At 42.6% G+C, this 115,343-nt stretch carries 105 protein-coding genes and 1 tRNA gene (1 of these 106 running past the window's edge); 73 read left to right on the plus strand and 33 right to left on the minus strand.

The window, feature by feature from the left end; all coding sequences use genetic code 11:
• A partial coding sequence (locus LPA49_RS09105) for an integrase core domain-containing protein (RefSeq protein WP_230236436.1) occupies positions 1-269 on the plus strand: 269 nt, incomplete at its 5' end.
• Between the two features lie 97 nt (positions 270-366).
• Positions 367-783, plus strand: a complete 417-nt coding sequence (locus LPA49_RS09110; protein WP_118844667.1) for a VOC family protein — start codon at positions 367-369, stop codon at positions 781-783.
• A 1,540-nt stretch (positions 784-2,323) separates the two neighbouring features.
• Here LPA49_RS09110 and LPA49_RS09115 read toward each other — a convergent pair.
• Positions 2,324-2,983 (minus strand): LiaF domain-containing protein, encoded by a 660-nt coding sequence (locus LPA49_RS09115; RefSeq protein WP_074989329.1) that lies wholly within the window; start codon positions 2,981-2,983, stop codon positions 2,324-2,326.
• Between the two features lie 320 nt (positions 2,984-3,303).
• Here LPA49_RS09115 and LPA49_RS09120 point away from each other — a divergent pair, with 320 nt between their 5' ends.
• From LPA49_RS09120 to LPA49_RS09130, 3 genes are all read left to right on the plus strand, one after another.
• Positions 3,304-3,870, plus strand: a complete 567-nt coding sequence (locus tag LPA49_RS09120) for a BON domain-containing protein (RefSeq protein WP_036973231.1) — start codon at positions 3,304-3,306, stop codon at positions 3,868-3,870.
• A gap of 55 nt (positions 3,871-3,925) precedes the next feature.
• Positions 3,926-4,084, plus strand: coding sequence for a YqaE/Pmp3 family membrane protein (locus LPA49_RS09125; RefSeq protein ID WP_036973230.1), 159 nt, complete (start codon positions 3,926-3,928; stop codon positions 4,082-4,084).
• A 248-nt stretch (positions 4,085-4,332) separates the two neighbouring features.
• The gene (locus LPA49_RS09130; protein WP_036973229.1) at positions 4,333-4,554 is read left to right on the plus strand and encodes a hypothetical protein; all 222 of its coding nucleotides are present in this window, start codon (positions 4,333-4,335) and stop codon (positions 4,552-4,554) included.
• Between the two features lie 113 nt (positions 4,555-4,667).
• On the opposite strand, the gene LPA49_RS09135 is transcribed toward LPA49_RS09130, so the two are convergent.
• The gene (locus LPA49_RS09135; RefSeq protein ID WP_180311153.1) at positions 4,668-6,695 is read right to left on the minus strand and encodes a methyl-accepting chemotaxis protein; all 2,028 of its coding nucleotides are present in this window, start codon (positions 6,693-6,695) and stop codon (positions 4,668-4,670) included.
• Positions 6,696-6,818: 123 nt separating this feature from the next.
• On the opposite strand from LPA49_RS09135, the gene LPA49_RS09140 reads away from it, so the two are divergent.
• The gene (locus LPA49_RS09140; protein WP_180311152.1) at positions 6,819-7,589 is read left to right on the plus strand and encodes an NADP-binding protein; all 771 of its coding nucleotides are present in this window, start codon (positions 6,819-6,821) and stop codon (positions 7,587-7,589) included.
• Here LPA49_RS09140 and hutC read toward each other — a convergent pair whose 3' ends face one another.
• Entirely contained in the window at positions 7,590-8,297 is a 708-nt protein-coding gene (hutC, locus tag LPA49_RS09145; RefSeq protein ID WP_036973226.1) for a histidine utilization repressor, read from the minus strand. It abuts the gene before it with no gap.
• Positions 8,298-8,440: 143 nt separating this feature from the next.
• Between hutC and hutI the strand changes: the two genes are divergently transcribed.
• Both hutI and LPA49_RS09155 read left to right on the plus strand, forming a co-directional pair.
• Complete coding sequence (gene hutI, locus LPA49_RS09150) at positions 8,441-9,682, plus strand: imidazolonepropionase (RefSeq protein ID WP_036973224.1); 1,242 nt, start codon at positions 8,441-8,443, stop codon at positions 9,680-9,682.
• A 120-nt stretch (positions 9,683-9,802) separates the two neighbouring features.
• On the plus strand, positions 9,803-11,476 hold the full coding sequence (locus tag LPA49_RS09155; RefSeq protein WP_230236444.1) for a GGDEF domain-containing phosphodiesterase: 1,674 nt from the start codon (positions 9,803-9,805) through the stop codon (positions 11,474-11,476).
• A gap of 819 nt (positions 11,477-12,295) precedes the next feature.
• Here the strand turns inward: LPA49_RS09155 and LPA49_RS09160 are convergent.
• Both LPA49_RS09160 and rraA read right to left on the minus strand, forming a co-directional pair.
• Positions 12,296-13,345: a formimidoylglutamase gene (locus LPA49_RS09160; RefSeq protein ID WP_075593948.1), complete on the minus strand. Its 1,050-nt coding sequence runs from the start codon at positions 13,343-13,345 to the stop codon at positions 12,296-12,298.
• Between the two features lie 5 nt (positions 13,346-13,350).
• On the minus strand, positions 13,351-13,851 hold the full coding sequence (gene rraA / locus LPA49_RS09165; RefSeq protein WP_036973221.1) for a ribonuclease E activity regulator RraA: 501 nt from the start codon (positions 13,849-13,851) through the stop codon (positions 13,351-13,353).
• A 241-nt stretch (positions 13,852-14,092) separates the two neighbouring features.
• On the opposite strand from rraA, the gene LPA49_RS09170 reads away from it, so the two are divergent.
• The 3 genes from LPA49_RS09170 (at position 14,093) to LPA49_RS09180 (ending at position 17,661) form a co-directional block, all read left to right on the plus strand.
• Entirely contained in the window at positions 14,093-14,629 is a 537-nt protein-coding gene (locus LPA49_RS09170) for a phosphatase PAP2 family protein (protein ID WP_075593949.1), read from the plus strand.
• Entirely contained in the window at positions 14,626-15,675 is a 1,050-nt protein-coding gene (locus tag LPA49_RS09175) for an MJ1255/VC2487 family glycosyltransferase (protein WP_036973219.1), read from the plus strand. Before LPA49_RS09170 ends, LPA49_RS09175 begins: the two co-directional genes overlap by 4 nt.
• Positions 15,676-15,780: 105 nt before the next feature.
• Complete coding sequence (locus LPA49_RS09180) at positions 15,781-17,661, plus strand: methyl-accepting chemotaxis protein (protein ID WP_180311150.1); 1,881 nt, start codon at positions 15,781-15,783, stop codon at positions 17,659-17,661.
• 73 nt (positions 17,662-17,734) lie between these two features.
• On the opposite strand, the gene LPA49_RS09185 is transcribed toward LPA49_RS09180, so the two are convergent.
• The 5 genes from LPA49_RS09185 to priA all read right to left on the minus strand — a co-directional run bounded on the left by LPA49_RS09185 (position 17,735) and on the right by priA (position 22,856).
• The gene (locus LPA49_RS09185; RefSeq protein WP_180311149.1) at positions 17,735-18,109 is read right to left on the minus strand and encodes a gamma-butyrobetaine hydroxylase-like domain-containing protein; all 375 of its coding nucleotides are present in this window, start codon (positions 18,107-18,109) and stop codon (positions 17,735-17,737) included.
• A 79-nt stretch (positions 18,110-18,188) separates the two neighbouring features.
• The gene (gene hslU, locus LPA49_RS09190) at positions 18,189-19,517 is read right to left on the minus strand and encodes an HslU--HslV peptidase ATPase subunit (protein WP_065978291.1); all 1,329 of its coding nucleotides are present in this window, start codon (positions 19,515-19,517) and stop codon (positions 18,189-18,191) included.
• 11 nt (positions 19,518-19,528) lie between these two features.
• Positions 19,529-20,047 (minus strand): ATP-dependent protease subunit HslV, encoded by a 519-nt coding sequence (gene hslV / locus LPA49_RS09195; protein ID WP_008115012.1) that lies wholly within the window; start codon positions 20,045-20,047, stop codon positions 19,529-19,531.
• An 80-nt stretch (positions 20,048-20,127) separates the two neighbouring features.
• The gene (locus LPA49_RS09200) at positions 20,128-20,658 is read right to left on the minus strand and encodes an SPOR domain-containing protein (RefSeq protein WP_065978292.1); all 531 of its coding nucleotides are present in this window, start codon (positions 20,656-20,658) and stop codon (positions 20,128-20,130) included.
• 17 nt (positions 20,659-20,675) lie between these two features.
• The gene (gene priA, locus LPA49_RS09205; protein ID WP_180311148.1) at positions 20,676-22,856 is read right to left on the minus strand and encodes a primosomal protein N'; all 2,181 of its coding nucleotides are present in this window, start codon (positions 22,854-22,856) and stop codon (positions 20,676-20,678) included.
• A 246-nt stretch (positions 22,857-23,102) separates the two neighbouring features.
• Here priA and rpmE point away from each other — a divergent pair, with 246 nt between their 5' ends.
• A complete protein-coding gene (gene rpmE, locus LPA49_RS09210; RefSeq protein WP_036973208.1) occupies positions 23,103-23,318 on the plus strand; it encodes a 50S ribosomal protein L31 in 216 nt (71 codons plus the stop codon).
• 524 nt (positions 23,319-23,842) lie between these two features.
• The gene (locus LPA49_RS09215) at positions 23,843-25,084 is read left to right on the plus strand and encodes a malic enzyme-like NAD(P)-binding protein (RefSeq protein WP_065978294.1); all 1,242 of its coding nucleotides are present in this window, start codon (positions 23,843-23,845) and stop codon (positions 25,082-25,084) included.
• A gap of 122 nt (positions 25,085-25,206) precedes the next feature.
• On the opposite strand, the gene metJ is transcribed toward LPA49_RS09215, so the two are convergent.
• The gene (metJ, locus tag LPA49_RS09220; RefSeq protein WP_036973203.1) at positions 25,207-25,527 is read right to left on the minus strand and encodes a met regulon transcriptional regulator MetJ; all 321 of its coding nucleotides are present in this window, start codon (positions 25,525-25,527) and stop codon (positions 25,207-25,209) included.
• Between the two features lie 223 nt (positions 25,528-25,750).
• Here metJ and metB point away from each other — a divergent pair, with 223 nt between their 5' ends.
• Positions 25,751-27,016 carry a cystathionine gamma-synthase gene (gene metB / locus LPA49_RS09225; RefSeq protein ID WP_180311147.1) on the plus strand — a complete coding sequence of 422 codons (1,266 nt, stop codon included), beginning with the start codon at positions 25,751-25,753 and terminating at the stop codon, positions 27,014-27,016.
• Positions 27,017-27,020: 4 nt separating this feature from the next.
• On the plus strand, positions 27,021-29,366 hold the full coding sequence (gene metL, locus LPA49_RS09230; protein WP_180311146.1) for a bifunctional aspartate kinase/homoserine dehydrogenase II: 2,346 nt from the start codon (positions 27,021-27,023) through the stop codon (positions 29,364-29,366).
• Positions 29,367-29,451: 85 nt separating this feature from the next.
• On the opposite strand, the gene LPA49_RS09235 is transcribed toward metL, so the two are convergent.
• On the minus strand, positions 29,452-31,962 hold the full coding sequence (locus tag LPA49_RS09235; protein ID WP_074989339.1) for a penicillin-binding protein 1A: 2,511 nt from the start codon (positions 31,960-31,962) through the stop codon (positions 29,452-29,454).
• A 132-nt stretch (positions 31,963-32,094) separates the two neighbouring features.
• Between LPA49_RS09235 and LPA49_RS09240 the strand changes: the two genes are divergently transcribed.
• The 9 genes from LPA49_RS09240 (at position 32,095) to LPA49_RS09280 (ending at position 41,016) form a co-directional block, all read left to right on the plus strand.
• Complete coding sequence (locus LPA49_RS09240) at positions 32,095-33,174, plus strand: pilus assembly protein PilM (protein WP_074989340.1); 1,080 nt, start codon at positions 32,095-32,097, stop codon at positions 33,172-33,174.
• On the plus strand, positions 33,162-33,734 hold the full coding sequence (locus LPA49_RS09245) for a PilN domain-containing protein (RefSeq protein WP_074989341.1): 573 nt from the start codon (positions 33,162-33,164) through the stop codon (positions 33,732-33,734). The genes LPA49_RS09240 and LPA49_RS09245 overlap by 13 nt, the downstream gene beginning before the upstream one ends.
• Positions 33,724-34,329, plus strand: coding sequence for a type 4a pilus biogenesis protein PilO (locus LPA49_RS09250; RefSeq protein ID WP_036973195.1), 606 nt, complete (start codon positions 33,724-33,726; stop codon positions 34,327-34,329). The genes LPA49_RS09245 and LPA49_RS09250 overlap by 11 nt, the downstream gene beginning before the upstream one ends.
• The gene (locus LPA49_RS09255; protein ID WP_036973194.1) at positions 34,326-34,862 is read left to right on the plus strand and encodes a pilus assembly protein PilP; all 537 of its coding nucleotides are present in this window, start codon (positions 34,326-34,328) and stop codon (positions 34,860-34,862) included. The genes LPA49_RS09250 and LPA49_RS09255 overlap by 4 nt, the downstream gene beginning before the upstream one ends.
• Positions 34,849-36,930, plus strand: coding sequence for a type IV pilus secretin PilQ (locus LPA49_RS09260; protein WP_065978298.1), 2,082 nt, complete (start codon positions 34,849-34,851; stop codon positions 36,928-36,930). Before LPA49_RS09255 ends, LPA49_RS09260 begins: the two co-directional genes overlap by 14 nt.
• Positions 36,931-37,109: 179 nt before the next feature.
• On the plus strand, positions 37,110-37,628 hold the full coding sequence (aroK, locus tag LPA49_RS09265) for a shikimate kinase AroK (protein WP_036973192.1): 519 nt from the start codon (positions 37,110-37,112) through the stop codon (positions 37,626-37,628).
• Between the two features lie 27 nt (positions 37,629-37,655).
• Positions 37,656-38,726 (plus strand): 3-dehydroquinate synthase, encoded by a 1,071-nt coding sequence (gene aroB / locus LPA49_RS09270; protein ID WP_180311145.1) that lies wholly within the window; start codon positions 37,656-37,658, stop codon positions 38,724-38,726.
• Positions 38,726-40,120 carry an AAA family ATPase gene (locus LPA49_RS09275; protein WP_180311144.1) on the plus strand — a complete coding sequence of 465 codons (1,395 nt, stop codon included), beginning with the start codon at positions 38,726-38,728 and terminating at the stop codon, positions 40,118-40,120. The genes aroB and LPA49_RS09275 overlap by 1 nt, the downstream gene beginning before the upstream one ends.
• 53 nt (positions 40,121-40,173) lie before the next feature.
• Entirely contained in the window at positions 40,174-41,016 is an 843-nt protein-coding gene (locus tag LPA49_RS09280; protein ID WP_036973188.1) for a Dam family site-specific DNA-(adenine-N6)-methyltransferase, read from the plus strand.
• Here LPA49_RS09280 and LPA49_RS09285 read toward each other — a convergent pair.
• Complete coding sequence (locus LPA49_RS09285; RefSeq protein WP_036973187.1) at positions 40,988-41,173, minus strand: DUF2970 domain-containing protein; 186 nt, start codon at positions 41,171-41,173, stop codon at positions 40,988-40,990. The two genes, LPA49_RS09280 and LPA49_RS09285, sit on opposite strands and share 29 nt — an antisense overlap.
• A 5-nt stretch (positions 41,174-41,178) precedes the next feature.
• Positions 41,179-41,475 carry a hypothetical protein gene (locus LPA49_RS09290; RefSeq protein ID WP_036973186.1) on the minus strand — a complete coding sequence of 99 codons (297 nt, stop codon included), beginning with the start codon at positions 41,473-41,475 and terminating at the stop codon, positions 41,179-41,181.
• A 327-nt stretch (positions 41,476-41,802) separates the two neighbouring features.
• On the opposite strand from LPA49_RS09290, the gene rpe reads away from it, so the two are divergent.
• From rpe to trpS, 3 genes are read left to right on the plus strand one after another with little or no spacing between them, the layout of a single operon-like run.
• Complete coding sequence (rpe, locus tag LPA49_RS09295) at positions 41,803-42,489, plus strand: ribulose-phosphate 3-epimerase (protein ID WP_036973185.1); 687 nt, start codon at positions 41,803-41,805, stop codon at positions 42,487-42,489.
• Positions 42,486-43,151: an HAD-IA family hydrolase gene (locus LPA49_RS09300; protein ID WP_230236438.1), complete on the plus strand. Its 666-nt coding sequence runs from the start codon at positions 42,486-42,488 to the stop codon at positions 43,149-43,151. The genes rpe and LPA49_RS09300 overlap by 4 nt, the downstream gene beginning before the upstream one ends.
• A 48-nt stretch (positions 43,152-43,199) precedes the next feature.
• Entirely contained in the window at positions 43,200-44,204 is a 1,005-nt protein-coding gene (gene trpS, locus LPA49_RS09305; RefSeq protein ID WP_036973183.1) for a tryptophan--tRNA ligase, read from the plus strand.
• Between the two features lie 481 nt (positions 44,205-44,685).
• Here trpS and LPA49_RS09310 read toward each other — a convergent pair whose 3' ends face one another.
• Together LPA49_RS09310 and uvrA are read right to left on the minus strand one after the other, a co-directional pair.
• Positions 44,686-45,762 carry a hypothetical protein gene (locus LPA49_RS09310; protein ID WP_074989345.1) on the minus strand — a complete coding sequence of 359 codons (1,077 nt, stop codon included), beginning with the start codon at positions 45,760-45,762 and terminating at the stop codon, positions 44,686-44,688.
• A 13-nt stretch (positions 45,763-45,775) separates the two neighbouring features.
• Positions 45,776-48,595 carry an excinuclease ABC subunit UvrA gene (gene uvrA / locus LPA49_RS09315; RefSeq protein WP_074989346.1) on the minus strand — a complete coding sequence of 940 codons (2,820 nt, stop codon included), beginning with the start codon at positions 48,593-48,595 and terminating at the stop codon, positions 45,776-45,778.
• A gap of 163 nt (positions 48,596-48,758) precedes the next feature.
• On the opposite strand from uvrA, the gene LPA49_RS09320 reads away from it, so the two are divergent.
• The 3 genes from LPA49_RS09320 to LPA49_RS09330 all read left to right on the plus strand — a co-directional run bounded on the left by LPA49_RS09320 (position 48,759) and on the right by LPA49_RS09330 (position 52,859).
• Complete coding sequence (locus LPA49_RS09320; protein ID WP_036973178.1) at positions 48,759-50,126, plus strand: MFS transporter; 1,368 nt, start codon at positions 48,759-48,761, stop codon at positions 50,124-50,126.
• Positions 50,127-50,145: 19 nt separating this feature from the next.
• Positions 50,146-50,838 (plus strand): single-stranded DNA-binding protein, encoded by a 693-nt coding sequence (ssb, locus tag LPA49_RS09325; RefSeq protein ID WP_180311143.1) that lies wholly within the window; start codon positions 50,146-50,148, stop codon positions 50,836-50,838.
• Positions 50,839-51,161: 323 nt separating this feature from the next.
• Entirely contained in the window at positions 51,162-52,859 is a 1,698-nt protein-coding gene (locus LPA49_RS09330; protein WP_180311142.1) for an EAL domain-containing protein, read from the plus strand.
• Here the strand turns inward: LPA49_RS09330 and LPA49_RS09335 are convergent.
• Positions 52,856-53,752 (minus strand): 1-aminocyclopropane-1-carboxylate deaminase/D-cysteine desulfhydrase, encoded by an 897-nt coding sequence (locus LPA49_RS09335; RefSeq protein ID WP_180311141.1) that lies wholly within the window; start codon positions 53,750-53,752, stop codon positions 52,856-52,858. The two genes, LPA49_RS09330 and LPA49_RS09335, sit on opposite strands and share 4 nt — an antisense overlap.
• A 236-nt stretch (positions 53,753-53,988) precedes the next feature.
• Between LPA49_RS09335 and LPA49_RS09340 the strand changes: the two genes are divergently transcribed.
• The 10 genes from LPA49_RS09340 (at position 53,989) to LPA49_RS09385 (ending at position 67,070) form a co-directional block, all read left to right on the plus strand.
• Positions 53,989-56,013 (plus strand): formylglycine-generating enzyme family protein, encoded by a 2,025-nt coding sequence (locus tag LPA49_RS09340; RefSeq protein ID WP_180311140.1) that lies wholly within the window; start codon positions 53,989-53,991, stop codon positions 56,011-56,013.
• A gap of 132 nt (positions 56,014-56,145) precedes the next feature.
• Positions 56,146-57,189: a rod shape-determining protein gene (locus LPA49_RS09345; protein ID WP_036973172.1), complete on the plus strand. Its 1,044-nt coding sequence runs from the start codon at positions 56,146-56,148 to the stop codon at positions 57,187-57,189.
• On the plus strand, positions 57,189-58,031 hold the full coding sequence (mreC, locus tag LPA49_RS09350; RefSeq protein WP_174403892.1) for a rod shape-determining protein MreC: 843 nt from the start codon (positions 57,189-57,191) through the stop codon (positions 58,029-58,031). Before LPA49_RS09345 ends, mreC begins: the two co-directional genes overlap by 1 nt.
• On the plus strand, positions 58,024-58,503 hold the full coding sequence (mreD, locus tag LPA49_RS09355; RefSeq protein ID WP_036973169.1) for a rod shape-determining protein MreD: 480 nt from the start codon (positions 58,024-58,026) through the stop codon (positions 58,501-58,503). The genes mreC and mreD overlap by 8 nt, the downstream gene beginning before the upstream one ends.
• Complete coding sequence (locus LPA49_RS09360) at positions 58,503-59,072, plus strand: nucleoside triphosphate pyrophosphatase (RefSeq protein WP_036973166.1); 570 nt, start codon at positions 58,503-58,505, stop codon at positions 59,070-59,072. Before mreD ends, LPA49_RS09360 begins: the two co-directional genes overlap by 1 nt.
• A 1-nt stretch (position 59,073) precedes the next feature.
• A complete protein-coding gene (gene rng / locus LPA49_RS09365) occupies positions 59,074-60,546 on the plus strand; it encodes a ribonuclease G (RefSeq protein WP_036973165.1) in 1,473 nt (490 codons plus the stop codon).
• Positions 60,546-64,406, plus strand: coding sequence for a YhdP family protein (locus tag LPA49_RS09370; RefSeq protein ID WP_075593956.1), 3,861 nt, complete (start codon positions 60,546-60,548; stop codon positions 64,404-64,406). Before rng ends, LPA49_RS09370 begins: the two co-directional genes overlap by 1 nt.
• Positions 64,396-65,226 (plus strand): carbon-nitrogen hydrolase family protein, encoded by an 831-nt coding sequence (locus tag LPA49_RS09375; protein ID WP_180311139.1) that lies wholly within the window; start codon positions 64,396-64,398, stop codon positions 65,224-65,226. Before LPA49_RS09370 ends, LPA49_RS09375 begins: the two co-directional genes overlap by 11 nt.
• Positions 65,223-66,662, plus strand: coding sequence for a metalloprotease TldD (gene tldD / locus LPA49_RS09380; RefSeq protein ID WP_036973157.1), 1,440 nt, complete (start codon positions 65,223-65,225; stop codon positions 66,660-66,662). Before LPA49_RS09375 ends, tldD begins: the two co-directional genes overlap by 4 nt.
• A 159-nt stretch (positions 66,663-66,821) precedes the next feature.
• The gene (locus LPA49_RS09385) at positions 66,822-67,070 is read left to right on the plus strand and encodes a hypothetical protein (protein WP_051501928.1); all 249 of its coding nucleotides are present in this window, start codon (positions 66,822-66,824) and stop codon (positions 67,068-67,070) included.
• Positions 67,071-67,142: 72 nt separating this feature from the next.
• Here LPA49_RS09385 and LPA49_RS09390 read toward each other — a convergent pair whose 3' ends face one another.
• Both LPA49_RS09390 and gorA read right to left on the minus strand, forming a co-directional pair.
• Positions 67,143-67,877: a glutaredoxin family protein gene (locus LPA49_RS09390; protein WP_036973154.1), complete on the minus strand. Its 735-nt coding sequence runs from the start codon at positions 67,875-67,877 to the stop codon at positions 67,143-67,145.
• A 178-nt stretch (positions 67,878-68,055) separates the two neighbouring features.
• Positions 68,056-69,417 carry a glutathione-disulfide reductase gene (gene gorA / locus LPA49_RS09395; RefSeq protein WP_180311138.1) on the minus strand — a complete coding sequence of 454 codons (1,362 nt, stop codon included), beginning with the start codon at positions 69,415-69,417 and terminating at the stop codon, positions 68,056-68,058.
• Positions 69,418-69,568: 151 nt separating this feature from the next.
• Here gorA and prlC point away from each other — a divergent pair, with 151 nt between their 5' ends.
• From prlC to LPA49_RS09420, 5 genes are all read left to right on the plus strand, one after another.
• Complete coding sequence (gene prlC, locus LPA49_RS09400; RefSeq protein ID WP_036973149.1) at positions 69,569-71,620, plus strand: oligopeptidase A; 2,052 nt, start codon at positions 69,569-69,571, stop codon at positions 71,618-71,620.
• Between the two features lie 107 nt (positions 71,621-71,727).
• Positions 71,728-72,906 (plus strand): two-component system response regulator, encoded by a 1,179-nt coding sequence (locus LPA49_RS09405; protein ID WP_036973146.1) that lies wholly within the window; start codon positions 71,728-71,730, stop codon positions 72,904-72,906.
• 104 nt (positions 72,907-73,010) lie between these two features.
• Complete coding sequence (locus LPA49_RS09410) at positions 73,011-73,766, plus strand: class I SAM-dependent methyltransferase (protein ID WP_036973144.1); 756 nt, start codon at positions 73,011-73,013, stop codon at positions 73,764-73,766.
• Positions 73,767-73,882: 116 nt separating this feature from the next.
• Positions 73,883-75,808, plus strand: a complete 1,926-nt coding sequence (locus LPA49_RS09415; RefSeq protein WP_180311137.1) for a methyl-accepting chemotaxis protein — start codon at positions 73,883-73,885, stop codon at positions 75,806-75,808.
• Positions 75,809-75,928: 120 nt separating this feature from the next.
• Positions 75,929-76,402: a peroxiredoxin gene (locus LPA49_RS09420; RefSeq protein ID WP_036973141.1), complete on the plus strand. Its 474-nt coding sequence runs from the start codon at positions 75,929-75,931 to the stop codon at positions 76,400-76,402.
• A gap of 62 nt (positions 76,403-76,464) precedes the next feature.
• On the opposite strand, the gene LPA49_RS09425 is transcribed toward LPA49_RS09420, so the two are convergent.
• Entirely contained in the window at positions 76,465-78,591 is a 2,127-nt protein-coding gene (locus LPA49_RS09425) for a S8 family peptidase (RefSeq protein ID WP_065978316.1), read from the minus strand.
• Positions 78,592-78,913: 322 nt separating this feature from the next.
• Here LPA49_RS09425 and LPA49_RS09430 point away from each other — a divergent pair, with 322 nt between their 5' ends.
• Both LPA49_RS09430 and LPA49_RS09435 read left to right on the plus strand, forming a co-directional pair.
• Entirely contained in the window at positions 78,914-80,098 is a 1,185-nt protein-coding gene (locus LPA49_RS09430) for an NAD(P)/FAD-dependent oxidoreductase (RefSeq protein WP_180311135.1), read from the plus strand.
• Positions 80,099-80,523: 425 nt separating this feature from the next.
• On the plus strand, positions 80,524-81,552 hold the full coding sequence (locus LPA49_RS09435; protein ID WP_180311134.1) for an Abi family protein: 1,029 nt from the start codon (positions 80,524-80,526) through the stop codon (positions 81,550-81,552).
• 310 nt (positions 81,553-81,862) lie between these two features.
• Here LPA49_RS09435 and LPA49_RS09440 read toward each other — a convergent pair whose 3' ends face one another.
• From LPA49_RS09440 to coaBC, 5 genes are all read right to left on the minus strand, one after another.
• Positions 81,863-83,563 carry a diguanylate cyclase gene (locus LPA49_RS09440; RefSeq protein ID WP_180311133.1) on the minus strand — a complete coding sequence of 567 codons (1,701 nt, stop codon included), beginning with the start codon at positions 83,561-83,563 and terminating at the stop codon, positions 81,863-81,865.
• A gap of 177 nt (positions 83,564-83,740) precedes the next feature.
• The gene (gene katG / locus LPA49_RS09445) at positions 83,741-85,954 is read right to left on the minus strand and encodes a catalase/peroxidase HPI (RefSeq protein WP_036973125.1); all 2,214 of its coding nucleotides are present in this window, start codon (positions 85,952-85,954) and stop codon (positions 83,741-83,743) included.
• A 187-nt stretch (positions 85,955-86,141) separates the two neighbouring features.
• A complete protein-coding gene (locus LPA49_RS09450) occupies positions 86,142-88,904 on the minus strand; it encodes a S9 family peptidase (RefSeq protein WP_180311132.1) in 2,763 nt (920 codons plus the stop codon).
• Between the two features lie 216 nt (positions 88,905-89,120).
• Positions 89,121-89,708, minus strand: coding sequence for a nucleoid occlusion factor SlmA (gene slmA, locus LPA49_RS09455; protein ID WP_036973120.1), 588 nt, complete (start codon positions 89,706-89,708; stop codon positions 89,121-89,123).
• 112 nt (positions 89,709-89,820) lie between these two features.
• Complete coding sequence (gene coaBC, locus LPA49_RS09460; protein WP_180311131.1) at positions 89,821-91,014, minus strand: bifunctional phosphopantothenoylcysteine decarboxylase/phosphopantothenate--cysteine ligase CoaBC; 1,194 nt, start codon at positions 91,012-91,014, stop codon at positions 89,821-89,823.
• Positions 91,015-91,157: 143 nt separating this feature from the next.
• Between coaBC and radC the strand changes: the two genes are divergently transcribed.
• The 17 genes from radC (at position 91,158) to alr (ending at position 102,771) form a co-directional block, all read left to right on the plus strand.
• The gene (gene radC, locus LPA49_RS09465) at positions 91,158-91,832 is read left to right on the plus strand and encodes a DNA repair protein RadC (RefSeq protein ID WP_036973117.1); all 675 of its coding nucleotides are present in this window, start codon (positions 91,158-91,160) and stop codon (positions 91,830-91,832) included.
• 274 nt (positions 91,833-92,106) lie between these two features.
• Complete coding sequence (rpmB, locus tag LPA49_RS09470; RefSeq protein ID WP_036973115.1) at positions 92,107-92,343, plus strand: 50S ribosomal protein L28; 237 nt, start codon at positions 92,107-92,109, stop codon at positions 92,341-92,343.
• A gap of 11 nt (positions 92,344-92,354) precedes the next feature.
• Positions 92,355-92,510, plus strand: coding sequence for a 50S ribosomal protein L33 (gene rpmG, locus LPA49_RS09475; RefSeq protein ID WP_022946036.1), 156 nt, complete (start codon positions 92,355-92,357; stop codon positions 92,508-92,510).
• A 244-nt stretch (positions 92,511-92,754) separates the two neighbouring features.
• A complete protein-coding gene (rpsF, locus tag LPA49_RS09480; RefSeq protein ID WP_036973113.1) occupies positions 92,755-93,096 on the plus strand; it encodes a 30S ribosomal protein S6 in 342 nt (113 codons plus the stop codon).
• 67 nt (positions 93,097-93,163) lie between these two features.
• A complete protein-coding gene (gene priB / locus LPA49_RS09485; protein ID WP_036973732.1) occupies positions 93,164-93,466 on the plus strand; it encodes a primosomal replication protein N in 303 nt (100 codons plus the stop codon).
• A gap of 12 nt (positions 93,467-93,478) precedes the next feature.
• A complete protein-coding gene (rpsR, locus tag LPA49_RS09490) occupies positions 93,479-93,706 on the plus strand; it encodes a 30S ribosomal protein S18 (RefSeq protein WP_002962753.1) in 228 nt (75 codons plus the stop codon).
• A gap of 35 nt (positions 93,707-93,741) precedes the next feature.
• Positions 93,742-94,194 (plus strand): 50S ribosomal protein L9, encoded by a 453-nt coding sequence (gene rplI, locus LPA49_RS09495; RefSeq protein WP_036973111.1) that lies wholly within the window; start codon positions 93,742-93,744, stop codon positions 94,192-94,194.
• 325 nt (positions 94,195-94,519) lie between these two features.
• Positions 94,520-94,942 carry a type IV pilin protein gene (locus LPA49_RS09500; RefSeq protein WP_180311130.1) on the plus strand — a complete coding sequence of 141 codons (423 nt, stop codon included), beginning with the start codon at positions 94,520-94,522 and terminating at the stop codon, positions 94,940-94,942.
• A 5-nt stretch (positions 94,943-94,947) separates the two neighbouring features.
• Entirely contained in the window at positions 94,948-95,400 is a 453-nt protein-coding gene (locus tag LPA49_RS09505; protein ID WP_180311129.1) for a GspH/FimT family pseudopilin, read from the plus strand.
• Complete coding sequence (locus LPA49_RS09510; RefSeq protein ID WP_180311128.1) at positions 95,397-95,795, plus strand: prepilin-type N-terminal cleavage/methylation domain-containing protein; 399 nt, start codon at positions 95,397-95,399, stop codon at positions 95,793-95,795. The genes LPA49_RS09505 and LPA49_RS09510 overlap by 4 nt, the downstream gene beginning before the upstream one ends.
• Positions 95,795-96,319, plus strand: a complete 525-nt coding sequence (locus tag LPA49_RS09515) for a prepilin-type N-terminal cleavage/methylation domain-containing protein (protein WP_118844648.1) — start codon at positions 95,795-95,797, stop codon at positions 96,317-96,319. The genes LPA49_RS09510 and LPA49_RS09515 overlap by 1 nt, the downstream gene beginning before the upstream one ends.
• Complete coding sequence (locus LPA49_RS09520) at positions 96,312-98,048, plus strand: polymer-forming cytoskeletal protein (protein WP_230236440.1); 1,737 nt, start codon at positions 96,312-96,314, stop codon at positions 98,046-98,048. The genes LPA49_RS09515 and LPA49_RS09520 overlap by 8 nt, the downstream gene beginning before the upstream one ends.
• A gap of 125 nt (positions 98,049-98,173) precedes the next feature.
• On the plus strand, positions 98,174-98,725 hold the full coding sequence (locus LPA49_RS09525) for an RNA polymerase sigma factor (RefSeq protein WP_036973104.1): 552 nt from the start codon (positions 98,174-98,176) through the stop codon (positions 98,723-98,725).
• Positions 98,712-99,200: a hypothetical protein gene (locus LPA49_RS09530; RefSeq protein WP_083202712.1), complete on the plus strand. Its 489-nt coding sequence runs from the start codon at positions 98,712-98,714 to the stop codon at positions 99,198-99,200. Before LPA49_RS09525 ends, LPA49_RS09530 begins: the two co-directional genes overlap by 14 nt.
• Before the next feature lie 11 nt (positions 99,201-99,211).
• Complete coding sequence (locus tag LPA49_RS09535) at positions 99,212-100,153, plus strand: DUF4097 family beta strand repeat-containing protein (RefSeq protein WP_036973102.1); 942 nt, start codon at positions 99,212-99,214, stop codon at positions 100,151-100,153.
• Between the two features lie 159 nt (positions 100,154-100,312).
• Complete coding sequence (gene dnaB, locus LPA49_RS09540; protein WP_036973100.1) at positions 100,313-101,692, plus strand: replicative DNA helicase; 1,380 nt, start codon at positions 100,313-100,315, stop codon at positions 101,690-101,692.
• Complete coding sequence (alr, locus tag LPA49_RS09545; RefSeq protein ID WP_074989353.1) at positions 101,692-102,771, plus strand: alanine racemase; 1,080 nt, start codon at positions 101,692-101,694, stop codon at positions 102,769-102,771. The genes dnaB and alr overlap by 1 nt, the downstream gene beginning before the upstream one ends.
• 9 nt (positions 102,772-102,780) lie before the next feature.
• On the opposite strand, the gene LPA49_RS09550 is transcribed toward alr, so the two are convergent.
• Complete coding sequence (locus LPA49_RS09550) at positions 102,781-103,020, minus strand: DUF2960 domain-containing protein (protein ID WP_036973096.1); 240 nt, start codon at positions 103,018-103,020, stop codon at positions 102,781-102,783.
• Between the two features lie 114 nt (positions 103,021-103,134).
• Between LPA49_RS09550 and LPA49_RS09555 the strand changes: the two genes are divergently transcribed.
• Genes LPA49_RS09555 through LPA49_RS09565 form a run of 3 tightly spaced genes read left to right on the plus strand, consistent with a single transcriptional unit; the run spans position 103,135 to position 104,846 of the window.
• Positions 103,135-103,392, plus strand: coding sequence for a YkoF family thiamine/hydroxymethylpyrimidine-binding protein (locus tag LPA49_RS09555; protein WP_036973093.1), 258 nt, complete (start codon positions 103,135-103,137; stop codon positions 103,390-103,392).
• A 23-nt stretch (positions 103,393-103,415) separates the two neighbouring features.
• Positions 103,416-104,039 (plus strand): nicotinamide riboside transporter PnuC, encoded by a 624-nt coding sequence (gene pnuC / locus LPA49_RS09560; protein WP_180311126.1) that lies wholly within the window; start codon positions 103,416-103,418, stop codon positions 104,037-104,039.
• Positions 104,040-104,846, plus strand: a complete 807-nt coding sequence (locus LPA49_RS09565; protein ID WP_180311125.1) for a phosphotransferase family protein — start codon at positions 104,040-104,042, stop codon at positions 104,844-104,846.
• Here the strand turns inward: LPA49_RS09565 and LPA49_RS09570 are convergent.
• Complete coding sequence (locus LPA49_RS09570; protein WP_036973088.1) at positions 104,843-105,025, minus strand: hypothetical protein; 183 nt, start codon at positions 105,023-105,025, stop codon at positions 104,843-104,845. The genes LPA49_RS09565 and LPA49_RS09570 overlap by 4 nt on opposite strands.
• 198 nt (positions 105,026-105,223) lie before the next feature.
• Here LPA49_RS09570 and LPA49_RS09575 point away from each other — a divergent pair.
• A tRNA-Arg gene (locus tag LPA49_RS09575) sits at positions 105,224-105,298 on the plus strand.
• Between the two features lie 64 nt (positions 105,299-105,362).
• Entirely contained in the window at positions 105,363-105,584 is a 222-nt protein-coding gene (locus tag LPA49_RS09580; RefSeq protein ID WP_180311124.1) for a Rho-binding antiterminator, read from the plus strand.
• 7 nt (positions 105,585-105,591) lie between these two features.
• On the opposite strand, the gene LPA49_RS09585 is transcribed toward LPA49_RS09580, so the two are convergent.
• Complete coding sequence (locus LPA49_RS09585) at positions 105,592-106,563, minus strand: zinc transporter ZntB (protein ID WP_074989354.1); 972 nt, start codon at positions 106,561-106,563, stop codon at positions 105,592-105,594.
• A 160-nt stretch (positions 106,564-106,723) separates the two neighbouring features.
• Between LPA49_RS09585 and LPA49_RS09590 the strand changes: the two genes are divergently transcribed.
• Genes LPA49_RS09590 through LPA49_RS09600 form a run of 3 tightly spaced genes read left to right on the plus strand, consistent with a single transcriptional unit; the run spans position 106,724 to position 109,196 of the window.
• On the plus strand, positions 106,724-107,146 hold the full coding sequence (locus LPA49_RS09590) for an ATP-dependent zinc protease (RefSeq protein WP_036973081.1): 423 nt from the start codon (positions 106,724-106,726) through the stop codon (positions 107,144-107,146).
• A 52-nt stretch (positions 107,147-107,198) separates the two neighbouring features.
• Positions 107,199-108,104 (plus strand): 30S ribosomal protein S6--L-glutamate ligase, encoded by a 906-nt coding sequence (rimK, locus tag LPA49_RS09595; RefSeq protein WP_036973079.1) that lies wholly within the window; start codon positions 107,199-107,201, stop codon positions 108,102-108,104.
• 33 nt (positions 108,105-108,137) lie between these two features.
• Positions 108,138-109,196 (plus strand): succinylglutamate desuccinylase/aspartoacylase family protein, encoded by a 1,059-nt coding sequence (locus tag LPA49_RS09600; protein WP_036973078.1) that lies wholly within the window; start codon positions 108,138-108,140, stop codon positions 109,194-109,196.
• Between the two features lie 45 nt (positions 109,197-109,241).
• On the opposite strand, the gene LPA49_RS09605 is transcribed toward LPA49_RS09600, so the two are convergent.
• The 4 genes from LPA49_RS09605 to recQ all read right to left on the minus strand — a co-directional run bounded on the left by LPA49_RS09605 (position 109,242) and on the right by recQ (position 113,777).
• Entirely contained in the window at positions 109,242-109,802 is a 561-nt protein-coding gene (locus LPA49_RS09605) for a mechanosensitive ion channel domain-containing protein (protein ID WP_036973077.1), read from the minus strand.
• Positions 109,803-109,866: 64 nt separating this feature from the next.
• Positions 109,867-111,582: a BamA/TamA family outer membrane protein gene (locus LPA49_RS09610; protein ID WP_230236442.1), complete on the minus strand. Its 1,716-nt coding sequence runs from the start codon at positions 111,580-111,582 to the stop codon at positions 109,867-109,869.
• 67 nt (positions 111,583-111,649) lie between these two features.
• Positions 111,650-111,946, minus strand: a complete 297-nt coding sequence (locus tag LPA49_RS09615; protein ID WP_036973075.1) for a DUF3630 family protein — start codon at positions 111,944-111,946, stop codon at positions 111,650-111,652.
• A 7-nt stretch (positions 111,947-111,953) separates the two neighbouring features.
• Positions 111,954-113,777 (minus strand): DNA helicase RecQ, encoded by a 1,824-nt coding sequence (recQ, locus tag LPA49_RS09620; protein ID WP_036973074.1) that lies wholly within the window; start codon positions 113,775-113,777, stop codon positions 111,954-111,956.
• Between the two features lie 389 nt (positions 113,778-114,166).
• Between recQ and rarD the strand changes: the two genes are divergently transcribed.
• Entirely contained in the window at positions 114,167-115,090 is a 924-nt protein-coding gene (rarD, locus tag LPA49_RS09625; protein WP_036973073.1) for an EamA family transporter RarD, read from the plus strand.
• A gap of 2 nt (positions 115,091-115,092) precedes the next feature.
• Here the strand turns inward: rarD and LPA49_RS09630 are convergent, their stop codons facing one another.
• Positions 115,093-115,343: the 3' end of a diguanylate cyclase gene (locus LPA49_RS09630; RefSeq protein WP_036973072.1), read on the minus strand. It continues 985 nt past the right edge of the window; only the last 251 of its 1,236 coding nucleotides appear in the window; its start codon lies beyond the right edge, outside the window; its stop codon occupies positions 115,093-115,095.

A 115,343-nucleotide genomic window follows, 5' to 3' on the forward strand; every position in this document is an offset into this window, starting at 1 on the left:
ATCAAGTAAAGCTTAATGAAAATGGCATTACTCCATCGATGACCGATGGCTATGATTGCTATCAAAATGCATTGGCGGAGCGCATTAATGGCATATTGAAGCAAGAATTCTTACTCTATAAATGCCAAAATCTGAAAGAGCTACGTGAACTCGTCGAAGAATCAATAGTAATATACAATGAAATGAGGCCGCATTTGAGTTTAGGCATGGAAACCCCAAACCAAGTGCATAAAAAAGACCAGGAGCAAAAGCTACTGGCCTTCAATTAAAACCGTCAACGTATTTTAGGACGAGACAATGCTTTACCTCAACTAAACTTTAGGTTTTATCGTACTGGCAGTTTCATAATTTAAAAGGAAATTCGCTATGCATTTAGAACACATAAACCTAGTCGTAAGTAATGTTGACGCCATGCTGCATTTTTATAAAGCCGCGTTCCCTCATTGGCGAGTAAGAAGCCAAGGCGACAGCACCTGGTCTGGAAAGCCGCGTAAATGGCTGCACTTTGGTGATGATTACCAGTACATCGCATTCAGCGATAATGGTGAAGATGAAAATCGCGATTTATCGGGCCATCAAGTGGGCCTTGCTCACTTTGCTTATGTGACACACGATATTAATGCCGTGATTGAACGCCTTGTAGATGCAGGCTACGAAGTGGATAAATTAGGCCCTGAAAACCCTTACCGAAAAAACGTGTATTTTATTGACCCCGCAGGCTTTGAAGTCGAGTTTGTCGAATATTTCAGTGACATCCCAAGTGAAAGAAATAACGATCTTTAGCGATGAAAAAACGAGAGCGAAGTACGAGCGAAATAAGTAACGAGTTACGAAAAGCGAGATGCGAGCTAAACCGTGAAGGGTGTTTAATGTCGCTGAAAAGGTTCGCTTTTTCGGCGTTAAAACGCCTCCCACGAGTGTAGTGTGTATCTTTTGTAGGAGGCTTTAGCCGTGAAAGGGTTATAGGTAACGAGCTGCGAAAAGCGAGATGCGAGCTAAATCGAGATGGTTGTTAATACCGCTTAAAAGGTTTGCTTTTTCGGCGTTAAAACGCCTCCCACGAGTGTGATGTGTGTCACTTGTAGGAGGGGCTTTAGCCGTGAAAGGGTGTAAGCAACGAGTGACGAATTACGAGATTCGAGCTATACGGTGAAGGGTGTTTAATGTCGTTGAAAATGTTTGCTTTTCGGCGTTAAAACGCCTCCCACGTGTGAGGTGTATATCACTTGTAGGAGGGGCTTTAGCCGTGAATTTTATAAAAGACGTTGCTGCGCAAACGCGCCATGCAAGCATAACGCCTACGGTTTAATGTAGGCGTGAAATTTATTTCGCGTGAAGAGGTTCTAAGCAACGAGCTGCGAAAAGCGAGATGCGAGCTTGTATAGTTAAAACGCCTCCCTCGTGTGTGATGTGTGTCACTTGTAGGAGGGGCTTTAGCCGTGAATTTTATAAAGAGACGTTGCTGCACAAACGCGCCATGCAAGCATAACGCCTACGGTTTAATGTAGGCGTGAAATTTATTTCGCGTGAAGAGGTTGTAAGCAACGAGCTGCGAAAAGCGAGATGCGAGCTTGTATAGTTAAAACGCCTCCCACGTGTGAGATGTGTGTCACTTGTAGGAGGGGCTTTAGCCGCGAATTTTATAAAAGACGTTGCTGCGCAAACGCGCCATGCAAGCATAAGGCCTACGGTTTAATGTAGGCGTGAAATTTATTTCGCGCGAAGGGGTTGTAAGCAACGAGTTACGAAGTACGAGATGTGAGCTAAACCGTGAAGGGTGTTTAATGTCGCTTAAAAGGTTTGCTTTTTCGGCGTTAAAACGCCTCCCACGTGTGAAATGTGTATCACTTGTAGGAGGGGCTTTAGCCGTGAATTTTATAAAGAGACGTTGCTGCGCAAACGCGCCATGCAAGCATAACGCCTACGGTTTAAGGTAGGCGTGAAATTTATTTCGCGCGAAGGGGTTATAAGTAACGAGTTACGAAGTACGAGATGCGAGCTAAACCGTGAAGGGTGTTTAATGTCGCTGAAAAGGTTCGCTTTTTCGGCGTTAAAACGCCTCCCACGTGTGAAATGTGTATCACTTGTAGGAGGGGCTTTAGCCGTGAAAGGGTTGTAAGCAACGAAGTACGAAAAGCGAGATGCGAGCTTGTATAGTTAAAACGCCTCCCACATGTAGTGTATATCACTTGTAGGAGGGGCTTTAGCCGTGAATTTTATAAAAGACGTTGCTGTGCAAACGTGCCATGTAAACATAACGCCTACGGTTTAAGGTAGGCGTGAAATTTATTGTGCGCGAAGGGGTTTCGCAACTCGTATTTCGTCATTGCACTCTATTCATTTCTTTCCAACTGGCTTTTAGGCTGTTGGCAAAGCTGATGAACTTTTCTTTCATGGTGCGTTTGACTTTAATCTCTACTGAGCCTAGCCAAACATTACCTTCAATCGTAATTGTGGGGCCTTGCCCTTTATTGAGTGCAACCGATTTATTTTCAACGCTACCAACCACACTAAACAATTTTGACACTACATTCACATGCTCTGGCACGTAGATTTCGTCGCTGCCTAAAATACAGTTTACGTAGATGGTGACATGCTGGTGCTGAAAAACGGCTTCACTAAAGTCTAATTCAATTGAGCCTAAACAGTTCGTTAGGTGAATTTCTTTCGGGACTAGCCATTGGCCGCTGCGCTCGTTGGAACCTAAAATACTGCGTAGTTGCAGGCTTTCTGCATCGCTACCATGTGCATAGTGAGGTTTAAACTGCGCGTGTTTATGTGACTTGTAGTCAATATCTGCTGTTAACTCTAAGTCAGAAACCAGCTCAATTAACACTTCATTGCTGGTGGCTTCCATTGCTTGGTCTAGTCTTCGTTCAAATGCTTCTGCTGAAATAACTGCATGACTGTAGTTATAGATAAGTTGATCGATTACTTCTTCTCTTACTTGCTCGATGGGGCGATCTTCGAGTTTGACGGCCATGATAATTCCCTGTTGAGTTTTAAAGTTATGTTAATCACAAAGCAAAGTGTAGGCCAAAAATTATTTTATTAATATTCATTGGTTTATGTTTTTTGATGTGGGCTTTCATTCGTTAAATTAACCATAGATTAATAAGATTGACAATTAATTAGTCATTTTTATAACAGAGTGAACTTCTTACCGAATTGTCTGTAAATAATTACCGAAACGAATATAAATCATGGCTGAATATCGATTTAACTTATTGAATAATATAAAAATAAAAAGTTGGCATCGAAGTCGCATTAGTTATCTCGTCTTTAATCAAAAGGAGAAAGATTATGAATACATTCAACAAGACTATGATTGCTGCGTTAGTAATTGGTGCAACAAGTATGAGTGCTCAGGCAAGCAACTGGGAAAATGAAAGTAAAGATGCTTGGATTGATGGTAAGGCAGAAACTGTGCTTCTTATGAACACTAACCTAAATAATTTTGATATCAACACAGACGTAAAAAACGGCAAAGTTGTATTAACCGGTAAAGTTGATAGTGAATTAGACAAAGAGTTAGCCGAAGAGCTTGTACTTAGCCTAGACGGAGTAACTGCTGTTGATAATAAATTAACGGTTGTGAAAAACATGAAGTCTAAGGCAGCGAGTGCAGATAAAGGTGACTCAGTAGAAAGTGACTTAACTGATGCGAAGATCAGTACAGTGATCACCACACGTTATTTATTTAACTCTGAAGTAGGCGGCACTGATATTGATGTCGATACAGATAAAGGCGTTGTTACACTAAAAGGTACGGTTAAGTCAGATGCAGAAAAGCAATTAGCAGTGAGCATTGCTGAAAATGCTGAAGATGTGCGTAAAGTCATCGATGAACTTAAGATTGTTGCTGAATAATAGCACGCCCTATAGCCCAGCTTTGGCTGGGCTTATCTTTTTCAAGGAGTGAGTTATGGATTTAATACGCATTATTTTCTCGGTTTTAATTCCGCCTCTTGGCGTATTTTTACAGGTAGGTTTGGGGGCACAATTCTGGATTAATATTATTTTAACCTTATTAGGGTACATTCCAGGTTTGATTCATGCTGTGTATATTATCGGTAAGCGATAATAATCACGGTTCAAAGGAATGAGTTTACGGCAAGGAAATGCACACGTAATAATGGATGACAACACTGCAAGGAGATTTACAGTATGGAAAATGTAACACAGCACAAAGGACAGCAAGGAAGTAACAAGGCGTTATGGACAAGCGCACAATGGCAACGCTTTATGGATAAAGTGAAAGGATAAACACCAAGGATTTTGGTTTAGGCTAGGAGCCAAATATGGATGAAGCTAGCGTAAGGAGGTGACAAAATGGAACAAGTACAAGCGCAATTATTACACGGACTGAACAACAAGGGAGTTGCTACATGGAATGAGCAACAGTGGCAACTATTTATGGAACTTACTAAAGCGGTTACGCCACAGGTAACAAGGAAGGCTGACGATAAAAACCCGATGTCATCTTCAGGTGACATCGGGTTTTTAATTACATCTGCAATCTATCTCAATACCAATTCAAATCAGTGTGAATGATTTAAACCTGTCGTTTGCAGCGTTAAAAATTTCTTATTAACGACTGCATGGTGCCTGATTTGTTACTTATAATAAGTAGCAAGAACACACACCTAGAACAATTCAATGACTAATCACAACTTAAATTGATTAACTGTTTTATTAAGTGAAATAGCTAGCTCATTGAGATCGCGTGCTTCGTCTGCTAACTCATGTGCATGATCTGCTGTACTATTAACTAAATGGTTAATTGCCGCGAGGCTATTGTTAATGTCCTCAGCAACCACCGTTTGTTGCTCAGTTGAGGTCGCAATTTGATGACTCTGGTCTTGTACATTCGTCACTGAGCCTGCAATATCTTGCAGAGCTTGCAGTACAATTTGAGTTTGCTCTACAGAGCCTTCTGCACGCTCTTGACCCTGCTGCATCATGGTGGATGCTTTTTGAGCTATTTGCTGTAAACGCGTGATCATATTACGAATATCATCGGTCGACTCTTGTGTACGACTTGCCAGTGAGCGTACCTCATCAGCAACCACCGCAAAGCCTCGCCCTTGCTCACCTGCACGCGCCGCTTCAATGGCTGCATTGAGTGCCAGTAAATTGGTTTGTTCTGCAATTGAGTTGATTACATCGACAACAGCGCCAATATTGCCGCTTTCTTGCTCAAGCCCAGCAACAACTTTAGATGCCTCACCGATGTGGCTGGCAAGTGCGGTCATCACCGATTGCGCCTGCGTTGAACGCTTGGTGCCATCGGCTGTAATGCTTTGCACTTCTTCGGCTGCATTGTTGGTGTGTTGCGCATTTCGCGAAATTTCGAGTACCGTAGAGGCCATTTCTGTTACTGCGGCGCTAACACTGTCAACTTGTTGCTTTTCTTGCTGAATTTCGTCGTTGGTTTTTTTAGAGACGATTTTAAGCTGTGAAGCCGCTTGGCTTAACTGCTCAGCTTGGGCTGCTGTATTAAGCATCATGGCACGTAATTTATCGATAAAGGTATTCATGTGGTGAGCGAGCTGACCAACTTCATCTTGACTCTTTATTTCGATTTTTTGGGTTAAATCACCATCACCTGAAGCAATATCACGCATGATATAAGTAAGTTTTGTCAGTGGTTTAGTGATCATTTGCGTAGCCCAGAAGATCATCGCAATAATAATCGCTAAAATGATGATCACAGAGGTCGTTGTTGTCATGACTGCATCATGTACTGGCTCTTCGATCATGCTGGTTGGTATTAAAATACCCACATACCAATCAAGGTATGGGCTTTCTAATTCAAGGCGGTTGTATACAACGTAATATTGCTCGCCTTTTAGGGTGACAAAACCACTGCCGTCTTTGTTGCTTTTCATGGTGCGGTTTAATTCGCTGAAGCCTGATGTGTCACTAAATTGTTTTTCGAGGGCATCAAGACCTTCTTTGCCGTTTGGACCTTCGTCTGTCACAGACAGTTTATGACCGGTGCGCTTAGATAAGTGAACCACCTTTTGGTTGCCATCAAGTAAAAAGCCAAACCCTTGTCCGTTAAAGCGAATATCTTCAACCATGTCGTTGATATTGTTAAGTTGTAAATCAACCCCACCAAAACCAACCAGTTTGTTTTGTTTATTATAAACAGGTTGCTGTACTACAGCTGAGGCGTTGCCTGTGGTTAAATCAACAGAAATAGGACCAACATACAATTTGTTGATCTTTAAGGCATCTTGCCACCAGCCACGTTTATAAGCGTAATAAGGCTGGCCATTGTAGTGGGTGGTGCGTTCGTTTTCTTTAAAGTACTCACCGGTTGTCGCCGATGCGAAGAAGGCAGATAAAATATTGTCGTCGTTGCCACTAATACGCACAAAGTCTTGGTTAACGCTGTCGTATCCGGGTTGGTTTTCAAGGCTTTGATCGCGCTTTTTCCAATTATCAAACCAATTTACTAAGTGCGGATTGGTTACAAAGGTTTCAACTACTTTACCGTATTTGGCAAAGTAACTTTGCATTGAAAGCCGCTCACTTTGTAAGTAGCTATCCGCTTCGCGTTGGATAGCCTGACGTGATAGGTCAGCAATATGGCTAACAAAAAAACTAGACGCGATGATAAGTAATACACTTATCGTTCCGCCGATGAGTAATAATATTTTTTTACGTAAAGAAAGGTTATTTAACATAGGTGCACGTGTTTTTATTATCGGGTAGAGTTAGTTATCTAATCATATTTGCACCTAAATCGCTACATTGCATAGCGAAGCTTATTAATAAAATATTACATATAGATAAGGCGATATTATTAAATGGTTAATTTTGATAATAAAATAGTTGTACTTGGTGCTGGGTGGCTTGGTCAGGCACTTTGCTTTGAAGCCAAAAAATTACAGTGGGATGTGCAAGGCACACATCGAAGTAGTGAACATCAATTTGATTTTCATAGACAATTCTTACTTGAACAGGGAAAAGTTAAGCATGATGTTAGCCTTGAAAATGCATGGTGGGTATGTGCTATTCCTCCACGTAGTAGGCAACAGCAAAGTAATTATTTAGAGACCTTAAATGCAGGACTGGCTCTTGCCGATTCGTTGCATTGCAAAGGCTTTATTTTGTGCTCGTCAACAGGGGTGTATGCTAATGATAATGGGCTTTACAACGAAGCAAGTATTATTGAGTGTCAAACAGACCGTCAGCAACAGCTATACGATGCAGAGCAAGCCGTATTAAAAGCAGGTGGAAAAGTATTACGTTTGGCTGGTTTAGTTGGTCCACAACGTGAACCGGGACAATTTGTGGCAGGTAAAGAGTTGTCTAGCTCAAGTGAGCAAATCGTTAATATGGTACATCAGCAAGATGTAATTAACGCAATATTTAGTGTTATTACGCATTGGCCTGTGGCACAAAGTGTTTATAACGTCGTTAACCCTGCTCACCCAACTAAAGCTGATTACTATCGAGAAAAGTGCCGTGAAAAGGGTAATCCAGCGCCTACTTTTACCAGCAATGAGGTGGGGGAGCGAATTATTGATGGTGAAGCCATTAAAGCGCTCAACTTTAGTTACCAACACGCTATTTAGCTATTTTTTAAAGGTTAAATGCCCGCCTAGTCGGTATTTACTGCCGGGTGAAACAAGACGTGCAAAACTCACAATACCTTGTGATGACCATGTTCGGCGGATTACTTGCAAACAAGGCTCTTCGTTATATAAGTTGAGCCATTCACACATTTCAGGGTTGGGCATAACGGCTTCAACCGTGTGGCGAGCCTCGGTGAGTGGGGCGACGCGCGATAAATATTCATGCGGTGTTTGGTTGTGAAAATCTTGCTGTAAGTAGTCTTTGGCAAGTAAAGGGTTCACGAAACGCTCTTCAACTTGCAGTGGTTGCTCGTTTTCATTGTGCACAATAACACTGCGATACACATGACTGTCTACTTCAACACTCAGTGCAATGGCAATAGGGGCGATAGCACGTATCGATTCCATAACCAAAATAGTGCAACTGTAGTGACTATTTCGCGCTTTTACCTCGTCGGCAATGTTTTTTATTTCTAGCAATGAAGATTGCGATTTGAAGCTTGCTACAAATGTGCCTAACCCTTGATTGCGCGTTAAAATACCGGCTTCGGTGAGTTCTGATAAAGCGCGTCTTGCTGTCATTCTACTCACTTGAAATTGATTAGTGAGCTCATTTTCTGACGGTACACGGTCATTTTCTTGCCAGTGACCAGCGCGGATATTTTCAAGAATAAATTGTTTTATTTGCGCAAACTTAGGAACACTCATGCTGAGAACGTTATTGGTAACTTTTTAGTGTGTTTCAAGGTGGCATAATTTTCTTGTATATACAAGGTGAGTTGTTAAACTTTAAACAATTTCAAGTTACAGGGTTCAAACGACCAAACCCGACGCATCAGTATAGGTGAAAAATGCACACAACGAATAATGATCACGCACACTGGGATTTATTGATCACAGATGCCAATATCGCGACGATGGACCCTGCAATTGATGCACCATATGGTGCGCTTGAACACGCTGCAATTGCTGTAAAAGACGGCAAAATAGCATGGCTAGGATCACAGGCTGACTTGCCACAATTTGATGTGTTAGCAACCCCAACAGTATCTGCAAAAGGGCAATGGTTAACCCCAGGGTTAATTGATTGTCACACTCACCTTGTATTTGCTGGTAGCCGTGCAGAGGAGTTTGAACAACGTTTGCAAGGTGTGAGTTATGAGCAAATTGCAGCAAACGGTGGCGGCATTGCCAGTACGGTTCGCGCCACACGCGAAGCCGACCATGAAACACTATTTGTTGCAGCGAAAGAACGCTTAAATGCGTTGTATGGCGAAGGGGTGACCACCGTAGAAATTAAGTCTGGTTATGGTTTAGATTGTGAAAACGAAATTAAATTACTTGAAGTTGCTCGCTTATTAGGTGAAAACCACCCTGTCGATGTGAAGACAACATTCTTAGGTGCTCATGCGTTGCCGCCGGAATACAAAGGCCGAAGCGATGAGTACATTGAGCTTGTCTGCGGCGAGATGTTAGAACAAGTGGTTGCAGGAAACCTTGCTGACGCCGTTGATGCTTTTTGTGAAAATGTAGGCTTTAGTAACGAGCAAACTCGACGCGTTTTTGAAGCGGCTAAAAAGCATAACCTGCCAGTGAAGCTTCATGCTGAGCAGTTATCTAATCAACATGGTGCTGCGTTAGTCGCCGAGTTTAATGGCTTATCCGCTGATCATATTGAACACCTTGATGAAGCGGGTATTAAAGCAATGGCTAGCGCTGGCACGACGGCGGTGCTCTTGCCGGGTGCCTTTTACTTTTTACGTGAAACAAAATACCCGCCGATTGAATTACTACAGCAATACCACGTGCCTATCGCAATTTCTACTGACTTTAACCCAGGTACTTCACCTTTGTGTTCATTGCACTTAATGATGAATATGGCATGTACTATTTTCCGTATGACACCAGAGCAAGCATTAGCTGGGGTAACACGTAATGCAGCGGGGGCATTAGGCCTCAGTGATCGTGGTGTGCTTAAAGTTGGTGCGCGTGCCGATATTGCCCATTGGCAAATATCCCATCCTGCGCAATTAAGTTACCAATTTGGCGTAAATAAACTGTTAAATCTGTGGATTTTGGGTAGACTAAGTTAGAGAGAGTTTTTACGCATTTTGGATTACATGTCATTAATTGCCAGTTTAGCGAGCAGTACTGCGAGCCTCGTAAATTTAAGTAGTGATGTTGTACCAGTTTTTTTAGCTGGTGCCGTTTTTATGGCAATGATATGTGCCTTGTGTGTAACCCATCATCCCGTATTAAGGTTAAGCCTAGTCGTTAATGGCGTATTAGGCTTAGCAATCCTGAGTGTAGGGTCACCTTCGCTTATTTTATTACTGGCCATAAGCCTGTGCTTTCATCTGTGGCAAGCATTTAGAACGACAAACTGGTTAGCAATCACACTCAGTGTGTCGGCAGCACTCTGTTTTGCCGTGTTATTTTCTGCGCATTTTTTACTTGATATTGCCTTTTATTGGTTAGTATTGTCGGTGGTAATACTCAGTGTGTCAGGCTTTTTTAATTACGAAGAGCCCGCAGAAGACGAAGAGGTTCCCGTTGAGCCTAGCCGCCACGACGATTTAGATAAAACCCCGCTCAAAGAGCTTCCCGATCGCAAAGGATTAGAAAAAAGCTTCGCAGTATACAGTGAAGCGCATTCAAAAAACTGTGTGCTGGTTGTGATTCGTCTCGAAGGATTCGAAACCGTTAACCAGCACATAGGCCGTGACTTTGGTGATTTATTACTGGCTCAATCGGCCAATCGTATCAAACAGCAGCTCACCTCAGATGCAGTTCTGAATATGAAAGGGCGCTCAGGTGGCGTCGACAAGCTGGCTCATTTAGGAGGCTTAAACTTTGCGTTTATTTGCGCGGTTGAAGAGCAAAAACACCTTCATGAACAATTAATTAGCCAAATAAGGCAAGTGACATTAAAGCCGTTCAATGTGGCCAATTGCACCATTGAAGTTAAAGTGCGTGCCAGTTATGTAAATTGTAACGACCCTGATCACAGTTTTGATAATTTAATCTCTTTTGCTTACCTTGCACTTGATTCAAACCCAGATAAAGCGATAGTGCCGTATCAATCACAAATGATGATCGAACAGTTAGAGCAACAAGCCCGATTACGTGAACTTGCTCATCTTGATTTTGCCAGTGAGCTTGAACTGTATTTTCAACCCGTGATTCGTAATAGTGATGAACATATTGAGTTTTTAGAACTCTTACTGCGTTGGCAACACCCTAAACAAGGCATATTAGCGGCCAATAAGTTTATTGATGATATTCGCGTTGCGGGGCTTGGGTATCCGGTTGCTGCGTTTGTCATTGAGCGTGCCGCAGAGCTTGCAATGGCCTTACGTATGGAAGGCATTCAATTACCATTGAGTATCAATGTGTTTGGCCCTGAAATGCTTCATGAAGAGTTTATAGAGTTTGTAGACCGCATCGCAACTGAGCATCGCTTAGAGCCCGGAGATTTAATTATAGAGTGTCCGTTAGACTTATTCATGGGGTTAGATGACCAAGGTAAAGCCATGGTCGCGCGGCTTAATAGTATTGGTATAAAAGTGTGTGTTGATGGCTTGGGAGACAGCCCCGTTTGGTTGGCTAAGTTACCTAACCTTAATGTTGAATACATTAAAGTTGCACCGTCATTAACCGCAGACTTTGCGCATCAAGCCCAAGTGCGCAGCTTAGTATCGGGTATGGTCGATATGCACACGCAAAATAATGCTAAAGTAATTTGTGAAGGTGTTGAAACACTTGAGCAACTGAAGTTTGTTAAATCACTTAATACATATGCCGCGCAAGGTTATTATTTTAGCTACCCGCTGAGCAGTGTGGGAATGATGTCTTGGCTAAAACAATGGCGGCTAGAACGTGAATAGTGCAAACGCGCCATGCAAACATGCCGTCTACGGTTTAGTGTCGGCGTGAAATTTATTTCGCGCGAAAAGTGTTATAAGCAACGAGTTACGAAAAGCGAGATACGAGCTATACCGTGAAGGTTGTTTAATGTCGTTGAATAGCTTTACTTTTTCGGCGTTAAAACACCTCCTACGTGTGTGATGTGTATCACTTGTAGGAAGGGCTTTAGCCGTGAATCTTATAAAAGATGTTGCTGCGCAAACGCGCCATGCAAGCATAACGCCTACGGTTTAATGTAGGCGTGAAATTTATTTCGCGCGAAAGGGTTATAAGCAACGAGTTACGAAAGGCGAGATAGGAGCTAGTACAGCTAAATCGAGATGGTTGTTTAATGCCAGTTAAAAGGTTTGCTTTTCGGCGTTAAAACGCCTCCTACGTGTGAAGTGTGCATCACTTGTAGCCGCGAATTATATAAAAGATGTTGCTGCGCAAACGCGCCATGCAAGCATAACGCCTACGGTTTAATGTAGGCGTGAAAGGGTTACAAGCAACGAGTTACGAAAGGCGAGATAGGAGCTAGTAAAGCTAAATCGAGATGGTTGTTTAATACCGTTGAACAGGTTTGCTTTTCGGCGTTAAAACGCCTCCCACGTGTGAAGTGTATCACTTGTAGGAAGGGCTTTAGCCGTGAATCTTATAAAAGATGTTGCTGCGCAAACGCGCCATGCAAGCATAACGCCTACGGTTTAATGTAGGCGTTAAATTCATTTCGCGCAAACGCGCCATGCAAGCATGGCGTCTAAAAACGAGGTTACTCACCCGGCTTTTGGCGCGTTTTATTACAGGCTTTCTCTTGCTTGCAAGTAAGCATTAACTAATGCGGTAATGATTTGCCCAGCATCGTTTATTCCTGCCTCTAACCCTACTGGGTGTTGCGATGGTGCACCTTCACATAAATGCAGGTAGCTGGCATGAACATGCCTAGCAGCTAAATGCACAAAATGCTCAGCATCACTGACACTAAAACCACAGTTTGTGTAGGCGCTTACCGGCATGAGTGAAATACTATCGAGGTCTACTTCCACGCCAAGGGGGGCGCTGTCAAAGCGGGCAAGCGCCTGTTTGCAGGCCGTTGAAAGGTCGATAGTGCGACGCACTTGAATATCTTGGTAGCTATCAAACAAGAAGTTCGCATCTTTGAGAGCATTCAGAATTGCTTGGTTATTTTTAAATTCGTGCAAACCGATTACATGATATTGCGCAAGGTGACTTTCAGAATAGGCGTACCTGAAGCCGTTACCACTGTGGCGACCTTCACACTCTCTAAAATCTGCATGTGGGTCTAAGTTAATGGCATTAACAGGCTTAGCGTGGTGTTTACTTAACGCACGTAAAATTCCTAAGCAGTTATTATGGCCCCCACCAATGACAATAGGTTCTAAACCTGCGGCAAAGATCATCGCCAGTACGCGTTCAACGCGGGTGTCGATATCTGCGCAAAGTTGGCGCAGCTGAGCTAAGTCAGCGTCGTTTTTGTTATCGAGGTGAGCGGCTTGCTGGTTTATATCATCAAGTTCCACTTCGCCGAGTAATAACACGCGTTCATGATTTAGAAATTGATTATGAGTTTGATTAAGAAAGCGCTTTAAAAAAGCTTGCCATGCTTGATGCGAACCGCCATTGCCTAAATTAGCACGGGGACCAATATCTTCACACACGCCAACGAGTACATAGCGAATGCCGAATTGTTTTGCATCGATAAGGGCTTGAGGTGCGTTTGTGTGTGTATCGAGGAGGGCGAGGGCTTGCCACGCTTTCTGTTCGTTGGCGCGGCGGACACATAAATGTTTAACCGCCGCTTCATCATAAATTTTAAGGTAGTCAGTCACCGAGTTTAGTCTTCTTCTATTACGTCGAACTCTAATTCATCAGCAGATAATATAATGCCGGTGCTATCAGCGTAAACAAAGTCACCATCAAAGAATGAGACACCCGCAAAGTTAACGCCAATGCCGTCTTCACCGGCTCCTTCACTGTCGGCAGCAACAGGAATAGACGCAATTGCTTGAATGCCTAAATCTAATTCTTCAAGGTCATCAACATGGCGAATAGCACCATATACAATGATACCTTGCCAGTTATTTTCTAATGCGATTTCAGCCAGCTCAATATCAATTAGTGCGCGGCGGGTTGAACCACCACCATCAATTAACAGTACGCTGTCGGTACCATCGGTTGATAATATTTCGCGGATCAGCTCATTGTTCTCAAAACATTTTACGGTTCTAACTCGACCACTGAAACTTGGGCGTCCACCAAAATTGATAAACATAGGTTCGAGCACATCAACCACATCGGCAAAGTGGTCGCATAAATCAGAAGTGCTGTAATCCATTTTTTCATCCTCTAAAGAGACTGTCTGTTTAGTACTCAGTATACCCTGATACAACTCAATAACAACGACTTAATACGTGTTTATTACTTTAAATCAAAGGAATCAAGTCACCGCAACATTAGTGTCTCAAAAGCGTCACCTAATTGTTATTTTTAACACCTAAGCTGAGATGAGTAGCCCTCTTATAAAGAGGTCATGTTTGTATTAAAAACAGACACAAAGTATGACAAGGAGCTTGGCCATGGCAAATAACATACTGACGAAGTTAGCAAAAGTGGATGAACAGTTGTTTTTAAGCGTATTTAACGATGCATCGCCTAATTGGCTTAGACGCTCAGCAATCGGTCTATCAAAAACCGGCGATGGTGGGCTATACCTGATGTTATTTGTGGGGTTTTGGTGGTTCAGCGAACAATTACATTTCCAGCAGTTTGCCTTGAGCCTGTTGGTTGGCTTTGCTATAGAGCGACCCATTTATTTTATGGCTAAAAAACGCATTGCTCGAGTCAGGCCTTGTGATTGTTTAGTGCAAGGGGCTTACCTGGTGCCCAGTGATAAGTTTAGTTTGCCCTCGGGGCACAGTGCTGGTGCGTTTGTTGTTGCGACTATTTTAACGATGTACTTCCCTGCTTTTATGGCTGTGTGGTTTATCTGGGCGGCAGGCGTTGCGGCTTCACGGGTTGTCGTGGGCGTGCATTATCCAGCCGATGTGATTGTTGGTGCGGTGATAGGGTCGAGTTGTGCTGTGCTTGCTGTGATGGTGGTGGAATATATATGAGAATTTTGTACGGTATTCAAGGTACAGGGAATGGTCACATAACACGTGCTCGGGTTATGGCAACAACATTCAATGCATTAGGTGTCGATGTTGATTATGTGTTTTCGGGCCGCCGTGAGCACGATTACTTCGATATGGATGAATTTGCTAACTACCGAGCGTTTCGTGGTTTATCGTTTACCAGTAAATCGGGGCAAGTTGATAGCTTAAAAACACTCAAAAATGCTCGGCCATTGCAGTTAATCAAAGATATAAAAAGCCTTGATTTACGTCACTATGATTTGGTGTTTAATGATTTTGAGCCGATCACAGCATGGGCGGCTAAACAGCAGGGGGTGCCGGTTATTGGTATGAGTCATCAGGCGGCATTTTTGTCAGATAAAGTGCCGATGTTTGGTCGCTCATTTTTCAGAAGAGCGTTAATTCGTCATTATGCGCCCGCTAATGTTTATTTAGGTGTGCATTGGCAACCTTATGCAAAAAATATTATTCCTCCGTTTATTGCGGCTCATCAGCATAATAATCCTGTCATGGTTGAAAATAAGGTGTTAGTTTATTTACCATTCGAAAACTTAGACAGTGTAGTCGACTACCTAAAAGACTTTCCCGAGCGCGAATTCTATTGCTACCACCCTGATGCAGAAAACTCATCAATTGGAAATATTCACTTAAGATCACCATCACGCGTCGGTTTTTTAAATGATCTTGCCAATGCGGGGGGAGTGATAGGAAATGCTGGATTTGAACTGGCCAGTGAGGCCTTGCAATTGGGTAAAAAGCTGCTGTTAAAGCCGCTTGGTAAGCAATTTGAGCAAGGCATAAATGCACAGACTTTATTGTCAATGGGGGCGGCGCATGTCATGAGCTATTTAAATCCCTATGCCATGGATGACTGGCTGCAATCAGCACAAAACAGAAAACTGAATTTTCCTAGCGATCCGGCTCCTTTGGTTGACTGGTTACAAAAAAGACAATGGCAACAACTAGATAAATTGCACTACCACTTGTGGCAACAGGTTGATATTGAAAAAAAAGTTATTGTTTAAACCATTCGTATCAACGACAATGCCCGGCAACATTAGCTACTTTTATTAGCTGCTTTAAATAGTTTAGCTATACTCTTATATGCATGTATCTATAGGGCGCTCTGAATGAATGTATTACAAAACTTAACTATAAAACGTCGTTTACAATTAAACGCGTTAGTTGTTGGTCTTGCAATGATTGTGATGCTATGTGTCATTATCTTTGAGTCTCGCACGATGCTAAAACTCAATGAGACAATTCAAAACGCGGAGGAGCTTGATATTCATGAGCTTTCTATGCGTAAGCATGAGAAAAACTTTCTGTTTTACAAAGATGTAAACAGCCTTAGCTTATTTGAAAATGAGTACACACAACTTAAAACAAAAATGGCGCGATTAGATGAATTGCTAAACGATTTATCGATGAACACAGATAAGTTAGGCGAGTTTAGACGTCTAGCTAAAGTGTACTACGATGATTTTAACAGCGTTGTAGAGTTACAAAAACAAATAGGTTTACACCCAAAAGATGCGCTTTATGGTGATTTGCGTAATGCTGTGCATCAAGTCGAAACACTATTAAGTGAGCGCGAAGATTACCGTTTACTCACTTACATGTTGCAGTTACGCCGCGCCGAAAAAGATTTTATGCTGCGATTTGACACAAAATATCTGACCAAGTTTGATGAATTAGTCGCTGATTTTGAGTCCGCCATTAAAGTAGCTGAGCTTGATGGTAACTACGAAAGTCAATTACTGGCTCTTTTAACAACCTATCAAACTAAATTTAAAGCACTCGTCGATGCACAAGTCTTACTCGGTCTAGACTTAGATTCGGGTGCCTTGGGTAAAATGAAACAAAGCGTTGAGAAGAGTGATGCCATTGTTTCTGAACTGACCGATGAGACAAAAACATTTGTTGAATCAAGCGCGTCGCAAGCACAGTTAATTGCTTTAATAGTGTTTATTATTGCAAGTGCTGTTGTGATGATTTTGGTTTACTTTACCAGCCGTTCAATTATTCAGCCTATTGAGCGTGTATACCATACAATTAATGAGATTCGTCGTAGTAACGATTTAAGTATTTCGATTGAGCAGTCGGGCAAAGACGAAGTGACGATTATGACGGTTGATTTTAACAGCTTAATTGGTGATTTTAAAAAGCTGATTTACGAAGTTAACACGGCACTGAGTACGCTTAATATCGCGACTGAACATTTATCAGAAACCACATCAGCAACCAGTTCGGGTATGCAAGAGCAACTGCATGAAGCCGATATGGTTGCAACTGCTGCAACTGAAATGCAGGCAACCATTCAAGACATTTCGCATAATACCGAAGCAGCGGCTAAAAAAGCAGAGTCAACCAATTTAAGTGCCCAACAAGGTCGCTCAGAAGTTGAGTCAACGGTCGTACAGATTAATCATTTATCTGAATCGCTTGGAAATGCTTCGAGTGTTGTGTCGCAATTAGAAAAAGATGCCGAAACGATTGGCTCGGTGCTTGATGTGATCCGTGGCATTGCTGAACAAACGAATTTACTCGCACTGAATGCTGCAATCGAAGCGGCGAGGGCCGGTGAACAGGGACGCGGTTTTGCTGTGGTTGCTGACGAAGTTCGCTCGCTTGCACAACGTACACAAGACTCAACTCAAGAAATTGAAAGCATTATTACGACCTTGCAAGGGCGTACCCGAGAAGTTGTCAGTATTATGCAGCAGTGCCGTAATCAAGGTGGCGAAAGTGCCGCTCAGGCAACGAAAGCAGGTGAGTTACTACGCTCTATCACTGAAGACGTGCAAACGATTATGGATATGAGTACGCACATTGCGACGGCGATTGACGAGCAAAGTCAGGTGGCTTCTGAGGTTAACAAAAACGTGGTACGTATTCGAGATATTGCTCAACAAGCTTCTGGGCATGCAGTCACTAATGCACAAACCAGCGAGGAAGTCTCTGAGCAGGCTCGCGTGCTGTATCAAGCAATTGATAAGTTTAAAGTGTAGGGATTCAGTAACAGAAAAATTTAAAAGCGCGCAATTTTGTCGCGCTTTTTTGTTTTAGGTGGCGCTAATAAAACTAAGGCACAAACTTTATTGGGACGCTGTCTTTATTCGCTTCGTGCTCATGGACACGGGTTTGGTATTGTTGCCAAAGTGAGTTTTTATTGGCCTGTAAATCGGCTAAATAATGCCAGCTGTATAAGCCGCTGTTGTGATTATCGCTAAACACTAAACGAAGCGCATAATGACCAACTGGCTCAATTTTGCTAATGCTTACATGGTGCTTATTTAGTACCAGCTTCATGGGCTCATTACCATGGCCTTGTACTTCGGCTGAGGGTGAGTGAACACGTAAGAACTCTGCACTAAAGCAAGCACTCGACTCATCGTCAAAGTAAACGTCTAGTACTTTGCTTACGCTGTGATAATGCACTTTCGTCACTTCTTTCATAGTAAACCCTATCATTGATTTTTAAGCTAACAAAAAAGCCTCCAACAGGAGGCTTTTAATTATAACGATAATTTAGTGATTAAAGAATAAAGCGACTTAAATCTTCGTCTTCAACCAATGCGCCTAGGTGCTGCTCGACGTAATTAGCATCAATTGTGAGCGTTGAACCCGCTTTTTCAGAAGCATCGAATGAAATTTCTTCCATTAGCTTTTCCATCACAGTGTGTAAGCGACGTGCACCGATGTTTTCGGTTTTTTCGTTTACTTGCCATGCGGCTTTAGCAATACGCTCAATAGCGTCGTCAGTGAAATCAACGTTAACCTGCTCTGTTTTCAACAGTTCGCGTTGCTGCTCTGTAAGCGATGCATGTGGCTCTGTAAGGATACGTTTAAAGTCGTCGGCGGTTAACGCTTCTAGCTCTACACGAATCGGTAAACGACCTTGTAGCTCTGGGATCATGTCTGACGGTTTTGCCATTTGGAATGCACCAGATGCAATAAATAACATGTGGTCAGTCTTAACCATACCGTGTTTAGTGCTCACTGTTGAGCCTTCGATTAATGGCAGTAAATCGCGTTGAACACCTTCGCGGCTTACATCTGGGCCTGACGCTTCGCCACGCTTACAGATTTTATCGATTTCGTCGATAAATACGATGCCGTTTTGCTCTACAGCAAAGATAGCTTGCTCTTTTAACTCTTCAGGGTTAACAAGTTTAGCGGCTTCTTCTTCAACTAATAGCTTGAAAGCTTCTTTGATTTTCAGCTTGCGCTTACTGCGCTTATCACCGCCCATGTTTTGGAACATGCTTTGTAACTGGTTGGTCATTTCTTCCATACCAGGCGGAGCCATGATCTCAACGTTAGGCTGGGCTTGTGCAACATCAATATCGATTTCTTTATCGTCTAATTGGCCTTCACGTAATTTTTTACGGAACGACTGACGTGTCGAAGAGTTTTCATCTGAACGTGATTCACCAAACGTATCACGTGCTGGTGGTAGTAGGGCGTCGAGAATACGCTCTTCTGCCGCTTCTTCAGCTCGGTGCTTGAATTTTTTGGTTTGTTGTTCACGGGTCATTTTGATTGAGATATCAACTAGATCACGAATGATCGTCTCAACTTCTTTACCAACATAACCCACTTCAGTGAATTTTGTTGCTTCGACTTTAATGAAAGGCGCATTAGCTAGTTTAGCAAGGCGACGTGCAATTTCGGTTTTACCGACACCGGTAGGGCCAATCATTAAGATATTTTTTGGCGTAACCTCAGCGCGTAATTCGTCGCTAAGCTGCATACGACGCCAGCGATTACGCAGTGCGATTGAAACTGCTTTTTTAGCTTTTGCTTGGCCAATAATGTGTTGATCAAGCTCGTGAACGATTTCTCTTGGAGTCATCTCAGACATGGCAGTTCCTATTACAATTCTTCAATAGTTTGGAAATTATTCGTGAATACACAGATGTTGCCTGCAATTGTTAGGCTTTTCTCTACAATTTCACGGGCACTTAGGTCGGTATTTTCAAGCAGGGCTGTCGCAGCAGATTGTGCGAAGTTACCACCACTGCCAATGGCGATAAGGTCGTTCTCTGGTTGTACTACGTCACCATTACCGGTGATGATCAACGAAGCGGTTTCGTCAGCAACGGCCAGTAGCGCTTCAAGCTTTCTGAGTGCACGGTCACTTCGCCAATCTTTGGCCATTTCTACTGCGGCCTTGGTGAGGTTACCTTGGTGCATTTCTAGTTTGCTTTCAAAGCGTTCGAAAAGGGTGAAGGCATCAGCAGTACCGCCAGCAAAACCAGCGATTACTTTGCCATTATAAAGACGTCGAACTTTGCGGGCGTTGCCCTTCATTACGGTGTTACCAAGTGAAACCTGGCCATCGCCACCAATAACGACCTTGTCGTCGCGGCGAACACTTACAATAGTAGTCATGATTATTCCTCATCATCGAGCGGCGAAGCCGCTCGTAAAAAGCGATTGATGAGGTGTTTATATGGGTGAATGAGCTAAAATCAAGTCCAAAGCCAAATTCCACAGCCCATTATTTTAATGCGCTTGAGTTTGTTTTTGTCGCTTTCTGCCAGACGTTTGGTTTCGTAAGGGCCTAAACGTACTTTATACCAAATGCCATTACTGCCTTCTACGCGTTTAACTTCAGACACTAAGCCTGCAAATGCAATCTTCGCTTTTAAGGTTTGAGCTTGTTCAAGCGTTCTAAAAGAGCCGCATTGCATTACATAAGGGCCTTTTTGCTCAATCTCTTTTACTTCAACCTGAATTTCGTGTTCTTTTATTTCTTTAATAAACTCGGGTGGTTTCGGTTTTGGAATAACCTTTTCTTCTTCTGATTTTGTTGGATTAGCTTGCTGCTCAACAAGTTCAGGATCGGCATTATGTTTGATATACCATAAACCATACCCAAACCCACCCAGCAAAATAAGGGCGACAAAGACAAGAACAATAGGGAACGGCTTTTTTGCCGGGGCTTGTTTTTTATTATTTCGATTTGATGGTTTTTTATTTATGTAATCGTGTTGTGCCATGACTTTTTTATTGGCCTTTAAATCATATCTATTGGATCAACGTCTAAGCTCCAACGCACCTTTTGCGCTAATTTACTGGTGCTTATATAGTCAACCATTTGCGCTAAATATTGGTGTAAGTGGGAGCGCTCCAGCGCTTGAATATGTAACTGAAACCGATATTTACCTGCGACACGCTCCAATGGCGCAGGGATCGGTCCGAGCAATTGTATACCAGATATGTTCTGGACAGGAACCAAATCAGTTAAAAAATCCATGACTTGATTTATGTTATGTCCTTCGGCACGCACAATTGCCATGTTTGTTATGGGGGGGAGCTGAGCATCTTCTCGTTCTGCAAGGGCATAGCGCGCAAAATCTTGATAGCCATTATTCACTAAATCTTGCAATAGTGGGTGCTCAGGAAAGTGAGTTTGTAACAGTACTTGTCCTGGTTCACCACTGCGTCCTGCACGGCCTGCAACCTGAGTGACAAGCTGTGCTAAATGTTCTGTAGCGCGAAAATCACACGAGTACAAACCACTATCAACATCTAAAATAAGCACTAAACTGACATCGGCAAAATGATGGCCTTTCGCAAGCATTTGCGTGCCCACCAAAATACGCGCCCCCCCTTGATTTATGTCGTCGAGGGCTTTTTCTAAGCTGCCTTTACGACGAGTTGAATCTCGGTCAATGCGGCTAATGGGTATATCAGGGAAAGTTTCTGCTAAAAACTCTTCAATTTGTTCCGTGCCTTTACCATTAGGAAAAATCTGTGTGCTGCCACAGTCGGGGCATTGATGGGGCACCGCATGCTGCTCGGAGCAATGATGGCAGATCATTTGTCCAATTGCTTTGTGGAATGTGGCACTGGTACTGCAACGTGAGCACTCACTTAACCAGCCACACTCATGACATATGAGTGTGGGAGAAAAGCCGCGTCGATTTAAAAACACCATGACTTGCTTGCCGCGCTCAAGATGTTGACGCATATAGGTCAAACTTGCATGGGCAATACCGGCTTGTTCGGGTTGGCCTTTCATATCCATTAAGTGAAATTGGTTATCAGTGCTGGTTTGCGCACGCTCCGTTAAGCTCAATAGTTGGTACTTGTTATTTATTGCTTTATGTAAGGTTTCGAGAGCGGGAGTTGCGCTACCTAGTATCAAGGGTATTTGCTGTTGATAAGCTCTGTAGGCTGCTAAATCGCGAGCATGATAACGCAGCGTATCTTGTTGCTTAAACGAGCTGTCGTGCTCTTCATCAACAATGATCATACCAAGTGATAAAAAAGGTAAGAAAATACTCGAACGAGTGCCGATAACAATGGCACAGCTGCCTTTTTCGCAGAAACGCCATGTTTGCAAGCGCTCGTTGTCGGTTAATGCTGAATGCCAAAGCATAATAGGGGTATCGGGAAAGCGACGGCGAAAACGATTAACGGTTTGTGGTGTTAGGCCAATTTCGGGCACTAACACCAGTGCTTGCTGGCCTTTTTTTAGAACCTCTTCAAGGCATTGTAAATACACTTCTGTTTTACCACTGCCGGTAACGCCTTCAAGTAAAAAACAGGTGAACCCACTGGCTTGATTAATCGTTGTGCATGCAACGGCTTGTTCTTTGTTTAGAGTTGGTTTACTGCCAATTGTTGGGGCGCGTTGCTGCCATTGGTTATCATGTTCGATAAACTGTTTAATGAGTTCTTTTTCGAGCAAGCTATCAATGGTTTTTTTATTAAAGCCGAGTGCTTTTAATTCGGTTAAGGATGACTTGCCTGACTGCGCTAGCTGCTTCAGCAAATTAAGCTGTGTTTTTGCTTTGAGTGAAGGTAATTTTGCACCTTTGTCGGTCAGTTCAACCATATTTATACTGGTTTTGTCTGGGCATTCACCTTGGCGCAGTGCCGCTGGAAGCGCTGTATGAATTGTTTCACCAAGTGGGTAGCAGTAATAGCGAGCAGTAAATTTTAGCAGTGCTAAGTGTTGCTCAGATAAAATAGGGGCATCGTCTATAACATCAATAATGGCTTTAATTTTATCTTCGGGTACATCGGTACTGGTTTTGACTGCCAGTACGACAGCTATCTTTTTTTGAGAGCCAAAAGGCACACGCACACGCATGCCTACTCGCAGCTCAGGGCTATGTAGCAGCTGCTCAACTTTATAATCGAAGGTACGCTGTAAAGGGACTTTTATGGCAACTTCTACAAAGTGCATAACAACTCAACTGAATTAAGAATAGAAAAAATAGCGTGTGCTGCTAATGTACTAAAATTAGTGCTAAAAACCTACCAACAAATACTGAACGTTTGATGACTTGTTTATTTTTTTAGCTAAAGATGAATTTAAAGCTTGTCGAGAGGCTGCTTGAGCTATAAAATACGCGACCTATTAATTGTATTAACGACGTATGGTGCCAGACTTCGGGTTTGGAGAGCGATGCGGCCTTAACTAGAGGTTCCTATGAAAGAAGGTATTCACCCTAAGTACGAAGCTATCACTGCAACTTGTTCATGTGGTAACAAATTCGAAACTAGCTCTACTTTATGTAAAGACATCCACTTAGACGTATGTTCTGAGTGTCACCCGTTTTACACTGGTAAGCAAAAGATTTTAGACACTGGCGGCCGTGTTGATCGTTTCAACAAGCGCTTCGGTGCACTTAGCAGCAAGAAGTAATATCTGCTGTTTAGTTGAAAGAAGCACCCTTTGGGTGCTTTTTTTATGCCTGAAATTCAGAACCATTCTTTTTTATATCCCATGCCTACACGCTTTATGTGCATAACTATTTCTGCTTGTTATGCCCAATATATCGCTAATAATGCAGACAAATAGTGATCCCTTCGCTATATTTTGAATGATATAAATGATTCCAAAAGTTGTAAAAAGTAACAATTTATATGAACTTCACCTATAAATGCTGTTAAGTTCGTTAAAGTTGCTCATTTTGCTAAGTTTCGGTTATTTGCTGTGTTCGTGCCTATAAAATACAAAAACAGGTGCTTAAATGGCCACAAATAGATGAATTTTTATCTGTTGTGAATTAAAACTATGTGCAGAAATTGTTGGGAAATCCTTTAAAATTAAGCGATATAGCATATAACAGGATAGACCTGATAATACTTGGAATTTTTATATATTACAGGTATCGTACAGATGCAAGCCCTCTCACTTTTTAACTTATTGCAGGATACTATCGCGTTATGTCAGATTTTCGTGAACAAGCATTACATTACCACGCTCACCCCGTTCCAGGTAAAATTAGTGTAGAACTAACTAAACCAGCAGAAACGGTTAATGATCTCGCTCTAGCATATAGTCCAGGTGTCGCAGAGCCCGTCCGTGAGATAGCAGCCGATCCAGCAAATGCCTATAAATACACCGGCAAAGGTAATATGGTTGCGGTTATTTCAAACGGTACCGCAATTTTAGGCTTAGGCAATTTAGGTCCGCTTGCATCAAAACCTGTGATGGAAGGTAAAGCACTTTTATTTAAACGCTTTGCAGGTTTAGACTCGATAGATATCGAAGTAAAACACCGCACGACAGAAGACTTCATTAATACTGTTGCAAATATTGCCGATACGTTTGGTGGTATCAACCTAGAAGATATTAAAGCGCCAGAGTGTTTCGAAATTGAAAAAGCGCTTATTGAGCGTTGTAGCATCCCTGTTTTCCACGATGACCAACATGGTACTGCAATCGTAACAGCAGCAGGCATGCTAAATGCGCTTGAAGTACAGGGTAAAGATATCGAAGACGCGATTATCGTGTGTTTAGGTGCCGGTGCAGCAGCGGTTGCATGTATGGAACTACTTATTAAATGTGGTGCATTGCGTGAGCACATTTATATGCTTGACCGCAAAGGCGTGATCCATACACGTCGTGATGACTTAAACGAGTATAAATTGCTATTTGCGAACAATACCGATAAGCGCACTTTGCAAGATGTGATAGCCGATGCTGATGTATTTGTTGGTGTATCTGGCCCTAACTTATTAACCGCTGAAGATTTAAAACTGATGGCAGATAAGCCTGTGGTTTTTGCATGTTCAAACCCTGATCCAGAAATCGCGCCAGCTGTTGCACACGGTGCACGTAATGATTTAATTATGGCAACAGGGCGTTCTGATTACCCTAATCAGGTTAATAATGTATTGTGTTTCCCATTCATTTTCCGCGGTGCGCTTGATGTGCGTGCGACATCAATCAATGATGAAATGAAAATCGCAGCGGTGCATGCTATTCGTAGTATTGCGAAAGAGCCTGTGCCTAACGAAGTGCTTAAGGCGTCGGGTGTTGATTCACTTGAGTTTGGTGCTGAGTACATTATTCCAAAACCAATGGACCCACGCTTATTACCACGTATTGCACGTGCTGTTGCAGAAGCAGCTGTTGAGTCTGGTGTGGCGCAAATTGACATGCCAGAAAACTACATGCGTTAAATAATTAGGTACCTATTCGTTTGATTAAGCGGGTAGGTATAACTAACTGCAAATAAAAAACTCAGCCAAGGCTGAGTTTTTTTATGTCTGAGAAATCGGCTACGATCCGATGGCCGAAATATTTACTCTGAATCAAGTACGGGGATATCTAACCCCATTTCTTGCATAATTCTTTTTACTTCTTCAGGTACTTTTTCAGGGTTATCTTTACGAAGGTCGTCATCATTCGGTAATGGTTGACCTGTAAAAGCGTGTAAAAAGGCTTCGCACAGTAGCTCACTGTTAGTAGCATGACGAAGATTATTAATCTGACGACGCGTGCGCTCATCAGTTAATACTTTTAATACGTTCAGCGGAATTGATACGGTAATTTTTTTTACTTGCTCTGATTTTTTACCGTGTTCTGCATATGGGTGAATGTATTCACCGTTCCATTTAGCCATAAGTTGTTTCGTTGCCTCGGTTGTCAGTTGTTTACGCCTTATCCACAGCGCAAGATGCGGAAATTCTATCGCTTTAAAAAAGATAGTCAAATACTAGTTATTTAGCCATCTAGTCGTGTAAATGTATAAACTTCTATGTAATGGCGATAAATGCTTTGACTTCTCATATTTGATCATCTAACCTTTTAGACGTCTAAACATCCAATTCTAAGTAGGTGATGAAATGAGTGAAAAAAATAAAGCGACGATTGCTGTTCGTCATGGCATTGAAGCCGATAAACACCACGGTGCAGTCGTTCCACCAATTTACTTATCAACCACCTATTCGTTCGCTGATTTTGATACTAAGCGCCAATATGACTATGGCCGCAGTGGTAACCCTAACCGTGATATTTTAGCCGAAACACTCGCTGAACTAGAGGGCGGAGCTAAAGGCATTATTACTGCGACAGGCATGGCGGCTGTTCACTTAACGACACAGCTTTTGAATAGCGACGATACCTTGGTTATTCCACATGACTGTTACGGCGGTAGCTATCGTTTATTTACCTCATTAGAGAAGCGCGGTTTACTGAAACTAAAAGTGCTTGATTTAACAAAAGCTGAAAATCACCAAGAAATCTTAGCGATAAAACCTAAACTGATCTGGATTGAAACACCCAGTAACCCCATTTTACGCCTAACAGATATTAAAGCGATTACCGCCATTGCTAAACAATCCGGTGCACTTGTTGCGGCTGATAACACGTTTTTATCGCCGGCCTTGCAAAACCCGATTGAGTTTGGTGTTGATATAGTCGTGCATTCAACGACTAAATACATTAACGGTCACTCTGATGTGGTTGGCGGTGCTGTTATTGCAGCAACGCAAGAGTTGGGTGATGAACTGGCTTGGTGGGCAAATAATATTGGTATTACGGGTGCACCGTTTGATAGTTATCTTACTCTGCGTGGTTTACGCACTTTAAATGTGCGTTTAAAACAGCACCAAGAGAATGCGTTTGCAATTGCAGAATATTTAGAAGATTCACCGTTTGTGAGCCAAGTATATTATCCCGGTCTCGCTTCTCATCCTCAGCATGCGCTCGCTAAAGCACAGCAACGCGGTTTTGGTGGCATGGTGAGTTTTGATATTAAAGGCGACATTAATGACGCTGCGGCTTTTCTAACAGGCCTTAAAGAGTTTAGCTTAGCCGAATCATTGGGGGGCGTTGAGAGTTTAATTTGCCACCCTGCGACCATGACTCATGCTGGAATGGAGGCAAAAGCACGCTTAGAAGCAGGGGTGGGTGATACGTTAATTCGTATCTCTGTTGGCATTGAGGATGTAAAAGATTTAATTGCCGATTTAGACCGTGTTTTCAATTTAGTTAAACCAGGTCAGGGGCAGCAAGCCACTCAGAGCAACGCGACGCAAACGCACACGCAAGCCAATACGCAACAAAGCAGCACTTTTAAGTTAACGCCAGCACATACGGCATTGTGGTAGAAAAATGGTAAATATTGTTCATAAATTTGGTGGCTCAAGCTTAAGCTCTGCGGAGCGTTATCATGCTGTGGCAAATATTGTTTTAGCAAATACGCAGCAAGGTGATTGTGTGGTGGTGTCTGCATCGGGCAAAACAACCGACACCTTGGTAAAACTTTGGCAAAGTTATCAACAGCAAGATAGCCAAGCGGTTAGTGATATTTTATTGCTGATTGATAATAATCAGCGCGCCTTAATAGAGCAGCTGTTAGTAGCAAAAAACAAGCAGCAGGCATTGGCACAATTAAAAGATGAGCTGGCGCTATTAAATACACTTATTGCAAAACAGCAACTACAAGAAGCCGTGTTGCTAGCACATGGAGAAGTATGGTCTGCGCGTTTATTAGCGGGCTATCTAAATCAGCTGGGTGTGGCAGCACAGGATGTGGATGCACGGCAGTTATTTACATTAAATGATGGCCAACTATTGCATCAAAAGAATCAACAGCAATGCACCGATGCGATCAGTAAAGCAAAGATCAATGTGGTGACAGGCTTTATCGCTGCAGATTGTCAGGGTAAGACGGTAACACTGGGTCGTAATGGCAGTGACTACAGTGCGACCTTGTTAGCAAGCTATACCTTTGCCAAGCAAGTGTCTATTTGGACTGATACCCAAGGTGTATTCAGTACAGACCCTCGTAAGGTGAAAAACGCCGTTAAATACGCAAAAGTGTGCCGAGAGCAAGCTAATTTATTGGCTCGCTTAGGTAACCCTGTTTTACATGCAAAAACCTTATCACCGCTTAAAGACAGCGACATTAAACTTGTTGTAAGAAGTAGCTTTGATTGTGATGCCAGTCCAACTGAGGTTGTAAAAGAAGGGTATAGCAAGGCGAAGCGTTTTATTACGACCTTAGATAATATCGATTTACTGCGTGTTGATACGCTAAGCACAGGTGAAGTGGGGGAGCTGAGTCAGCTAATTCAGCACAGTTTGCATCATTTTGTGAAAGAAGGTGATACCTATTTGCTGGTACCAGGGCACAGTACTCATCAAGTGGTGAGTCACCTTGCTGGGCGGGCTAATATTGTTGAATCTAATTTAAGCGGCTGCGCGGTTGTGGCACCAAGTAGCGATGTGAGCCAGTTAGCTGAACAAGCAATTTCGCTCCTTAAAGAGCAAAGTATTCATCCACGCTTTGTACAACAAGATCAACAGTATGTGCTGCTGCTAAACGATCAAGCTATAGACAGCGATGTGCTGACCCTGTTGCATGATAAATTGGTCAACAAGGGTCAAGAACTGGCTATTATCGTGGCGGGGCTGGGTAATGTTGGTGAAGTCTTTCTATCACAGTTACAGGCTCAGTTTGTTAGGTTATCAGCTCATTATCAGATTAAAGTCGTGGCATTATTACGCTCAAAGCAAATGCTATTTAGTGCCAGTGGCTTGAACACAGAAACGTGGCAAGCGCAGTGGCAAAGTGAAGCCCAACACTACGATAAAGAAACACTGCTAACACGTATTAGCGAACTTGATTATGAACATAAAGTGGTGATTGATATCACTGCCAGTGAAGCGTTTAGCCAATTATACCCAGCACTCGTTGAGCTTAATTGCCATTTAATTAGTGCCAATAAATATGCAGGCACAGCGGCAAATGATTGGTATCAAACATTGCGCTCTAATTTAGCTGAGCGTAATTTGTTGTGGCGTTATAACACCAGCGTAGGGGCGGGCTTACCAATTAACTTTGCGTTGGCAGACTTACAAAATAGTGGTGATAGCATTCATCGTATAGAAGGGGTTTTTTCGGGGACGCTGTCGTGGTTGTGCAGTTGCTATGATGGTAACGTTCCGTTTTCTGAACTTGTGCTACAAGCGCAGCAAATGGGCTACACCGAACCTGACCCGCGTGAAGATTTATCTGGCCGAGATATGCAGCGCAAGTTACTTATTTTAGCCCGCGATTTAGGGTTAGATTTAGAGCTTGACGACATTGCATTAACGCCATTGATGCCTGAAGAACTGGCAACAGGAAGTTGGCAAGACTTCCTTGCGAACAGGCATTTGCTTGATGCATTCATCGAAGAAAAGGCTGCCATTGCACAGGCCGAAAATAAAGTTGTTCGCTACACCGGTGCAATTACGCTCGTTGATGGTAAAGCGAAAGCAGCCGTTGGCTTAGTGAATGTTGTACACGATGATGTATTAGCCAGCTTAAAGCCGGGTGATAATATTTTTGTGATTAATTCGCAGTGGTACACAGACAACGCGCTCGTCATTCAAGGCCCTGGTGCAGGAAAAGAAGTGACTGCTGCGGGAGTTCATTCAGACCTTTACTGGTTAGTGAATAACTTAAAATAATTTTGCTGATCTTAGTTTAAATAGCTAAGCAAAAAGCGCCCAATGGGCGCTTTTTTATTAGTCGAATAGAGGTGTTAAAGACTGTTTAGAACAGCTCTTCCTCTGTAGAAAGTGACTCTTCAAACACATTAGTCGGTTGCTCAAGGACATACTTCGTCGGAGCGGTGCCTTTAATAAAGTACTCAAAACGACTGGTGTAATCATTTTTATGGCTCAGTAACCCTGTTGCTAAATCAATGCGCACAGACACTAAGCCTTCAGGAAACTCAATCGGTGCCTCAGGCATACCATCTAAAGCAACTCGCATAAAATCAACCCAAGCTGGTTGAGCCGTTTTTGCGCCTGATTCAGCCCCTGATATTTGTGACTTATCAAGGTTACTGTTGTAGGTTGAACGACCCAGTGGGTTGCCTGGGTTATCAAAGCCAACCCACACAGAGGTCAGTACATTGCGATTAAAACCACTAAACCATGTATCAACAGAGTCATTCGTGGTTCCGGTTTTACCTGCTAGATCACGGCGATCAAGCGCTTGTGCACGCCAGCCAGTACCACTCCAACCTGTTTTATGTGCCCAGCTTCCGCCACCCCAAATTGCGCTGTGCATTGCTTGCGAAATTAAGAAAGCATTTTGTTTTGAGATGATACGAGGCGCGCAGCGAGGCTGAGCATTGTGTTCTAATTCTGTGGCCACCAGTTGGCTATCATCAAGTGTTGCAAAATCGGGCGTGACCTTTTGCTCTGGGGTATCACAGGCAAGCTCTGGTGTGGCTTTATATAAAGTTGTTCCAGCAGAATCTTGAATTTCAGAGATGTAATAAGGCGTAATTAAGTGCCCTCCATTTGCAAAGGCACTCATGCCGCGTGCAAGCTCAAGAGGCGTAATAGAGGCACTCCCTAATGCCAGCGACTCACTGCGGTTAATGTCGCTATTCAAAAAGCCAAACTTTAATAAATGATCTGCTGTGCGCTCTAAACCAACACCGCGTAATAACCGAACTGAAATAACGTTTTTAGATTGTGCTAAAGCACGACGAATACGAATAGGGCCATTGTAAACTGCTGGGCTATTTTTAGGACGCCATGCAACACCTTGGCTTTTGTCCCATTGGTTAATGGGGGCATCATTTAAGATTGAGGCTAAGGTATAGCCATTTTCTAACGCCGCTGAGTAAATAAATGGTTTAATATTCGAACCTACTTGGCGCTTAGCTTGTACTGCACGATTATATTGGCTTTGCTCAAAACTATACCCTCCCACAATGGCTTTTATGCGACCATCTTGAGGGTCAAGTGATACTAAGGCGCTTGATGCTTCGGGTACTTGGCTTAAAATATAACTGTCATCTGGATTCTTACGTAGCCAAATTTGTTCGCCAGCATTGAGAATTTCGGTGGCCGTTTTCGGTGCAAAACCTTGGCGATAACGGGTAATGTATTTACGTGCCCATTTTAGGCCATCCCACTCAAGGGTTATATGCTCGCCATTTTTTAGTAATACCTGCGCAGATTGCTCAGCAACATTAGTGACTACGCCCGCACGTAAAGGGCCAAACTCTTTCACGTCTTTTAGTTTATCTAAAATAGCGTCTTCGCTAAGCGGACTATCCGTATTGCTATCCCAAAGCTGCGCGGTGGCGCCTCGGTATCCATGGCGCATATCGTAGGCATGTAGATTGTCGACGAGCGCATCTTGGGCTGCTTGTTGAATATTAGACTCAACACTGGTGTATACTTTAAAACCGGTGTTGTATGCACGTTCGTGGCCGTAACGGGCCACCATTTCTGCACGCACCATTTCAGAGATATACGGTGCATAGACTTCAATTTCTGCCCCATGAAATTTAGCGGTAATTGGTGCGTTAATGGCTTCTTCGTATTCACTCTGGGTAATATATTTTTCGGTTAACATACGGCCAAGAACAACATTTCGTCGACTTTTTGCGCGTGCAGGGTTACGAATGGGGTTTAAAGCCGAAGGCGCTTTGGGGAGACCTGCAATCATTGCCATTTGAGGCAGTGTAAGCTCATTCAGTTCTTTACCGTAATACACTTGTGCAGCAGCACCTATACCGAATGCGCGGTTACCTAATTCAATTTTATTTAAATATAATTCGAGAATTTCATCTTTGCTTAATATGCTTTCTATGTGCAAAGCAATGAAGATCTCTTTCACTTTACGGATGTATGCTTTTTCACGAGTTAAGAAGAAGTTACGGGCAAGTTGCATTGTTATAGTACTTGCGCCTTGTTTCTTTTCTCCTGTAGATATGAGTACAATGGCTGAGCGGATGATACCGATAGGGTCGATACCAATATGTTCATAAAATCGATTATCTTCAGTTGCTAAAATAGCATCGATTAAAGGCTGGGGAATTTCATCGATTGTGACCGGAATGCGGCGTTTTTCACCGAATTGGTTAATCAATAAACCATCTCTAGAAAATACTTGCATAGGTGTCTGTAATTGAACGTCTTTCAGTACCTGAACGCTAGGAATATCAGGTTTAACGTAATAGTATAGACCGACTAAAGTGATTAGTCCTAAAAATGAGCAGATGATAATAAATTGTAAAGTTCGTTTTAATAAAATCACTTATATTTTCCCTAAATGGACTCCCAATTAGAATCGGAGACTGCTAGTATATATTGATTAAAAAATGAATAATATTTTTTCAGATAAAAATTATAACTTGTTTATTATTAAAACAAAGGCCAAGTTGCAAACATGCTAAGTCAGCTATTTAAAAAGCCTTCATCTATGATGGTAGGGATCGACATTGGATCGCACTGCATTAAAGCAGTGTTGTTGCAGGAGACAGACACAGGTTTGCGACTTGAGGCGTTAGCTATAGAGCCAATGCCAAAGGGAGCAATGTCTGAGCGTACAATTCAAGACATTGAAGCGATTGGCAATGTTATCGCTAAATTAAAAAGGAAAATACCTAAATCTGTTCAGGCTGCGGCAGTAGCCGTGTCTGGTCAAACCGTGATCACCAAAGTGATTTTCATGGATGTATCATTAACTGATGCTGAATTAGAGTCGCAAATTGCAATTGAGGCAGATAGCCTCATACCGTACCCACTTGATGAAGTAAATATAGACTTTGAAAAACTCGCCATTAATGAGGCCGATCCGAGCAAGGTTAATGTATTGCTCTCAGCTGCCCGTACAGAAAGTGTTGAGGCACGCGTTGGTGCTTTAGAAACGGCTAATTTAAAAGCTAAAGTGGTCGATGTAGAAAGTTATGCACTTAGTCGAACGATGGATGTGTACTACCAGCAGTTGCCAAGCGATGCGTACAATAAGTGTGTTGCTGTGGTTGATATTGGTGCCGTGCTGATGTTAGTGAGCGTGGTACAAGCGGGTGAAACTATTTATACCCGTGACCAAGTGTTCGGTGGTGATCAATATACAAATAGCATTGTTGCTTACTACAACAAAAGTTTTGATGAAGCTGAAATCGGCAAAACAACCGGTGATTTGCCGCCTAATTACACCTTTGAAGTATTGGCACCTTTCCAAACATCGTTGCTACAGCAAGTAAGACGTGCGGTGCAAATGTTCTTAACCACAAGTGGCAAAGATCATGTTGACTATATCGTTTTAACCGGTGGCACGGCGATGATTGAAGGGTTAGATCGCTTACTCATTGAAGAATTAGGAATTCATACTGTGGTTGCTGATCCTTTCGCAAACATTGAGGTTTCTCCAAGAGTTGATCGCAATGTGCTGCAGCGTCACCGAACGCAGTTTGCGATAGCTACTGGGTTGGCGTTAAGGAGCTTTTCATCATGCCACATATAAACCTACTGCCTTGGCGCGAACAACAACGTAAAGAATCACAGAATAAATTTGTGACAGTACTTTTTGCAGTTGTGGTTATCAGTTTCTTAAGTATGTATATATTAAGCTCTTTTTATAGTGGTTTACGCGAAGGGCAAAATATAAAAAATGATTTCTTAAATACAGAAATTGCCTTGCTTAATCAGCGTATCCGCGAGATTAATGATCTTGATAAGAAAAAAGAAAGCCTTCAACAACGCATGCGACTCATTGAAGAGCTACAAAGTAGTCGTAACCTTGGTACGCAGATTATGGATGAAGTGGCAAAAATAGTGCCAGCGGGTGTCTATCTTACCAAGCTTGAGCGCCAAAATGACCGTATTCATGTGATTGGTCGCAGTGAATCTAACAATCGCTTATCGACGATGTTACGACAAGTGCAAAGCTCTTATTTGTTAGAGCGACCCGTAATGCAAGGCATTGTTGCAGGTGAACAAACATCTAGGCTATTGAGTGATTTTAATATGGATTTTTACGTTAAACCGTTTGATAAAATAGGAGAAGCACCTAATGAGCCTTGATATCAAATCGTTAACTGAAATAGATTGGAATGAAATAGAACTCGAAAACATGGGCGATTGGCCCATTGCTGTAAAAGCACTGTGTTGTGCGTTTGTTGCGGCAATCGTGTTGTATTTCAGCTATAGCTTGTTAGTGTCAGACGAAATAACCAGCTATCACGCCGCGGTTGCAAAAGAAACCGAACTGCGCAATACGTACAAACAAAAATACGCTTTAGCCAGTAAATTAGAGTTATATCGTCAACAAATGGTCGACATGGAAGAAAAGTTTTCACAGCTTTTAAAACGCTTACCAACGTCGAATGAAACACCGGGGCTCCTTGACGACTTATCGTATGTGGGGACAACGAGCGGCTTAACCTTTTTGAAGATTGGCTGGTTGCCGGAAATTAAAAAAGAGTTTTACACCGAATTACCCATTAAAATTGAGGTAATAGGAACCTATCATGAGTTTGGTGACTTTGTTGGCAAAGTGGCACAGTTACCACGTATTGTGAGTTTGCATGATTTTACCATTCAAACGTCTAACGAGAATGAATTAACCTTTAGCGTTGTGGCAAAAACCTACCGTTATGAAGGGGGGCCTAAGAAATGAGAAAGCTCCCGTTAATTATTGTTATGAGCTTGCTTCTCAGCGCCTGTAATGATGATACTTCAGAACAAAAAGAGTTTATTGATCAGGTAAAAGCGAGCACGACCCCTGAGGTTGAGCCTATTCCTCAAATGGCAAAGTTTGAATATTTTGAATACAGTGCAGGTGAGTTACGTAGTCCGTTTGTCGCTCCAAAACCAGAAATAATTCAAAATAACTTGGTTCAAGTTAAAAACTGTTTACACCCAGACCCTGACCGTGTTCGTCAACCACTTGAAAAATACCCGCTCGATAACTTGTCAATGAAAGGCACTATCGGTAGTAAAGGGAGAACCTGGGCATTGATCAAAGCCGCTGACGACACGCTATATCGTGTCACAGAGGGTAATTATCTAGGTTTGTATCATGGTGAAATAAAAGAAGTGCACGACAATTATATACAATTATTAGAATTAATTCCTGATGGGTCTGGTTGTTGGAAAGAGCGTCTGACAAAACTAGAAATGTTAGAGGCAGATACAAATGGTGCAAGTTAATCGTATGAAAGGTAAAAATAAGATGCATAAAGGAATGGCTTGGTTAGTACACATGCACAAATTTATGTTGGCGGCATTGGCACTCTTAATGACGCAGACAGCGATTGCTGCTCCTCTTCTCTATGATGTGCGTTATAACCCCTTGATGAAAGGCGAAACGCAATTACAGTTAGTGTTTGATGAGGCCCTTACCTTTGAGCCAAAAGTGCAAGTGTACAATTCGCCTGCACGCATTGAGATGTTATTTAGCGATGTCGGTGTAGATAACAATGTCCGCGATGTTGAAATAAATCAGGCGGGTATTAAACATGTCAGCAGCACAATGACATCACAAGGCTTGAAAGTAACCGTTTCTTTAGAGCGTTTAAAAATTTATAAAACGACTGCGAAAGATAACATCGTCACTTTACACGTATCAGACAACCCAATCACCACCGATGAGTCGGCTGATCCGCTATCAGCAAAAAATAATTACATTAATACGGTGCAATCAATTGATTTTCGTCGCGGTGATAAAGGCGAAGCGCGCTTACTTGTGTTTTTACAAGATACGCAAGCGGCAATCGATGTACATGAAAGCGGTGGTAAAATTGTTGCAGAATTTCACCATACAGACATTTTAGACGATTTATTATATCAATTAGATGTTCTTGATTTTGGCACTGTTGTTAGCACGATAGAAACGTTTAAAGAAGATAATTTGACGCGCATTGTAATTGAACCTAATGCCGCATTTAAATTTACGCATCAGCAGATCGAAAATATCTTTACTTTGACCGTCGAAAAAGATGACTCACAACGCGCATACCTTGATGGCGGTATTGAATACCAAGGTCGCCCAATGACCTTAAACTTTCAAGATATTCCGGTCCGTGCTGTGCTGCAAATTATCGCAGGCTATAACGAGTTTAACCTTGTCACCAGCGACTCAGTGTCAGGTAACATCACATTACGCCTAGAAGGTGTGCCATGGGATCAAGCACTCGACGTGGTGTTAAAAGTGAAAGGCTTAGACAAACGCATGGATGGCACCATTTTAATGGTGGCACCGTCTGAAGAATTGGCTGCTCGCGAAGCGAAAGAGTTAAAAGCAAAACAGCAAGTTGAAGACCTAGAGCCTTTATACAGTGAATATATTCGTCTTAACTACGCGAAAGCGGAAGAGTTCGCCGATTTATTAAAAACCGACACTAACAGCATCATTTCTGCACGTGGCAGCGTGTCGGTTGATAAGCGCACCAATACACTATTAATTAAAGACACCGCTAAGAGCATAGAGAGTGTTCGCCGTATGGTTGATACGCTTGATATTGCGGTGCGACAAGTTGTTATTGAGTCTCGTATGGTGACGGTTCGTGATAACGTACAAGAAGACTTAGGTGTGCGTTGGGGCTTTAGTGACCAGCAAGGCACTGATGGCTTAGCGGGAACACTTGAAGGCGCTGAAACGATTTCAAATGGTTTGATCCCGAACGTCGCTGATCGTCTAAATGTTAACTTACCAATCTCAAACCCAGCAGGGAGCATTGGTATGCATGTTGCGAAACTTGCCAATGGCACTTTAATTGATCTCGAGCTGACTGCGCTTGAAGAAGAAAATAAAGGTGAAATCATTGCCAGCCCTCGTATTACCACAGCAAACCAGCAAAAAGCCCGTATTGAGCAAGGTACTGAAATTCCCTATGTAGAGGCTGCTTCAAGTGGTGCAACAACGGTGAGTTTCAAAAAGGCGGTATTAAGCCTTGAAGTGACACCGCATATCACGCCAGACAACAAGGTGATTCTTGACCTTATTATCACTCAAGATACACGAGGCGATACGGTACAGACTCCAACAGGCCCTGCAGTCGCTATTGATACGCAACAGATCCAAACACAAGTGTTGGTTGAAAATGGCCAAACCGTCGTACTCGGTGGTATTTTTCAACAACAAATTGTGAACTCAACAAAGAAAGTACCTCTACTAGGTGACATTCCATATTTAGGTGTGCTGTTTAGAAGTACGAGTGAATTTAATGAAAAAAGAGAGTTGCTAATCTTCGTAACACCAAAAATTCAGATAGATTAAGTGTTTTTTTCTTAAGCAACGAGCAATTCGCAGGTTTAATTGCTCGTTATGAGGCTTTTTACGCTAATTGACTTGAAATGACCAATCAATTACTGAGATAATCCCCTCCTTAATTTTGGGGCCAGGTCGTTAGGCGGGGTTTTATTTCAAATTTTAGAGTTCGTTTGTACTAAAAAGATATGGCTGAGAAACGTAATATATTTCTAGTGGGCCCTATGGGGGCTGGCAAAAGCACAATTGGTCGTCACATTGCTGACCAATTACACCTTGAATTTTTCGATTCAGATCAAGAGATCGAGCGTCGTACAGGAGCAGATATTGCTTGGGTATTCGATCTTGAGGGTGAAGAGGGCTTCCGACTTCGTGAAGAAACTGTTATTTCAGACTTAACTGAGATGCAAGGCATTGTTCTTGCTACTGGTGGTGGTTCTGTGATCAGTAAAGAAGTTCGTAATAAGCTTTCTGCTCGAGGTATCGTTGTATACCTAGAGACACCGATCGAAAAGCAGGTTGCACGCACACAGCGCGACAAGCGTCGCCCATTATTGCAAACAGAAGAAGCACCGCGCGATGTATTAGAGCGCTTAGCTGAAGAACGCGAACCGTTATACAAAGAAGTGGCTGATTTTGTTGTCCGCACTGATGAGCAAAGCGCTAAAGTTGTTGCTAATCAAATCATTGAGAAATTAGATTTTTAAAAACCAATAATAAAAAGGAAATTAGCGATGCTTGAATTAACTGTTAATTTGGACGAGCGAAGTTATCCTATTTATATTGGTCAATCTGCACTTCAACAGACAGGTCGACTCCGCGAGCACATTGGCGATTGTCGACCTATCATTATCACCAACGACACCATTGCACCTTTGTATTTAGATGATGTAATGACGTCGTTGGCTGATCTTAATCCGTTATCTTTTGTTATTCCTGATGGTGAGCAATTTAAATCACTGGATTGGTTTGAAAAGATTTCAGCGTTTTTACTTGAGCATAACTGTGGTCGTGACACCTGCTTAATTGCATTAGGCGGGGGTGTTGTAGGTGATTTAACGGGCTTTGTAGCTGCGTGTTATCAGCGTGGTGTGCCGTTTATTCAAATACCGACGACATTGTTGTCGCAAGTAGATTCATCTGTGGGCGGTAAAACAGCGGTTAACCATCCGCTGGGTAAAAACATGATTGGTGCTTTTTACCAACCGCAAGCTGTGTTTATTGATACCAAATCATTGCATACTCTGCCAGAGCGCGAGTTTGCAGCCGGTATGGCAGAAGTAATCAAGTACGGCTTAATCTACGATACAGAGCTATTTGCTTATCTTGAGCAAAATATCGCAAAGCTAAAGTCACTTGACGAGCAAACGCTTCAGCATGTGATTTATCGTTGCTGCGAAATCAAAGCACTTATTGTTGCAGAAGATGAAAAAGAAGCTGGTTTACGTGCACTCCTAAACCTGGGCCATACTTTTGGTCATGCTATTGAAGCACAAATGGGTTACGGTAATTGGTTGCATGGAGAAGCCGTGGCGGCAGGTATGGTGCTTGCAGCCCGACTGGCACACACGCGAGGCGACTTATCAGCATCTGAGGTTGAGCGTATTGTGCTGTTAATATCACAGTATGATTTACCTGTGGATATTCCAAGCGAGATGACCAGTGAGCAGTTTCTGATTCATATGCGCAAAGATAAAAAAAATAAAAAAGGCACCATTCGCTTTATTCTTCCTACACAATTTGGTCAATGTGCGCTGGTCAGTGATGTAACCGATCAGCAGGTCTGTGATTTAATAGCGCGCTAATGCAATCACAAATATTGCCTAGCCGTGCAGCGCTAGTTGATCGTATTGCCCTCCAATTCGAATATGGGCAGAACCTAATATGCTTATTAGGCGCATCAGGATTAGGAAAAAGTTATTTGTTGGAAACGTTTATTACCGACAAATATCTTGAGTTCAACAAAGCATTTGTACAACTTTCTGGCAAGATGACTGATCAACAGTTCATCACTGAGCTACTCGAACAAAACTTTCGTAACCCACTGATTGATCACACCCTCAGTTTATCTGAAAACTTTTATCAGCTTTATAAACAACAACCCTGCGGTAATTGTTTGTGGGTGATTGATGGCGGCCGTCATTTATCAGATGAAATGATCCAACAGTTAGAAACGTTAGCCAAACAAAGCCCAACAACTTTATATATTTTGCTTGCCTCACAATCATCGGGGCAGTTTACGCAAGCGGTTGAAATTCATCTTGAAGCATTGAACATAAGTGAAAGTAAGCAGCTAATGCGCTGGTTCTTTGATAACTTACCTGTTGAGGAAGACCCTGTATTTCGTACTTTTTTACAAGAAGCACAGGGCAATCCAGCGTTGCTACTTGAATGGCAACCTGAGCTACAAACTGCTGATATTCGTGCGCCAGAAAAAAGTTATAAGCTGCTGTATATCATTTTATTGTTGTTAACGACCATGCTGTTGATTATTGGCTTTTTATACAAAGCTGATATGACTCAGTGGTGGAAAGCGCATTATCAACAAGATACCGCCTTACCTGTGGAAACGGCACTTTCTACTGACGCTGTTGTTAACTCGCAAAGAGACACCGAACTTAACGCCGGTGAGCAGCCAGAACCAGAACGAGCACCAGAGCTGCCATCGCCAACAGTTGAAACCGCAGAGGTTATTAAGCAACCCGCTGAAAAGCATGAAAATAATGTTGCTGCAATTGTTGATAGCCTCGCGCCAGATAAAACGATTGAGCAACCATCACAGCCAATAGAAACGCCAAGCAGTGATGAAATTGCCGCTGCGCTTACATCTGATGCGAAAAATACTGATAACATTGATTCATTCATAGAAGAGCCTGTGAATGACAAACCGCCACTACTTAGCGGTAATGCTTGGTATTTAGCACAGCCAGACAATAATTTTGTTATTCAGCTATTGGCTGTCACGAACCCACAGATCAGCGAGAAATTTATCGCTGAAAATACCTTACAAGGGCAAGTGAATACTTATAAAAGCATGCGCAGTGGCAAGCCATGGTGGATTGTCACTTATGGCAGTTTTTCGACCTTAAGTGATGCTAAGAAAGCAGCCTTATCACTTTCTGAAAATGTGCGTAAAAATCAGCCTTTTTATAAAAAAATAAGTAAAATTAAACAAGAAATCGCTTCACTAGATCAGTAAATTAAAACTGATTAGTGTAAAATCGCGCAACACTGAATTGAAGTTAAGAGCAGATGCAGCAAAAGACCAGGGCCTTCCTTAAATGGGCAGGCGGAAAATACAGCCTAGTTGAGGACATTCACGCCCGTTTAAAACAAGCGAGTATGAATGCAGACACCTTAGTTGAGCCTTTTGTTGGTGCGGGTTCAGTGTTTTTAAATACTGATTTTAAGCATTATATTTTGAATGATATCAATGCAGATCTCATCAATTTATACACTGAGTTAAAGCGCTCGCCAGATGAGTTTATTAGCGACGCTAAAAAGTTGTTTGTTGAATTAAACAACCACCCAGAAGCTTACTATGAATATCGTGTGCAGTTTAATCAAAGTAGCGATGTGTATGAGCGTGCTATTTTATTCTTATACATGAATCGTCATGGTTATAATGGTCTATGCCGTTATAACTTGAAGGGGATTTTTAACGTCCCCTTTGGAAAATATAAACGTCCCTATTTCCCTGAAAAAGAAATGAGCTTTTTTGCTGAGAAAGCACAGCAAGCTACGTTTACCTGCCTAGGCTATGACGAAGTCTTTAAGCTTATTCCTGAAAACGCTGTTGTGTACTGTGACCCACCGTATGTGCCGCTCAGTAAAACCGCGTCTTTTACGTCATATGCCAAAGGGGGGTTTAACTTAGATGATCAAGCAAACCTAGCAAATTTAGCCGAGCAAGCTGCTTTTGAAAACAATACACCAGTGCTTATCTCGAATCATGATACGGTCTGGACGCGTAAAATATACAGCCAAGCATCATTAGACGAAATTCAAGTTAAGCGAACAATCAGCCCTAAAGGCGGTTCACGCAATAAAGTCAATGAGTTAATGGCTATGTACTTAGCACCAAAGACACGGTGAAATAGATAGCAGCGACGAAAAGAATAAATAAGATGAGGGCAATCACAGCGAGGGAGCTGAGTGAATGCTCTTTGAAATCAGCTTGACGTTTGTCTTCTGATTGAACACCAAAAAATGCCGCAACGACACTTTGTAATGCACTAAAGAATTTTTTCATGCGATTTAGAACGTTGAGCCTAAACCGCTAACTTTCTTTGATTCTTCGCTGCTAGTTAACAGTTCAAGTAAATCTAAGTAATGAAATTGAGCACTACGGCTATCGCCCGTTATCCACGAAAACCAACCCGTTTCTTTATTAGTTTGAATACATTGATTAGTCGAAGACGATACAGTAATCGTATTGCATTGACAGTCTGATGTGGCTGCTAGAAATGTATCTTCATCATTTGAAGAAAGTGATACAAAAGCAGTAACTGAAAGTGCGGACGCGATTAAGATCCCAGTTTTAAAAGCACGCATTGTAATAACCTTTGTTTGTGTTATTTAGACAAGCATACATAAAAGTTGTTCAAATAACAAACTTAATTAATGCTGAATTAGATGATTTTTTAGTAAAATTAGCAGCTTGAAGTAAATGAAATGTTTAATTTTTGTTTGTTTTTAGTTGTTATTAAAAAAGAGGTTATACGCAATGGGTTCGTTCTTTTTACCTAGATTCAATAGTCTAAAAGACTGACTCTATTATTTTGTCGGGCGCTGCGCTTTCGTGCCGGTGTTTAAATCAGCTAACGATTGGGTTACATTAAGCGCACTTTCATTGCTGTAGCAAATTTTAAGGGATCTCTCATGCTGGAAACATTACAAAAGTATTTAATTGCCCCGTCTATTTTATCGGCCGACTTTGCGCGTTTAGGCGAAGATGTCGATCGCGTCTTAACCAGTGGTGCTGATGTTGTACATTTTGATGTAATGGATAACCACTATGTGCCAAACCTGACCTTTGGCCCCATGATTTGCAAAGCATTACGTGACTACGGTGTTACCGCACCGATAGATGTGCATTTAATGGTGAAGCCGGTTGACCGCTTAATTCCTGATTTTGCTGAAGCTGGGGCGTCAATTATTAGTTTTCACCCAGAAGCCAGTGAACATATTGACCGCACCTTACAGCTAATTAAAGATTGTGGTTGCCAAGCGGGATTGGTGTTTAATCCTGCAACCAGCCTGAGCTACCTTGAGCATGTTCTCGACAAAGTTGATGTGATCTTATTGATGTCGGTAAACCCCGGTTTTGGTGGTCAAAGCTTTATTCCACATACCTTAGACAAGTTACGTCAAGCGCGTAAAATTATTGAACAATCAGGTCGAAATATTCGCCTTGAAGTGGATGGCGGTGTTAATGTGGATAACATTGCAGAAATCGCTGAGGCAGGAGCCGATATGTTTGTTGCCGGTTCTGCTATTTTCAACCAACCTGATTACAAAGAGGTGATCGATAAAATGCGTGCAGAGCTAGGAAACGTTAATTCATGAGATACGATGCTGCCTTTTTTGACCTCGACGGCACATTAGTCGACAGTGTTTATGATTTGTATATTGCCATGAATTTAACGCTAATAGATTTAGCGTTCCCAGTGGTCACACAAAAATTAGTGGAAGGTTGGGTTGGTAATGGCATAGAAACGCTTGTTAAGCGAGGCTTGAGCGGTGATATGCAAATAAGCGAGCATTTAGATGATGCGTTGGCACAGCAAGCTATCACTCTTTTTTATCAGCATTATGATGAGGTTGTTGGTGATTATAGCGCGCTTTATCAGCACGTTGAGACAGGTCTTGCAGCGCTGGCAAGCATACCCAAAGTCATCATAACCAACAAAGCACGCCGCTTTACTGAAAAACTACTTGATAAGTTGGCACTTACTCATCATTTTCAGTTTATTGTTTGCGGCGATGATATGACAAAAAAACCATCAGCTGAACCGTTACAATTTGCTTGCAGACAACTTAATGTAAGCCCAGAAAAAGCCATTATAATCGGTGACTCTAAAAGCGATGTATTAGCAGCTAAAGCTGCTAATGTTGATGTTATCGCGCTCGGTTATGGTTATAACCAAGGTGAAAACCTTGCTGATTTCAATCCAGAGTACCTCTGTGATAATTTCTTAGATATAATACCTGTTCTTACGCAAAGGTAAGTGCATTTTAAATTTAGTCTTATTAGTTTAGTAAAATAAAGGAACATCATGAGTAAACCAGTAGTGTTAAGTGGCATTCAGCCAACCGGTGGTATGACAATAGGCAACTATGTTGGCGCTATTAACCAGTGGCTTAAGCTACAGGAAGACCACGAAAGTTTCTTTATGCTGGTTGATTTACATGCCATTACTGTACGTCAAGATCCTGAGCAGCTGCGCTCACGTGTTTTAGATGGTATTGCATTGTATGCGGCGTGTGGTATCGACCCTGAAAAATCTGCGTTATTTGTTCAATCTCAAGTGCCAGAGCATGCTCAGCTTAGTTGGGTTTTAAACTGCTATGCGCAAATGGGTGAGCTTAACCGTATGACGCAATTTAAAGACAAGTCATCAAAGCATGCTAATAACGTAAACGTGGGCTTATTTTCATACCCTGTATTACAAGCCGCTGATATTTTGTTGTATCAAGCAGATCAAGTGCCAGTAGGCGAAGACCAAAAGCAGCATTTAGAGCTTACTCGTGATATTGCGACGCGTTTTAATAACCTGTACGGAGACGTATTTAAGCTTCCTGAGCCATACATTCCTGAATTTGGTGCACGTGTAATGAGCTTGCAAGACCCACTAAAGAAAATGTCTAAGTCAGATGAAAATCCAAACGGCTACATCATGTTGTTAGATGAACCGAAGAAGATTGAAAAGAAACTGAAAAAAGCCGTTACTGATTCAGACGAGCAAGCACGTATTTACTTCGACCGTGAAGAAAAACCAGGCGTATCTAATTTACTTACCTTGTTATCAGTTGCCACTAAACGCTCAATCGAAGACTTAGTGCCTGAGTACGAAGATAAAATGTATGGTCACCTGAAAAAAGATACAGCAGCAGCCGTGGTTAGCATGATTGAGCCTATCCAAGCGCGTTTTCATGAAATTCGTGATGATCAAGCGTTACTTAATAGCATCATGAAGTCTGGCGCTGAGAAAGCGAGTATTCGTGCTGAAAAAACATTAAAAGCAGTGTACGACGCGGTGGGTTTTATTCCTCGCCCGTAGTCATATAACAAGGGCGTTTAAAGATATAAAAATACCGCTTATAAGCGGTATTTTTATATCTAAGCGTCTAACAGAAACTCAATGCCATTAAGGCGCTAAATAGGCAAATGAGTGACACAGCATATTTATCTGTTTTTTCCATTCTACGTTCCTCATCACATTTAAAATATGACTCAATTTTCATCAAAGCTGGTTGGGTATATCTTCAGGTATAAAGGTTGGTGACCTGTTGATAGCGCTACAATAACGGCCTTAGAGGGGGAATGTCGCTTATCAAGATATGAGCAATTTGTTTGATAAGGTTTTTTAATTGATATCTTTTATTTATCAGTGGGTTATATTTAAACCTTATGAAAGGAAATAAGCTTTTAATCAGTACTTTTTAGTGTTTTTTATTGCTTAGTAGGCTTTGCTTTAGCTGCGCTTTCTTTCATTGGTTTCAAAAAACGCAGTAAGCTAAGTGAGTAGCGTGTTTGAGCCGCTATTTTTTAACGGGCGTAACGCCAGGCGAATCACAAGCGATCACCGAAAAGCGATAGCCATACGGCGCATTGTGATCGGGGGTAATTTGAACAATCTCATAATCATTCAATTCCACAGCTTTACTCGTCTCATCTTTTAAGCAACGAGAGTAACTATCAGCCTCAAAGCTAAAAGCAAACATGGCAATGAGACGTTTGCTGCGCTCAAAGTAGCCCTTGGTATTTAAAAATTGACGTAAGTTTTCAACGGTTTCACTCTCACCATCACTCTCACCCTCACTGTCTATCTCAACATTGCGCTTAGATGGGGGCGTTTCTGCGCTGCTCTTTGGAAGGTGTTGTTCTATTTTTTCACTGATTTCTTCAACGGCTTTTTGTTGCTCAGAGGGTGACTCTTTTGCTATCGCTTGGCCATCAACAAAGCTTGTAAGAATATTATCAAGCACCTCTTCAGGTGGTTTGTCATTAATGAACGAAGTCAGATTAATAAAGACCACTGACGCTAATATAAAGCGCACTATAGCCGTTAATAATGGTGAATAACTTTGACTAATAAATTTTATTCGCTCTGAGCCAAACGGTTTTATTAATAATAAAATGAAGATATAGAAGGGTAAAAAAAGTTGAAACAACAGCAGGGTACCTAATGTGATCCCCATTGCCCAAGGGGGCAAATACAGTAAGGTGGCAAAGTTATGGGTATAGTTAAAGTGGTTGGCCGACACATGGGTAACGTCATTAACAATGCCACTGGCCCCAGCTAATACAAAGTTTGCGATACTGGCATAGAAAATTAAGATGAGTGCTTTGCCCGCTAAAGAGTGCCACAGCTGATTAAACTTAGGCCAAAATTCAATAACGAGGGCAATGATAGTGATGGTGGCACTTAGCCAGCCTGATTGCAGAACAATCAGGCTGCTTAATGCTAAAAGGTAGAGCTTTTGTGCGGTACTTAAGTTAAACCAAATGGCTTGTATACGTTCAACCAACCTTGTTTTATGAGGTTGCCAGCTACGCTGCTGTTGTTGAAACTGTTTATTAGCGCGCCACTTCGCTATTTTTAAATACCTACGCACCCAACGTCCTTTTTTATAGTAGTGGTTTTAAGTATCTGCCTGTGTGTGAACGTTCGCAATCGGCCACTTCTTCAGGGGTACCCGAAATTAAAATTTCACCGCCGCCAGAGCCCCCTTCAGGGCCTAAATCGACAATCCAGTCAGCAGTTTTGATCACATCAAGATTGTGTTCAATCACTACAATGGTATTGCCATGGTCGCGTAAACGGTGAAGCACCACTAATAATTGCTGAATATCAGCAAAGTGTAAACCTGTTGTAGGTTCATCAAGTATATAGAGTGTTTTACCCGTGTCGCGTTTTGATAGCTCACGTGCCAGTTTTACACGCTGCGCTTCACCACCTGATAAGGTTGTTGCTGCTTGCCCTAAACGGATATAAGACAAGCCAACATCCATTAGGGTTTGTAGCTTGCGGGCAATCGCGGGAATTTTATCAAAATACTCGCGCGCGTCTTCCACGGTCATTTCTAATACTTGGTGAATATTTTTACCTTTGTACTGTACTTCAAGTGTTTCACGGTTGTAGCGCTGACCTTTACATACATCACACGGCACATACACGTCTGGTAAAAAGTGCATTTCTACTTTGATTACGCCATCACCTTGACACGCTTCACAACGACCGCCTTTCACGTTAAAGCTAAAGCGACCGACTTTATAACCTCGTGAGCGGGCTTCTTGGGTGCCAGCAAACAGTTCACGAATACCAGTAAAAATACCGGTGTATGTGGCAGGGTTTGAACGTGGCGTACGGCCAATCGGGCTTTGGTCAATATCAATTACTTTATCAAAGTGTTCAAGACCACTAATCGATTTATACGGTGCGGCCTCTGCGGTCGTTGCACCATTAAGTTCAGTGTGAGCGAGTTTAAATAAGGTGTCGTTGATAAGCGTTGACTTACCAGAGCCTGAAACACCAGTGATACAGGTCATCAAACCGAATGGAATTTTTAAATCAACATTCTTTAGGTTATTACCCGTTGCGCCGAATAGCTCAAGCCATTTGTCGTTCGTTGGATGACGAGTGGTTGGTACTTCAATTTTTTTCACACCCGATAAGTATTGCCCGGTGATAGAGTCTTTGCTCGCTAAAATATCGTCATGCGTACCTTGTGCGATAACATGACCACCATGAACACCGGCACCTGGACCAATATCGATAATGTGATCTGCAGCGCGAATTGCATCTTCATCGTGTTCAACCACTATCACGGTATTCCCTAAATCGCGAAGGTGAATAAGGGTTTTTAGCAAGCGGTCGTTGTCGCGTTGGTGTAAACCAATTGACGGTTCATCCAGTACATACATAACACCAACAAGCCCAGCACCAATTTGGCTTGCCAAGCGAATACGCTGCGCTTCACCGCCCGATAGCGTGTCTGCACTGCGCTCAAGTGATAAGTAGTTTAAGCCAACATTTATTAAAAACGATAAGCGATCACGGATCTCTTTTAAGATTTTATCGGCAATCTGAGCACGCTGACCTGTAAGCGCTAGGCCTTCAAAAAATGCCATACTTTCACCAATACTCATGGTGGTGATGGCAGGCAAATTAGTTTGACCTATGAATACGTGACGAGCCTCTTGGCGTAAACGAGAACCATGACAGCTTGGACATGCTTGGCTGGTTTGATATTTTGCCAGCTCTTCGCGAACTGAGTTTGACTCGGTTTCGCGGTAGCGGCGGTTCATATTATTTAATACACCTTCAAACTCGTGATTACGAGTAATAAGGTCGCCGCGGTCATTTCGATAATTAAAGGCGATTTTGGTTTTACCCGATCCTTCAAGAATGACTTTTTGGGCATCTTTACTTAATTCTTGAAACGGGGCTTCTAGGTCAAAGCCATAGTGTTCAGCCACTGCTTGCAGCATCTGAAAATAATAAAAGCTGCGTTTGTCCCAGCCCTTAATCGCACCGCCCGATAAACTTAGCTCTGGGTTTTGCACCACACGATTGGGATCAAAGTACTGGCGAACCCCTAAACCATCACAGCTTTGACATGCACCAGCAGGATTATTAAACGAGAAAAGGCGAGGCTCAAGCTCGCTCATAGCGTAGCCACATGTTGGACAGGCAAAGTTTGCTGAAAAAAGCATGTCTTCGCTAAGTGAGTCATCCATTGCAGCGACGTGCGCAACACCACTTGAAAGATCAAGGGCTGTTTCGAATGACTCGGCTAAGCGCTGCTGCTGACCATCTTTCACTTTAAAACGATCGACAACCACTTCTATCGTGTGCTTTTTGTGCAGCTCTAACGTGGGAGGATCTGATAAGTCACATACCTCACCATCTATACGGGCACGAATAAAACCTTGACTTGCTAGTTGCTCAAGTAGCTTTACATGCTCACCTTTACGGTCTTTAACCACGGGGGCGAGTAGCATAAGTTTACTGCCCTCTGGCAGAGCTAAAACCGTGTCGACCATTTGGCTAATTGTTTGTGCTGCCAGTGGTAGGTCGTGGGTAGGGCAGCGAGGTTCACCAACACGGGCAAAGAGTAAACGCAGGTAATCGTATATCTCGGTGATTGTGCCAACCGTCGAACGTGGATTGTGCGAGGTTGATTTTTGCTCAATAGAGATAGCCGGTGAAAGACCTTCGATATGATCAACATCAGGCTTTTCCATTAACGATAAAAATTGTCTTGCATAGGCTGAGAGTGATTCTACATAACGACGTTGCCCTTCTGCATACAATGTATCAAACGCTAAAGACGATTTCCCTGAACCAGATAGGCCAGTGATAACTATCAGCTTATCACGGGGAATGGTTAGGCTGATGTCTTTTAAATTGTGCGTACGGGCGCCTCGGACTTCAATGTTTTCCATGCTATCTCGTTTTATTACCAAGTGATTATTTCAGTATCTCACAATACGCGACAAGATTAATCCTTGATCAAAGAAAAAATCCTCACTTACAGGTGATTATTTATTTTTCGCTTGTGGTAGAATCCACGCTTACATTTTAATAGACAGCAAGATTCAGTAATTCATGACAGCATCTTCACTCAACTCCCGAGAAAAACGCGCTGCCGTTTCGTTAGCGAGCGTGTTTGCGTTCCGTATGCTTGGCCTATTTATGTTGATGCCAGTTCTGGCTATTTATGGTCAGCAATTGGAAGGTTTTTCGCCGCTATGGATTGGTTTTGCAATCGGTGCGTATGGTTTAACGCAAGCCGTGTTACAAATTCCAATGGGGTGGTTGTCGGATAAAATAGGCCGTAAAAAAGTGATTATTGGAGGCCTGTGCGTGTTTGCGCTTGGTTCCGTTATTGCTGCCACCGCCGAGTCGGTACAAATGGTGACGTTTGGCCGTGCATTACAAGGTATGGGCGCGATTGCCAGTGCGTTACTTGCTTTGGCTTCAGATTTAAGCCGAGATGAGCAGCGTCCAAAGGTGATGGCTGTTATTGGTATGTGTATTGGTATGAGCTTTGCTGTTGCGATGCTACTAGGGCCAATAGTTGCGGCATCTTGGGGTGTTGCTGGCGTTTTTTGGCTAACAGCTGGGTTGGCCATTTTAGGTATTTTTATTGTCTTGTTTTTGGTTCCAAATGCAGTAAACAAGGCACCCAAAGGCGACACGCTTGCCACCTTAGATGACATAAAACAATTAATTAAACACCCGCAATTAGCACGTTTAGATTTTGGGGTTATGTTACTTCATCTTACGTTAACCACGGTGTTTGTAGCCTTACCGGGTCAATTAATTAAAGATGGATTAATTGCTGATCATCATTGGTATTTATATATTCCAGTCTTATTTTTAGCGTTTTTCTTAATGGCGCCAATGATGATAGTGGCTATCCGCAAAGAAAAAGAAAAACAGGCGTTTATTGGTTCAATCGCTTTATTAGTATTGAGCATGCTGGCGATGTCATTCTGGGTTGATTCTGTGATTGGCATCGGTGTGTGTATGTTAGTTTACTTTGTCGCATTTAATTTTTTAGAAGCCACTATGCCTGCATTAGTGTCTCGTATTGCCCCTGCAAACCAGAAAGGCTCTGCCATGGGCGTGTTTTCGTCTACGCAGTTTTTTGGTGCCTTTTTAGGTGGTTTATTGGGGGGCTATGTTGCACAAGCGCTAAGTGCGCAAGCAGTGTTTGCGGCGGCGGCACTTGTTGGGGTAATATGGCTTATCCTTGCTTGGAATATGCAAGTCCCACCAAGAAGTAAAATTATTAGCTTAATGACAGAATTAAGTTCCGAGCAGCAGGCACAAGCGCTTGCTTCTCGTCTAGTTGCTTTACCGGGCGTAATAGAAGCAACGGTTGTTTGCGATGAAAATCGCAGCTATTTAAAGATTAATGATAAAGAATTTGACCTAGACCAAGCACGAAAAGCGGCTGGTTTAATCTAACGTTTAAAGGAGAAGTTCCATGGCACGCGGTGTGAACAAAGTAATCTTGGTTGGTAATTTAGGCCAAGATCCAGAAGTACGTTATATGCCTAATGGCAATGGTGTAGCGAATATCAGCATTGCTACGACTGACAGCTGGAAAGATAAAAACACAGGGCAAATGCAAGAGCGTACAGAATGGCACCGTGTTGTTTTATTTGGCAAGCTAGCTGAAGTAGCGGGTGAGTACCTTCGTAAAGGTTCACAAGTTTATATTGAGGGTCGTTTACAAACACGTAAGTGGACTGATCAATCTGGCCAAGAAAAATTTACCACTGAAATCGTGGTAGACATGGGCGGTCAAATGCAAATGTTAGGTGGCCGTGGTGGCGACCAACAGGGTGGTGGTTATCAAGGTGGCCAATCACAAGGCGGTTACCAAGGTGGTCAACAACAAGGTGGCGGCTATGGTGGCGGTTCGCAGCAAGCGCAAAGCAACAGCTATGCACCTCAGCAGCAGCCAGCACCGGCGCCAGCACAACAACAGCGCCCACAACAACAGCCTGCACCTGCACCGCAGCAAAATAACAACCAATACGGTGGTTATGGCCAACAGCAAAGCAGCGCACCACAGCAAGGTGGTTTTGCTCCTAAGCCACAAAATGCACCGCAAGGTGGCGCATCAAACCCAATGGAACCACCAATCGATTTTGACGACGATATCCCGTTTTAGCACCGGGGAAAAGTTAAAGTATTAAGCAAGATACTTTATATAAAGATTGTATTAAGAACCCAGCCTTGGTGCTGGGTTTTTTATTGCTCAAAATAGACCACTTAATTAAGCACAATGGTATAAACGAATGGGGATGGCTTCGAATATGTTTCGGTTACAAAATAATTCTCATTAAGGCATTTTGCTAGGTGTTTAAATTTACGTAACTTTTGACAGCGTTGGTCAGGGGATGAATCAGAAATTTCTTTAAATCGCGCTGCAGCCTTGTATTTATAGGGTTCTTGAACAACACTTTGTGTATATTTGGGCAACTAACTTGTGAAATGAAAAAAGACCTAACATCACAAATAAAGCAACCGGAAGTCATTTATGTGACGGCCGCTTTTTTGTTATTAGTTGTTTTTAATATTTTTTTAAGTGACGTATTACACGAGAAAGTGCATCGCACAGGTACTGAGCTTGCAAGGCAAGTATACGACTTAAACTTAGACCCCATTGCGTCAAAAGATATCATTGCAACCTTAGTTGAAAGTAAAGGTTTTGCTATGAACGTGACAGATGTGCCACATAATTTTGCCAACTTTATTGATTTAGAGCAGGAGGTATTTAGTTATCACACTGTGAGTTTGCGCCTTTTTCACTGGCCTTCATGGGTCGTTGAAAGTCATTTATTTATCTTTTTAAACTTAATTCTAATTGGGGCTGGGTATTGGGGATTTCGCTGGTGGCGGGTACTGTCTAAAAAAGTATTGGTAGCCGCAGCACCGCCGGTGAAGCCTATTGAAAAACAGGTCAAGCCGGTACTTACAAAAGGAGAGCTGCCAAAGCCGCTGCCTCATCAAGATTTAAATATTTTGTATGGGGTACCAACAAACTACAATCATTTATTTGCTCTGTTTTTTTGGAAAACCCCGTTTCCGGCGAATCTTGATGTCGATAATTACTTTAAAGTAGTGATTGCCAAAGGGTTTGGGGAACTTGTTAACCGTTCGGTAAAACTACTTCCCTCGGGCGGTATAGCTGTAACACTAAACAGTGTGCCTGCCACCGAAGTTGATAAGTACACCAAGCGTTTGCATCACGTTGTATATCAAGCGTGCCTTAATTATCGCAGCGATTTATCGCGTGGTGATATAAAAATAGGTGTATGTAATTACCGTACTGGTGCTGATCAGGCTGTGGTGTATCAGCTTACTAAATCGGCACTGACTTTAGCTAAGCAAAGTGCGTGGCAACACATTCACCGCTTACCGTTTGGGCATACGCAATCTAGTATGCTCACTGATAGTAATGAGCACCTGTTTGAGTACATTAAGAAAAAGCATTTTATGCTGTTCTTTCAACCGTTGTTTGACTTAGAAACAGGGGAAATTTTACAGCATGAAGCGCTTATTAGAATTCGTCATAAAAGCTTAGGATTACTTGCTGCTCGTCATTTCATTCCACAGATGACCAGCAAGAAAGATGTTTTATTGTTAGATCAGACCGTAGTGACACAAGTACAAAAAATGCTTGATAACGAATCAGGTGCGATGATGGTAAGTATAAACTTACATGCGATGAACTGGTTTAATGATGAGTTTTGGCATTGGTTTAAAGCGCAAATGCAAGGCTTTGATGCAGCTAATAAATTACAATTTGAGCTCAGTGAAGACGATTATTTAAAACAGCATAAACAATTAAGCTCGCAGTTTGCTTGTTTAGAAAAATTATCCGCAGGTATTGTGATTGACAATGTTCGCAGTGCCGAAAACCTTGTTGAATACAAGCAACTTAATAATGTGTGTAGTATTAAATTGGCATACGAGCTTATTCATAATATTGATACTAATACGCAGCAACAAAAAGTGGTTAGACAGATTATAGCGAAAGGCAATGAGCTTAATTTTCCTGTTTATGCTGTAGGCGTTGAAACACGCAACGAGCTTGCAACATTAAAAAACCTAGGCGTCATCGCAGCGCAAGGTTTTTACTTTGCTGAACCCCTACAAAAGCTTGCCGATATAACGCCTTTTAGTTAGATTAAACGACGGTACTTTAAGCCGTCTAACCCTTGCAAGCCACCAGTATGGATAGCCATGATCTGCGTGCCTTCTGCAAAGAAACCTTGTTCTATCAATTGCCACAGCGCATACATCATTTTACCGCTATAAATAGGCTCTAGTGGGATGGCATGTTGTTGCGTAAATGTCTGACAAAACTCCCACAGTTCATGACTGAATTTGCCATAACCGCCATCATGATGTTCAAGTAATAGCTGCCAATTTTTTTGTTGTCTTGCTTTACGGCTCAGTTGCTTAATGTCATCAATTAAATATTCGGCCTGTTTTAATACTGCAATACCGAGCACGGTTGTGGAGTGTGGGCTGCCTTCAATTAAGCCTGCCAGCGTGCCACCACTGCCTGTTGGGCAAATAATGACATCGCTCGTCGGTAAGCTTTGCGCTAATTCTTGGCACCCCAGCAGCGCCGCAGGGTTAGTGCCTCCCTCGGGTAGAATATAAGCATGCGGGAACTGCTTTTGTAATTCTGCCAAATAGCGGCTTTCGCCTCTTAAACGGTAAGTAATACGGTTAACGGGGTGCAATGTCATCCCGCAGCGTTTGGCGTACTGCAATGTGGGGTTGTGTTCATCAAGCTCAGGTCCGCGAATAATACCGTGCGTTTTAAACCCAAATAACTGACCCGCAGCTGCTGTGGCATGAATATGGTTTGAAAATGCGCCGCCAAAAGTGAGTAGCTCAGTTTTTCCCTGTTGTTGCATAGCCCGTAAATTAAATTTTAATTTACGCCATTTGTTACCACTAATTTGTGGGTGAATAAGATCATCACGTTTAATCTGTAATGTCAGCTTTTGTGCTGATAACAGTTCGTGGTTGATGGTTTGAACAGGCGATTCAGAAATAATAGTCACGGTTTAATTTACGCTAAAAAAGACGCTTAATTGTAGCAAAGTCGTCATAGAGATAGAAATTAGTCAATTAAACTAAAATGATTTTGTTATTTACTGGCATCAACTAAGGTAATAGTTGTAAACTCAGATAATAATTGAACAAAGCTTGTGTTTTGCCTTGCAAGTACATAGCATAAGAGTTTAATTATAAAAAATAATAATGACCAAATAATTGCCGCTTTTTGGGAATGGAATATATGCGAATTGCTCCTTTATCTCTGTTAATTTCAGTTAGTTTGCTAGCATCGAGTGCATTTGCACAAGATACTGCTACGGTAACTGGCATTGAATCAGAGATCAGTAAAAAACAAGCCGAATACGATAACTCGACCTTAATACTCGAAAAACACCTAAAAGAAGAAAGTCAGTTACAAAAACAACTCGAATTATTGCGCGCCCGCTCAGCTGAGCTAGACAAAGAAAAAAACCAAGCGCTTGATGCAATGAACGAGATGTATCGTCGATTAATTGATGACCCCACTTTAGATATTAGCAATGCACAAACGCGCTATCAAAAAGCAGTGGTGGATCACAAACAGAACAAAGATGACATTTCGATGCAATTGGCGGCAATTGCATCGCATAGAAAAGATATTGAGCAAATTCGTGTTGCTAAGCATACCCAACTAAACACCTTAGAGAGCTTAAAAGAGCAACTCGCAACAGCACGTGTTGAACGTTTGCGCAATGAGTTTACGCGTGAAGGCACACTTGAAGTTAATCATACGATTAATTGTAAGCGCACTGAAACATTAGCAGCGTGTGAGCAACGTGGTCAGCAAATGGGATTACAAAAAGCCACCAAGCGCTTTGTAGATCAAATTTTTGCTAACTTAACAGAAGAACGTTTAGTTGAGCCGAAACGCAATTTAGCGGGTGCACAAGTTAAAATTTTAAGTAGTCATGTTGTAAATAGTGCCTTTAGCGGACAAGGTAACTATAACGTGAACTTAAGCGTAACGATGCGCGGTGATGTGAACAGCAGCCGTTTATGTAGTCTGCTTAACTTAGACAACCGTTTTTGCGCAGATTATGGTTCACCGCTTGCTGGAAACTATCAACCCAATTACACCACCACTTACTCTGATAGTCAGTTAACATTCAGTGACTCTCAGGATAATAGTCAGGTGGTATCGGTTTCGCGTATGAGCGAACAACCTGTAAGTGATTACTCAGTAAAAAAGCCAGTAAGGGTTGAACCATTACCTGATCTAAAAAAATCTAAAATGGTTGAATTAACGCTTCGTTCAAATGTTTATGATGATGAAGTGTTTATTGATGGTGTGAGCTTTGGGTCAACCAAGCTAACGACATCATTACCAAGAGGTTTTCATGATATTGAGATACGCAAGCGTGGTTATAAAAGCTATAAAGCGCGTTTAGACTTGCGTAAAGCTCAAACTATTAATGCAAAATTAGTGAAAGAGCCTGAACCAATTGTCGCTGCCGTTGTCGCAACAGAGCAACCTACAGCAGCGCCAGTGGCAAGTATTGTTAATAAAACCAATACAGCGAGTATTGTGGTTATCCCAGCGGGTACATTTAAAATGGGTGACATTAACGGTAATGGCTTAGCTAATGAGCGCCCTGTTGTTGAAAAAACCATTGCTAACTCATTTGCCATGCAAAGCAAAGAAGTCAGTGTGGGTGAATATGAGCAATTCGTTGCTAATACAGGTTATAAAACAGAAGCCGAAAAGAATCGTGGCTGTGCTTATTACTTAAATGGTGAGCCAGTATGGGAAGCGACCTTAAACTGGCGCAACCCAGGTTTTGAGCAAGACAGTGATTTCCCGGCTGTTTGCTTAACGTATAATGATGCCAAAGCATATGCAGATTGGTTATCAGGGCAAACAGGGCAGTTGTTTCGTTTACCGAATGAGGTTGAGTGGGAGTACGCTGCACGCGCAGGTAAAGAAACTGAATACCCTTGGGGTAACGAGATAGGTAAAAATTTAGCGAACTGTGGCTGGTGTGGTAGTGAATGGTCAAACAAAAGCGCTGCACCAACCGGGTCGTTTTCTCCTAATGCATTTGGTCTGTATGACACAGTAGGTAATGTATGGGAATGGACAAACAAAAAACCGGGGCAGTCTGATGTGACTGTTCGTGGTGGGGCATGGAATTTCGCTCCGAGCCTAGCACGTGTATCAACACGCTTAATTTTAGCGCCAGATTTTCGTGCAAACTATATCGGGTTTCGTTTAGTACGCGAGCGATAAAAATTTTTAAAGGAAGCAAAGCAGGCTTCCTTTTTTAGCAATTTAATAAAGGCAGTTGCGCTTTATTGTGCTTAGCATGGTAGAGTGAGAGCAGCTAGTATAAGAACGTATTATCAAAGGTCATCCAGCCTCATGTTTAAAAAACTTCGTGGTATTTTTTCAAACGATCTATCGATCGACTTGGGTACAGCCAATACCCTTATTTATGTAAAAGAAGAAGGTATCGTATTAAATGAACCTTCAGTAGTTGCTATTCGTCAAGAGCGAGCTGGTGGTCCTAAAAGTGTTGCGTCTGTAGGTACGGAAGCAAAACAAATGTTAGGCCGTACACCGGGTAACATTAAAGCGATTCGTCCAATGAAAGACGGTGTTATTGCCGACTTTTATGTCACCGAAAAAATGCTCCAGCACTTTATCAAGCAAGTACATAACAACAATTTTATGCGTCCTAGCCCACGTGTCTTAATTTGTGTGCCGTGTGGGGCAACACAAGTTGAAAAACGCGCTATTCGCGAATCAGCAATGGGTGCAGGTGCACGTGAAGTGTATTTGATTGAAGAGCCAATGGCTGCGGCAATCGGTGCAGGCTTACCTGTATCAGAAGCAACCGGTTCAATGGTTGTAGATATCGGTGGTGGTACGACAGAAGTGGCCATTATCTCGCTTAATGGCGTGGTTTACTCATCATCTGTGCGTATTGGTGGTGATAAATTTGATGAAGCTATTATCAACTACGTCCGTCGTAACTTTGGTAGCCTAATTGGTGAAGCAACTGCTGAAAATATCAAGCATCAGATCGGTTCGGCATTCAAAACCGATGAGCCTGTTGAGATTGAAGTACGTGGTCGTAACCTTGCTGAAGGCGTGCCGCGCTCATTTACACTTAACTCACATGAAATCCTAGAAGCATTACAAGAGCCTCTAATGGGGATTGTAAGTGCGGTTATGGTTGCACTTGAGCAATCACCTCCTGAGCTTGCCTCTGATATCTCTGCACACGGCATGGTATTAACAGGCGGTGGTGCACTGTTAAAAGATTTAGATCGTTTATTAATGGAAGAAACAGGTATTCCTGTTGTTGTTGCTGACGACCCACTAACTTGTGTTGCTCGTGGTGGCGGTAAAGCATTAGAAATGATTGATATGCACGGTGGTGACGTATTTAGTTACGACTAATGAAGTTAATGTTTGGTCGTACCATCTCTTTGCAACTGCGACTCTTTGTCGCAGTGCTTTTGAGTGTCGTATTGATTGTGGGCGATCGATATACACAAGGTGGTACAACAATCCGCACCAGTTTAAATACACTGGTTAGCCCACTCATCTATCTTGCCAATTTGCCGTATGAGCTATTTAGTATTGGTGCGAAGAATCTTCATACTCGCGATCAGCTTCTTACTGAAAACGAAGCACTGAAGAAAAAACAGCTTTTACAAAGCGAACAACTACAACAGCTGCAATTTTTATCGCGTGAAAACGACAAGTTGCGTGCGTTACTCGGTTCGTCTGCAAAGCAATCAAATCGTAAAATAATTGCCCAAGTGCTCTCTGTTCATTCAAATCCATACAGCCATCAGGTTGTGATCAATCGTGGCACTACAGATGGCTTAAGCGAAGGCCAAGCTGTGATTGATGAAATGGGGGTTGTCGGGCAAATTACACAAGTGGGTTCAACCACTTCTCGCGTTTTGCTTATGACCGACACAACCCATGCGACACCGGTACGTATTTTACGCAATGATGTTCGCACTGTGGTTGAAGGGATTGGCAAAATAAATGTCGTGAAGCTGTCGCATGTGCCGCATAGCCTTGATGTACGTATTGGTGATATTTTAGTGACTTCAGGTCTAGGGGGGACTTTCCCTGAGGGGTATCCTGTGGCCGTGGTAACCGAAATTAATCGTGATGAAGGGCACCCATTCGCACAAGTGTATGCTGAGCCAATTGCCCAACTTGACCGAATTCGTTTATTGGTTGTGCTGTGGCGTAATCAGCAGGAGAGCATAAGCAATGAATAGCCGTCACTCTTTGCTGATTGCAATTAGTATCTTTTTTGCACTGGTCATGGCATTAATGCCGTTACCTATCTCATTTGAGCCATACCGCCCAGACTGGGTGTTACTGGTGCTTATGTACTGGTCGTTAGCGGTGCCGCACCGTTTAAACATTGGCACAGCGTGGGTTGTGGGTTTATTAATGGACTTAGCATCGGGCTCTCCACTGGGCGTGAACTCGCTGACCTATTCGGTGTGTATTTTTATTACCGCCAGTAACTTTCAAAAAATTAGAAACTTTTCTTTATGGCAGCAAAGTATATTAATTGCTTTGTTTTTAACGCTTTACCACTTAATGCAATTTTGGCTTAATCACTTTTTGATGGGAGTTTACTTCAGCCCTCATTATATGTGGCCCGTGCTGACTGGCATGCTGTGTTGGTGGTGGATTTTCTTAATTTTGCGTAAATACCGCCGTCATTTCAGGATTAGATAATGCAAACCGCAATTTATTTGGCGTCTGCATCACCGCGCCGAAAAGAGTTGCTCAGCCAACTCGGCGTTGAGTTTTCTCAATTTAGCGTTGATGCAGATGAAAGCCAATTTCCGAACGAATCGCCACGTCATTACGTAGAACGTTTAGCCAAACTCAAAGCACAATCAGGCGTTGCAATGGGCTATACCGACAGGCCCGTGTTAGGCAGTGATACGGTTGTGGTTATTGATGACACAGCCCTTGGCAAACCGCTTGATAAAGCCGACTTTGTAGCAACGATGCAACGTTTGTCGGGCCGAACTCACCAAGTTATGACCGCCGTTGCAATTGCTGATACACAGCACGTAAAAAGCTGCCTTGTAATTACCGATGTCACTTTTAAACAGCTTAGCGATGATGAAATCGACGCTTATTGGCACTCTGGTGAACCGCACGATAAAGCGGGTGGTTATGGCATTCAAGGCCAAGGTGGACGGTTTGTAAGTCATATTTCTGGTAGCTATTTTGCAGTAGTAGGCTTACCTTTATATGAGACTGAGCAGTTATTAAATGAATTTTTAAGAGGGTAACATGAGCACTGAATTACTGATCAACGTTACACCGAGTGAAAGTCGTGTTGCGCTTATTGAAAACGGCGTACTACAAGAGATCCAGCTAGAAAGAATCGGCAACCTAGGCATTGTTGGCAATATTTACTTAGGCAAAATCAGCCGTGTATTACCGGGAATGCAAGCCGCATTTGTTGATATAGGCTTAGAGAAAGCAGCGTTCTTGCACGCATCTGACATTGTAAATAGTGCTTCAATTGTTGAAGGGGTCGATGAGCAGCCCATTAAAAAGGTGCAAGATATCCGTGAACTAGTGCGCCAAGGTCAATACATCATGGTGCAAGTAGTGAAAGATCCTTTGGGCACCAAAGGGGCGCGCTTAACGACTGATATCACAATTCCATCACGCTATTTAGTGTTCATGCCTGACGCGACCCATGTTGGCGTAAGTCAGCGTATTGAAACCGAAGAAGAACGTACCAGACTGAAAAAAATAGTCGCTGAATATGGCGATGAAGATGGCAGCTTTATTGTGCGTACTGCTGCCGAAGGCGCTTCAGAAGCTGAGCTGCGTCACGATGCAGAGTTTTTGAAAAAACTGTGGCAAAAAATTGTCAATAAACGCAAAAAAATCAGTAAAGAGAGCATCTTACACGAAGACTTAACGCTGGCGTTTCGTACCCTGCGTGATTATGTTGGCGAAGACATGGAGCGCATTCGTGTTGACTCAAAGCTGACATACCAAGAGTTAAAAGAATTTACTGAAGAGTTTGTGCCCATCTTATCTGGGGCGCTTGAATACTACCCAGGTGAGCGACCTATTTTCGATTTGTTTGATGTCGAAACCGAAATTCAAAAAGCCCTTCACCGTAAAGTTGAACTTAAATCAGGTGGTTATTTAATTATTGACCAAACCGAAGCAATGACTACCGTTGATGTAAATACCGGTGCATTTGTTGGGCATCGTAATTTAGAAGAAACCATTTTTAACACCAACATCGAGGCAACATCGGCAATCGCACGACAACTGCGATTACGTAATTTAGGTGGCATTATCATTATCGACTTTATCGATATGGTAAGTGACGAGCATAAACGTCGCGTTTTACACTCACTTGAGTCGGCACTGGCAAAAGACCGCGCAAAAGCCAACATCAATGGCTTATCTGCTCTGGGTTTAGTCGAGATGACTCGTAAGCGTACCCGCGAAAGTTTAGAACATATTTTATGTGACGTGTGCCCCGCGTGTTCAGGCCGAGGGTCGCAAAAAACCGTTGAAACGGTATGCTACGAAATTCTGCGTGAAATTGTCAGGGTTAACCGTGCCTACGCAGCCGATAAGTTTATGGTGTATGCAGCGCCTTCGGTAAGCGAAGCGTTGATCAACGATGAGTATCATAACCTCGCCGAGCTTGAACTATTTATAGGTAAACAGGTCAGTATTCAAACAGAGAGTTTATACAATCAAGAACAGTTTGATGTGGTAATGATGTAATGAAGGCAAAAACGGTCTGCTTTTTTTGTTTACGTAAGTTATGGCAAGTTTTTGCTATTACTATCGTACTGCTGGCCGTTATTGTCTCTGTTTTAAAGTATACCCTGCCATATGCCAATGACTATAAAGGCGACATTGAAGCGTTTTTGTATGAACAGTTCGATGTAAATCTTTCAATAGGTGCTATCTCAGCCAGTTGGCAAGGTAAAGGCCCTTCATTAGTCCTTGAAGATATTTCCTTTGAGGACAACCAGACTTCACCGATTGCACTCACCATAGATAAAGCCAGCCTAGAGGTAAATCTGTGGGAGTCGATTAAAACTCGTCAACTTAAATCAAGTTACTTTGTGATCAATGGTTTTCATGCCGATGTTGATTTGCCAACCATGCTTAAGTTTGGCAACAACAAGCAAGCAGACAGTTTTGAGCAAAAAGAGTTAATAGAAAGCTTGTTTTTGGGTGAAACGGGCCACTTTGCGATTCAAGACAGTAGCATTAATTTTATGCTTAATGATGGCAAAGAGCGTACGTTAATTCTTGAAAACATTGTGTGGCAAAATACCCCAGAACAGCACCAAGGTTCAGGAAGCCTAGCCTTACCGGGGATTTCTGTCGGCAACTTTGATGCCCGCATGGCACTTAATGGTTCAACGCTTGAGACCATGGCTGGCGATATTTATGTGCAAGCTGCGAATGTCGATGTCTCAAAATGGTTGGCACAATACATCAATACAGACAAACAACAATTGCACTCCGATATGAACTTGCAAACTTGGTTTAGCCTTGAAAAAGGACTGATCAGTGACGTAAAAGTGCAATGGTTACCCAGCTACATAAATTGGCAACAAAACCAAGAAGCGCATCAAATTAGTTTAAATGAAGGGGGCTTTCACTTATTCCCTTGGCAGAATGGTTGGCGTTTAAAAAGTACCGGACTTGCTTTTGAAAGTGATTTAAAACAATGGCCAACATTGCAGTTTGAAGCCCAGCTTGGAGATACAAATAAGATTTGGCTCAAGCAGTTTGACTTTGCATTGTTATCAAAATTATCTCAATTGAGTAACTTTGAAGTATTAGCGCCATTTTTAGAACGACAGCCTAATGGCCAATTAAGCGAAGCGTATGTTGAATTTGGTGCGCAAGATAACTGGCAGTTGTGGTTTAAAGGTGAACAGCTCAACTGGTTATCCTTACAAGGGATCCCTGGTGGGCAAGCCATTCGGGTTGAGGGAAATATTAACCAAGCTGCGGGGCGTATAACGTTATTTGGCGAAAATAACCGTTTGTTAACCAATGGCAGTTTTAGCCAAGACATTCCTTATAATCAGTTAAATGTTGAACTTGATTTACGTCATTACGACGATGGCTGGCGTATTAGCAGTGACAACATTTGGCTTGATAATGACGAAGTAACCGTTGCAGCAGAAATGATGCTTAGCCTAACTGCAGAGCCGCGCCTTGATTTATATGCCGAAGCGTACGCACCTGATGCCAACGTGGCGGGGCATTATTTTCCATTACCGGTAATGAGCGAAAACTTAGTTAACTACCTAAACGGCGCCATTAAAGGCGGCGAAGTTAATAAAGCACAGGTGTTGTTTTCGGGGCCGTTTAGCGGTTTTCCGTTTAAAGAGCAACAAGGGCAGTTCGAAGTATTGGCAAATGTGAACAATGCCAAATACCAGTTCACACCCAGTTGGCCCAGCGTTGAAAATGCCAATGTGATTTTGCATTTTGAAAATGAACGCATGGATATTTACAGCAAGTCAGGCACACTTGTAAACTTATCACTTGGCGACAGTGTACACGTAAGTATTGCTGATTTAATGCATGCCGATACTCTAAATGTAGCGATAAATAAACGTGCCCACGGCAATAAATTACAGTCATTTTTTGCAGCCACACCGCTCGCTAAACCGTTAGCAAGTGTTTTTGAAGTAGTACAAGCGCAAGGTGAAGCCACAGCAAATATTAATTTGCTTGTCGATTTACATTCAGGCCATGTTGATGCCCTCGGCGAAGTTGAGCTTGCTAATTTACCTGTTTATCTTGCTCAGCCTGGCATCACACTTAATCATATGACAGGCATTGTTAAATTTAATAACGACAAAATTGATTTAAAAAATGCCAAAGCTGATTGGTTAGGTATGCCGTTAACAGCCAGCTTTAATAGCGAAAATGTGGCTGATAATTACCGCGCAGAAATCGCGATTAAATTGGCCTTAGATGCAGAACCATTAATTGAGCAAGGGCAGGGTCTGCTCGAAGGTTATTTAACGGGGCAAAGTGACGTTGCTATTAATGTCTCCCTTAACTTTTTACCCAACGACTTCAACTATCGCGCTGATATCAGCGGTAACTTAGTGGGTATAACCAGTCAATTACCCGCACCTTACACAAAAAGTGCTGACAATGCTTGGCCTATCAAAGCGGTAGTGCAGGGCGATCATATTTCTAATTTGATCACTGCAAATATCAATGAACAGCTATTTTTCAATGCTATTTTAGATAATGGCAAAAAGCAGTTTAATAACGCACACCTTATTTTAGGTTCAAAAGATTTAGGCCTTAATCGAGATGGTTTTGCGGTATCGATTGACCTACCAGAAACTAAGCTTGTGCCATGGTTTGGGTTGATTGAGCAAATTATCGATTTGACCAAGGCTAAATCAGATGGTCCTGGCGTAATGCCTGCATTTAACAATGTAACGGGTCAATTTAATAAGTTAGCGGTTCAAAATATCGATTTTAATGATGTTGAGTTTAGGCTAGCACCAAAGCAAGCCGATTTAGAGCTTAAACTAAATGCCAAAGAGCTCAGAGCTGATGCACTCATTCCGACAGGCGATACACGTAGGCCTATTCAAATATTTACTGATTATTTACGGGTTAACTTTAATGACACCGCGACGGAGTCTGCACACGAAGTTGAACAACCTGAAGACTTAAGCTGGTTAACACGTATTCCAGCCATCGAATTTAACTGTGAAGATTGCAAACTAGCCGAGTACCAACTTGATAAAGTAAAAGCCACGTTTGGTGGTGATAATAATAGCTTGATATTTACTGAGCTCGTGATAGATAAAGGCGACCATATACTGAGAGCAAAAGGGCAATTTGCTGATGGCTCAACGCGTTTTAACGGTCACCTACAAAGTGATGATATTGGCGACTTATTTGATGAGTTTGATATTACTACTACAGTAAAAGACTCCGATGCCGACATAAAATTTGCCCTCGCTTGGCAAGGTGCGCCGTATAATTTTGATGTGCCTACGCTAGCAGGCGAGTTAGATTGGCGTTTAGGTGAAGGGCATTTAGCGGAAGTGAGTGACGGTGGTGCTAGGGTGTTTTCATTGCTTAGTCTCGACTCACTGGTACGTAAGCTCAAACTTGATTTTAGAGATGTATTTTCAAAAGGCTTCTTTTATAACAAGATGCAAGGCACGATGCAGTTAGAGAAAGGGATTGCTTACACTCAAGATACCAAGCTTGATGGTGTGCCTGCCGACTTAACGATTAAAGGCCACACTAACTTAAATACCTTTGAAATAGACTACGATCTAGCCGTTGCCCCGCAGGTTACCTCAAGTATTCCAGTGATCGTGGCATGGATGGTCAACCCGGTAAGTGGCCTTGCGGCGCTTGCAATCGATAAAGTAATTCACTCTGCGAGAGTGATCTCAGAAATCAACTTTAAGGTGACAGGCAGTATGAATGATCCGGTTGTTGAAGAAATTGATCGTAAGAGCCGTGAAGTAACCTTACCGCAAGCGGCACAAAGCCAGCCGCAGTCATCAACAAGGCTTAAATTAAAAGATGCAGCCACCTCAGCGAGCTTCGATAACAATGACAGTTAATACTCAGCCGCAGGTTGTAGCAGTGCAAATGTGCTCGGGAATGAATGCGGAGCAAAATTTGGCTTTTTTAGCAGACACGCTGGCGCAATTGCCCACGACACGCCCGCTGCTTGTATGCCTACCCGAAAGCTTTTTAATTTTTAGCAAGCACACTCAAGCAAGTTATCAGCTCGGATTACACATTGAACAGTATACAGCTGCACTGGCTGCGCTATGTAAACAATATAATATTTGGCTGGCTGCTGGGACAGTGCCGGTATCACAACCTAACGGTAAATATTTAGCCGCCTCGTTTTTATTTAATAACCAAGGTGAGGTGGTTGCGCAGTACAATAAGATCCACTTATTTGATGTCGATGTTGCCGATGGCACGCGTAATTATCGGGAGTCTGATGCCACCGAAGCGGGCAAAGATATTGTGGTGGTTGATTCACCCTTTGGTAAAATCGGCTTAGCAGTATGTTATGATCTACGCTTTAGTGGTTTATTCACTGCGATGCAGCGCCAAGGGGCTGAGCTCATCTTAGTACCCAGTGCCTTTACCACTGTAACAGGAGCCGCTCATTGGCATACCTTGTTGGCTGCCAGAGCGATTGAAACGCAATGTTATGTGGTAGCCGCTGCACAGTGGGGTGAGCACGAAAATGGCCGACAAACATATGGCCACAGCATTATTATTTCGCCATGGGGAAACACGCTCAGTGAGCTTGCCTCAGGCACTGGTTTTATCAGCCATGAGCTTGATTTAAACCGACTGAATACAATTCGCCAAGACATGCCTGTGCAGTCTCAGCAACGATTTAGAGAGCATTTATTATGAACACGGTTGAACAGCATTTATTACATGACAGCCAGCTAAATAGAGAAGAATTAGAAAAAACGCTCGCTTTTATTCATCAACATCAAGTGGATTATGCCGATCTGTATTTTCAATCTAGCCACCATGAATCATGGGTGTTAGAAGATGGTCTCGTAAAAGAAGGCTCATACAACGTTGAGCGTGGTGTGGGTGTGCGCGCTGTAAGCGGTGAAAAGACAGGGTTTTCGTACTCAGATGCAATCAATCTTGAAGCGCTGAATAAAGCCGCAACAGCAGCACGAAGCATTGCTAACGCAGGCGAAAGCAAAACGATTCAAGTATTTAGCGATGTAGCAGCAAAACAGCAGTATGCACCGCATCAGCCAATTCAAAGTATGAGCGATAACGACAAAGTGAGCCTATTGCGCGAACTTGAAAACTACATTCGCGAGTTAGCCCCCGACGCAGAGCAAGTGATTAGCTCTATGTCAGCAGTGTACGAAGAGGTACTCATTGCAGCAAGCGACGGCACCTTTGCCACCGATATTCGCCCGCTTATTCGTTTAAATTGTTCCGTATTACTTGAGAAGAATGGTCGCCGTGAGCGCGGTGGTGCAGGCGGCGGTGCGCGTTTAGATTACGGCTACTTTAAAGAGTTAGTTGATGGTAAGCCGCGCTGGATGGAATACGCAGAAGAAGCTGTACGCCAAGCTAAAGTGAACCTTGAAGCCATTGATGCGCCAGCAGGTAGCATGGAAGTGGTACTGGGGGCAGGTTGGCCGGGTGTGTTACTGCATGAAGCCGTGGGTCATGGTCTTGAAGGTGACTTTAACCGTAAAGGTGCCTCTGCGTTTAGCGGTAAAGTAGGTCAAAAGGTGGCTTCCGAGCTGTGTACCGTGGTGGATGATGGCACTATTGCTGATCGCCGTGGTTCACTGAATGTAGATGACGAAGGCACACCTGCTGCGTATAACGTGCTTATTGAAAACGGTATTCTAAAAGGCTACATGCAAGATAAGCTTAATGCACGCCTAATGGGTGTAAACCCAACAGGTAATGCGCGTCGTGAGTCGTATGCTCACTTACCTATGCCGCGTATGACTAATACCTACATGCTGGGGGGCGAGCACAGCCAAGCTGATATTATTAGCTCTGTGAAAAAAGGCATCTTTGCGCCAAACTTTGGGGGTGGTCAAGTTGATATCACCTCAGGAAAGTTCGTATTTAGCGCTTCTGAAGCGTATTTAATTGAAAACGGTAAAATTACTCAGCCTATCAAAGGCGCAACACTGATTGGTAACGGCCCAGAAGTGATGCAGCAAATTTCGATGGTAGGTAACGACCTTGCGCTTGATAAAGGCGTCGGGGTATGTGGTAAAGACGGTCAAAGCGTGCCGGTAGGGGTTGGTCAACCAAGCCTTAAAATTGACAACTTAACGGTCGGTGGTACGGCTTAGTCGCCCTCTTTTTCCCGCTTCAGTAAGGCAGGTTAAATTTTTAACCTGCCTCATTTCATAACACTTCACTTTGCAGTAAAAATGTATCAATATAGGTACCATCAATACCACTATATTCGTTACTGTTCGCAGTAAATATAATAATTTTAAGGTGAAAATATGAAAGTAACGCCAATTTTATTAATACTACTCATGCTTACCGGCTGTGCATCACAGGAAGTAAGAGAGGGGTCTGCAAATGAAGTGTATGCCGAGCACGAGTGTTTAGGCGGTGAACTAGAAACCGATTACAGCTATACCATTTTTAGTACAGACGAAGATGACAGCAGCAAAGGTTCAGTGACGTCGACGTGTCATCCGGTTAAAACAGAAACTGAGTTTGAGCGTGACTTACGCAATGGCGGGTAGCACGCCCATTACAGTGGCTTAACGTCTTATTAAGCCACTGAAAATTATCACCTAAAGCTTTAGCATAAATGGCTAAAGTGTACTCAGCATCCAGATACCTGCCGCTATCATAAATAAGTTTTCGCTGAGAGAAATAAAGCCCAGCGGCACATTGCTGTCGCCACCTACACAGGCACATTTTAGCTCTCGCTTATCGATATAAACGGCCTTAAACACCGACACCGCACCTATGCCACCAATAAACAACGAAAATGGCGCGACAGCTAAAGCTGGCAGCTTAGCCACCATACCTATGGCAACGTAGGCTTCAATAAACGGGTAAACATAGGCATAAGGCACAACACGCATTGCCAGTAAATCATAAGTAATGAATGAGTTTGAAAAGCTGTACAGATCTTGTAGTTTTTGAATAGCGAGCACCGCCATTGTCAGTGCAACAAACAGCATTAAGTTTTGCATCGACAGTAAAGCTGTGCCGCTGGCGTAGCTAAACCCGCAGCTTAAGAGCAGGGTAACCGCAAAAATCGCTAAAACAGGGGTATAAGTTGTGCCTTGTTGACCCGCTTCGGGCAGATTGAAAAAGTCGCGCAAATCATCATACCCCCCAATACGCTTATTATCGATAAAGGTTTGTGGCGTGGTTTTTACTTGATGCTGCTCTTTAAATGCATCTGTTTCTTCGCGGTTAGTGAGGTGGCGGTCATCAACCTCGTAACCATTGCGCTCTAACAAATCTTTAGATTTTAAACCAAATGGGCATATATGCTCATCGGTTACCATGCGATATAAAATTGCAGACTTAGACACAGTGCCTCCTTGTAAAAATGCCAAGCTTATTGCGTAATCTTTACTCGATAACACAGTAAACAATGGCAAAATGTTGGTATAACGTCGTAGCTACAAGGTTTGTGCCGACTTTCTACAAGGCATAAAAAAACCTTGCGGCAGCACCGCAAGGTTTTTAATATTTTCTCGCAACGCGAGTTTATCTCATCGTCACGAACTCTTCTGAGCCAGTAGGGTGAATCGCTACTACGGCATCAAAATCTGCTTTGGTCGCGCCCATTTTCATTGCGACTGCAAAGCCTTGGATCATTTCATCAACAGTAAAGCCAATGCCGTGTAAGCCAACAACTTTTTCGTTATCACCTGCACACACAAGCATCATGTTACATGCTTGGCGGTGTTGAGTAACTGCTGTGTACATAGCTGCAAAGCTTGATTTATAAACCTTTACGTTTTCAGCACCATATTGCGAAATTGCTTCTTGCTCTGTTAAACCAATCGTGCCGATAGGTGGGTGACTGAATACAACAGTAGGTACTAGCTCGTAGTCCATTTTTAAATCATCAGGCAATTCGTTATTGAATAAACGCTCTGATAAAATACGGCCCGCTTTTACAGCCACGGGTGTGAGCTCTATGCCGTGTTCGATGATGTCGCCAACGGCATAAATGTTTTTAGCGGTTGTATTTTGATACTCATCAACTTTTACGTAGCCACTTTCGTTAAGTTCAACGTCGGTCGCTGTGATATTCAGTTTATCGGTTGTTGGTGTACGACCAATTGCCCAAATAACTTCATCGACATTTTGGCTGTGACCATTTTCAAAGTGAATTGTTAAACTGCCATCGCTTTCTTTAATCACTTCTTTTGGTGTGCAGTCAGTGTGAAGTGTCGGGCCTTCTTTCGCCATAATGTCGACAAGCGTATCAACAATGTAAGGGTCAAAAGTACGTAATGGTTTATTTTTACGAACAAATAAATGCGTTTCAGTGCCAAGGCTGTGAAGTACACCTGCGATTTCGACAGCAATGTAACCAGCACCCACAACAGCAACACGCTTAGGTTGGGCATCTAGCTCAAAAAAGCCATTTGAATCAATACCTAGTTCAGCACCTGGGATGTTAGGAATCGTTGGACGACCTCCCACGGCAATCAGAATATGGTCAGCGGTGTATAGCTCACCGTTAACTTCAACGGTTTTGTTATCAACAAAGGTCGCGAAACCGTTGATTACCGTTACGCCATTGCTTGATAAGTATTTGTTATACCCTTGGTGGATACGGCCAATGTAAGCTTCGCGGCTTTCTACTAATTTAGCCCAACTAAAACTTTTTAATTCGACATCAAAGCCGTAATCGGGTGCGTATGCATTAATTGCTTCAGCAATTTGTGCGCCATGCCACATTACTTTCTTTGGAACACAACCTACATTCACACAGGTGCCACCCATGTGTTTTGCTTCAATAAGTGCGACTTTTGCGCCACGCATTGCTGCACGGTTTGCAGAGGCAATACCGCCACTGCCACCACCAATTGCAATGTAATCAAAATGCTGAGCCATAGTTTGTCCTCAAAAACAGATAGTTTTTTATTAATTAATCGATTTATTAATAAGTTGATAATAGCATAATAAAGACCGAGGTTAAGCCCCTTGTATTTCATCAATTCGCCCCAACTTCAACACCATATTCGCATAAAAATTGAGAACGAAAATGACAATTGCAGAAAATAACCCACTTATTGGATTAGAAGGGCTTCCGCCGTTTTCTAAGATTAAACCAGCCCATGTTGTGCCGGCATTAAAAGAAGCGATTGCACACTGTCGTGCCAAAATTGATGAGGTATTGGCAAGTAAGTCATACACTTGGAATGACCTAGTTCTTCCACTTGAAGAGGCTGATGACAAGTTATCACGACTATTTTCGCCAGTATCGCACATGAATTCGGTGGTAAATAGCGACGAGCTACGCGAAGCTTATGAGCAATGTTTGCCGTTGTTATCTGAGTACTCAACCTTTGTTGGTCAGCATCAAGGTTTATACGATGCCTATAATGCTTTACATAGCAGCGAAGAATTTAAAACACTCACCACTGCACAGCAAAAAACCATTACTAATGCGTTGCGTGATTTTGAATTATCGGGCATTGCCTTAAAGCCTGAGCAACAAAAACGATACGGTGAAATTAGTGCGCGCTTATCAGAGCTTGCCTCTAAGTTTGGCAATAATGTGATGGATGCGACACTCGCTTGGCAAAAACACATTACAGATGAAAGTGAATTAGCAGGCTTACCTGAGTCAGCACTGGCACTCGGTGCCGATACAGCAAAAAGCAAAGAGCTTGATGGTTGGGTATTCACCTTAGATTTCCCTTCTTATTTGCCTATTATGACCTATGCCGATAATCGTAAATTACGTGAAGAAACTTACACTGCGTTTGTAACTCGTGCGTCTGACCAAGGCCCTAATGCAGGTGAGTTTGATAACTCAGATATCATGAGCGAAGAGCTTGCACTTCGTCATGAGCTGGCCGAATTACTCGGTTTTAGCAGCTACGCAGAAATGTCATTAGCAACTAAAATGGCCGAATCTGAGTCGCAAGTGTTCTCGTTTCTAGAAGATTTAGCGGCTAAGTCAAAGCCACAAGCTGAGCAAGAGCTTGCTGAATTAACAGCCTACGCACAAGAAAAACATGGTGTAAGCGAGCTTGCAGCATGGGATTACGCGTATTACGCAGAAAAATTAAAGCAAGAAAAGTACGCAATTTCTGATGAAGTACTGCGCCCATACTTTCCTGCCGATAAGGTCTTAAACGGGTTATTTACCACAGTAAACCGCTTGTTTGATATTAGCGTGAAAGAAGTGCATGAGTTTGATAGCTATCATCCTGATGTGCGCTTCTTCGAGATTTACGATAGCAGTAACACGCTACGCGGCCGTTTTTATCTTGATTTATATGCACGTGACCGTAAACGTGGTGGCGCTTGGATGGACGATTGCATGGGGCGTAAAGTGCGCGCTAATGGCGAATTACAAACGCCTGTCGCTTACTTAGTCTGTAACTTTAATAAGGCAGTGGGTGATAAACCTGCGCTGTTTACTCATAACGAAGTGACAACTTTATTCCATGAGTTTGGACACGGTATTCATCATATGTTGACCCAAGTTGATGCTGCGCCAGTGGCGGGCATTAATGGTGTGGCATGGGATGCTGTAGAGCTGCCAAGCCAGTTCTTAGAAAACTGGTGTTATGAAGAAGAGGCCCTTAACTTTATCTCGGGTCACTATGAAACGGGTGAGCCGCTGCCAAAAGAACTGCTTGATAAATTATTGGCTGCGAAGAACTTTCAATCGGGCATGCAAATGCTACGTCAGTTAGAGTTTTCGCTGTTTGATTTTACCATTCACCATGATTACAAAGCGGGTGAACCTTGTAATATTCAAGCCACGCTTGATGAAGTTCGCAGTAAAACTGCGGTTGTTAAAGCCCCCGCTTTTAACCGTTTTCAGCATGGTTTCAGCCATATTTTTGCCGGTGGTTACAGTGCCGGTTATTACTCATATAAATGGGCTGAAGTTTTGTCGGCAGATGCTTTCTCTAAATTTGAAGAAGAAGGTATTTTTAATAAAGAAACGGGTCACGCTTTCTTAAAGAACATTTTAGAAAAAGGAGGCAGTGAAGAGCCGATGGAATTATTTAAAAAGTTCCGAGGTCGTGAACCTCAAGTCGATGCACTCCTCAGACACAGTGGCATTGCAGCCTAAGTTATTATTGAATGAAAGCGCCGTAAGGCGCTTTTTTTATTAATAAATCTTAGCAAAATCAATCTTGCGTACTATGCTTTTTAGAAAAGCATTTACAGGAATAAAGCATGTCAAAACTGGTGTTAGCCATTGATGATGATAAATACGTACATCATGTCATCGAAGAGTCGCTCTCGGGCTTTTGCACATTGATCCATGCTAAAAATGGCGAAGAAGGATTAAGACAGGCACTTAAATATAATCCAGATATTATTTTGCTGGATATTGAAATGCCCGGCAAAACGGGTTTTGAAGTATGCACTGAACTTAAAGCACACCCACAAACGAAAGATACACCGGTGATGTTTTTATCGGGTAAAACCGAATTGCCCGACCGGGTTAAGGGCTACAATGCCGGTGCAGCCGATTACATTGTTAAGCCGTTCAACGCTGAAGAACTTATGGCGCGTATTCGCGTGTTATACCAATATCGTCAGCACTCTAAAAAGTTAAAAAGTGATGTTGAACGTGCGCAGATCACCGCCGAAATAGCCATGACAGACTCGGGCGATATGGGGCGTATAATGCGTTACGTAGGGCAAAGTTATCATGCGCATGATATTAAAGCGTTGTCTGAACACATGTTTGAGTTTTTTAATCCGATGGATCTCGATGTGGTTCTTGCATTCTGGTATCAAGATATCGGCGTATTTTGCAGTGCAGAAGGTGGAGTATGTCCGCTTGAGCAAGAGCTACTTGAAAAACACCGTGACGCAAACCGCTTTGTTGATTTTGGGCATCGCACCATTGTTAATTACCCAAAAATATCGATGTTAGTAAAAAACATGCCATTAGACGATGCGCAGCTTTATGGGCGTTACAAAGATTTGTTTCCGCATATTCTCGAAGTGACTAACGCCAAAGTACAAGATATGGAAGTGAACGAGCGCGCGTTAGCCCAAGCACAGCAAATTGGTAATGCTTTTAATGAGCTGTCGGAACAGATGTATCAAAATAGTGACTCACGAGAGCGGGCTGTCGAAAAGTTTGCCGCACAATTAGTTGAGCTAACTAAGTCAGTGGAACAAAGTAACGTATCAAGCAGTGATGAAGTGGTCTTTCACCTTCAGCAGTTACAGCAAACCCAGTTGTTATTTGCATCGCTTAATGATGATTTAGCATTTATTAAATATCAGCTTAAACACATTATTGAATCGCGTAATGAGTTACTAGAAAACCTGCAAAAAATTGCAGAGCCACGCCATACTGAAGATGTCACCTCGCAAACAGATATCGAGCTATTTTAGCGATTTAAATAGTGACGTAACTTTTACTTTGCACACCTGTGAACCATGTATCTTAAATACGTTTGGGTATATACTTGCGTTGCATTCGGTTCACGGAGTAAATTGTGGTAATTCATTGTCCTTTTAAAGAAATGCGTCCTTATTTAGACGCCATAGAGCAACGTTTCGGTTTAGCCGAATGGGCTAAAAATAATGATGGCTTTTCATTGCACTATGACGATCAGGGCCTAAGCCTTAAAAAAAAGGATGAGCCGAAGCTGGGCGCTATTCATGTTGATTTTGTGAGTGGTGCGGCGGCGCATCGTCGCAAGTTTGGTGGCGGTAAAGGTCAAGCGATAGCCAAAGCGGTGGGCTTAAATAAAGGAGCCACTCCCGTTGTGCTTGATGCAACAGCAGGCCTTGGCCGAGATGGCTTTGTGCTTGCGTCGTTAGGTTGTCATGTAATTTTGCATGAGCGTCATCCTGTGGTTGCTGCGTTATTATACGATGGCCTAGAGCGAGCCTATAACGATGCTGATATTGGTCCATGGATGAAAGAAAAAATGAGCTTAGTGTTTGGCTCAAGCCACACATTACTGGCTCAGTGTAACAACGTACCAGATGTTGTTTATTTAGATCCTATGTTTCCACATCGAGAAAAGTCGGCACTGGTTAAAAAAGAAATGCGTGTATTCCAAGAGCTGGTGGGTGCGGACAACGATGCAGACGATTTACTCGAATTTGCGTATCCATTAGCTACTAAGCGGGTTGTTGTTAAGCGACCTGATTACGCGCCTTTTTTAAATGACAAAACCCCCAGCATGCAAATCAAAACCAAGAAAAACCGCTTTGATGTGTATGTAAAAGCTGCCATGGTGTAGTGCAGTTATTAAGTATTAATTTGTGATTACATTTGACGTTAATTTGGATGGTTTACATCAAATTGTCATAAAAGGTTAATATTCTACGCGCGTAACGACTTTTGGGAATGTAGTTCATGCGCGTGTCATCATTTACTCGGTTATTAGCCGTTTTACTCACTCTTGCCAGTATCTTACTGGCGGCCACCTTGTTTTGGGCAAGCCAAACCTTACTCGGCTTAGAGCAACAAGATAACGCTTACAACAAGCTAAAAAACACCATTATTATTGATTTAAAAAGCCACCTTGATGATTATTTAGAGCAAGGTGATAGCCAACATTTAAATCAAGCCTCTACCCTGATCAGCGATGTTAAAAAACAGCATTTAGCAAGCTTACCAAACGAGCTCGCAAGCCAACTAACGGCACAACTCAGCGAATTAGATAAAGACATTAACGGTAAATACCGAGCACTGGGGAAACTTTCAGGTAACGAAATGGCGCTGCTTGATAATTCACTCAGGCAAATGGCAGGGTCGGCATCATCGTTAGTGGGTTATGCAACACAAGCCAAGCCACAAACTGCATTAGCGCTTGAGTATTATCAACTTGCAAGTGATTACTACAGCGAAGTAACGACCCTTGCCTTATATACTTACAAACTCATTGTTAGTTTTGATCAAGACACCAAAACCAGCCTTAATCAAAGTGTGGCGAACCTTAACACCCTTGCCAATAAAATAGCGCAACTTGATAATTTAGGGGTCATGAGCGAGGTTGACGAAGACGCCTTATTTTTTGGCGAAGAGGCTGAAGACTTAGCAGGCGACATAAAAGCAGAGCTAAGCAGCTGGCCTAAGCGCTTTCCGCGCGACTTAGCGTCGACCATCGCGCAAGCAGAGCAACGCCAAACAGGCATGCAAGCATTACGTGCGCAAATAAACGCGCTGTCTAGTACGGTACTCGGTGCCGAGCAAAAATTAAAAGAGCAACAAGGGCAACTTAAGCAACAGGTTTTTATTGTGTTTTGCTTTGCTATTGGCATGTTAGTGGTGTTAGCGGCTGGCGTGTACTTTGTACAGCGTAATCAAGTGCTAAATCCACTGCGTCAATTACGTGATGGGTTTGCATTTTTAATTGAAAGCAACGAACTAAAAAATATTCAAAGTAATAACCCCAAGACAGAAGTGGGCGAAATAGCACATTACTTTAACCAGCTAATTGAGCGTCAACGCGGTGAAGCCGAAGAACGGGCGCAAATGCTTAAAGTCATTAATGACTTTATGCTAGAAATGAGCGAACACCTCCACACGATTGGTCAGCAAACTGATGCGAGCCGAACACAGGTCGAGCAAAATCAAGCTTTACTCAATGATATTCAGCATATCGGCGAGCAAGTTAACAGTATAAATAGCCAAGTGGCCGACAATGCCAAGCACACATTTGATGCCATGGAGCAAAGCTTAGGGTTTGCTGACAACATGCTCATAGCCAGCTCACACACTGAGCAACGTGTAGAGCAAGGTTTAACAAGTTTAAAAGCACTATTAAGTGGCGTAAATGATGTTGGCCACGTGATCGAAGTCATTAAAAATATTGCCGAACAAACTAACTTACTGGCACTTAATGCCGCCATTGAATCGGCGCGGGCAGGAGAGCATGGTCGCGGCTTTGCCGTTGTCGCTGACGAAGTGCGTAAATTAGCAAGACAAACCCAAGGCTCACTGGATGATATTAACAGCCAGCTTAATCGCTTAAGTGAAAACTCAACCATGGTATCAACACAAATTAGTGCGCTTGCGAGTGATGCCGAGTTACAAACGCAAAATGCCCAAGAGTTAAAGCGCAACTCAGAAGGGGTTGCCGAAAAAGCACAAGACGCCAATAAAGTCGCGTTTGATGCCATGGAGCTTGCAAAGCAGCAAAATGCTTTGCTCGAAAACTTTAGTCAGTCAATGCTCAGCATGAAAGGCCAAGTAAGCGAATCAAATGTTCTTGTGAGCGATATTCAACAGCGCCTACAACAGCAAATGAATACCATTAAACGTAGCTTAGGATTGTAATTAGCCGAAAATGGCTTCGCAGATATCACGCACTTTTGTGTATCGTAAAATGAAGCATGTGCTGCAATGTATCGTTTGGGTATATACTCTGAACTCATACTAAAATTTCAAGGAATTATGATGATTGAACAAGGCCAAACTTTACCAACAGCAAGCCTAACAGAACTAACGAGCGAAGGAATGCAAACGCATTCAACAGAGTCTTTGTTTGCAGGCAAAAAAGTGGTTTTATTTGCAGTGCCAGGTGCTTTCACACCAACGTGCTCAAATGCACACTTACCTGAATTTGTGGCACTTGCCGATAAAATTATGGCGAAAGGTGTTGATGCTATTTACTGCGTATCGGTAAACGACGCGTTTGTAATGAAGGCATGGGGTGAGGCGCACAACGCTGAACACATTCGTATGTTAGCTGATGGTGATGCCAGTTTTACTAAAGCGCTTGGTTTAGATAAAGACACCGCGAGTTTTGGTGGTATTCGTTCGACGCGTTATGCAATGATCGTAGAAAACCAAACGGTAGCAGGCTTATTTGTTGAACAAGATAAAGAGTTTGCAGTAAGTCGTGCTGAGGCTATTTTAGAAAAGCTATAAGTACAAAAAAGCCGGACGAGAGTCCGGCTAAAAGTCCCAGGGGAAACGGGAGTATTCAACCATTAAGGCTGATATTGTGCATCAAGTGTTACACCTGAAAAGGTGCGATACGCATTTAAGCTTAAGTGCCACGTACCTGCTTGTGGGTTACTGAATGTACATGTTTCAGCATTGCCATTTTTGTACGGGCGACAGTCATAACTTGATGTTGTAGGCTGGCTGCCAAATTTAACAAACAAGTCAGCATCACCAGTGCCACCAGATGTCGTGACAGTGAAGCTTGCCATGCCTGCTGGTACTTCTAGTGTGTAGTGTTTCCACTGACCCGCACTTGCAGAAATATCAGTAACCGTGCCGCCACCTGCTTGAGGTGCACCTGTACCACCAGATGTTGTTAAATCGCCCACTAGGCTCACACCTGAATAAGCAGAGTAGCCGTTAAGCATAACGTGATAAGTGCCTGCAGTTGGGTTATCAATCGAACATACTTCTTCATTACCCCCTTTGTATGGGCGACAATCGTATGTTGATGTTGTTGGTGCGCTACCTGCACGAACGTAAAGGTCGGCATCACCTGTACCACCACTCATCGTGAATGTTACGTTTGTAGCACCTGCTGGAACTTCCATTGTGTAGAAAGTTTGGCTGCTAGCCGCACCACTAAGACCCGTAAGAGCTTGACCATCTTCTAACACGTTACCTGTTGGCGGTGGAGGTGTAGTACCCGACGCCGCAGCAACCGCTGCTGCCGCATCTACAATACCAGTACCACAGCTAGTACATGTTGCTGGGAAAGCACGAGTTGTTGATTTTAAAATGCTTTCTATTTCATCAGGTGTTGCAGAAGGTTTCGCTTGCTTAATAAGCGCAGCGACACCGGCAACGTGTGGGGCAGCCATCGACGTACCTTGTGAATAGTGATAGCTGTCGCTTGAAGGGCTAGTTGAGCCTGAGTTGTGAGTTGATAACACACCTTCTGAATCGTTAGCAAAGCTTTGCGCGCCGCCCGGTGCAGCAACATCAATATTACTACCGTAGTTAGAGTAATAAGCACGGCCACCGTTACGGCCAACTGACGCAACGTTTACTACGCCATTACAGTTACCAGGATTATAGTTAGCTGAGTTGTCGTTATCGTTACCTGCTGCAATTACAATCACAGTGCCGTTATTACGAGCTTGGTTGATAGCACTTTGTGTTGTAGAGCTACATGAACCGCTGCCACCTAAACTCATATTGATAACATCAGCAGGGTTTGCATTCGCAGGAACGCCAGATACAGAACCACCTGATGCCCAGATGATACCGTCGGCGATGTCTGATGTTAAACCACCACATTTACCAAGTACACGTACAGGCACAACTTTGGCGTCATACGCAACACCCGCAACACCTTCACCGTTGTTAGTCACAGCAGCGACAGTACCCGCAACGTGCGTACCATGCCAGCTTGAGCTTTGTGCGCCGTGTGTATAACCACACTCATTAGCACTAATTGCGTCACCTGGGTCACGTGCATCGCTATCGCGACCGCCACCGTCATTTGCTACCGATAGGTTAGAGATCATGTCGTAACCCGGCAAAATGTTGGCATTTAAATCAATGTGTGGGCGGTAACCCGTATCAAGTACCGCAACCACAACGCCACTCCCTGTTGCTGTATCCCATGCTGTAGGCAGGTTTAAACCACCAGCTTGCTCATAATAATGCCACTGATCTGAATAACGTGGATCGTTAGGCGTTGCAAATGGCTTTAACATTTGGTCAATTTCGATGTATTCAACGTTACCCGTTGCAACCATTTCTTGCATAAACTCTTGAGCTTCTTCAGCTGATAGCTTTTTATCAGCACGCATAACGTGGTGATTGCTCATTGCCATTGCACGCACGTATTGTGCTTTCACTTGGCCTTTTTTACTTGTGAAGTTTTTAACAAAGCCCTGCGCTTTTTTATTCATTAGCATCGGCGTTTGTTCTGCAGCCGACATAGTCATCATTTCATCATTGTTATTTTTGTATTTAATGATGAATTGTGTACCAAAACCGTCTTGGCCTTGTAGCTTAGCGGCTGTTTCCGCCATAGACGGTGACATCATTTGGTTTGGCGTTGCCATCGCTGCCGTCGTCCCAAACAACGCAGTGAGGCTCAGTGCGATTGCGCACTTTTTTAAGTTATTGTTAGTTGTCATAATGATCCCTAGATTGTTATAAGTTTCTTCGCAATGTTTTTCGCGAAGGGGGACAAAGGTAAAATAAATGTAAATTAAGTTAAAATATCGTTTTGTTATGTTTGTCTCTATTTTAGTTATAAACAAGTGTATAGATGGCTAAATCTGACTTTTAACTGGGTTTTAAGGTGGTTTTCTCATTCTAAAGTTTTAATTTTTCTATTTAGAGTTTTTGCTTTATTTCGTTTTTTAGGTTTATCTTTTTTGTAAAAACACCTTTCTGTTAACACCGCGTATAAAATAACTTGTTATAATCAGCTAAATTTTTTAATGAGTATGCGTAATGACCCAAGTAGATGTAATTGTGATTGGCGCCGGTGCCGCAGGTTTAATGTGTGCAGCACAAGCAGGTTACCGAGGCCGAGCGGTTACAGTGCTTGATATGGGTAAAAAGCCGGGCCGTAAAATTTTAATCAGCGGTGGTGGACGGTGTAACTTCACCAATGAAAATGCCAGCCCAGATAATTACTTATGTACAAACCCTCATTTCGTAAAGTCGTGTTTAAGTCGCTATACCCAACACGACTTTATTGAGTTGGTAGACCGCCATGGTTTGGCGTATCACCATAAAACACTGGGTCAATTATTTTGTGACAACAGCGCTCAAGATATTGTTGATATTTTATTGACTGAATGTGAGTGGGCGGGCGTGAACATAGCCTTGCGCAACGAAGTGCTTAGCGTCACAAAAACTGATGCAGGGTACGAGGTAATAACCGAGCAAGATACTTATCAATGTGAATCGCTGGTGGTTGCATCGGGTGGCTTAACAATGCCAAAACTGGGTGCATCGCCCATTGGCTACAAAATTGCTGAGCAATTTGGCTTAACGGTTTTACCCACAATGGCAGCGCTTGTGCCATTCACTTTGCACCAGCACGATAAAGACCGTTTTGATGGACTGTCGGGGATCAGTATTCCGTGTGTGGTAACAAGTGAAGACGGTACACAATTTAAAGAAAACATACTCTTTACTCACCGAGGTTTGTCGGGACCTGCTATTTTACAAATTAGCTCGTTTTGGCGCGCAGGGCAGAGTGTGTATATTAATTTATTACCAGCGCTCGATTTAAAACAGCAGCTTGAAGAGTGGCGTCAAAGCCAAGGCCAAAAGTCGCTAAAAAATACCCTCGCGACGATATTGCCAAAGCGTTTTGTAGAGATGCTGCACGACACCAAAGCTATTCCTGATTGTAATGTTAATCAGCTAACCCATACGCAAATAGATGCGCTGCACGACTACATCCACAACTGGCAAATAAAACCTAACGGCACCGAAGGGTATCGCACAGCTGAGGTCACGCTAGGCGGTGTAGACACCGATGAGTTAAGCTCAAAAACATTCGAAGCCAAAAAAGCACCCGGCCTTTACTTTATCGGCGAAGTTACCGACGTGACAGGCTGGTTAGGCGGCTACAACTTCCAATACGCTTGGAGCTGTGGCTTTGCAGCAGGGCAGTATTGTTGATGATCCAATATAATTAAAACGAAGATAATCAATATATAATCACCTTTTAGTATATTTAACCTATTGATTTAGTTATAGGTGAAAGGTTTGGTGACTTACAGAAATATTTTTTAATTTACAGTCTAAGAAATCGTTAGAACTACTTTTTGTATTTCCAAACTGCTAAATAGACAAAATGTATTTAATATGAGAGTGGGCACTTGATATTGCTTACAGAACATCATTTTAGTCACTGTTTTACCTTGGTAGCTTGTTTGTTTATGATCTTTATGAGTTAATTATAGAAACGTATTTTCATTAAAATAGGTTGACGGGGTGATCTCTTCAGACTAGTATTGTCTTCAACACGCCCGCCAAGCCTCTTTCTAATGCTCAAATTGTGCGGGCTTTTTTATGTCTGCTTTTCTAAAATTTAAGAAGACATAATGACTCAATTCAACAAGCCCGCGATCAGTGTAACAGACCAAATTTCCCTTCTTCAAAATCGCGGTCTCAATATTCAGCAACTAGAACGAGCAGAAAAATACTTAGAAGTTATAAGTTTTTTTCGCCTTAGTGCTTATATGCGTCCTTTTCAAAAAGGTAGAGAACAACAAGAGGTTGAACACCAGTTCAAAGAAGGTGTGGAGTTCAAACAGATAGTTGATCTATATGCTTTTGATCGGGAATTAAGACTCCTTATTATGGATGCTGTTGAGCGAGTAGAAGTAGCTATTCGAGCAACTCTAAATAATGTGATGGGTATAAAATATCAAACAGAAGCTGAATGCAGCGGCTCTCATTGGTACTTGAATGAAAATCTTTTTAAACGTTCTTACCAACACAAACGTTTACTAAAAGAAGTCGAAGATAAGCAAGCAAAAGAGTTTAACGATCTTCAACGGGATATTAATAAAATTGAGCGTAGTTCAACGAACTCAGAGATAAAGCAACAGCGAATTGAAAGAAGAGTTAGAGAAAGTTACCCACGGTTTTACCATCATACATACGAAGTACCCAGATTAATGCCAGGATGGGCGATGGCTGAAGAATTAACATTTGGTAGTATCTCACACCTCTATAGAGGCTTAGCTAAAGATATTGATCGAAAAGAAATTGCAAAGCGATTTGAATTACCTCAAGAAGTGTTGGAAAGTTGGCTTCACACTTTAAATTTTATACGAAACTGTTGCGCCCATCATAGTCGCCTTTGGAATAGAGAGCTTGCAATCCAGCCTAAAATACCTCGTGGTGATAATTGGCAATTACCAAATAGACTAGAGCCAAGCCAAGTTCAACCAAGTCGACGTATATACATGATCTTATTAATGCTCGCACATTTAATGAAGCAGGTTAGTCCGGATAGCCAGTGGCATAACAAAGTAAAGGCTCTAATATTACTTCATCCAGAAATACCTCTGTTTCCCATGGGCTTTCCCAACAATTGGCAAGAGCATGAGTTTTTTACGCAATAGCTTAGCTGTGTTTTTCTAAGATATTGCTCACAGAATGTCGCTAAAAGATAGTCTCTTGCAGTAATTCGATTACCATTTAATAAAGTGAATATAATACGAAATCATATTATTTCTATATAAAACAATGTACTGTTATTGTCTTCGGTCTAATTATGAGAAATCATTGATACTAGACTCTAGTCGCTCGGCTTTGCGCCAATTCCGCTTTTGCTTATTAGTTGGGCTTAGTATGTGCGAAGTGCTTTAAACGTGCAGTTGTATAAAATGACCGACGGTGAATAACTTGTTCATTACCGTTATGTGAACTCGCTTACACCGCTACTTCAACACAGTTTCGGCCATTGTTTTTTGCTTTATAAAGGGCTTTGTCGGCAATTGATAGGGTTTCTTTTATTGTGGTTGAGGCATGGGCAACGCTGTGAACGCCTAGGCTTACGGTAAACTTTACGGCTTGAGCATCATTGCTTTTGATGCGGGTGTTTGCTGCTTTTTCGCGGATGCGCTCGGCCACGGCTTTGGCGTCGTGTAGGCTGCAATGCAGTAAAAGTACAAATTCTTCACCGCCGTAGCGGCAGGCTATATCGTCTTTTCGTTGTTGTGTAGTGAGTATGTTTGCAAACTCAATAATGACTTTATCGCCAATATCATGGCCATAAGTGTCGTTAATGGCTTTAAAATGGTCGAGATCGGCGATGATCAGCGTTAACTCTTGATGATTGCTTGCCATTGTAGCAATGAGCTCTTCACTTTTTCTATCAAAGTAGCGTCGATTATACAGGCCTGTCATTGGGTCGGTATCGACAAGGCGCGTTAATTCTTTTTGCTGTGCTTTGATTTTTTCGAGCGTTTTTATACGGTAAGACAATATAAACGCCATCATTAATGCTTCGAGTAAAATACCTATGCCGACGCCATGACTGTTTATCACGTTTGCGTCGGTGATACCTTTGTAATAAAGCACGGCCAGCATATTGAATATAACGAACAGTGAATGGCCAAGTAAAAAATATTTGGCGAGTGAATCCCCTTTTCGCCACAGTGAAATAGAGACACCAAAGGTGACGGTCATCATCATTGCGGCAAGGGTGCTGGCTGGTTTTAGTGCGCCAACGACATCGAATAAACTGTAGATAAAGTCGCCAACCAGTAATACGAGAATGAGCGACAGGGCTATATGCTCTTTTGGGTAATGCTTTTTAGTTTCGAAAATTAGCATCACAAAAATTACTAAAAAGCTGGGCATACTGAGCAAACTAGAATTAAGTTGCAGTACTTCAGCACTAAAAATGCCAAAAAAGTTAGCAGCTACGCCATACGAAAGCGCCACCCATACCGTGCCCGATATTAAATACAGGGCGTAAACAATATTTTCTATTTTACGTGCCGATAAGTACAAGAAAAAGTTATAGATCATCAGCGCTAGCATCATGCCAACCAGTAATGCAATGTAGTTGCCGTTGCCAACTAGGGCGCGTTTTGAATGCTCTTCATTATAAATATTTAGAGCAAACCATTGATGCGAAAAAGTAACGCTTTTTACATAAATGGTTTTTTGCTGCTGTGGGGCAATATAGAACGAAAACACGGCACTGCCGCCAAACATATTGGCTTTTGGACCCGATGTATCTAGTTGAATTTCAGATTGATTAATGAGTTGCCCATTGTGGGTTTCGTAAAATCCTACCTCTTCTAGATGGTAAGCATCGGGGTTGTGAATAAATAAACGTAAGGTCTCGCTGTCGTTGTTTTTAACGGTTATTTTTGACCACGTTGTTTTGGCATTGGTGCCCAGAGTGAGCTCATTTTTACTGGCTGTGAATGTTTGATTTTGTATTTGCGATAGTGTCATTTTTTCTGTTTTATCAATAAAATAACTCATATCGAAACGTGTTAAGTTAACCTGTTCATTGTTGAGTGATATAACGGAGTCAACGGATGTGGTAGGGCTATTTTGTGCAAAGGCAAAGAAGGAGTGGCTGATAAAAAATAGCAATAATAAACGTGCGATCATCCTTGGTGCCTATGGCTAAATTGTTTAGTAATAAAGTGTTATTTTTAACGTAATCAGCTGCATTGTCGAGCGAATTTTATCCAAAATAAAAAAAGCCGCTGTAAAAGCGGCTTAATCGGTTGCGAAAAATGAATACCAACGCGCAATAATACTGAATTAAGCAAGTTGGTATTGGTATTAACGTAGGTCGAATCTGTCTAGCGTCATTACTTTAGTCCATGCTGCAACGAAGTCGTCAACAAACTTTTGTTTAGCATCGTCAGATGCATACACTTCAGCAATAGAGCGCAGCTCTGAGTTAGACCCAAAGATTAAGTCTACCGGTGTTGCTGTCCACTTAAGCTTGCCTGACTGACGGTCACGGCCTTCGTAAACACCTTCTTCAGATGACTTAGACCACTTCGTTGACATATCGAGTAGGTTAACGAAGAAATCGTTGCTTAATGTGCCAGGTTTTTTCGTGAATACACCGTGTTGTGTTTGGTTAGTATTAGCGTTAAGGGCACGCATACCACCTAGTAGTGCTGTCATTTCTGGCACCGATAAGCTTAGTAAATCAGCACGCTCAACTAACATTTCAGCAGGTGATTTCCATGCTGAGCTGTAGTAGTTACGGAACGCGTCTGCCGTAGGCTCAAGTACTTCAAACGATTCAACGTCAGTCATTTCGAGCGATGCGTCCATACGACCTGGCTTGAATGGTACTGCAATAGAAAAACCTGCATCACTTGCTGCTTTTTCGATAGCAGCCGCGCCACCCAGAACAATCATATCTGCCAGTGAAATTTCTTTTCCACCTGCTGCATTTTTATTGAACTTAGTTTGGATTTTCTCAAGCTTGCTCAGTACATTTGCCACTTCTTTCGGGTTGTTTACTGGCCAATCTTTTTGTGGAGCAAAACGAATACGTGCCCCATTTGCACCACCACGCATGTCAGTATCGCGGTAGCTTGCTGCTGATGCCCACGCCACACGTACCAGTTCAGATACAGATAAACCCGAATCTAAAATGCTTGCTTTAAGTGACGCGATGTCTTTGCTATCAACTAGCTTGTGGTCAACTTCAGGAATGTAATCTTGCCAAATTAGCACTTCTTCTGGCACTAAGTCACCTAAGTAACGAGCGCGTGGGCCCATGTCACGGTGGTTTAGCTTGAACCATGCTTTAGCGAACGCTAGTTCGAACTCTTTCGGGTCGTTTAAGAAACGCTCTGAAATTTTACGAAACGCGGGATCTGCCTTTAACGCGATATCAGTTGTGAACATGATAGGCGCATGACGCTTACCTTTAATGTGCGCATCTGGCACTAGGTTAGACGCTTGACCATTTTCTGGGATCCATTGTGTTGCGCCTGCTGGGCTTTTTGTTTTAACCCACTCAAATGCAAATAAGTTTTGTAAGTAGTTGATTGACCATTGCGTTGGCGTCACGGTCCATGCGCCTTCAAGACCTGAAGTAACAGTATCTTCTGAGTGACCTTTACCGCACTTGTTTTTCCAACCTAAACCTTGCTCTTCGATAGCGGCTGCGGCGGGTTCTTTGTCTAAACAAGTCGCTTTTTTCGCACCGTGTGCTTTACCAAAACTGTGACCACCTGCGATAAGTGCAACGATTTCTTCATCGTTCATTGCCATACGACCAAACGATAAGCGAATATCATCAGCTGCAAGAAGTGGGTCTGGGTTGCCATGTGGACCTTCTGGATTCACATAGATTAAACCCATTTCAACCGCCGCTAATGGGCCTTTTAGTTTGCCTTTTTTGTCACGGCGCTCGTCAGTTAACATTTTGCCTTCAGGGCCCCAGTAAACGTAATCTGGCTCCCAATCGTCTTCACGACCACCGGCATAGCCGAAGGTTTTGAAACCCATTGATTCAAGTGCCACGTTACCTGTTAGCGCCATTAAATCTGCCCATGAGATGCTGCGACCGTATTTTTGTTTAATAGGCCAAAGTAAGCGACGCGCTTTGTCTAAGTTGGCGTTATCTGGCCAGCTGTTTAGTGGGTCGAAACGTTGTTGACCACCGCCAGCGCCACCACGGCCATCGAATGTACGGTAAGTACCTGATGCGTGCCACGCCATACGAATGAAGAATGGACCATAGTGACCGTAGTCGGCAGGCCACCAGTCTTGAGAGTCAGTCAGCACTTTTTCAATATCGGCTTTCACTGCATTAAGGTCTAACTTTAAAAATTCTTTTTTGTAGTCAAAGTAAGGACCCATTGGGTTTGATTCAGCGCCGTGTGCGCGCAGTTGACTTAAGTCGAGTTGCTCTGGCCACCAAAATTGATTTGATTTGATGTCGTTAGTGGCGTGTACATTTGTTGCGATGAGTAATGAAACAGCAACAGCGACTTTTGAAAATGCTGAGGTTGATTTTTTTAACATTGTGTTGTCTCCAGTTGGAAGTTGCGTGAAATATAGAGCTGTTCTGGTTAACTTTCCACTTACAAACTGGGGTTTAAATCGATTGATAAAATCGAAAAAATAGATGGAATGATTGATTTTATAGAACAAAGCCAGCAACAATGCTGGCTCTGGAAGGGGGAAGATAAGCTGATATTCAGCTTATTGTTTATTCTTCAATAAAGGGTACGCCGTTTTTGATCCACTCAGCGGCGGGTTTACCTTTTAGATAATGGTCAAAGTATTCCATCATGCGAATTGAAAAATCCACCTGATTAGGGAATTTCTTCAAGTGATGTGGCTCGCCTTCATACTGTAAGAACGTAGCATCTTTACCTGCACGACGCAGTGCCAAATAGTACTGTACGCCTTCGTGCCAGGGCACGGCGTCATCTTTGTCACCAAACATAATTAAAATAGGTGTGTTTACTTTATCTGCAAAGAATACCGGTGAGTTCTCGATGTAAAGTTCAGGTGCTTCAAATAATGTTTTACCAATGCGGCTTTGCCCCGTTTCGTATTGGAACTGACGCGCAAGACCTGATTTTAAGCGAATACCGCTGTAAGCACTGGTCATGTTAGATACAGGTGCACCCGATACAACCGCCTTAAACATATCTGTTTGGGTGATCATAAAGGCGCTTTGGTAGCCTGCCCATGAGTGACCTTGTAAACCAATTTTATTAGGATCGGCAATGCCTAAATCAATCAGCTTTTGAGTCGCGTTGATCATGGTTTGAGTCGATGATTTACCTGGGTGACCAATTTCAAAGCGGATATCCGGTAAGAAAATGGCGTAACCATTCGAAGTAAACATAGGGAAGTTAGGGCGATGATTTAACTCCATTTTCGGGAAGTCATACATGCGCTGGCTCATATAGCGATAGAAGTACACAACGACGGGCACTTTGTCGCCTTTTTTGTAGCCTGCCGGCTTGATTAGAACACCTTGTAAGTCTTCACCATCAAAGCCTTTATAGCTAATAAGTTCAGGTTTTTCGCCCCAAGCAAAGTTGCTAATTTGCGGGTTTAGGTTCGTCACACGCTGTGGGTTTTTGAAGCTAAAATCTGCTTGGTAGTAATCAGGGAATTGTTGGTACGTTTGCGCAGTAAAGAGGTATTTGTCGGCATTTTTAGCTTTTTTCACCACATCATAGCGCTTTTTACCCGACAGTACTTTGCTTACTTTATTGCTTGTTAAGTCAAGCTTAGCGATTTCGGTTTGCTTATCTTGTAAGTTAGTTGCGCTTAGTAATAATGTGTCGTCTTTAGCAAAGCCAACGTGGTCTTTATCAAGTTTAATAACACGATATTGGGTATTTGTTTCTTTACCTTGTGTTAAGCGCGTTGCCTTTTGTGTTGCGACATCAAAAGCCCAAATATCAAATTTGCTGTAAACCAGTACTTGGCTGCTGTCGTTTAACCAGCCTGCAAAACCATAACCCGGTTGAGGTGATGGGTAGTCATGCTTATCATCGGCAAAAATAGCGTTAATTGCCTTAGATAACGTCGAAACTTTGTTGTTACCTAGGTCTTTTAGCTGAACGTGGCTGTCTTTAAAAAATGCCGCGTATTGACCATTTGGCGCAAGGCTGGGTCTAAAGGGGTAGTCACTGACGATAGGTGTTTGTTTACCTGTTTTAACGTCAACACTGAAGTAATCAGCAAAGAAACCACCATACATAACACGCTCTAAATACGGCAGGTCTGAGTAGCCTAAAAGCGCGTCACGATTAGTGTTAAGTGATACCTCGGGCATATTGGGTGTACTTAATTGTACAACCTGTTTACCGTTTACGTGGTAAACCGCTTGGTAGTGACGAAGTTTGTTAGCCTCATTCCACTGTTGTTCTTCACGAGGTTTAATTTCAACGTCTTTATTGTGCCAAACATTTAAGCCTTTATGGTCGCGAATTGTATCGAAATCATATAAAGAGGCTTCGTCTGTATACTCTTTGGCTTTTACTTTATCAGCCAGTTTTGGGTGATTCTCGAAATATAGACGCTTACCGTCTTCAGACCATGTGAGTGAGGCTGTTTTACCGATAGTCCAGCTGCTATCTGCAGAGTTAATGGTTGATAGAGCCCCGTTTTCTAAAAGCTGTAAGCTGTGGTCGCGACGTCTTGTATCATCGTTTACATAATTACCCACTAAAAGCGCTGCGGTATTGCTGTTAGGTTGCCATGCAATTTTGTTTGCAACCACACCTGGCTCATCAATTAATACACTGGTATTAAAACTATTTGTTAAGTCGACTAATACGATTTGGTTGTCGGCACCATCACTAAAGCTTTGGCTTACTAATAATTGCTCGCCAGTGCTGCTAATCGCATAGCTAAATACATTATTTATAGTGTGAGTGGTTTTGTCTTGAAGGTTAACAAGCACTAAATCAAAGCGTTTATCTTTTTTGTCTGGCTTGATTTCGCTGCTGTTTTCGTCTTTTTCTTGGTCGTCTTTGGTCTCAGTTTTATCTGCTTTTTGATCAAGACGGTAAGCAAGCCATACGCCATCATCTGATAACGCATAATCTTTTATATCGTTAAACGTTTGTTGTTCACCGTCTTTAGTATTTACTAAAACTAGGTTGTTTTTTAGCTCATCTTTTTTCTTGGTGGTTTCTTTTTCAAGTAGGGTTGGTACTTGTGTAAACGCGACCCAATTTGCCGCTTTATTAATAGTAGGGCGCGTACCGCGTTCAACGGTGCTTAGTAAGGCATTGTTATTGAGCGTGTATACTTGGCCTTGTGCATTGCCGCGATAAGGGTCTGCACTCAAGGTTAAGATACGGCCATCTTCAGACAGTTGTGTGCCTTTTGCGTATTTAAAATCAAATACGTCTTTAAATTGCAGGGCTTCTTTAGCACTGACTTGTGTGCTGCCTAGGCTAGTCACCAAGGCTAAGCTCAAAAGTGATAATTGCGCTTTCATTTACCTTTCTCATTGTTTTTAAGTTTATGCCCCAGTGTAGCGTTTTTAATAAACAATTCGAGTAGATACGATAAGTTGCCAGTTTCCTAAGGTGGGTTAAAGTTATTAGTTACGTGAAACGCGCTACGAGAAATGAGCTACGAGGACTCGCTTATGGGGGACAATCAAAAGGTGGGGGATTAAGCGCGATATGACATCGCGCTTATAAAGCTTGTTTTACAACCAGATTTTTTGTAATTCTGGCCATTGCTTTTCAAATTGTGAGCTTGGCTTCGCTTTAAAGTCGCTACGCACGAATTGATTCATCTTACCTTCGACATAGGCAAGTAAGAAATTGGCTAACGTGGTTTCGTCTGATTGAAATGCTTTGCCTTCACGTAGTTTTCGCTCACGCAATACTTGCTTAAATTGTGTTTCAAGTTTTTCGAATAAGCCTTGCACTCGTTCGCGTAAACGCTCTTGCTCACCTTGCAGGGCATCGCCGGTTAATATGCGAGTAATTCCTGGGTTTTTCTCAGCAAAGGCTAATAATAACAGCAAGATATTATAAACACGGGTTTGGCTTTCTTTCTCATTTTCTAATATGAGGTTAATGCGTGATAACAGCGTATCTTCAATAAATTCTATTAGGCCTTCAAACATCCGTGCTTTACTCGGAAAATGACGATATAACGCAGCTTCAGACACGCCCACTTCAGCCGCTAATTTTGCGGTGGTGATACGTTGACCTGGGCTGGTTTCTAACATTTGTGCGAGTGCTTGCAGAATCTGCTCTTTGCGATTACTTCTTTTTGTCGCAGGCATGACCATTCCTTTCTTATAATTTATTACTTGTGCTCAGTAGAGTCAGACAAGCCATTTTTTGTGCAAATGAGGCGCTTATGTTAATGTTTTATTCAGCTTCTTTCCAGCATTTTTACAAACGCTTGGCAAGCTCAGTCATTACGCTCATCGCGAGATCCTTTTTACTCCCCATGGCTAAATCTAGCTGCTCATTATGCCAGAACAGTGTTAAAGCATTATGATCAGAATTAAAGCCAAGACCTTCTTTTGACACATCATTCGCGCAGATCATGTCGAGGTTTTTGTTTTTTAATTTACCTTGGGCGTAGCTAGCCACATCTTGCGTTTCTGCTGCAAAGCCAACAGTGTAAGGGCGGTTTTTACTAAGCCCTGCCACGTTTGCGATCACATCAGGGTTTTTGACTAAAGTGAGCGTGATTTCGTCACCTTGTTTTTTCATTTTTTGATCTTGAATTGCGGCTGCGCGGTAATCGGCGACGGCAGCACACCCAATAAAAGCATCAGACTGCACCGCAAGTTCCATCGACGCAGTTAAAAGTTGCTCAGCGCTTTCAATATTGGTGAGCTTTGCATTCGCGGGTGCTGTAATTGCGACGGGCCCTGAAATAAGGTTGACCTTAGCACCTAAAGCAAGCGCTGCTTCTGCAAGGGCATAACCCATTTTGCCTGAACTATGATTCGAAATATAACGCACAGGGTCGAGGGCTTCACGCGTGGGGCCAGCGGTAATTGTGATTGTTTTACCTGCCAATAATGGCTCAATGTCTGGTTGCGTACACAGCGCCACTAGTTCATGAGGCTCTAACATTCTTCCGGCACCTACATCACCACAGGCTTGCTCACCTTTACCGGGTCCCCAAATTGCGACGCCGCGATCTTTGAGAGTTCTAAGGTTTGCTTGAGTCGCTGGGTGAGCATACATTTGTTGGTTCATTGCAGGAGCAACCGCTACTTTAGCAGGTGTGGCTAACAATAACGTAGTCAGTAAATCATCGGCAATGCCCATCGCCATTTTCGCTAAGATATTGCTGGTTGCGGGGGCGACTAAAATCAGGTCAGCCCATTTGGCAAATTCAATGTGTCCCATTGCTGCTTCGGCTGCAGGGTCAAGTAATGAATCAGAGACAATTTCTCCACTCACAGCTTGCATTGTCAGTGGTGTTATAAAATGTTTGGCTGAGTCGGTCATGACCACTTTAACGTCGCAGCCGGCGTCTTTTAAACGACGAACAAGTTCTGCACATTTATAGGCTGCAATGCCACCACTCATACCTAACAGGATTTTTTTATTAACTGATTTTGTCATTACGTGAAATTTTACCTTTGTCGATATGGGCTAACGATAGCAAATCTTTGCCGATTGCATGAAGTTTTCTTTTTTAAAGACAGGAAAAAACTGGATTTTATATTACAGTTTAATGACCAAAGTAATGTTTTTAGGGACAAATGATGCCATTAACGGATTTACCATTGGCAGAGAGACCACGTGAGAAGCTGCTTTTACAGGGAGCTAAAGCGCTTTCAGATGCTGAGTTATTAGCGATATTTTTACGTACTGGCGTGCCGGGCATGAACGCGGTTGAGTTGGCTGAGCATCTACTGCGTATAAATAGTACATTGCACAACTTGTTTAATGCCACAGAGCATGAGTTTTGTGCACAAAGGGGCCTAGGTGCTGCAAAGTATGTACAATTACAAGCCGTGTTAGAGCTGAGCCGGCGATACATGCTTGAGCAATGTCATAGAGAGGCTGTATTTAATTCGCCTCAATCGGTGTACGACTACCTAACAATTAAACTACGGGGGTTACAGCAAGAAGTGTTTATGGTGCTGTACTTAGACAGCCAAAACCAGTTGATTAAAGATGAAGTGCTATTTTATGGCACAATTAATGCCGCATCTGTTTATCCTCGCGAAGTGGTTAAAGCCGCATTAAGAAATAATGCAGCGGCACTTATTTTGGCTCATAACCACCCAAGTGGTGTGGCAGAACCCAGTCAAGCCGATAAGTTCATAACGCAAAAATTACAGCAAGCGCTGTCGTTGGTTGACATAAATGTGCTGGATCACATCATTGTGGGCGGTAAAAATTGTGTTTCTTTTGCCGAGCGAGGGCTTATATAAGGCTGTATGCCCGAGAGAGTGTGTTAAAAATGAGCAGTTTAGGCTGTTTTTAGAAATTAGTTTAATTTAAATGCAGTTTTTACTTTCCCTAAGGGCTTTCGATCATTATAATTAGCCGCTATCAAATTTACACATGAGCTGATTGGATAAGATCTGTTACTTGATCTTTGCCTGTATAAGCTGTATAAAGAGCGCCCTTCGATTTATCCCGGGGCACAAATACATGGCCTAAGGGAAAATTAAGCTCGAGCGAAGTTATTGGAGATATATAGACATGTCTAAAGTATGTCAAGTTACAGGTAAGCGTCCAGCGGTTGGTAACCACCGTTCACACGCGAGAAACGCGACTAAACGTCGTTTCCTACCTAACCTACAAACTCACCGTTTTTGGGTTGAAAGTGAAAAACGTTTTGTAACATTACGCACTACGACTAAAGGTATGCGTATTATCGATAAAAAAGGCATCGACGCGGTTCTTACAGAAATCCGTGCTCGTGGCGAAAAAGTTTAAGGAACTGAATCATGCGCGATAAGATCCGTTTAGTTTCAACTGCTGGTACTGGTTTTTTCTACACTACCGACAAGAACAAGCGTAACATGCCTGAAAAAATGGAAATCAAAAAATACGATCCTAAAGCTCGTAAACACGTGATTTTCAAAGAAGCTAAAATCAAGTAATTTTAGTTTTTCAGAATCTCAAAAACCCAGCCTCGGCTGGGTTTTTTGTTTTATGCTTAACTACCTTAGAAAATTAAGCTATTGCAAATATTTATAAGATTGCAACTTGGCTTGCTGTTTTATCTTGCTTAATTATCAATCTAAGCGTAAAATGCGCGCTCATTTCGGCTTATTAAATTTAATTCCTTGCCTTAAACCGACTGGCCGAAACGGTAGAAGGCTCTATTAACCGTAAGGAATATCCATGCGTCATTACGAAATCGTATTCATGGTTCACCCTGATCAGAGTGAGCAAGTACCTGGTATGATCGAACGTTATACTGGTTCTATCACTGAAGCTGGTGGTACTATCCACCGTCTTGAAGACTGGGGCCGTCGTCAATTGGCTTACCCAATCGACAAGCTTCACAAAGCTCATTATGTTCTTATGAACGTTGAAGCACCTACTGAAGTAATCAGCGAGCTAGAAACTACTTTCCGCTACAACGATGCAGTGCTTCGTAACTTAGTTATGCGTACTAAAGACGCTGTAACTGAAGCATCTCCTCTTGCGAAAGAAGAGAAGAAAGAAGCACCAGCTGCTTAATCGTTTTGAGTCCAAGCATGGCGCTTGCAGTTGAGACACTAAGATGAGCCAACCGGTTAATCCTTTTATGAATCAGCTGACGTTATCTGGGGTTGTATGTAAAACCCCAAAATATAGTCAAAGCCCTGCTGGTATACCGCATTGTATTTTTGTTCTTGAACATAAATCGATGCAAGTTGAAGCAGACCTTAACCGTAATAGTTATGTCAGGCTTCAAGTTGTTGCCAGTGGCACGCCAATGCAACAACAGACTCAACAATTGCACGTTGGGCAACAAGTGCAAGTGACGGGTTTTTTAAACCGACACGAAGGCCGAAATGGTTTAAGCCAATTGGTCTTGCATGCTCAGCATATAGAAAGAATTTTTTGAGGAATTAAACTCATGGCACGTTATTTCAGACGTCGTAAGTTCTGCCGCTTTAAAGCGGAAGGCGTACAACAAATCGATTATAAAGATCTAGCTACTCTTAGAAACTATGTTACAGAAAGTGGCAAAATCGTACCTAGCCGTATCACAGGTACTAGCGCTAAATATCAGCGTCAGCTAGCAACTGCTATCAAGCGTGCTCGCTACTTAGCCCTTCTTCCATACACTGACTTACATAAGTAAGCAGCGGATTAACAGTTTTTAAAAGGTGTAGAGACATGCAAGTTATTCTACTAGACAAGATCGCAAACCTAGGTGGCCTAGGTGACCAGGTTGTAGTTAAATCTGGCTTCGCACGTAACTTCCTTTTCCCACAAGGTAAGGCAGTTCCTGCAACTAAAGCTAACATCGAAACTTTCGAAGCACGTCGTGCTGAGTTAGAAGCTAAGATCGCTGAAGATCTAGCTGCTGCTCAAGCTCGCGCTGACAAGTTAGAAGCATTAGCTGAAGTTACACTAGTTTCTAAAGCTGGTGACGAAGGCAAGTTATTCGGTTCTATCGGTACTCGCGACATCGCTGAAGCTATTTCAGCTGTTGGCGTTGAAGTTGCAAAATCAGAAGTTCGTTTACCTCTAGGTACTATCCGTGAGACTGGCGAATTTGACGTTGCAATCGCAGTACACTCAGACGTTACGGCTACTATCAAAGTAATCGTTATCGCTGAAGCTTAATAGCAATATTAAGTAGAAAAAAAGCCGTGCTTTATTAAGCGCGGCTTTTTTGTATCTAAATTTTACTTACTTACTTACTTACTTACTACCTTACTTACTACATTACGACTCTTTTTGCTTTGCTTTCCTGTCAATAGTTGTGCTATTTGCATTAATGTTTGATGGAATGGGGTTTTGTTTACCTATTTTAAACACAAACAGTCTTTTGTCTTAATTTTTTATTTTTAGTTAGTATAATCAGGCTAGTTAGTTAGAATTGGTTAAATTGACAGCGACAGCGCTGTCATTTATAGTGGTTTCATAAAAAAGTTGTAAGGAATGAAAGTTGAAGGAGACATTATCATCGGGAAAACACCGTGGTTTTACACTTGTTGAAATACTGATCGTTATCGCTATTTTAGGTATTTTATATAGCGTAGCGTTACCTGTTTATACCGAACAAATGCAACGCAGTCGCCGTGCCGACATACAACAAGAGTTATTGCAATATAGCGCGAGTCTTGAGCGTATTTATTCAAGAAATGGTGGTTACCCTAACGCATTTACGGCACAAAATACTGATTTTTATACTTTCACTTACACCCCTACAGATAAAGTCGCCGGTGCAATCAGTGACTTTAAAAACCGTGGTTATAGTTTAAAAGCATCACCAAAGTCTGGTTCGGCGCAAGCAAGTGATCGTTGTGGTGATCTCACTGTGAAACATGATGGCAGTTACACCGCCTCAGAGAATGATTGTTGGGAGTAGTTGAAGTGCGACGAAAGGCCGGATTTACACTGATAGAATTAATGGTCGTACTGGTTATTATTGGTATTATGGCTAGTCTTGCTTTCCCGTCATTTAGCCAGCAAATCTTGCAAGATCGCGTTGTAACGACCGCAAATCAACTAAATAGTGTCTATAAATATGCGCGCAGTGAAGCAGTAAAGCGTGAGCGAAAAATTAACTTAGTCGTTAATAATAACCGCTGGCAGGTAACGCTAAATGAAGCGGGCGTGGCTACGGTTCTTAAAGAATTTAGTGTAACCAAATCTGGCATAACGGTTGATTTAGCGGCCTTGACCGTGAGTGCCAGTGGCGAGGTTAACCAGCAAGCGCAAATAGATATTAAAGACAATCACAGCAACACCACTGACTATGTAATGTGTGTACTAAAAAGTGGCCAAAACTGGTTAGTTGAAAGTTCAGAGCGACGATGTGCATGATTAAGCAGCAAGGTTTTTCATTACTAGAAGTCATGATATCTGTGGTAATCGCTGGAATTGCTTTATTAGGGTTGGCTGCTGCTCAACTTAAATCGCTTCAGTATGCTACTAACAGTTTTCATTACACGGTGTCGCTTATTCAAGGTCAAAACAGCATAGAGCGACTTTGGCCGCATATTTGTGATATTCAAAAAACCAACCCCGGCTTATTTCAAGATGCGACCTTTAGAGCGAGTCTTTCTCCACAGGTTAGTGACTACGAACTAATTCTGCCTGCTGTATACAATAATGACATGCAAATTAATGTTAGTTGGGTCGATAAACGCATGACTGATAATGCTGAGAACCAGATCAGTTTGAATGCGAGTTTCCCTGATTTGTCGGCGGTGTGTTAATGATAAAACATACAAAAGGGTTTAGCTTAGTCGAGTTAATGGTGGCGCTGGCTGCTGGAGCATTTTTACTTGCTGGGATTAGTTTGTCTTACTCAGCGATTAAAGGCACGATTCAGGTGAGCAAAGAGCTCGAAAATGCACAAGAGGTGCTTCGTTACACGAGTAAAGTGTTTAATCGCAGCATTAAGCAAACTCAAATAACCCCGGTTATTAGTGCTGATAAAAGCATGATAACCATCACTCAGCCTGCTGGTGTCATTGCCTGTGATGGTCAAGTTACCGCAGTGCAAGTTACTGAAGTTTATAGCTTAAACGATAATAACTTAATGTGCTCACTGAATGGCGCGGCTGCGGAGCGTTTGTTAACAGGGGTCGAGAGCTTATCGTTTGATATCGCGGGTGAATTAGTGACGGTGAGTGTGAAACCAGAGCAATTACCTGGGCAATTCGGCAATGGTATAAATATCGATATTGCGCTCACAAACACAATCTTACTGAAGGCATATGGTGGTGGCAGTGTTTAATAAGCAACATGGTTTTACCTTAATTACAGTGCTGATTTTAACGAGCATGGCCAGTCTTGTGGTGCTGAGCTCACTGCGTGAAAATATTGTGCAAGAACGTTTGAGCGGTAATTTTCAGAAAAAGTTAAACAGCCGTTTGCTAGCCGAAAAAGGGGTGTTTGAGCAAGCTAAACTATTGCAACAAACACTGAATCGTGAAGGCGTATTAGCGGTTGATGATTTAATTAATAAAACGAATTTAGCGTCTGGTACCGGCATTATTGCGAGTGATGCTACCTTTAGTGCAACCCTTACTAAAAACCCTGATGGCGAGCTTGAAATTGCCAGCCTAGGGCAGCGCTTTGAAGGCGATGCACAGAGTAATTTAGTCGCACGCTTTGGCATTCAAGGTGCTAAAGGCAGCTCGGTATTTACTAATGCGATGGTTGGCTGTAAAGGGGTTAATTTGTCGGGCAGTGGAAGTATCGACAGTTATGATTCAAGCCAAGGTACTTACGAAGAAACTAAATCGGACGACGGTGATGTATCAACTATTGCCGGTGACTCTGATGTTGTGCTTTCAGGGCACTCGCCAATTAGAGGTGATGTAAAAGCCAGTGGTGTAATTTACTTAAACGGGTCATCGCCCATTATAGGTAATATTCACTCCAATACTGGGGTGTATATTTCTCCAGGTAGTGGTCTGCGAGTCGATGGAAATGTGTATACCCGGGGCTACTATAAACACCGAGGTGGCCGCATTTCAGGTGTAGTAAGAGCAAATGGTGATGCCACAATGCAATGGTCTACTTACATTGATAATACTCAAGGTGAGACCCTCGATATCATGTATGGCGGTATTGGTGACTTTAAAGACACCTACAATAATCAGCAAGATGGCGTACATTACAGTAATAGTAAATTTAATATAAACCCGAATGTTGAACCCGTCACTGTAGCCGACCCCACGGCACCTGATTACGATCCGAGTAACCCTGATACCAACTGTGACCCTTTAATTTTGCCCGAAAAAATGACTGACATAATGGCTGGTATCACTGGGTATGATTCTATTTCGGTTGGGCCTACTCAACTATTTAAGTTTAATACTGAACAAGGGTTTCACAGCAATGGTGGCAGCCAAATTATTGTGCCGACCTTAGCTGATGTATTTTTGTTTGATAAGAAGATTCAAAATCAATCTCATGGGAACCATTCTAAAGAGTATGTATTTGCTTTAGATGGTTTGAAAATGACCAGTGATGGTAAAATGGAAGTCTCAGGGGGCGATGTCATCTTATTGATAGATGGTGATTTTTCAATGGGGGGTGATACCACCCTGACGATCAAAAAAGACAGCAGTCTTACCGTATTAATAACGGGAAAAGTTAATATTGGTGCAGGTGCTAAAGTGATCACTGAACAAGAAGGATTAACGACCAGTGGGCATCCATCGCTGTCGTTTTACTCGTCATTTAACGGTGTGAATGGTGTGCAATTTAGTGGCGCTGCAAACTTGTATGCTGCAATTTATGCGCCGCTTACCACGGTAAAATTGTCGGGAAGTGGCGAGCTATTTGGCAGTGTTCGTGGTGCGGTGATCACTTCAACAGGCGGCAGTGGGGCGCACTATGATGCGGGTCTACTTAAAGTACAAAATGGGGGGAAACCGTCAACCCCTTCACGGATTGTGTTTTTAGGCTGGAGCTACAAAACACCGCCACAGAGTGAACCGAGCCCCGCACAATAATGACCTAATTCGAGCAAGATGATACTTGCTCGAAAAAATATTTAGTTTCATTTAAACCTTTTGAATCCCTCCTTACGTCTAATACACTAAATTCACAACAATAATCATAAAGGACAACATCCAGGATGTTGATAGATGCAGAGCAAGCGTTTGCACAGCAAAGTGAGCACACCTTGATTGAGCGCGTAAAAAGCGGCGATCAAGTTGCCTATGCAGCACTTTATGAGTTGCATGTGAAACGTGTTTACAGCCTTTGTTTGCGACTTATTGCAGATAAAGAGCACGCCGAAGATGCAACACAAGAAGTGTTTGTACAGTTGTGGCACAAAATCGCCAATTTTGATGGGCGCTCACAGTTTACGACCTGGTTACACAGCGTTACGAGTAATATTGCGATTAGCTATATTCGTAAACATAAAAACTGGTTACAGAAAGTCGTGAGCTTTGAGCAAAGTGGCATGGATGAACAAAGTGCAGCGGACTGTCAGGGTTTAAATGGCCTTGATAAATTAGTACTCAGATTGCCCGAACGAGCGCGTATGGTGTTTGTACTCCATGCAATTGAAGGCTATCGCCATGAAGAAATAGCCAGCATGCTTGATATGGCCGTTGGTTCAAGTAAATCGCAGTTTCACCGTGCAAGGCAGTTATTAAAAGAGTGGTATGAAAATGAGTAAGCCAGATTTTGAACAGTTTTTAAATGACTCGCTTAATCAACCTAAGCAAGATATCGGCCCAGATAAAAACTTATGGCCGGGTATTGAGCGTGCAATTGCTCACCCTACAGAGCAACAAGCTGAACAGTCACGTTTTACGTGGAATAAGCTTGCAGCCGTTGCTGCATGCTGTGTTGCGGCACTGCTTAGCGTGCAATTGTTTGTTGCTCAGACCGAGCCGAATACGATGATAGCCATGAGTGATTATTTTACGAAGCAAAAACAGGGCTTGTTGGTGCAATATCAGAATCAACCTGCACTTACCGACAATTGGCAGCAGCAGCTTAAAGAATTAGAAGAAGCAGAGAGTGCCATTAAGCAAGCACTGGAAAATGAACCTGAAAATCCTGCGTTATTACAAATGCTGTCGCAGGTTTATCAGCAACAACTTGATTTAATTAATAAGGTGCATGCACCTAAGTGGCAAACGATTTAGGAGTGATAACCATGAAACTACTCGCATTAACATTAGGATTACTACCACTGATGGCAATGGCAGGACAAACAATCAATGAACAGGTTGATATACCTGCGAATAAGCGCATTTTTATTGAAAACCAACGTGGTGATGTGCGTATTGAAGGGTGGGATAAACCGGTGTTAAAAATCGAAGGTGAATTAGATGATAAAGCCGACGGTTATCGTTTAGATGTGGAAGGAAGCCGCGTCGAATTTATTGTCAAAATGCCACGTAACATAAGTGGCTGGAACAAAGGCGACGGTTCACGTTTAACGATTTATATGCCAAAAAGCAGTGAGCTCGAATTTGCTGGGGTGAATGTGACTGTCAGTGCCAAAGAGCTGGCAGCAGGCGCCGACATTGATACTGTGAACGGTGATATAACGGTGCAGGATATTAGCGGTAACATGAGTTTTGAAACGGTAAATGGTGATGTCAATGCGATTGACCTAAACGGTGATATTCGTTTTGAAACGGTGAATGGTGAAATTAATGATAAAAACTCACAAGGTACGCTGCGTTTTACAGCAGTAAATGGCGATATCAAGTCAAAAACCAAAGCCGAAGATGTGCGTCTTGAAAATGTAAACGGTAATATCGACTTTGCATTTGATGCAATTAAAAAGCTACGTATCAATACGGTGAACGGCGAAGCCGAAGTGCATATTAATAAATTACTCACCGGTGCAAATGTGCGCTTTGAATCTGTCAGTGGAGATGCGGAGTTTTACTTCCCGGCTGACGTATCAGCCCAGTTTGAAATAGAAGCACATGCAAATGGCAAAATTGTTAATGAGCTAAGTGATGATAAAGCTATAAAAGCGAAGTATGGGCCATCGAGTGATCTTGAGTTTAGTGTCAATGGCGGGAACGCTGATATTGAAATGGATACCATTAGTGGTCGCATAGAACTGCGCAAACAAAAATAATCACGAAGGTGAGCGTCATTAATCTAAGCACTGAGTAATATGTCTAGTTACCAAGGTTTAGCTTAATTACAATAAAGCGGGAAGATTTCCCGCTTTTCTATTTGCACAGCCTTTGCAAGTCGATAGAATAGAGCCATTCAATTTAAGTTTTGTGAAGATATGGCTAAACCAGATAAGCAAGTCGATACGTTAAAAGTTCCTCCCCATTCAATTGAAGCTGAGCAATCTGTTTTAGGTGGTTTAATGCTTGATAATCAAGCGTTTGACCGTGTTGCTGAGTTGGTTGTCTCGCAGGATTTTTATACCCGCACACATAAGTTGATTTTTGAAGCGATGGTGAGTCTTGCAGAGGCAGGCGACCCGATTGATTTGATCACCATTTCTGAAAGCTTAGAAAAAAATAATCAGCTGAGCAATGTGGGTGGCTTTGCTTACCTTGCTGAAATCGCAAAAAATACTCCCAGTGCTGCCAACATCGACGCATACGCAAATATCGTTCGTGAACGTGCTGTTATTCGTGAAATGATTGGTGTTGCAAACGAAATCGCCGAAGCGGGCTTTAGTCCAGAAGGACGCACAAGCCATGATTTGCTCGATTTTGCAGAAAGTAAAGTATTCAAAATTGCCGAGCAACGTACTAAAAGCACCGAAGGTCCACAAAGCTTACACAGCATTCTAGAAAAAACGGTTGATAAGATTGAAGAGTTATATCAATCGCCACAAGATGGTGTAACGGGTGTAAGTACAGGGTATGCCGATCTAGATAAAATGACCGCGGGTATGCAGCCTTCAGATCTGATTATTGTTGCTGCACGTCCATCAATGGGTAAAACCACGTTTGCGATGAACTTAGCTGAACATGCGGCAATGACGCAAGACAAACCCGTGCTGATCTACTCACTAGAGATGCCGTCAGAACAAATTATGATGAGGATGCTTGCCTCACTCGGTCGTATTAACCAAACGAAAGTACGTACAGGCCAATTAGATGATGATGATTGGGCTCGCCTCTCTTCAACCATGGGCTTATTGATGGAAAAAGGGAAGATGTATGTTGACGATGCATCGGGCCTTACACCGACCGATGTACGTTCGCGTGCACGTCGTATCGCACGCGATCATGGCGGTATTAGTATGATCATGGTCGACTACTTGCAGCTAATGCGCGTTCCGAGCTTATCTGATAACCGTACCTTAGAGATTGCCGAAATCTCGCGTTCATTAAAAGCCCTTGCCAAAGAGCTACAATGCCCTGTAATTGCCCTGTCGCAGCTTAACCGTACGCTAGAGCAACGTGCTGATAAACGCCCAATCAACTCTGACTTACGTGAATCAGGCTCAATCGAGCAGGATGCCGACTTAATCATGTTTATTTATCGTGATGAAGTGTATAACGAAGACAGTGCCGAGAAAGGGGTCGCTGAAATCATAATCGGTAAGCAACGTAATGGTCCTATCGGTAAAGTGCGTCTTACGTTCCAAGGTCAATTCTCACGTTTTGATAACTACGCGGGCCCAGCTATGGATGACGAATATTAATGCGCTTAGCCATCGCCGAAATTAATCTAAAAGCACTGGCTAATAACTTAGCGCAAGTGAAGCACTTTGCGCCCAATTGCAAGGTGATGGCGGTGTTAAAGGCCAATGCATATGGCCACGGTTTGGTTAAAATTGCCCAGCACCTAAGTGCCGCTGATGCATTTGCAGTGGCACGTATTGATGAAGCATTAGCGCTGCGGGCGGGAGGTTTAACAAAACCAATCGTTTTACTTGAAGGCTTTTTTCATCAAGACGATTTACCTATTTTGCTCGCGAATAACTTTCAGACCATTATTCATGATGAAAATCAATTGGCTGCACTTGAAAGTGCCACGTTGGATGCACCGATAGCGTGTTGGTTAAAAATTAATACAGGGATGCACCGTTTAGGGATTGCACCATCACAATTTGAATCGTTTTATCATCGTTTAAAAGCAAGTGACAATGCACGTGATGATATTAAATTAATGACGCATTTTTCGTGTGCTGATGATGTAAACGATGAGAAAACCACCCAGCAAATAGCGTTATTTGATTCATTAACAGATGGCAAAGCTCAGCAGCACTGTTTAGCAAACTCAGCGGGTATTTTAGCATGGCCGCATGGGCATGGTGATTGGGTTCGCCCAGGGTTAATGCTTTATGGTGTCTCGCCGATGCTAAATGGCGTGGGTAAAGAACACGGTTTAGCGCCAGTGATGCGTTTAACAACACGCGTCATTGCGATTCGCGATGTTGATGCGCATCAATGTGTTGGTTACGGAGGCCGTTGGTGCAGTGATAAGCCAACCAAGCTTGCGGTTGTCGCGATGGGATATGGTGATGGCTATCCTCGCCATGCACGACAAGGCACACCGGTGATCATTAAATCACAACGCTATGGTATTGTCGGCACCGTCGCGATGGATATGATAACAGTTGATATTGGCGATAATGGCGACAATATTCAAGTGGGTGACGAAGTAATCATGTGGGGCCCAGAGCTGCCTGTCGAAGAAATAGCGCAGTGTGCTAGTACCATACCTTACGAGCTACTGTGTAATATTACTCCGCGAGTCAGCTATGAGTATCAAGAGTAACGAGGCACGTTACTCTTTAATAAAATAGATGTCGCTAAAGCCCATTTTTGCAAACTCTTGGTCACGAAAATTACGCACTGCCGCAGAGCCTTTTGAGGTCATTTCTATTTGTTGTTCCATCTTTAAATAATTGCTTAAGTCAATTCCCTCAGCTGCCGCAATGGCGTGGTACATGTCGCGGTACTTGTCTTTAGAAAAGTTGATTTCGCGAGGTTGGTTTTTAAATGTGTATGTAATGCGGCGTGCCATAATGACTCCTCTTAATTTATAGGGCTGATTTTACACTAAATACGAGCCTTAGCCATGACTTGTCGCTATAAGCGGGTTACAATGCGACACTGTTAAAAAACTCGGTAGCTTAAAATGAAACTTTCTGTAGAGATTAGTAAATACCCACTTCATCAAGATTACATTCCATTTATTAAAGGCTTTATTGACCGCGTAAACAGCTATGATGGCCTTAAAGTGATTACTAATACGCTATCTACACAAATTTTTGGTGATTACGACTTAGTCATGTCTGTACTTAACACTGAAATTAAGCGCTCTTATGAAGAGTTTGGTAAAGCAATTTTTGTTTGTAAATTTTTACACGGTGATTTGTCGCCAAGCGATGATTAAGTAATCGATAACGACGGCGTGATATGGAATTTTTAACCGAAACTTTCTCTGGCTTTACGGCAATGTCGCACTGGGAATATATTGCAGTGGCGTTGTCGATGGCGTACTTGTTGCTCGCGATTAAAGAGAGCTTATGGTGTTGGCCTGCCGCGTTTGCAAGCACCTTTATTTACACCGTAATGTACTGGAATGGCGCACTATTGATGGAGTCGCTGCTTAACTTATACTACATGTACATGGCTGTGTATGGGTGGGTAATTTGGCGACGAGGTTTAAACCATAAAGACCGGTTGCCGATTGTTTCGTGGTCATTAAAAAAGCATGTCGTGATCTTATTTACTACCTCATTAGCCTCGGTGGTGATTGGTTTCATCATGACCAATTACACGCATGCAGATTTTGCATATTTAGACAGCTTTACCACCTCTTTTGCTGTGGTTACAACCTACCTTGTCGCCAAAAAAGTTCTTGAAAATTGGCTATACTGGATTGTTATAGATGCGGCTTCCATGTATTTGTACTTTGAAAAAGGGTATTACCCGACCTTGGTGCTGTTTGTGTTTTATACCATTATGGCAGCGTGGGGGTTTAAAACCTGGTATGAAGAGTATGAGCAACATCAAGCTAAGCCATTAGCTCAACTTTAAATGAAAACAGAACAACAAATAAACGCGCTATTTTCGCGTTTTGATCCCGCGTTAACGATTACGTCAATCAGTCCATTGGTTGAAGGGTTAAGTAACGATAATTACTTAGTAAAAACAGCGACCAATAGCTATTTGGTAAAACATTATCGCGACCATTGGCCTGCACTAGGCTTGGCTGCTCAAACACATTTTGCTAAACAAAGTTGCTGCCCAGCGCCTCTTTGGCTAGAACAAGCCACAGACACGGCTATTTTCGATTATGTTGAAGGTCGTATTGCCAGCGGCGATTTTTGTGACAGTTTACTGCCAGATTTAGTCAATCTGCACCAGTATCCCTTGCTCACAGAGCCAATGGACATCGCTTATGAAATTAATTGTTATCAACACACCACTCGCTACCAACAGCATCTTACATTAATAGAAGAGTCACTCGCTTATATTGCTAGTGCACCAAAAGATATGGGCTTTTGCCATAATGATTTGGTTAAAGAAAATATCATTGTGAATAATAGCGGTATGTTTTTAATCGACTTCGAATATGCCAAAAGTAATGATGTTTATTTTGACTTGGCAGCCTTAGTGGTCAGTTTTCAGCTGAATACTGAACAACAGCAAGCTTTGCTTGAACAATACCGAACACTTATATCAGCCCACCACGAATTTACCCTTTCGCTCAACAAGCTGGCGGCATTTCAGGGGCTATTTTTATTATTGTGTATTTGTTGGTACGAGCAACGAGGGGCAATGGATAAAGTGGCGCCACTGCTTGTGCAGCTTCACCACTTCATTAAACAGCAAAAACGCTAAAGGCCACCAATTCGCTCGGCAAGCTCTTTGTATTTTTTTACATCATCGTGTTCGAACAAAGGCTCACCTTTGTCATCTTGTGATTTCGAGATCAGTAAATGTTCGCGAGCAAGTCGTTTCACGCGTTCTACTTTTACACCTAAAAATTCTGCAACTTGCTCTGTTGACATTAAACTCATGATCAAATTCCCACCTTGTTATTAATTTTATAAGTATACGTTAATACCGTGGTTCTGCCTTAATGTGAAGTGTTTTAATGAAAATTGCTGAATTTATAAGCATGTAAGTGTTCAATGCTAGCATTTATAGCAAGATGCCATTATCATTGCCGGGTTGTCATGCTGATATCGCGAGTTGGTACTGACAACGACAAATGTGCTCTCGTGGTGAAATGGATATCACGTGGCCCTCCGGAGGCTGAGTTGCAGGTTCGATCCCTGCCGAGAGCGCCATTTGCTCCTTCTTTTGTTATTTTCTACACTGTTTATATCCTTTTTATTTTCATGATTTTAAAACATGACTTATCAACCCATTGCATGTGGTGATTACGACCAATTCGAATTGTGGTGTATGCACTCAACAGAATTACAGATTACATTGCACTCAGGCGAGCAAGTAAATGGCAAAGCGATTAACTTACAGATTATAAGTCCTGAAGGTGAGCACTTAATTTTGAGCACAAAAAAAGGCGAACACGCCGTTCGCCTTGATTTAATCAAATCTGCTGAGCCACGCTAAGGTAGGCTTATAACCACTTTTTATTCTTAAAGTAGATACCAATACCAACGGTAAGGACCACTAAGAAGATTAAAAATAGGCTAAATGCATACGGACTTTCCGTGCCCGGAATGCCGCCCACATTGACACCAAGTAAGCCCGTTAAGAAGCCTAATGGTAAAAACAATGCTGCAACGACCGACATCACATACATACGCTGATTCAGTTGTTCAGACACTTGGTTAGCAATAGTCTGTTGAATAATTTGTGCACGTTCAATTGAGCTGTCTAGCTCTTCTAAAAAGCGAATCAACATATTGGTTGTTTCGTTTAAACGGGCTTTGTCGTCTTCATCTAACCACTTGTATTTGTTGTTTAACAACGTAATAAGGGCCTCTTTTTGTGGCCTTAAATAGCGTTTTAGGGCGATGGTCTGACGGCGCATTTGTGCTAAAGCTTGGTTATCAAAACCTTTGCTTGGCTCATCAATTTCGTCTTCAAATATATCCAACGTGTCATCAAGGCTATCAATGACCCCTTGCATACGCGATGTAAGATTTTGTGCTAATTGACACACGAGCTCTGAAATTGAACATGGACCGTTACTGTCATCAAATGTTGCAACAACATCTTGCACTGAGAGTAAACGGCGTTTGCGGGTTGTGATAATAACGTTTTCGTTTATAAATAAGCGCAAAGACACCATGTCTTCAGGGCTTTGTGCGGGATTTAAATTAACGCCACGTAAAAAGAGCATCGAACCGTTGGTTACTTTTGTTAGGCGTGGACGCGTCTCATCCGCAATCAGGGATGCTAATTCATAGTCAGTCAGTAAATTACTGTCAGCAAGCCACTTTACAGCGTCAGCTTGGCTGTAATCCATATGAACCCAAAGTTTTCCATGTTCGGGTTGCCAATTCTCCAGCTCGGTACTATTGTCAATAGCACGTGCACCGCCTTGCTCGTCTAAAATTAAGACATGAAGTAACCCATTGATCATATTGAACTCTCATTTTACAAATAGTGCGATATAGTTGAGTATATACATTAGTATAGTCAAGACTATATTAATGAAATCGATTTATCGATGAGATGAATATATTTTGTTGGTGTTTCTAGCTCTGTAGCGTATAAGACACTTTTTTATAGAGGGCACATTAATGAGTGCAAAAATTATCGTTGGCTGGCGCGAATGGCTAAGCCTTCCTGATTTAGGAATTGATAAAATCAAAGCAAAAGTGGACACGGGGGCGCGTACATCGTGTATTCATGCTTTTGATATTGAAGAGTTTTCAGAAAATGGCGAAAACTGGGTGAAATTCACAACCCAGCCTCTGCAGGATGATGTGGATACTGTGGTCCACTGTCGTGCAAAAGTGATGGAGCGTAAGTATGTGACCAGTTCAAGTGGTCAAAGAGAGCTTCGTTACTTTATAGAAACAACGTTAGTCGCAGGAAGCCAAAGCTGGCCCGTTAGAGTGACTTTAAGTAACCGTTCAACAATGAAGTTTAGAATGTTGTTAGGGCGTACAGCAATGGAAAATCGCATAGTCGTCGATCCGGCTTTATCTCATTTATTATAAAAGGCGCTCATAGCACGCTCAGTGTGTGAGTTTGTCAGTAAAGGTTTTAACTATGAAACTTGGTATTTTATCTCGCAACCAAAACTTATATTCAACACGTCGCTTAATTGAAGCAGCTGAGCAACGTGGTCATGAAGTAAAAGTGATTGATGCATTGCGTTGTTATATGAACATTAATTCTGATCAACCAGAAATTCATTACCGCGGCGAAAATTTAAAAGATTTTGATGCTATTGTTCCGCGTATTGGCTCGTCAGTGACTTTCTATGGGTGTGCAGTATTACGTCAATTTGAAATGATGGGCGTGTTCCCTGTAAATGAATCAGTGGCTATTTCACGCTCTCGCGATAAATTACGTTCATTACAGCTATTATCGCGTAAAGGTGTAGGTATGCCTGTCACAGGGTTTGCAAGCAAGCCTGATGATGTTAAAGACTTACTAAGCATGGTTGGTGGTACACCGGTGGTTATTAAGTTACTAGAGGGTACACAAGGCATTGGTGTTGTGTTAGCCGAAACGCGCAAAGCGGCAGAAAGTGTAATCGAAGCTTTCATGGGCTTAAAAGCGAACATCATGGTGCAAGAGTACATCAAGGAAGCAGGCGGTGCAGACATTCGCTGTTTCGTTTTGGGCGATAAAGTAATCGCAGCGATGAAGCGTCAAGCACAAGAAGGTGAGTTCCGCTCTAACTTACACCGTGGCGGCAGTGCGACATTGGTTCGCATTACCCCTGAAGAAAGAAAAACAGCCGTTGCTGCAGCAAAAGCAATGGGCTTAAACGTAGCGGGCGTTGATTTACTTCGCTCAGCACGAGGACCATTGGTGATGGAAGTTAACTCATCGCCGGGTCTTGAAGGTATCGAAGTGGCTACGGGTAAAGATATTGCAGGCATGATTGTTGATTTTATTGAAAAAAATGCAGCAACGAAAAGAACTGCAACACGTGGTAAAGGCTAAGATTTACAAGCGCTCTAGTAAAAGGAAAAGTGCGTGGCAAAGGTTAAGAAAAATACTCCGTTTTCAATTTTAGGTGATACGGTTGGTGTGGGTGAACGTAAAACGTTTTCGATTGAAGCAGCAAAGCTTTATACCCACTCACCGCTTAATATTCCAATTGAAGTCGTTAATGGGGTCCAGCAAGGGCCTGTGTTAATGGTATGCGCGGCAATTCATGGTGATGAGCTCAATGGTGTTGAGGTTGTAAGGCAATTGCTCGCAAAAATTGAGCCTGAACAATTACGCGGCACAATTATAGCGGTGCCAATAGTGAATGTATTTGGCTTTATCCATAAGTCGCGTTATTTACCTGACCGTCGTGATATGAATCGCAGTTTTCCGGGTTCAACACGGGGGTCATTAGCTGGGCGAATGGCGAATGCCTTTTTCTCGCAGGTGGCAATGCACTGTACGCACATTATTGATTTGCACACTGGTGCGATTCATCGTACTAACTTACCGCAAATTAGGGCTAACTTAAGTGATCCTGATACCGCGGCTATGGCAAAAGCATTTGGTACACCAGCGGTGATAGACGCCTCATTACGCAATGGCTCTTTACGCAGTGAAGCGGCTAATTTAGGTATCCCAGTGATAACCTACGAAGCGGGTGAAGCGCTGCGATTCGACCCCATTGCGATTGCAGCCGGTGTGCAAGGCGTTGATTATGTTATGCGTCATTTAAAAATGGTGCGTGGTAAGCGGGCGAAAAAACTCCCAGAGCCGGTGATTGCAAGTTCAACAAGTTGGGTGCGTGCAGAGGTTGATGGTATTGTCCGTGCGCAAGTATCCCTTGGTGAGCGCGTCATGAAAGGGCAAGTGCTCGCTTATATCAGCAGTCCACTTGGTGATGCTGAGCTTGAGCTATTAGCGCCACGAAGTGGCATTGTAATTGGCCAGCAAACCATGCCGCTTGTAAATGAGGGCGATGCGGTATTCCATCTTGCTTACTTTGCGCATGCGAATAGCTTGGTAGAGCAACAGCTAGAAACCTTTATTGACGAAATAAGCGATATTGAAGACGAGCTTAAAACGGCTGAACTCAATAATTAGTTGCTGACATCGTCAATACATAAAATAAAAGCCGCATTTGCGGCTTTATTTTTTGGGTCCCAGAATACGCTTTGTTGATTGCGTTTTACTCGGAGTCGGGGCTTTATTGAGCACCATTACTGGGCGAGTAACAAAAATATTATTGGGGTAAATAACCTTGTGACCATCGACATGCTCAAGCACCACGTTCATCAAGCCCATTTCAATGATACGTCCCTCTAAAAAGTTCGCGCCATCGATGACACGTATCCAATAGCCCACACGACAGTCGTTTTGAATGAACATTAATAAAAAGGCGGTTAAATTACTCAATAACGACCACGCTGCGAATAGGGCGACACCTAACATAGCAAATAGTGATGAACCTAAAACTAATAAACCGCGCAGCTCAATGCCCCAAAATACTAACACTAGGCACAGCATTACAATGGCGAGAATAATATTTAGTAGCAGTTCTGCACGATAAACACGATGAGGATCTGCTTTACCTTTGATGGCTTTTAACAGCAGTTTCTTTGTGGTTTTTCTTAGTAATGGGTAAAGTAAAATCGCGATAATCGTCACGATTAAATGGTATTGCTCGTTAAAGAGTGTTTCGAAGTCCAAGGGGGATCCTACATTAATGTTAAGCGTCGAGATTTTAGCTCTTTACTAACCGAATAACACTATCTTAGAAAGTATTTTTAACGGTGACAAGCCATTGCACAGAATCAATGTCGCTGTCCTTTTTGTTGATTGGCGCAGCAATATCGAGGTGAATGACTGTTCCGGCATTTGCTCGACTGGGTGCTAACCGTAAGCCAACACCGATATTTTGCAGTACATTACCATTCGTGCCGTTATCTTTGTCGTTATACCAAGCGCGGCCGATGTCGTAAAAAGCCGCGCCACCGACTTTAAATAGTTGCAGTAAGTCATATTCCCAATAATAGCGTTTTTCGAGACTTACTAAAAAGCTACGATCGCCAATTTGATAATCAAGCGGGTAGCCACGTAAACCATTTTCGCCGCCAAGGGTGAGTTGTTTATCGGCTGTTAGGTTTTTGGCATATTGCAGGCGCACTTTGGCATACCAGCTTTGTTGTAAACTGGTATTCAAATAGTATTGTACTTGGCTACTGGTTATGAGATTTTCGACATCGCCTTGTTCTTCGTTCCAATAACCATCTATATCAGCTTTAAAGCGCCATAGCTGATTATCTCCGCTGTAATGGGCTTTTGACAGAGACAAAGAGTAAATAGTCCGGCTGGCATCATCGCTAAAATCTTTACTTGAATAACCCAGTAATGCTTGAATATTCCAGCCAAGATTTAGGTCTTCAGTACGATAAATACTGTCGAAATTTCTTACTTTTACATAATGGTCTTCGAACCATTGCGCACTGATGAACGGGTAACTTAGGCTGCGATCATCTGCGATAGGTAACTGGGTGGCAGCAATGGCTTTAAAGGTGTCTTCACGGTTTTCTATCCCTAAACTGATTCGTTGTGTCCAGCTTCGGGCAAGTTGACTTGAATGTCCAAAGTAAGCGCGATTGAGGGTGGTTTTTTGCTCGAACTCACTGACAACTTCGCCGCGATAATAAAGTGGCTCACGGCGCTGGTCTGAGTAACTGGTTGCACCGTAACTGTAAGGAGTATCAATTGAGTAGAATGGGTAACTAACATCGATGTAATGGCGTTTACCATCATCGTTATCTGAATATTCGAGTCGACCACGGTAGCGACTCGAAAAGATATTAGGGTCATCGTATACAAATAAATACCCGGTGCGGTCTGCATCGTGCGTACGCGAGAACGACACCCGTTTACCCCAGCCTAAAAAGTTTGATTCACGAAAGCCTATACTTGATTCGTTTTCACCGCCGCTGCGACTAAAGCTGATTTCGGGCAGCAAAGTCCACAAGTCACGCGTAACGACTTTAACATTCACGTTGCCGTCGCAATCGAGTTCAGCATGAATGCGTGCATCGTATAAATAACCTTGTTTACGCAAGAGTCGTTCTGATTCTAGTAACTTACGAGGTTGATAAATATCCCCCTCTGAAAACAGCAGTACACTGTGAATCACTTCGGGTTCGGTTGTCATATGAGCACGATTCGCAAAGCGAAATAACGCGTTGTTTTCTTCTTCAAGTGCGGTATTGAAGACATTGAGCTGTTCAAGCTTAATGGAAGTGATTTTGCGGTTATCGGCGGCTTCGGGGAGGGGATTGTCAGTATCGAGCTGGCGACGTAAGTTGTTGTCTTGCGTTTTAAGAGTGCGTTGGTTGTGACAGTAGTTATTATTGTCAGCGAGTACCTGCTCTGCATAGGCATGCGATGTTACGCTAAGTAACACCATTGGTAAAATCTGAGCAACAAAGTGCGACTGCTTAAATCCCATTTACACCCTTAGTTGTTTATTTGCTATGCAACTACTACATACTAAGCGTGAGAAAAAGTCTAGCTTATTATTGTAACTGCATGACTAAATACTGATGAAGTTTTGGCAAAACACTCGCTGCTTCAACGCCTTCAGCGTTTATCCAAACACTTTCGCTATAATGTTCAAAGTTTAGATTAAAACTATGATCTGTAAAGTGAAACCTTAACTGATGACGATCGGCACCGGCATCAAAGTCTGCAATTTTAATTGCGGGGGCGTGCAAAAAGAGGGTAGCCCACAGTTCAAAATCTTCATCGTTAGGCAGGTCGCGTGAGTTAATGACAATTATTTCATACTCGGCGTCATAAATAAGGTTAGTCATTGTAATCCTAGTGGGCGGCGAGGTAGTCGCGAATGGTGTTTAAAAAAGGAGAACCGTACTTGTTTAGCTTCGTAAACCCCACGCCTGATACTTTTAAAAATTCGCTATCATTGGTCGGCATGAGCTGTGCCATTTCAGCCAACGTTTTATCATTGAAAACGACATACGGAGGAACGTCATCCGCATCAGCCAACTCCTTACGCAGAGCTCGTAATCTAGCAAACAGCTTTTTGTCGTAATTAAATTGCGCGAGTTTATCTTGATAAACGTGTTTGGCTTGTAAGCGTGGCTCGGCTAATTGCAGGGCGTATTCACTTTTAAGTACTGCACGAGCTGCTTCGGTTAAGCGCAGTGAAGAGCCCTGAGTTATATCTTGGCTTAATAAGCCTTGGTGAATAAGCTGCCTTAAAATGCTTAGCCAAAACTCCACACTGTGATCTTTGCCTATACCGTAAGTGCTCAGCTGGTGGTGATTATTATCGCGGATACGGCTGGTATTTGCCCCGCGCAGCAATTCAACAATATAACCAATACCAAAACGCTGCTCTGCACGATATACGCACGAGAGTGCTTGTTGCGCGACCAACGTGCCGTCAAAGCTTGTCGGTGGATTTAAGCAAATATCGCAGTTGCCACAGGTTTCACGTTTGTACTCGCTAAAATAGTTGAGCAGGATTTGTCTGCGACATGTTTGGGCTTCAGCAAAGCTGGCCATCGCATTAAAGCGTTGCTCTTCTACTCGGCGGCGTTGCTCATCTTCGATATCTTCAAAAAAGCGACGAACGCGTCCTATGTCGGCCGGATCAAAATACATTATCGCTTCAGCGGCTAAGCCATCACGACCAGCACGGCCTGTTTCTTGGTAGTAAGCTTCAACACTTTTAGGAATATCGTAATGCACAACAAAGCGTACATTAGGTTTATTAATTCCCATACCAAAGGCAACCGTTGCTACTACAATTTGAATATCGTCACGGGCAAAACCTGACTGCACAAATTGTCGTTGTTCGTTACTCATCCCCGCATGATAAGCCGCGGCATTAAAGCCTGCATCAGCGAGTTTTTCGGCAACATCATCAACACGTTTACGGCTGGTGCAGTAAATTATTCCACTTTGGTTTTGCTGCTCTTTTAAATAACGCAGCAGCTGCACCATGGGTTTGAATTTTTCTTCGATGGTGTAACGAATATTGGGCCTATCAAAGCTGCCTGTGTGTACGTAAGGCTGATTAAGCTGTAGCTGCTCAATAATATCGTAACGTGTCGCTTTATCGGCTGTGGCAGTTAATGCCATCATCGGAACATGCATAAAGCGCTGTTTTAGCTCATTAAGCCGACAATAGTGAGGCCTAAAATCATGTCCCCAATGCGAGACACAGTGCGCTTCATCAATAGCAAACAGAGCAAGTTTTAGGTGACTAAGGCGCTCTAAAAATTCGTGCTGTAAGACTTTTTCAGGTGCGACGTACAACAGCTTTATTTGCCCGTAATGCAGTTGCTGGTACACCGCTTGCTGCTCTTCGAATGGCAGACTGTTGTTAATATAAGCGGCCTGAACGCCCAGTGCTTTGAGTTGTGCAACTTGGTCTTGCATTAATGAAATAAGCGGCGAAATGACGACAGTGACACCATCAAGGATCAAGGCGGGTACTTGATAGCAAAGTGATTTTCCCCCACCTGTTGGTAACAAGACGAGCGAGTCTTGTCCGTCAAGCGCTGCGGCTATAATCGCTTCTTGACCATCACGAAAATCCTTGTAACCAAACACTTGTTTGAGTACGGCTTGTGGTGATCGAACGGGGGTGTTAGTCATTGCGGTATTGGTATTCATCGCCGAGCATTTTAGTGTTTTTTTTGGATGATGTCTGTAGCAATATACCTAAACGACCTCAATATGCAGAATTCAGCGTTTCACAGGTGCTTAATATCAAGGCGTTACTTTGCAACAATGGCAGTCCCTTTTAAGAAGTAACAACGATGAAAGTAAGTGCCTGTAGAGCGCCCAAAGGGTTGGTTTAAAAGCGATTTATACTGCGTTATTGATTTTAACAATAGAACCACTATTACTTGCAATCAATGTCTTGCCTAAATCGCTTTTAATTCTAACTAGAACTCGCATCTTGAGGTGGTTTGGGTATACATGGGTTTATTTGCCGCGTTTTAGTTGCGCCAGTAAATAGGCGGCGTAAAATAGTGTTTTTAATCTATAAAGCCTGACTTATGCCTACCAATCTTGAACAGCGAAAAGGGGTTATTTTCGCATGTTTAGCGTTTTTTATGTGGGGCTTAGCACCCATTTATTTTAAACTTTTACAGAATATATCTGCCTTTGAAATCTTGATGCACCGTGTTATTTGGTCGGTGTTATTTTTGTTGATCATTATTGCTGCACGCCATCAATGGCAGCGCATTCGCGTTGTATTAGGTCAGCCTAAGTTGCTCCTAATGCTGGTGGTAACGGCCAGTTTGCTTGGCTTTAACTGGGGCTTGTTTATTTGGGCGGTAAACAATAACCACATGCTCGATGCGAGTTTGGGTTATTACATAAACCCACTTTTAAATGTGTTGTTAGGTATGCTGTTTTTAGGTGAGCGACTGCGTAAATGGCAAGGCGTAGCCGTTGGCCTTGCATTATGCGGTGTATTATTACAATTGCTCAGCTTTGGCTCTTTTCCAATCGTGGCTTTTTCTTTGGCAGGCTCGTTCGCTATCTATGGCTTACTGCGTAAAAAGCTGCCTATCGAATCGCTGCCAGGGTTATTACTTGAAGCGTTAATTTTACTGCCTGTTGCTCTGGTTTACTGGTGGTTAATGGTGCCCACAGCCAGTTCTGATTTTACTGCCAATGATTGGCATATCAATCTGTTACTTATTAGTGCAGGTGTGGTGACCACGTTGCCTTTGCTGTGTTTTACAGGCGCTGCTAAACGTTTGCAGTACAGTACATTGGGCTTTTTTCAGTATATTGGTCCAAGTTTAATGTTTGTGCTTGCAGTGGCATTTTATGGCGAAGTATTTGATGCTGAAAGGGTGATAACGTTTGCGTGTATATGGAGCGCGCTGGCTTTGTTCAGTTGGGATTCGTACCGTCAAAGCCGTAAGCAGCGTAAAGCATCATTAAAAGCAGTGACTAAACCTATTTAATATCAGCTCACTAACTTGTTACGGCCAGTCTCTTTGGCTTGATAGAGTTTTAAATCGGCCTGTTTTATCAGTTCATCAATGCTGTAAACAGGCCCATTATGAAATCCGATAGATAGCGTAAATGTAATGTTGTCACGACTAAATTCCGCGCTGTGTTTTTCGATGAAATGGCGAAATTTTTCTAATCGTTGCTGTGCTTGTTGCGGATCATTATCAGCAAAAAAGACAGCAAACTCTTCTCCGCCTAAGCGTC

The organism is Pseudoalteromonas sp. MB41 (assembly GCF_020966275.1).
Lineage (GTDB): Bacteria > Pseudomonadota > Gammaproteobacteria > Enterobacterales > Alteromonadaceae > Pseudoalteromonas > Pseudoalteromonas lipolytica.

Bases quoted from the DNA above. Each gene is read 5' to 3' on its own strand.
- LPA49_RS09435 (WP_180311134.1), top strand. From the start codon at position 80,524: ATGACTCAATTCAACAAGCCCGCGATCAGTGTAACAGACCAAATTTCC.
- hslU (WP_065978291.1), bottom strand. From the start codon at position 19,517: ATGTCTGAGATGACTCCAAGAGAAATCGTTCACGAGCTTGATCAACAC.
- rimK (WP_036973079.1), top strand. From the start codon at position 107,199: ATGAAACTTGGTATTTTATCTCGCAACCAAAACTTATATTCAACACGT.
- rpmG (WP_022946036.1), top strand. From the start codon at position 92,355: ATGCGCGATAAGATCCGTTTAGTTTCAACTGCTGGTACTGGTTTTTTC.
- LPA49_RS09275 (WP_180311144.1), top strand. From the start codon at position 38,726: ATGCAATCACAAATATTGCCTAGCCGTGCAGCGCTAGTTGATCGTATT.
- mreC (WP_174403892.1), top strand. From the start codon at position 57,189: ATGAAGTTAATGTTTGGTCGTACCATCTCTTTGCAACTGCGACTCTTT.
- dnaB (WP_036973100.1), top strand. From the start codon at position 100,313: ATGGCTAAACCAGATAAGCAAGTCGATACGTTAAAAGTTCCTCCCCAT.
- mreD (WP_036973169.1), top strand. From the start codon at position 58,024: ATGAATAGCCGTCACTCTTTGCTGATTGCAATTAGTATCTTTTTTGCA.
- LPA49_RS09590 (WP_036973081.1), top strand. From the start codon at position 106,724: ATGAGTGCAAAAATTATCGTTGGCTGGCGCGAATGGCTAAGCCTTCCT.
- LPA49_RS09555 (WP_036973093.1), top strand. From the start codon at position 103,135: ATGAAACTTTCTGTAGAGATTAGTAAATACCCACTTCATCAAGATTAC.
- LPA49_RS09515 (WP_118844648.1), top strand. From the start codon at position 95,795: ATGATAAAACATACAAAAGGGTTTAGCTTAGTCGAGTTAATGGTGGCG.
- alr (WP_074989353.1), top strand. From the start codon at position 101,692: ATGCGCTTAGCCATCGCCGAAATTAATCTAAAAGCACTGGCTAATAAC.
- radC (WP_036973117.1), top strand. From the start codon at position 91,158: ATGCCATTAACGGATTTACCATTGGCAGAGAGACCACGTGAGAAGCTG.
- ssb (WP_180311143.1), top strand. From the start codon at position 50,146: ATGGCACGCGGTGTGAACAAAGTAATCTTGGTTGGTAATTTAGGCCAA.
- LPA49_RS09360 (WP_036973166.1), top strand. From the start codon at position 58,503: ATGCAAACCGCAATTTATTTGGCGTCTGCATCACCGCGCCGAAAAGAG.
- LPA49_RS09535 (WP_036973102.1), top strand. From the start codon at position 99,212: ATGAAACTACTCGCATTAACATTAGGATTACTACCACTGATGGCAATG.
- pnuC (WP_180311126.1), top strand. From the start codon at position 103,416: ATGGAATTTTTAACCGAAACTTTCTCTGGCTTTACGGCAATGTCGCAC.
- LPA49_RS09125 (WP_036973230.1), top strand. From the start codon at position 3,926: ATGGATTTAATACGCATTATTTTCTCGGTTTTAATTCCGCCTCTTGGC.
- rng (WP_036973165.1), top strand. From the start codon at position 59,074: ATGAGCACTGAATTACTGATCAACGTTACACCGAGTGAAAGTCGTGTT.
- LPA49_RS09260 (WP_065978298.1), top strand. From the start codon at position 34,849: ATGGTGCAAGTTAATCGTATGAAAGGTAAAAATAAGATGCATAAAGGA.
- LPA49_RS09320 (WP_036973178.1), top strand. From the start codon at position 48,759: ATGACAGCATCTTCACTCAACTCCCGAGAAAAACGCGCTGCCGTTTCG.
- LPA49_RS09280 (WP_036973188.1), top strand. From the start codon at position 40,174: ATGCAGCAAAAGACCAGGGCCTTCCTTAAATGGGCAGGCGGAAAATAC.
- rpsR (WP_002962753.1), top strand. From the start codon at position 93,479: ATGGCACGTTATTTCAGACGTCGTAAGTTCTGCCGCTTTAAAGCGGAA.
- hutC (WP_036973226.1), bottom strand. From the start codon at position 8,297: ATGAGTGTTCCTAAGTTTGCGCAAATAAAACAATTTATTCTTGAAAAT.
- tldD (WP_036973157.1), top strand. From the start codon at position 65,223: ATGAACACGGTTGAACAGCATTTATTACATGACAGCCAGCTAAATAGA.
- LPA49_RS09345 (WP_036973172.1), top strand. From the start codon at position 56,146: ATGTTTAAAAAACTTCGTGGTATTTTTTCAAACGATCTATCGATCGAC.
- aroK (WP_036973192.1), top strand. From the start codon at position 37,110: ATGGCTGAGAAACGTAATATATTTCTAGTGGGCCCTATGGGGGCTGGC.
- trpS (WP_036973183.1), top strand. From the start codon at position 43,200: ATGAGTAAACCAGTAGTGTTAAGTGGCATTCAGCCAACCGGTGGTATG.
- LPA49_RS09135 (WP_180311153.1), bottom strand. From the start codon at position 6,695: ATGTTAAATAACCTTTCTTTACGTAAAAAAATATTATTACTCATCGGC.
- LPA49_RS09615 (WP_036973075.1), bottom strand. From the start codon at position 111,946: ATGACTAACCTTATTTATGACGCCGAGTATGAAATAATTGTCATTAAC.
- LPA49_RS09110 (WP_118844667.1), top strand. From the start codon at position 367: ATGCATTTAGAACACATAAACCTAGTCGTAAGTAATGTTGACGCCATG.
- priA (WP_180311148.1), bottom strand. From the start codon at position 22,856: ATGCACTTTGTAGAAGTTGCCATAAAAGTCCCTTTACAGCGTACCTTC.
- LPA49_RS09580 (WP_180311124.1), top strand. From the start codon at position 105,363: ATGACTTATCAACCCATTGCATGTGGTGATTACGACCAATTCGAATTG.
- hslV (WP_008115012.1), bottom strand. From the start codon at position 20,047: ATGACTACTATTGTAAGTGTTCGCCGCGACGACAAGGTCGTTATTGGT.
- metL (WP_180311146.1), top strand. From the start codon at position 27,021: ATGGTAAATATTGTTCATAAATTTGGTGGCTCAAGCTTAAGCTCTGCG.
- rraA (WP_036973221.1), bottom strand. From the start codon at position 13,851: ATGGATTACAGCACTTCTGATTTATGCGACCACTTTGCCGATGTGGTT.
- gorA (WP_180311138.1), bottom strand. From the start codon at position 69,417: ATGGCTCAGCATTTTGATTACATTGCAATTGGTGGTGGCAGTGGCGGT.
- LPA49_RS09185 (WP_180311149.1), bottom strand. From the start codon at position 18,109: ATGAAAGAAGTGACGAAAGTGCATTATCACAGCGTAAGCAAAGTACTA.
- LPA49_RS09415 (WP_180311137.1), top strand. From the start codon at position 73,883: ATGCGCGTGTCATCATTTACTCGGTTATTAGCCGTTTTACTCACTCTT.
- LPA49_RS09240 (WP_074989340.1), top strand. From the start codon at position 32,095: ATGCTAAGTCAGCTATTTAAAAAGCCTTCATCTATGATGGTAGGGATC.
- LPA49_RS09530 (WP_083202712.1), top strand. From the start codon at position 98,712: ATGAAAATGAGTAAGCCAGATTTTGAACAGTTTTTAAATGACTCGCTT.
- LPA49_RS09175 (WP_036973219.1), top strand. From the start codon at position 14,626: ATGAGAATTTTGTACGGTATTCAAGGTACAGGGAATGGTCACATAACA.
- LPA49_RS09245 (WP_074989341.1), top strand. From the start codon at position 33,162: ATGCCACATATAAACCTACTGCCTTGGCGCGAACAACAACGTAAAGAA.
- rpe (WP_036973185.1), top strand. From the start codon at position 41,803: ATGCTGGAAACATTACAAAAGTATTTAATTGCCCCGTCTATTTTATCG.
- aroB (WP_180311145.1), top strand. From the start codon at position 37,656: ATGCTTGAATTAACTGTTAATTTGGACGAGCGAAGTTATCCTATTTAT.
- coaBC (WP_180311131.1), bottom strand. From the start codon at position 91,014: ATGACAAAATCAGTTAATAAAAAAATCCTGTTAGGTATGAGTGGTGGC.
- hutI (WP_036973224.1), top strand. From the start codon at position 8,441: ATGCACACAACGAATAATGATCACGCACACTGGGATTTATTGATCACA.
- LPA49_RS09425 (WP_065978316.1), bottom strand. From the start codon at position 78,591: ATGACAACTAACAATAACTTAAAAAAGTGCGCAATCGCACTGAGCCTC.
- LPA49_RS09140 (WP_180311152.1), top strand. From the start codon at position 6,819: ATGGTTAATTTTGATAATAAAATAGTTGTACTTGGTGCTGGGTGGCTT.
- LPA49_RS09420 (WP_036973141.1), top strand. From the start codon at position 75,929: ATGATTGAACAAGGCCAAACTTTACCAACAGCAAGCCTAACAGAACTA.
- rarD (WP_036973073.1), top strand. From the start codon at position 114,167: ATGCCTACCAATCTTGAACAGCGAAAAGGGGTTATTTTCGCATGTTTA.
- rpmB (WP_036973115.1), top strand. From the start codon at position 92,107: ATGTCTAAAGTATGTCAAGTTACAGGTAAGCGTCCAGCGGTTGGTAAC.
- LPA49_RS09340 (WP_180311140.1), top strand. From the start codon at position 53,989: ATGCGAATTGCTCCTTTATCTCTGTTAATTTCAGTTAGTTTGCTAGCA.
- katG (WP_036973125.1), bottom strand. From the start codon at position 85,954: ATGTTAAAAAAATCAACCTCAGCATTTTCAAAAGTCGCTGTTGCTGTT.
- LPA49_RS09385 (WP_051501928.1), top strand. From the start codon at position 66,822: ATGAAAGTAACGCCAATTTTATTAATACTACTCATGCTTACCGGCTGT.
- LPA49_RS09115 (WP_074989329.1), bottom strand. From the start codon at position 2,983: ATGGCCGTCAAACTCGAAGATCGCCCCATCGAGCAAGTAAGAGAAGAA.
- LPA49_RS09570 (WP_036973088.1), bottom strand. From the start codon at position 105,025: ATGAGTTTAATGTCAACAGAGCAAGTTGCAGAATTTTTAGGTGTAAAA.
- LPA49_RS09375 (WP_180311139.1), top strand. From the start codon at position 64,396: ATGACAGTTAATACTCAGCCGCAGGTTGTAGCAGTGCAAATGTGCTCG.
- LPA49_RS09130 (WP_036973229.1), top strand. From the start codon at position 4,333: ATGGAACAAGTACAAGCGCAATTATTACACGGACTGAACAACAAGGGA.
- priB (WP_036973732.1), top strand. From the start codon at position 93,164: ATGAATCAGCTGACGTTATCTGGGGTTGTATGTAAAACCCCAAAATAT.
- LPA49_RS09450 (WP_180311132.1), bottom strand. From the start codon at position 88,904: ATGAAAGCGCAATTATCACTTTTGAGCTTAGCCTTGGTGACTAGCCTA.
- LPA49_RS09440 (WP_180311133.1), bottom strand. From the start codon at position 83,563: ATGATCGCACGTTTATTATTGCTATTTTTTATCAGCCACTCCTTCTTT.
- rplI (WP_036973111.1), top strand. From the start codon at position 93,742: ATGCAAGTTATTCTACTAGACAAGATCGCAAACCTAGGTGGCCTAGGT.
- metJ (WP_036973203.1), bottom strand. From the start codon at position 25,527: ATGGCTAAATGGAACGGTGAATACATTCACCCATATGCAGAACACGGT.
- rpmE (WP_036973208.1), top strand. From the start codon at position 23,103: ATGAAAGAAGGTATTCACCCTAAGTACGAAGCTATCACTGCAACTTGT.
- LPA49_RS09170 (WP_075593949.1), top strand. From the start codon at position 14,093: ATGGCAAATAACATACTGACGAAGTTAGCAAAAGTGGATGAACAGTTG.
- uvrA (WP_074989346.1), bottom strand. From the start codon at position 48,595: ATGGAAAACATTGAAGTCCGAGGCGCCCGTACGCACAATTTAAAAGAC.
- LPA49_RS09405 (WP_036973146.1), top strand. From the start codon at position 71,728: ATGTCAAAACTGGTGTTAGCCATTGATGATGATAAATACGTACATCAT.
- LPA49_RS09510 (WP_180311128.1), top strand. From the start codon at position 95,397: ATGATTAAGCAGCAAGGTTTTTCATTACTAGAAGTCATGATATCTGTG.
- rpsF (WP_036973113.1), top strand. From the start codon at position 92,755: ATGCGTCATTACGAAATCGTATTCATGGTTCACCCTGATCAGAGTGAG.
- prlC (WP_036973149.1), top strand. From the start codon at position 69,569: ATGACAATTGCAGAAAATAACCCACTTATTGGATTAGAAGGGCTTCCG.
- LPA49_RS09430 (WP_180311135.1), top strand. From the start codon at position 78,914: ATGACCCAAGTAGATGTAATTGTGATTGGCGCCGGTGCCGCAGGTTTA.
- LPA49_RS09215 (WP_065978294.1), top strand. From the start codon at position 23,843: ATGTCAGATTTTCGTGAACAAGCATTACATTACCACGCTCACCCCGTT.
- LPA49_RS09565 (WP_180311125.1), top strand. From the start codon at position 104,040: ATGAAAACAGAACAACAAATAAACGCGCTATTTTCGCGTTTTGATCCC.
- LPA49_RS09585 (WP_074989354.1), bottom strand. From the start codon at position 106,563: ATGATCAATGGGTTACTTCATGTCTTAATTTTAGACGAGCAAGGCGGT.
- recQ (WP_036973074.1), bottom strand. From the start codon at position 113,777: ATGAATACCAATACCGCAATGACTAACACCCCCGTTCGATCACCACAA.
- LPA49_RS09255 (WP_036973194.1), top strand. From the start codon at position 34,326: ATGAGAAAGCTCCCGTTAATTATTGTTATGAGCTTGCTTCTCAGCGCC.
- LPA49_RS09285 (WP_036973187.1), bottom strand. From the start codon at position 41,173: ATGAAAAAATTCTTTAGTGCATTACAAAGTGTCGTTGCGGCATTTTTT.
- LPA49_RS09250 (WP_036973195.1), top strand. From the start codon at position 33,724: ATGAGCCTTGATATCAAATCGTTAACTGAAATAGATTGGAATGAAATA.
- slmA (WP_036973120.1), bottom strand. From the start codon at position 89,708: ATGCCTGCGACAAAAAGAAGTAATCGCAAAGAGCAGATTCTGCAAGCA.
- LPA49_RS09155 (WP_230236444.1), top strand. From the start codon at position 9,803: ATGGCAATGATATGTGCCTTGTGTGTAACCCATCATCCCGTATTAAGG.
- LPA49_RS09525 (WP_036973104.1), top strand. From the start codon at position 98,174: ATGTTGATAGATGCAGAGCAAGCGTTTGCACAGCAAAGTGAGCACACC.
- LPA49_RS09330 (WP_180311142.1), top strand. From the start codon at position 51,162: ATGAAAAAAGACCTAACATCACAAATAAAGCAACCGGAAGTCATTTAT.
- metB (WP_180311147.1), top strand. From the start codon at position 25,751: ATGAGTGAAAAAAATAAAGCGACGATTGCTGTTCGTCATGGCATTGAA.
- LPA49_RS09200 (WP_065978292.1), bottom strand. From the start codon at position 20,658: ATGGCACAACACGATTACATAAATAAAAAACCATCAAATCGAAATAAT.
- LPA49_RS09610 (WP_230236442.1), bottom strand. From the start codon at position 111,582: ATGGGATTTAAGCAGTCGCACTTTGTTGCTCAGATTTTACCAATGGTG.
- LPA49_RS09120 (WP_036973231.1), top strand. From the start codon at position 3,304: ATGAATACATTCAACAAGACTATGATTGCTGCGTTAGTAATTGGTGCA.
- LPA49_RS09300 (WP_230236438.1), top strand. From the start codon at position 42,486: ATGAGATACGATGCTGCCTTTTTTGACCTCGACGGCACATTAGTCGAC.
- LPA49_RS09370 (WP_075593956.1), top strand. From the start codon at position 60,546: ATGAAGGCAAAAACGGTCTGCTTTTTTTGTTTACGTAAGTTATGGCAA.
- LPA49_RS09550 (WP_036973096.1), bottom strand. From the start codon at position 103,020: ATGGCACGCCGCATTACATACACATTTAAAAACCAACCTCGCGAAATC.
- LPA49_RS09290 (WP_036973186.1), bottom strand. From the start codon at position 41,475: ATGCGTGCTTTTAAAACTGGGATCTTAATCGCGTCCGCACTTTCAGTT.
- LPA49_RS09180 (WP_180311150.1), top strand. From the start codon at position 15,781: ATGAATGTATTACAAAACTTAACTATAAAACGTCGTTTACAATTAAAC.